We start from the raw sequence: 111,326 nt of genomic DNA, 5'->3' as shown, positions 1-111,326 counted from the left end.
CTACTGGCCGATCCTGCATTTCGCGCGCCTGCAGGGCGTGCCGCTGGTGGCGCTGAACGTCTCCCGGGAGCTGCGCCAGCGGCTGTCCCGGGAGGGCTGGGACAGCGTGCCGCCGGCAGAGCGCCACGGCATCACCCCGCCGGCAGCGGCTCCGACCGCCTATCGCCACGCGCTGGAAGACAGTTTCGCCGCCCACGGCTTCGACGACGCCACGCCGCGGGCGGCCTTCGTCGAGGCCCAGCTGGTCTGGGACCGGGCCATGGCCAGCGGCCTGGCCGGGGCCAGCGCGGACGACACCCTGGTGGTGGGCCTGATGGGCCTGCGCCACCTGGCCAATGGCCACGGGGTGCCGCATCAGCTGGCGGACCTGGGGATCACGAATGCCGGGGTCCTGCTGCCAGGGGATGTCGCGGATGCCTGCCCGCCGGGCTCGCGGCACGGGGCCGACGGCGTCTTCGTGGTGGCCGAGCCCCCGGCGTCGGCGATGACCGCCCCGCCGCGCCTGGGCATCCGCCTCGGCACCGAAGACGCTGGCCTGGTCGTGGAGGCGGTGGCCGCGGACTCGGTCGCCGCCTCGGCCGGCCTGCGCGTTGGGGATCGGCTCGTCTCGGCGGCCGGGCGATCGCTGGGGGCGGCGGGCGATCTGCTCGCGCTGCTCGACGACCTGCTCCCAGGCGCCGCCCTGCCCCTGGTGGTGGAACGGGATGGCCGACGCCGGGAGCTGCTGGCCCGCTTTCCGCCACCGGGCGACACGCCCTGAGTCACCCTCGACGGCCGATGCCCACCGCCCGCGGCCTTTGCCGATCCTTAAGGGTTCCTTAAGCCATCTCGTCCAGGCTGTCGGCCAGCTGGCGGGTGGCCACGACACTCCCCGATAGCCGCCCAGAGTCGCGGCCCGAGAGGCCGACTCGAGCGCGGCATGCATAGTGATTGGGCCGCTCATGTAGTAGAATATCGCGCGCTTTTTCGCCCCTTCCCACACCCTTACCCCAGGATGCCTTCGTCATGCTGACAAGATGTCGTTCGCAACACTGGCTCCGGCAACGCGACCGGCGGCCAGGATTTCTCATGCTCGTCGTTCTGCTGCTGGCCAGCCCCCAGGCGCTGGCCTCCGGCGCCGGCGCCCTCGACCTGACCTACTCGCTGAGCGGTTTCACGGCCGTGACGCTGTTCCTGGCCGCCTATGGCCTGGTGATGGCCGAGGAAAAGCTGCACATGCGCAAGTCGAAGCCCGTGCTGGTCGCGGCGGGCCTTATCTGGACGTTGATCGGCTGGGTCTACGTCCAGGAAGGCCTGCCGGATGCCGCCGAGCACGCCTTCAAGGCCACCCTGCTCGAGTACACCGAGCTGCTGCTGTTCCTGCTGGTGGCGATGACCTACGTCAACGCCATGGAGGAGCGCCGCGTCTTCGACAAGCTGCGCGCATGGATGGTCGAAAAGGGCTTCAGCTATCGCGCCCTGTTCTGGATCACCGGCATCCTCGCCTTCTGGATCTCCACCGTCGCCAACAACCTGACCACCGCCATGCTGATGTGCGCCGTGGTGCTCAAGGTGGCCGAGGGCGACAAGCGCTTCATCGGCCTGTGCTGCATCAACATCGTGGTGGCCTCCAACGCCGGCGGCGCCTTCAGCCCCTTCGGCGACATCACCACGCTGATGGTCTGGCAGGCCAAGCTGGTCGAGTTCCAGGAATTCTTCGAGCTGCTGGCCCCGTCGCTGGTCAACTACCTGGTGCCGGCGATCATCATGAGCCTGTTCATCAAGAACAAGAAACCGGGCTCCCTCGAGGAGCACATCTGGCTCAAGCGCGGGGCGCGGCGCATCGTCTGCCTGTTCCTGCTGACGGTGGTGATCTCGGTGCTGTGCCACACCGTGCTGCACCTGCCGCCGGCGCTGGGCATGATGACCGGGCTCGGCTTCCTGCAGTTCTTCGGCTACTACCTGCGGCGCAGCCTGCCGCGCTCGCTGGAGCGCAAGCGCACCCGCTACAGCCAGCGCGGCGACTGGCGCAAGCTCGAGTCCCTGGGCAGCGTGGTGCCGTTCGACGTCTTCACCCGTATCGCCCGCTCCGAGTGGGACACCCTGCTGTTCTTCTACGGCGTGGTGATGAGCGTCGGCGGCCTGGGCTTCATGGGCTATCTGGCGCTGCTGTCCGAGACCCTCTATGCCGGCTGGGACCCGACCTGGGCCAACGTGGTGCTGGGGGTGATCTCGGCGGTGGTCGACAACATTCCGGTGATGTTCGCGGTGATCTCCATGGACCCGGACATGTCCATGGGCAACTGGCTGCTGATCACCCTGACCGCCGGGGTCGGCGGCAGCCTGCTGTCGGTAGGTTCCGCCGCCGGGGTGGCGCTGATGGGCCAGGCCCGCGGCATCTACACCTTCGCCGCCCACATGCGCTGGGCGCCGGTGATCGCCCTGGGCTACGTGGCCAGCGTGCTGATGCACCTGTGGATCAACGCCGAGAGCTTCAACGTCTTTCACTGACCCTGGTCCGGCCCCATGGGCCGGCGGCGGCACGATACGCGGCGGGCCCTGGCCCGCCGCACGCATTTCCGGCACGCCCTTGCCGGCCTATCCTTCCAGCCCCAGCCGGCGGTGCCACTCGGCGAGACTCTCGTCCGGATAGCCATCGAAACAGCGGTCATCGGGACCCGCCTCGACCTCCACCCAGGCCGCCCTGCTGCCCAGCATCAGGTGCACCCTCTCCGGCGGTACCGGCAGCTCGCCGTCTATCGCCGAGGCGAAGGGATGCACCAGGTCCGGCCAGCGGGGGTCGAAGACCCACAGCGCGCTGCCGCAGCGCGAGCAGAAATGCCGCTGGCCGGGGCTTTCCTCGCCGTCGATCACCGCACGATAGACCGACGCGTGCTCGGCGCCCTCGACCTCCAGGGTCTTGGCCAGGGCCCCGAGGTTGATCGCATAGCCGCCGCCGCCCGCGGTCTTGCGACAGATCGAGCAGTAGCAGCGATTGAACGGATAGGGATGCGGCGCTTCCACCCGGAAGTGGACCGCCCCGCAGTGACAGGACCCCTCTAGCCTCATGGCGTCTCTCCTCGCTCGTCGCTATTGCCTGAAGCCTAGGCGCTCTCCGGACGGTCGACGAAATCGGGAAGCGTCCTGCCCAAGAAAAAAGCAGCCGAGGCCACCGAGCCTCGGCCGCGCCCTCCCGAGTGGCTCAACGCCACCAGGGATTGGTCTCGCGAACGTCCTGCCGCATCGGCCTGTGGACCTTGCGGCTGAGCGGTTGTTGCAGCCGCTCGCTGCGCATTTCCCAGGCGTCGCCTTCCGCCAGTAGCAGCGGCCTGTCGCCGATCTGCAGCGCGGCGTCGCTCTCGACGCTGCGAACATCGACAGGAGGCGAACTCGTTCCGGGGGCATCCAGGGCCATCAGCGCGCCGGATGTCATCAGTCCCACGACGAAAGACGTCGCCAGCATGATGCGTTTCATGGGACACCTCCACGTTAGGGGTTGCGAGGTGTGTGCCCCGCCGAGACGACGCTCGACCGAGGCACGTTCGTGCCACCAGCCACGCCCGTCCTGGTGTGGTGATGAGGTGTCGCGGAGGGAAGATGGGGGACTCGCGAGAGCCCCCAGGTTCTCGGCGCTTCGCCTTGTGGCCGCCTCGGGTGGGCGCCAGGCGTTGGCCTTCTGATTATAGTGTCCGGCGCAGACGCCAAGGGATCGATGAAAAAAAATCCCGCAGCGAGCGGTCAAGGCGCTCCCGCCAGACTCCCCAGGTCCCGCGGGGCGGTGTCGACAGCCGCCAGGCGGCGAAGCGCCGCCCATAGCGTCACCTGATTGGCGGTGAGCACGCGCCTGCCGGCCGCCTCCTGAAGGTCGTCCATCAGGTCGAGGCTGTTGACGGCGGTATCGGGGATCAGCAGCGGCGCGGTGGCCCCGGGATGCTGGGCGCGCAGGGCGCGCACCTCGGCGAGAATATCCGCGTCGTGGGAATCGGCGGCATAGGGACAGTCCAGCGAGCGGGCCGTGCCCACCGACACGCCCGCCTCGCGCAGGAAGCTGACCAGGCGCAGGGTGACGTCGTCGGGATAGGGACTCAGCAGGTCTACCTGCCGATGCCCCAGCGTCTCCAGGGCCTCCAGGAAGGCCAGCGCCGTGCTGGTGACCGGCACCCCCAGCGCCGCCTCCAGGCTGCCGGCCTGTTCGCGGGCCCAGGCGAGCCCGCCGATGAAGCTGGCGCTGGTGCAGGCCCAGACCACCGCCCTGGCGCCCCGGGCGACGAGCTCGCTGCCGACGGGCACGAGCCGCTCGGTGGCGCCGAGGGCCAGCAGCGCCGCCGGCGCATGATGGCCGTCGCTGGAGACCTTGCCGAGGAGCAGGCGAGGCGCCCCGCCCTGCCAGCCGGCCAGCGCCTGCCATTCGTAGTCCTCGGGACCATCGTCGGGCAACAGGATGCCCAGCCGGGCGTCGGCGTCACTCATCGTCGCTGTCCTCCCTGGGTATCGAGGTCGTCGCCCAGAGACTCTAGCAGGAGGTGCGTCGACGCCCAAGGCATGGGCCGCGAGGCCGGCTCACCGCGCACCGGGCAGGCCGTCTCAAGGGGTCGCCGCACACTCCGCCACGCCCTCGGCCAGGTCGCGGATGACCCCGGCATAGAGGCCGGGCCCGGGCTCGTGCCCCACGCCCAGCGGATCGATGACCGTCGAGGTATCCACGGGCATGTCGCCGAACACGCCGCGCACCAGGTCGGGGTTGAACTGGGGCTCGGAGAACACGCAGTCGATGCCCAGCTCCGCGACCTTCCGCTGGATCTCGCGAATTCGTGCCGGGCTCGGGTCGGAGGCATCGCCCAGCGAGATGGCCCCGGCCGCCGGCACCCCGAAGCGCCGCTCGAAGTACTGGTAGGCATCGTGGAAGACGATGAACCGGGGGGGACCTGCCGCATCTAGGCGCTGCTGGACCTCTTCGATCAGCGTGTCCAGGCGTGCCTGGGCGTCTCGGGCGTTGTGGCGGTAGGTCTCGGCATGTTCCGGGTCGGCCTCGGCCAGCGTCTCGGCCATGACGCCGAGCCACGCCTGGGCATTGCGCGGGTCCAGCCAGGCATGGGGATCCAGGCCGTGGTGGGCATGATGATGCCCGGCGCCGTGGTCGTTGTCGTGGTCGTGGTCGTGGTCGTGGTCATGGTCATGGTCATGGTCATGGTCATGGTCATGGTCATGGTCATGGTCATGGTCATGGTCATGGTCATGATCGCCATGCCCGGCGCCACCGCCATGGCCATGGGCCTCGAAGGTGGCCCCCTCGCGGAAGTCATAACGGGTCAGCCCCGGCGCTTCCAGCAGCGGCACCGCCTGGGCATCACCGGCCAGGGTGTCGATCGAATCCTCCAGCCAGGGCGTCAGCGCCGACCCCACCCAGAACACCACCTCGGCGCGATCCAGGCTCTCGGCCTCGGAGGGCCGCATCGAGTAGCCGTGGGGCGAGGCGCCGGGCCGGATGACCATCTCGGGCGCGCCGAGATCGCCCATGACCTGGGCCGCCAGGGCATGCACCGGCGGGATGTCCACCGCCACCCTGGGCACCTCGGCCACGGCGAGGGTCGGCACGGCGAGTAGCGCCAGCAGCGGGCGAGCGTAGCGGGGCATGGCAGATCTCCTGAAGGTCGGTGGTCTTTATGGCGACAAACAATATGTTATAACATAACTTTTATGGCAAGCCTCACCACCACCCAGGCCGGCGAGGCCGGTGCCTCGGTGACGGGCCCCGACGGAAAACTCATCCAGGAACGACCATGTCTCTGCTGTCCCTTCACGATATCGGCGTCTCCCGGCGCGGCCATTCCATCCTGGCGGGCATCGACCTGGCCCTGGACGCGGGAGAGGTCGTGACGGTCGTCGGCCCCAACGGTTCGGGCAAGACCACCCTGATGCGGGTGATCATCGGTGCCCTGGCGCCGACCCGCGGCACCGTCACGCGCCGACCGAGGCTGTCCATCGGCTACGTGCCGCAACGCCTGCACATCGACCCCACCCTGCCGATGAGCGTGGCCCGCTTCCTGGCCCTGCCACGGCGCCGGCCCGCCGACGACGCCCATCGTGCCCTGGAGCAGGCCGGCGCCGCGGGGCTCGCCGAGCGCCAGATGGCCGGCCTCTCGGGCGGGCAGTTCCAGCGCGTGCTGCTGGCACGGGCCCTGCTCGGACGCCCCGACCTGCTGATCCTCGACGAGGCCAACCAGGGCCTCGACCACCGGGCCACCGCGGCCTTCTATCGCCAGATCGAGCGCGTGCGCCGGGAGCTCGGCTGCACGGTGCTGATGGTCAGCCACGAGCTGCATGCGGTAATGCAGGCCTCGGACCGGGTGATCTGCCTCAACGGCCATATCTGCTGCCAGGGCAGCCCCGAGACCGTGGCCGGCTCGCCGGCCTATCGCGACCTGCTGGGCCTCGACGAGCGCGACGCGGTGGGCTTCTACCGACATCACCCCTCGGCCACGGAGGCCCCGGCATGATCCTCGACGACTTCCTGTTTCGCGCCGCCCTCGGCGGCACCGGCGTGGCCCTGGCGGCCGCCCCGCTCGGCTGCTTCGTGGTCTGGCGACGCATGGCCTACTTCGGCGACGCCACCGCCCACGCGGCCATTCTCGGGGTGGCGCTCTCCCTGGTGCTCTCGACCTCGCTGTTCGCCGGCGTGCTGACGGTCTCGCTGCTGATGGCCCTGGCCGTGTCGCTGCTCAGCAATCGCGGCTATGCCATGGACACCCTGCTGGGCGTCACGGCCCACTCGGCGCTAGCCTTCGGGCTGGTGGCCGTGTCCTTCGTCTCCGGCGTGCGCATCGACCTGATGGGCTATCTGGTCGGCGATATCCTCGCGGTCAGCCGCGCGGACCTGGCCATCATCTGGGGCGGCGCCCTGCTGGTGCTGGCCCTGCTCGGCTATCGCTGGTCGGCGCTGCTGACCGCCACCCTGAACCCGGATCTGGCCCATGCCGCCGGCCTCGACCCGAAGCGCGAACAGCTGGTGCTCACCCTGTGCCTGGCGATGGTGGTGGCGGTGGCCATCAAGGTGGTGGGCGTGCTGCTGATCGCCGCGCTGCTGATCATTCCCGCCGCCACGGCTCGGCCGTTCAGCCGTACCCCGGAACGCATGGCCCTGGTCGCGGCGGCCATCGGCATCCTCTCGGCCAACGGTGGGCTCGCCGCCGCCTATCGGCTCGACACGCCCACCGGCCCCACCATCGTCTGCCTGGCCACGCTGCTGTTCCTGGCGGCCAGCCTGGTCGGCCATCGCCGCGGGAGGGAAGCGGCCACGCGTGCGCCGAGTCAACGCTGACCCTGCGCCGGCCGCATTCACTACATGCCGCCGGCGCGGGAGACTCAGCCGGCCTGCCCGCCGGGCCAGTTCCACGCGCTGCGCGCCACCGCATCGTGGGCGTGCAGGCTCTCGGCATGCACCACCCGCAGCCGAAAGCCGGCCACCCCGGGCTGCTCGCGCAGGGTGCTGTCCAGGCGCCGGGCGGCGTCTTCGCAGAACATCAGGTTCTGGCCGTTGGCCAGGGCGAAGGCCTGCTCGTCGACGCGCTTGACCGCCGTCTGCAGGGCGGTCCCCAGGACAGACTCCACCCGGTCGATGACCTCGACCACGGGCAGGGACTCGGCATCGGGGGCCAGGCGCAGCTCGAGATGCGCCTGGCTGCGCTGGCTGTGCGGGGTGGCGACGATGCCCTGCTCGCTGCCCAGCCAGTCGCGCATGGCGCGGGGATCGACGGCCGCTTGCCCGGCGAAATCGCGATCGAACTGCTCCTGGATCAGCTGGCGCGCCAGGGCCGCGGAGCAGGGGCAGGTCGAGGAGTAGCCGATGGAAAGCTCGAGGCGTGCCTCGAACCCCTGCGCCGTGAGCCGGCCACGCACCGCGAAGGGATAAGCCTTCCAGCCCGCCAGCGGGCTGACCAGGGCGGGCCGGCGCAGCATGGCCTCACCGCTCAGGTCGAGGAAGGCCTGCTGCGAGAGCCCGTGATGGCTGTCGAGAAAATGCGCCAGCACCTCCTGCAGGCGCTCCGGGGTCAGCTCCCGGTCGCTCAGGCGTTCCAGGGCCAGATAGAGCCGCGACATGTGAATGCCGCGTGCCTCGGGATCGTCCAGGCTGACGCCGGCATCGGCCCGGCCCGCCACAAGGCGCCCCGCCACCTGCAGCGGCAGGTCGATGCCTTCCATGCCGACCCAGGAAAGGCGCCCCGGCTGATCGGCGGCGCCGTCGGCGATATCGATGAGAGACGTCGTCATCAGGCTTCCTCGGTGTCGAACGCGGCGGGCACGACGTCGGTGAACGGATCGGGCAACGCACACCAGGCCTCGAGGCCCGCCGCCAGGGTGTCGTCGTCGAGCAGACAGTCGTCCAGGGCACGCCGCATGCGCGCCTCGTCCAGCCCCTGGCCGATGAACACCAGTTCCTGGCGCATGTCGCCGAAGGGCTCCTCCCAGGCGTTCAGGATGGCGTCGCGGAAATCCGGGTCGGTCGGCCAGTCCGCCTCCGGCACCGCCTTCCAGAACAGCCCGGCGAAACCGTAGTGGGCGATGCCGCCGGCCTGGCTCCACTGGCCGGCGAAGCGCGGCCGCGAGGCCAGCCAGAAGAAGCCCTTGGAGCGCAGCAGCCTTTCCCCGAACCAGCCGGCGTGCAGCAGCGCGTGGAACTTCTGCGGGTGGAAGGGGCGACGCGCGCGGTAGCTGAAGCTGCCGATGCCGTATTCTTCGGTCTCGGGCACATGCTCGCCGCGCATTTCCTTCAGCCAGCCCGGCGCCTGCCGGGCCCGCTCGAAGCTGAACAGGCCGGTGTCCAGCACCTTGTCCAGCGGCACTCGGCCCTGCGCCATGGCGATGACCTCGGCGTCGGGGTTGAGGGTGCGCAGCACGGCCTCGAGCTCGGCGCGCTGGGCCTCGTCGATCAGGTCGGCCTTGCTGATCAGCAGCACGTCGCAGAACTCGATCTGGTCGACCAGCAGATCGGCGACGTTACGTTCATCGTCTTCTCCCAGGCTCTCACCCGCCTCGGCCAGGGAGCTCGCCTCGCGATACTGGGCGAGGAAGTTGGCCCCATCGACCACGGTGACCAGGGTATCCAGCCTGGCCAGCTGCGACAGGCTGTAGCCCGATTCGTCCTCGAAGGTGAAGGTCTCGGCCACCGGCAGGGGCTCGGAGATGCCGGTGGACTCGATGACCAGCTGGTCGAAGCGTCCTTCCCGGGCCAGCCGCGCCACCTCCTCGAGCAGGTCCTCGCGCAGCGTGCAGCAGATGCAGCCGTTGCTCATCTCGACCAGGCGCTGCTCGGCGCGGTTGACCGCGATGTCCGCGGCGGGCTCCTCGCCGGCGACGTCCCGGCGCACCAGGGCGGCGTCGATGTTGACCTCGCTCATGTCGTTGACGATGACCGCCACCCGCCGGCCCTCGCGATTGGCCAGGATATGGTTGAGCAGGGTGGTCTTGCCGGCACCCAGGAACCCTGACAGCACGGTGACCGGCAGGGGCTCGAACTGACTCATCGGGCCTCTCCTCTTCGCTGTTGATGTGATGCTCTGCTGCGCCTGAGAGCCGGGCGACGAGGCTCGTCGCCCGGCCGGCTCAGTGAGCGTGGCCGGCGTGGGCGCCAAAGGTGGCGTTGAACTGCAGCATGGCGACCCAGCTCTCGTCCTGGCCGGCAAAGTTCTCGTGACTCACCTGAGCGCGCAGGAAGGCGTGGTCACGGAAGCGCCACGTCGCCTGTCCGCTGTGGCGGTAGGAGGCGTCCGCCGTGCCCAACTCGCTGGGATGCCCATGCACCACCTCGTTGGTCAGCCCCAGGGCTTCGCTGCGCAGGCCGAGCTCCCAGTGCGGCGCGATGCCATAGACGGCCTCCACATAGGCGCCATCCTGGCGCTCGGTGAAGTCGTGATGACGCTCCCAGACATGGTGATGCTCGACCCATTCGGTCAGATCGCGCTCGGTGTAGAAGTATTCGGCGCCCACCGTCCAATCGCCCTGGCCACCGTGGCGACCGGTTCGATGGTGATAGCGGGCATCCAGGCCGGCGAACCAGTTATCGCCCTCCACCCCATGAGCATGGTCCCCATGGTCATCCAGGCGGGCATACTGGCGATGGATGCCGGCGGAAGCGCCATAGGCGAGCGACTGTCCCTGGCCAAAATCGGCGCGCTGCTTGGCGTAGACGGTCACCAGTTGCGGCCCACTGTCCCGGTCTTCGCGTCCGCCCTCATCGAAGCGGCTAAAACGCTCGCCATCCCCCTGCAGCCACTCCGTACCCAGGGTGGTGTGCGACGAGGGCGACCAGCTGAGTTGTACGCCCTCCTCGCGCAGGCCGTGATCGCCGAAGAGGTATTCGTTGACCAGGGGGCGCTCGATGAAATGCCACTCATGCGGATGGCGACCATTGATGTGTCCGATCGCGGACAGGAACCGCCCCGCCTTGAGACGCAGCCCCTGCGGCAGTGCCCGGGTCGCCAGATAGGCCTCTTCCAGATGGAGGTCGTCCTCGTCCAGTGCGACCATCGCCACCCCTTCGAACAGCGCCGTTTCACCACGCAGCGCCAGCTCGGAATGGCCGAGATTGAACCCCTCCTCGAGGCCATGATCGTGACCGGCATGGTCATGGCCGTGCTCGCCTTCCCCGTCATGGCCGCCGGCAAACCCGGCGGGCGCCGACCGCTCCCCGGAGGCGCGGTGCTGATAGATGCCCTCCAGGGTCAAGGCAGCGGACAGCGACAGGTCCGGCGAGGCTTGGGTCGCATGTGCGCCATGGGCATGGGAACCGTGATCGTGGGCATGGGAACCATGATCGTGGTCCTCGGCCATGGCAGGGGACGTACCAAGCAGCATGGCGGCGGACAACGGCATCAGGGCAAAAATACGCTGGCGGGACATTCGAGATCCTGTGTTGGGTAGTCGCTTTCAAGCGGCGGAAAGATACGTTATAACGTATCAAAAAAGCAACCTGCCTGCCGTATCCACCAGGAGTTCTCGATGTCGATGATCGCCGCCGCCCCGCCTTTCTCCGATGACCTCTCCGATGATCTCGACGCCCTGCCCCATTGGGCGGAAGGCGGTGGCATCGAGGTGCTGCCGCGGATCTTCGAGGACGCCATCACCCTCGCGGTGCTGCGCCGTCCGCTGCCCAGCGACCTGCTGGCCGGCGCCCTGGCCCAGCTGCGTGCCCCGCGCCCGCTGTCGTTCGCCTGGCGCGGCGCCCCGGACGACGGGCTACGCGCCGACCTGCTCGCGGCGCTGCACGCCCCGGGCGTCTCGGCCCCCCTGGTCGAGGACATCGCGACCCTGGCCGAGGCCATGGCCTGCCTGTTCGAGACCGACAGCGTGGGCCTGCGCCTGCGCGTCCTCGACGCCCCCATGTGTCCGCGCTTTCACTGCGACAACCTGCCGGTGCGGCTGGTCACGACCTACCTGGGGCCGGGCAGCGAATGGCTGCCCGAGACGGCGGTGAACCGCGACGGGCTAGGCGCGCCTCGCCCCGACAAGCCGCCGGTGGTGAGAGAGGAAGGCGCCATCCGTCGCCTCGAGGCCGGCGACGTGGCGCTGTTCAAGGGGAGTGGCTGGATCGGCAACGAGACGCGCGGCCAGGTGCATCGCAGCCCGGCCGGGGAAAGCGGCCAGCAGCGGCTGCTGCTGACCATCGATCCCGGTTGAAGCGAAGGGTTACTCGCTATCCCGTATGCCACCAGGCGCATGACCACCTGGGCATGAGGGTCAAGATGGCCGCGGCGACGAGGCCGTGACGCCGCCCCCATTCAGGGAAGCACGCAGCACACCGGCTGCCGGAGCCACGGCGGTGCGAGGTGGTTCACCGCATCTCATGGCCCTGAGGCCGTTGTTCCATTGCCGGCGAAGCGTCGGGCCCCTTTCCCAGAATCATGCCGCGATAGAAGGCCTGTCTTCCCGCTCGGCCCGCGATCAACGCCAGCATGAGCAAACCGCCGAACCCCAGGGTCCGGCCAACCACGGGGCCGATGATGTAACAGAACAGCACGAGAAATGGCAGGCCAACCAGATGGCCGATGAACGTCGTGAGGATCTTTCGCATGGGAGGCCTCCGTTTTTGAGCACGCTCAATTTATAAATGAGCACGCTCAATTGTCAAGCGATCCCATGTACTTCTCATGACATGAGCGGGCGAGACGCGCGGTGTGCCAGCCGGATGAGGCCAGCAGGGAGCAAGGGGATCAGTCGGCGGGAAGAAGGCGCGCCAGTGCGGCCCGGAAGTCGTCGATAGCCGACTCCAGGCAAGGCTCGTCATGGCTGAGGTGGCGAACGAGCGTCATGAAGTAGCTGTCCTCGATCAGACGCATGAGGATGGCGTCACGTACCGTCGTCGCGCTCAAGAGCCGGGCCAGCAGGGTCGCGTCGAAGTTGCGGAAATGATCGAGATCCCAGAGCGCTTCCTTCAGCAGGCTGCGGCTCAAGGCAACATGCTCGAAGTAGAAGCGATAGAAATGGGAGCTCAGCTCGATCAATGCCTCCCGCTCGCCACCCCCTGCCCAACTGGCGAGGAACGTCTTGGCGATGCCGTTGAGCTGTTCCTCCATGCCTTCTCGCAGGATATCGATCTTGTTGGGATAGTGACTGAACACCGTGCCGTCGGCGACGCCGGCACGACGGGCGATCTCCCGAGTGGTGGTCGAGGCAAAGGAGCGCTCGGCGAATAGCGCTCTGGCGGCTTCACGAATGCGTGCGCGGGTGATGTCCTTCTTGCTCATCCTCTCTCTCGGCGGCGTCCATTGGCTGGCCGATGATACGCCAGAGGGCCCGCTTCCCTCACCCCCGCCCCGCTGAGGCCGGTCCGCATGCCCCAGGTGTCGAGCGCCGGCGGCAAACGGAATACCGATTGCCGGAGCGGCGGCGCCAGCATGGCCAGCGGCCGAATCACCGCCGTGGCCATCAGCCTCAGGAGGCCGGGGAGCAGCCGTCGAATCGCCTGGCGGTGGAGCTGCTAGGGCTTCCAGGGCAACGGCGGCGGCATCAGCGGCTCGCCATCGTAGCCCGAAACCGTGCCGAACCGCTGGCTGCCGGCCTCCCAGTCGTGCTGGGCCTCGGCGATCTCGCCCTTGCTGTGACCGACGAAGTTCCACCAGATCAGGATCTCCTCGCCCAGCGGCTCGCCGCCGATCAGGATCGCCCGTCCCCCGGCGGGCAGCGCCAGGGCAACGGCCTCTCGTCCGCGCCCCAGGTAGGCCAGCTCATTGGTGGGAAACGCCTCCCCGTCGATATCGACCTCCCCCTCCAGGGGCAGCACGCCGTATTCGAAGTCCTCGCGCAGCGGAAGTTCGATACGGCTCGCATCATCGCTCGCCAGATCCAGGCCCACCAGCGGCGAGAAGGCCAGCGTCGGGGCGCGACGGCCGGCGAACTCGCCGGTGAGCAGGGTGAAATCGACGCCATCCTCCTGCCAGCTCGGCAAGTGCGGATAGTGATCGAAGCGCGGATCGGTGCGCCGGTCGGCCTCGGGCAGGGCGATCCACAGCTGGGCGGCGTGAAGGTGGGTCTCGCCGGTCACCGACTCTTCGGTGTGGCTGATGCCGCGCCCGGCGGTCATCAGGTTGACCTGACCGGGACGAATCACCTGTCGGTTGCCGAGGCTGTCCCGGTGCAGCACCTCGCCCTCGATCATCCAGGTGAAGGTCTGCAGGCCGATATGCGGATGCGGCCCGACCCGCAGGCCGCGGGCATCGCCCTTGAACACGCTGGGACCGGCATGGTCGAGGAAGCACCAGGCCCCCACCAGGCGACGATGGCGAGACGGCAGCACCCGGTTGACCGGGATGCCGCCGACATCGGCGGTGCGCGGCGGCACATGCTGGACACGACGCTTGCCGTCGACGATCGGGCAGTCGAGCGAGGACTGCGGTTCAGGGTCCTGAATCAGGCTGCTCATGGTCATCTTCCTCCTCGCTGGCCAAGCGGCGGCGATCGCCCAGGCCGTGAAGGTCGGCCCGTCACTCGAGGCTAGCGCGCCGCGCCGTCCTGCGGCCGATAGAAGGCGAAGCCGCCGACATCGACCGTCTTGGTGTAGTGGGTCGCCCAGTCGGGCAGCATCTTGCGGTGGTGAAAGTACAGGGCACCGTCGGTACGATCCGCCAACTGCTGGTTCAGCGCCCGTCGGGCGATTTCCTTGGCCGTGGCATAGGCGCCCTCTTCGTCGGCGTCGTCCACGCGGCCATCGCACCACCAGGAAAACTGGCAGGCGCCCTGCTCGAGGCCCTGGCGGACGACGCCACACACGGTATCGGGGAATCCCCCGTGGGCGAGGCGGTTGATGACGACGTTGGCCACCGCCTCCATGTCGGCGGCCGCCTCGCCCCGCGCCTCCCAGTAGATGGTGCGCGCCAGGCAGGTGAGGGCATCGTCCAGGGGCTGTTCGCCCGCGGGGTCGACCGCCTGGGCCTCACGCTTCTCGATGACCATGCTCGGCACCACGGGCCCGGCCTCGCCCTCCTCCACCACCGTCTCTTCCAGCTGCTCCGCCTTGCGCTCGGCGGCCTCGGCGGCCTCCGTGGTGTCCGGGCGCGCCTCCAGCCCCGGCGACAGCGATACGAGCGACATGGCGAGGCACAACGGGTAATGGCGCAGACGGCGACCCATGGCGGTGGCTCCAGGCTTGGCCCGGCATCGCCGGGGAACGCGCGGCTCGCGCTCGGCGAACCGCCATCCACAGTGTAGCCGAGGTCACAGGCGTCCCCGTGCGGCGGTGGTCAGCGCAGCGTATCGTCGGACACGGGCTCAGCTAGGAGGCGAAGCCGCGGATCTGCGCCGCCAACCGGGCCAGCTGTGCATCGTCGGCTCGGCGATAATCGTGGGAAGAGAGATAGCCTTCGTAGCGGTCGAAGAAGGTGTCCACTCGCGACTCCACGGGCTGGAAGGCGGCATCGTTGCCGGTGCCGTGCATCGGGAACAGCTTGCTGTGCAGGTGATCGACGCCGTAGCCCTCGAAGAACATGCCGGTGCGGGCGACGCCATCGAGGGAAGCATCCAGCAGGCGCGCCACCCGCTTGGTGGCGAGCATCAGCCCGGTCAGCACCTCGTCCGGCTGGTCGAAGGCATAGCTCGAGTGGTGAGCCTTGGGGATCACCACGGAGAACCCCGGCGTGTTGGGAAAGATGGACAGGAAGGCCAGGTGATCGCGGTCTTCCCAGATCATGTGGCAGGGTGCCCGGCCGGCGACGATGTTGCAGAAGATGCAGCTCATGCGAGTTCCTCCTTGAGCGCTGACCTACCCGGAAGACGCCGGCCTCGAAGCCGCCCCAACGGTGGGGCCGGCATGCTATTCTCCAGGCTCATCCAGAGCCTACCCCACCCGCGAAGGAGATTCCCATGACCCAGGCCACCGCCCGCCACATCCTGGTCGCCAGCGAAGAGCAGTGCCAGTCCCTGAAGGCCGAGATCGAGAACGGCCGCGACTTCGCCGAGGTCGCCCGCGAGCATTCCCAGTGCCCCTCCGGCCAGCAGGGCGGCGAGCTCGGCAGCTTCGGCCCCGGCCAGATGGTCCCCGAGTTCGACAAGGTGGTGTTCTCCGCCGACCTGAACCAGGTCCAGGGCCCGGTGAAGACCCAGTTCGGCTACCACCTGCTGGAAGTCACCAGCCGCGGCTGAGGGCCTGACGCCAGGCCGAAGCAGGCCGCGCCGGGAAACCGGCGCGGCTTTTTATCGTCGAGCGCTCCGAGCCGCTCCCCGGAGCTAGCCGACCAGCGGGCAGACATTGCAGGGCCTTGAGCTCGCCATGCCTGTGCCTCCAGGGCCGGGAAAACGTTAAGGTATTGCAGGCCCCCGATGCGACCCGGGGCAGACGACCAGGGAGGTATCGAGCTTGAGCGAGCACAGCGTGATCCGCGTGGAGGGCCTGTCGAAGACCTACGACAGCGGCTTTCAGGCCTTGAAGAACGTCGACCTCGAGATCCGTCGCGGCGAGATCTTCGCCCTGCTCGGCCCCAACGGCGCCGGCAAGACCACGCTGATCAGCGTGATCTGCGGCCTGGTCAATGCCAGCGCCGGCCGGGTGCTGGTGGCCGGGCACGACAATGTCCAGGACTACCGCCAGGCCCGCGAGCGCATCGGCCTGGTGCCCCAGGAGCTGACCAGCGAGGCGTTCTCCACGGTGTGGGACACGGTGAGCTTCAGCCGCGGGCTGTTCGGCAAGCCCCGGGACCCCGCCCACATCGAGCGGGTGCTGAGGTCGCTGTCGCTGTGGGACAAGCGGCGCAACCGGCTGATCACGCTGTCCGGCGGCATGAAGCGCCGGGTGCTGATCGCCAAGGCCCTGGCCCACGAGCCCGAGATCCTGTTCCTCGACGAACCCACCGCCGGGGTCGACGTGGAACTGCGCCGCGACATGTGGGAGGTGGTGCGGGGGCTGCGCGAGCGCGGCGTGACCATCATCCTCACCACCCACTACATCGAGGAAGCCGAGGAGATGGCCGACCGCATCGGCGTGATCCGCGCCGGCGAGCTGGTGCTGGTGGAGGACAAGCGCGAGCTGATGCGACAGCTCGGCCGCAAGCAGCTGACCCTGCAACTGCGCGAGCCCCTCGAGCGCCTGCCGGCGGGGCTCAACGGCCACCACCTGGCGCTGTCCGAGGACGGCCAGGCGCTGATCTACACCTACGAGAGCCGCCGCAACGGCGATGACCAGGCCGGGATCGCCGAGCTGCTGGCCGACCTGGACGCCGCCGGCGTCCGCTTCAAGGACCTCCACACCCGGCAGAGCTCGCTGGAGGAGATCTTCGTCAGCCTGGTCAGGGAGGACGCATGAACCTGGAATCCGTGAGGACCATCTACGTCGCCGAGATGGCGCGCAGCCTGCGCACCGTGCTGCAGAGCATCGTCTCGCCGGTGATCTCCACCTCGCTCTACTTCGTGGTGTTCGGCGCCGCCATCGGCACCCGCATCAGCGAGGTGGAGGGCGTGAGCTACGGCGCCTTCATCGTGCCCGGGCTGATCATGCTGATGCTGCTGACCCAGAGCGTCTCCAACGCCTCCTTCGGCATCTTCTTCCCGCGTTTCTCGGGCTCGATCTACGAGATCCTCTCGGCGCCGATCTCCTACTTCGAGGTGGTACTCGGTTTCGTCGGCGCGGCGGCCACCAAGTCGGTGATCCTGGGGCTGATCGTGCTGGGCACGGCGAGCCTGTTCGTGCCCTTCTCGATCGCCCACCCGCTGGTGATGCTGCTGTTCCTGGTGCTCACGGCGGTGACCTTCAGCCTGCTCGGCTTCATCATCGGCATCTGGGCCGACGGTTTCGAGAAACTGCAGCTGGTGCCGCTGCTGGTGATCACCCCACTGACCTTCCTCGGCGGCACCTTCTACTCCATCGACATGCTGCCACCGGTCTGGCAGGCGGTGACGCTCGCCAACCCGGTGGTCTACCTGGTCAGCGGCTTCCGCTGGAGCTTCTACGGCCTGGGCGACGTCAGCATCTGGGCGAGCCTGGGCATGATCGCGCTGTTCCTGGCGATGGCGCTGGGCGTGGTGAGCTGGATCTTCCGTACCGGCTACCGCCTCAAGCCATGACCGCACGGGGCAGCCTCGGAGCGGTCGGCTGCGGTATCATCGCCGCCTTTCCCGTTACCCGAGCCGCGAGGTCCGTATGCCGATCCTGCACAGCATCATTCATCGCATCGACAAGGGCGACGGCGAGACGCCGGCTCGCCTGGCGCCCGCCGACGCGCCGCTGACCCCGTCCCCGGCCCTGGACGACCTGCTGGCCAAGCTCCACGATGCCTATCACGGCAAGGCCAAGGACTGGGGACGCTTCGCCGAGGACGAGCCCGCCGCCTTTCCCGCCGAGCTGGCCGGCTTCCTCGCCGGCGAACGCGACTTCCCGGCCCTGACCCGCGCCCTGGCCGAGCGCCTCGTCCCGCTGATCGATGCCCACCTGCCGGTGGGCGGTCACCTGCTGGTGGTCGATTACCGGCAGGGCGATTCCCGCTACCTGATGCTGGCCCTGCTCCACCACCGCGACGGCTTCGCCATCGACGGCGACCTCGACGTGACCCCGGCGCGCCAGCTCAACCTGGCCCAGATGACCCTGGCCGCGCGGCTCGACGTCAACCAGTGGCAGGGCGGCTCGGCCTCCCACCCCTACCTCTCCTGGACCCGCGACCGGGGCGGCAAGAAGCTCGCCGAGGCCTTCGCCGAGGCCCTGGGCGCCCGGGAGCAGCGCGATGCCGGCGAGGAGACCCGCACCCTGCTCAAGGCCTTCAGCGACTACGTGGAACACGAGGACCTCCCCGAGGAGGCCAGCCGCGAGAAGACCGACGCCCTGGTCGACTACGCCAGCGACCAGGCGAGGCTCGGCGAACCGATCACCCTGGAGGACCTCTCCGAGCTGGTCGACGAGGAGCGTCCCAAGGCCTTCTTCGATCACATCCGCAACAGCGACTACGGGCTGGCCCCGGAGATCCCGCCGGACAAGCGCACCCTGAACCAGTTCCGGCGCTTCACCGGCCGCGCCGGCGGCGTCTCGATCAGCTTCGACTCGCACCTGCTGGGTGCGGCCGTGGAATACGACGAGGACGGCGATCGCCTGATCATCAAGAAGGTGCCGAACGGCCTGCGCGACCAGCTCAAGCGTCGCCAGGACTGAGCCTCGCCTGCGTAGCGCCAGGGCGGGGCCTCGCCCCGCCGTCAAGGGAAAATCCCAGCCTTGATGGCAGCATCTGCCTGGTACGATTCGGGCCTTCAGGTAAGCCGTGTCGTCATCCCGCAGCATGATGTTTTTCGTATCGCCATCCCCCTCCGTGACGGCTAACTTTCCTAAGCAGCAGGGAGGGGAAATCGATGCGGCGCGCACGAGAAGAGGGGGAACTCACCCCCTGGAGCGGCGAATTCATCAACCCGCGGCAGGAAGCGGCCTTTCGGCGGTCGGTGCGCGACACCACCGCCGGCCTGCTGCGTGCCGCCATGCTGGCGGCGGCGCTGATGTTCGTACTGCTGGGGCTCGCGGACTATCCACGGCTCGGCCCGAGCGACAGCTTCTTCCTGCTGCTCGGGCTGCGGCTGCTGGTGGCCGGCGGCTGCCTGCTGACCTGGTGGGCGGTGGGCCGCCAACCCGACCGGGTCTTCCGCTTCGCGCCGCTGAACCCGGTCATCTGGCTCGGCTGCACGGTCATCATCCTGATCGTTGCGCTGGACCCGGACACCCTGAGCACCCATGCGCCCTCCGCGGCGGTGGCGGTGATGGCGCTGTATCTCTTCGTGCCCAACCGGATCCCCTGGATGACGGCCGCCAGCCTCTACCTGACCCTGGGCTTCCTGGCGACCACCGCCTTCTGGGTCCAGGCACCTGCCAGCGTGATCCTCGTCCAGGCGCTGGTGCTGGGCTTCGCCAACGTGGTCGGCTTGCTGACCGCCCGCCGGCTGGCTCGCCTGCAGCGCCGGCAGCATGCCTCCCTGCTCGACGAGCGCGCCTACTGCCGGCGCCTGCAGGGAGAGATCCGGGCCCGCGCGCGCCTGGAACAGCGCCTGCGCCACATGGCCGGCACCGACGAGCTCACCGGGCTCGACAACCGCCGCCGTTTCTTCGAGCGTGCCCATCGCGCCCTCCGCCGCTGCCACCGGCACGGCAGCCCCATGGCGCTGTGCATGGTCGACCTCGATCACTTCAAGGTCATCAACGACCGCTACGGCCACGCGGTGGGCGACCGCGTGCTGGTCCAGGTGGCGGGCCAGTGCCGCCGACACATCCGCGACATCGACATCATCGGCCGTCTCGGCGGCGAGGAATTCGTCATCGCCCTCCCCGACACCGAACTGGCCAAGGCCCAGGAGATCACCGAGCGACTGCGCCGCTGCATCGAGGCCCTCCCCCATCCGGACCCCCAGGCCGACGAACGGCTCTCGGTGACCATCGGTATCGCCCGCGTCGAGACCGGCGAGGCAACGCTGACCCCGGCCCTGCGCCGCGCCGACGAGGCGCTCTATCGCGGCAAGTCGGGCGGCCGCAACGTCGTGGTGGTGGATGGCGTGGCGAACCTGCCACGCCTCTCGCTGGTGGACGGCTGAGACGAGCCGGGCTCAGAACAGCCCGAGCTGGCAATCGATCAGGGACGCGAAGTCGTCCCCCACGAAGGGCAGGATGGCATCCGCCACCGGCTGCAGCTGGTGGCCCAGGTAGTGGTCGGCATCGATGGCCGCCCGCCGCTGCTCCAGCGGCTCCGGCCCGGCCACGGTCATCACGTAGCGAATCCAGCCGCCGTGCTGATACTGGCGCGGGCGCCCCAGCCGCTCGTTGGCCGCGTCGGCGAGCCGCGCGGCCCGCACATGGGGCGGCACGCTGCGCCGGTACTCGTCGAGGGGCCGGCGCAGCCGCTTGCGATAGACCAGCCGGTCGTCGAAGTCGCCGGCCAGGGTGCGGCGCACATAGTCGCGCACGTAGTCCCGATAGGGCTCGCCGGCGAAGATGCGCCGGTAGAGTTCCTGCTGGAAGGCCTTGGCCAGCGGCGTCCAGTCGCTGCGCACGCTTTCCAGGCCCTTGAACACCAGCCTCTCCTCACCCGCCGCGTCGCGCGTCAGCCCGGCATAGCGTTTCTTGCTGCCCGCCTCGGCGCCACGGATGGTCGGCATCAGGAAGCGCCGGTAGTGGGTCTCGAACTGCAGTTCCAGGGCGCTCTCCAGGCCGTACTCCCGGGCCAGGTGATCGCGCCACCAGGCATTGACGTGTTCCACCAGGCGCCGGCCGATCGCCGACGCCTGCACTTCCGGGTGCTCGCCACCGAGCCACACGAAGGTGGAATCGGTATCGCCGTAGATAACGGTATATCCCTCGGCCTCGATCAGCGCCCGGGTGCGGCGCATGATCTCGTGGCCGCGCATGGTGATCGACGAGGCCAGGCGCGCGTCGAAGAAGCGGCAGCCCTTGGACCCCAGCACGCCATAGAAGCTGTTCATGATGATCTTCAACGCCTGGGAGAGCGGCGCGTTGCCGGCCCGCTTGGCCGCCTCGCGCCCCGCCCAGACGCGCGCCACGATATCCGGCAGGGCGTGACGGGTCCGCGAGAAACGCGCCCCGCGAAACCCCGGCACCGAGGCGCTATCCGAGGCGTCGGCGAGCCCCTCCACCAGCCCCGCCGGGTCGATCGAAAAGCTGCGGATGATCGAGGGATACAGGCTCTTGAAATCGAGCACCAGCACCGAGTCGTAGAGCCCGGGCCGGGAGTCCATGACGAAGCCACCGGGGCTCTCGGCGGCTTTTGCCTCGCCGAGGTTCGGCGCCACGTACCCCAGGCGGTGCAGCCGCGGCAGGTAGAGATGGGTGAAGGCCGCCACCGAGCCGCCGCTGCGATCGGCGGGCAGCCCCGTCACGCTGGCCCGTTCCAGCAGGAAGTCGAGGAGCTCGGCCTTGGCGAAGATCCGCGTCACCAGCTCGCAGTCCTTGAGGTTGTAGCGCGCCAGCGCCGGCTTGTCCTCGGCGAACATGCGCAGGATGCCCTCGAGGCGCTGGTAGGGGTTATCGATGGCCTTGCCCTCGCCCAGCAACGCCTGGGCGACGGCTTCCAGGCCGAAGGAGGGAAACTGCCAGGTGGCCGAGCGCAGCGCCTCGATGCCATCGATGATAAGCCGACCGGCCGCCGAGGCGACGAAGCGATTGGCCTGGTGCCCCAGGGCGCGCCACTCCAGCTCGGCGCCACCACGGCCCAGGCGCAAGGGCACGCCGAGCCGCCGGGCGTGTTCCTGCAGAATCCGCAGGTCGAACTGCACCAGGTTCCAGCCGATGATCGCGTCGGGGTCGTGTTCGGCGAACCAGCGGTTCAGTCGCTCCAGCAGCGCCGCTCGGCTCTCACAGTAGTCGAGGCGGAAGTCGAGATCCTCGGCCGCAGCGTTGGCCGGGCCCAGCATGAACACCTGCCGCTGTCCGACTCCCTCCAGGGCGATGGAGTACAGCTCGCCGCTGCCGCTGGTCTCGATGTCCAGCGACACCAGCCCGAGCCGGGGGCGATAGTCCGCGGCCGGCCTGAGCCGTGTTGCCACCAGTCCGCCCTCGCCATCGGGTGAGCCGGTCACCGAGACGGGCGCGGTGATGAACCGCTCCATCAGATAGCGCTCCGGCGGCCGAATATCGGCCTCGTAGATCTCCACGCCGGCCTGCTTGAAGCGGCGCGCCAGGGCCTGCAGCCGACGGTATCCCGGGCAATAGAGCCCCAGCATCGGGCGGCACTGGAAGTCGCGCAGCGAAAGCGAGCGCAGCTCGACGCCGCGCTCGCCGCGCAGCACGTGCTCGGCGCGCCGCCGCTGCGCCGCTGGCAGGAAGGCCACCGACGGCTGTGGCGGCACCCGCACCCGAAGGGGGCCATCGTCGGTCGCCAGCCAGAACACCACCTCGCTACCCTCGGGTGTATCCCGCCAGTGCCGGGTCAGGATGAACCCCTGCCGTGAAACCACCGTCGCTCCTCGTCCGATCGCTGAGTCCACGATCTTACCGTGGCCGCCGGCGCCTCACACCTCGACCACCAGGTCGGGCCGGAAGTGCGAACAAGGAAAAGAGATGCCAAGCAGGTCAGAGAGTGCCCGCCGTCGCATACCTCTTCCGTCCCGTCCGCTCAGTTTCGACCGCTCAGGGCCAGGCGCACGCCCAGGCCGATGAACAGCGCGCCGAGCCCTCGCTCGAGCCAGGCCCCCAGGCGCCGCCGGCCGCGCAGGGCATCGGCCAGCCGCGCACCGAGCAGCACCAGGGGCGGCTCGATCACCGCGGCCACGGCGATGATCAAGGCGCCGTGCAGGGCCAGCTGCAGGCTCGCCGGCCCCGCCCCGTCCACTACGAACTGGGGCAGGAAGGCCAGGAAGAAGATCGCCACCTTGGGGTTGAGCAGCGAGACCAGCACCCCCTGGCGATAGATCGCCCCCATCGGGAGGCGGCGGGCCGACGTCTGCGACGGTGCCTCCCCGCCGGGCCCGCGCAGGGCCTGGAGCCCGAGCCACACCAGGTAGGCCGCCCCGACCCATTTCACCACCGAGAAGGCCAGCGCCGAGGTGGCCAGGATGGCGGACAGCCCCAGCGCCGCCATGATCACATGCCCCCCGGCACCGCTCCATACGCCGAGCATGGCGGCCACGCCGCCCCGCCGGCCCTGGCGTGCGGTCTGGCCGAGGATGAAGGCCATGTCCGGCCCCGGGGCGAGATTGAGCAGCACCGCGGCGGACAGGAAGGTCATCCAGTGGGTCAAGGTGTAGTCCAGCATCGGCGGTCTCCTCGGCAGGCGGGTCATCGGAACACCCCACGCTAGGCGGGCCCGTCCGCCGCGTCCAGCGGCTTGACCTGACGGGCATAAAAAAAGCCTCCCCGAAGGGAGGCCAGTTGGAGCACGCCAGCTCACTCGTCGAACCGGTTGCCCTACTGCGACGCAATGACAACCGGCGAGTCGACCGCAACCGCTCCGGGCACGGGAGGCTCCGGCCGTCGACAGCCAACACAATACAAAAGTCGAACCAACTTTCTCTCATAAACCATAAAATCATATGGTTACAGAAAACATCATCGCCATCGCACCGCACCAGCCATCGCCTGACCTTTCCACCATGCACCATCTGGATCCATGAGCGTGCCGCGGCGCATCATGGCGGCGCATATCGCCCTACAACTTGATGGAAATCCCTTCCATGAAGCATTCTGGCGTTTTATCCACGCGCGGAGACCCTCCATGTCCCAACCTCGCCTCGGCTTCATCGGCATCGGCCTGATGGGTGACCCCATGACCCGCCGGCTGCTCTCGGCCGGCTTCGACGTCAGCGTCTGGAACCGCTCGCCGGACAAGACCGCAGGCGTGGCCGCGGCCGGCGCTCGCGTGGCCGGCTCGCTCGGCGAACTCGTCGAACACTCGGACATCCTTCTGCTGTGCCTGGCCGACACCGACGCGGTCGAGACGGTGGTGTTCGGCGAGGATGGCGTGGCCACCCACACCCGCCCGGGTCAGCGCCTGGTGGATGTCTCCAGCAGCGACCCTGCCGCCACGCGTGACTTCGCCGCCAGGATGAAGGCCGAGCGCGGCGTCGCCTGGGTGGACGCGCCGGTCTCCGGTGGCGTGGCCGGCGCCGAGGCCGGCGAGCTGGCCGTCATGTGCGGCGGTGCCGCCGAGGACATCGAGGCCGTGCGCCCCGTGCTCGCGCCTCTGGCCGCCCGAATCACCCACATGGGGCCGGTGGGCAGCGGCCAGGTGACCAAGGTCTGCAACCAGATGATCGTCGGCTGCCAGGCCGCGGTGATCGCCGAAACGGTGGCCATGGCCGAGGCCAGCGGCGTCGATGCCGGCCGGCTCGACGAGGCGCTGGGCGGCGGGTTCGCCGACTCCAAGCCGTTTCGCATCCTCGCGCCGCGCATGGCGGCACGCGACTTCGCCGCCCCGCCCTGGCACCTGCGCACCCTGCTCAAGGACCTGGACATGGCGGTGGCCCAGAGCGGCCGCGTGACCAGCGCCACGCCGATGAGCGCCCTGGCGTCGCAGCTGATGCGGGCCCACGCCGCCCGGGGCCATGGCGAGTCGGATCCGGCGACCCTGATCGAGGCCTATCGCGCCCCGGACGCGGAGTGAAGGGAAGAGGCGTGGCGATTCCCATGCACGCCAATACTCCGCATATATAGCCCATATAGGCTATTTTTTTACAGAATAGCCTCTTTGGCCTATTCTTCGGGGACAGTCGAGACCGCAGGAGACCCCGCATGGCCAGCCGCCTCGCCGTGCTCACCGGCGATATCATCGATTCGCGCCGCATCGCCGACGGCCGACGCCTCCATGAGGTGCTCGAGGCCACCCTGGCACGGCTCGCCGACCGCCATGCGGGGGCCTATCAGCGCTATCGGGGCGACGGCTTCCAGCTCGCCCTCGGCCAGGCCGAGTCGGCCCTGGACGCCGCCGTCGCGCTGCGTGCGGCGCTGATCGCGAGCTCCGAGGCCAGCCGACGCTGGGACGCCCGGCTGTCCATCGCCGTGGGTCGCGACCGCTGGCGCCCCGGGGGCGAGCTGGCCTCCGCCGACGGTCCGGTGTTCGTCGCCTCGGGCCGCGGCCTGGACGCCCTGGCCGATAGCGACGCCCATCTCGTGCTGAGCCCGGCCGGGACGCCCATCGATCCCTGCCATGCCCTGCTGCTACGCTACCTCGATGCCCTGGTCGACGGCTGGTCGCCCTATGCCGCCGAGGTCGTCGGCCTGCGCCTGCAGCACGGCGAGACCCAGCAGGCCCTGGCGAAGCGCCTGGGTATCCGCCAACCCAGCGTGCACAAGCGGCTGCGCGCCGCCCGTTGGCCGCTGCTGGAGGACACCCTGACGCAGTTCCGCGCGACGTTTCGCGACAGCCTGACCCGGGAGGACGCGGCCCCATGACCCCGACGGCACTGGCGACGCTGCTCGCCCTGTTCATCGCCCACCTGGTCGGCGACTTCCTGCTCCAGCCGCGACGCTGGGTCGAGGCGCGCCAGCGCGACAAGGCCCTCGCCGGCGTGCTCTACCTGCACGCCGGGCTGCACGGACTGCTGGCCTTGGCCGTGCTGGTCGTCGCCGGCGTCGAGCCCCTCGCCGCCGCGGCCTGGTCGCTGACCATCGCCGCCAGTCACGCGTTGATCGACCTGGGCAAGGCCCACCTGGACCCGCGTCGCCTCGGCTGGTTCCTGATCGACCAGGCGCTGCACCTGGCCGTGCTGATCGGCGTCTGGCTGGCCTGGCTGGGCAGCCTGGCGCCGCTGGGCGCGGTCATCGACTGGCTGGCCCGTCCCGAGGTGCTGAGCCATGCCCTGGCCTACCTGCTGGTCACCCGCCCCATGGCCATCGCCATCGCGCTGGCCATGCGCCCCTGGAGCGAGGAGGTCGCCGACCCGGGCACCCTGGTCGCCGCCGGTGCGCGCATCGGCATCCTCGAACGGCTGCTGGTGCTGACCCTGGTGCTGCTTGACGAGCTGACCGCGGTGGGCTTCCTGCTCACCGCCAAGTCGGTGCTGCGCTTCGGCGACCTGCGCGCCCGCCGCGACCGCAAGCTCACCGAATACGTGCTGCTGGGCACCCTGCTCAGCGTCACCGCCACCCTGGCGCTGGGCCTGGTGGTGCGTCAGCTACCTTGGACAGCGTGAGCCATGCGATCCAGGACACTGCTCTACCTTTGGGCCGCCCTGCTGCTCGGTGGCTGCGCCGGCGGGCAAGGGCCGGTGGAGGGTGACGGCTACGCCATCGACGACCGCCACCCGTCCAGCGCCCACTCCAGCCGGGTGCGCTTTCTCGTGCTGCACTACACCGACGAGGACGAGGCGACCTCGCTCGAGATTCTCTCCGGGCCGCGGGTCAGCGCTCACTACCTGGTGCCGCAGCGGCCCGACCGGGGCCTCGGCTCGCCGATGATCTACCGGCTGGTGGAGGAGTCGCGACGGGCCTGGCACGCCGGCGCCAGCGCCTGGGCGGGACGCACCCACCTCAACGACAGCTCGCTGGGCATCGAACTGGTCAATGCCGGGCCGAACCGACTCCCCGACGCCTCACCGGGCGACGGTGCGGTGACCTGGGCGCCCTTCCCCGGGGCCCAGGTCGAGGCACTGATCGCCCTGCTCCGGGACCTGATCGCGCGACACGATATCGCGCCCACCGGGGTGCTGAGCCACGCCGAGATCGCCCCCACCCGCAAGATCGACCCGGGCCCGGCCTTCCCCTGGCGGCGCCTTCACGCGGCCGGCATCGGCACCTGGCCGGCGGACGCCGACGTCGCGCGCTTCCGCCGGGCCTTCGCCGCGGCACCGCCGCCGCTCGACGTGCTGCAGCGGGCGCTGGCGGCCTGGGGGTTCGCGGTGTCGCCCAGCGGCGAGTTCGATGAGGCGACCCGGGGGGCGCTGCGTGCCTTCCAGATGCGCTACCGGCCCGACGATTATCGCGGCCGGCCGGACGTCGAGACCGCCGCCCGGCTGTGGGCGCTGCTGACCCGCTATCGCCCAGAGGCGCTGTCCGACCCGGCGCTCGCCTCACCGGCGGCGATGCCCGGAGTGACGCCAGCGCCGCGGGGGTAGTGGATGACATCGTGGAAGCGCGTCGGCCCCGGCCCCGGGTTGCGATAGGCGTGGGGCCGGTCGGCGGCGAAGCGCAGCCCTTCCCCCGCGGCGAGTCGCCGCCAGGCGCCGTCCACCCGAACCTCCAGTTCCCCCTCGACCACCACCAGATGCTCCACCACGCCCGGCGCGTGGGGCGCCGACTCGCTGAGCGCCCCCGCGGCCAGGGTGCCCACCAGCAGCTCGAAGCCGAGGGCGGGGTCGAAGGGAAACAGCGGTACGGCCGCCATCCCGGCGGCATCACCCTCGGAGGCCGGCGCGGCCTGAGGCGTCACGCCGGCCTGGTCGTCGACCGGCGCGACGGACCCGGGGTCGAACAGGCTCGAGAAGGGCACCCGGAAGCCGCTGGCGATCTTCCACAGTGTCGCCACCGTGGGGCTCGACTCGCCGCGCTCGATCTGGCCCAGCATGGCCTTGCTGACGCCGGTTTCCCGGGCGGTGCGGTCGAGGCTCCAGGCCTCGGCGCGGCGCAGCTCCCTGAGCCGTTCGGCGATGTGCTGCGAGATCTCCTGCATCGGCCATTTTCTCCCGGTCGCATGCGATGAAAGGCCCCATTGTAGCGCGGCGATCGAGTTGTGCGTTATAGCGCACGGTGCTAGGGTGTCGCCATCGTGCGTTATAACGCACAGCCGCCCGGAGTCTCCCATGTCCATGACAAGCCGGCCATCGCCGAGCCCCGCCACCGCCGACCGCTCCTCCCTGTGGCGCGACAGCAGCCTGTCGACCCTGACCGCCGGCTTCATCGCCGTGCTGATCGGCTACTCTAGCTCGGCGGCCATCATCGTCCAGGCCGCCGAGGCGGCCGGCGCCAGCCAGGTCCAGATCGGCTCCTGGCTGTGGGCGCTGGGCATCGGCTCCGGCATCACCACCCTGGTCTTCTCGCTGCGCTACCGCATGCCGCTGCTCACCGCCTGGTCGACGCCGGGCGCGGCGCTGCTCGCCACCAGCCTGCCCGGCCTGCCGATGAGCGAGGCCATCGGGGCCTTCCTGTTCTCGTCGCTGCTGATCACCCTGTGCGGCGCGAGCGGGCTCTTCGAGCGACTGATGCATCGCCTGCCCCGGGCACTGGCCTCGGCCATGCTGGCCGGCGTGCTGCTGCGCTTCGGCCTCGACCTGGTGATGACCGTGGAGCATCGGCTGGTGCTGCCGCTGGCGATGGGGCTGACCTACCTGGTCGCCAAGCGGCTGTGGCCGCGCTACGCCATCCCGCTGGTGCTGGCCGTGGGCGGCCTGGTGGCCCAGGCCCAGGGCCTGCTCGACCTCGGCGCGATCACCCCGGCGCTGGCGGTGCCGGCCGTCACCGCGCCGAGCCTCGATCTCGGCGCGCTGATCGGCGTCGGCATCCCGTTGTTCGTGGTTACCATGGCCTCACAGAACCTGCCCGGCGTGGCCGCCCTGCGCGCCGCCGGCTACCGACCGCCGATCTCGCCGCTGGTCGGCGGCACCGGCGTCGCCGGCCTGGCGTTGGCGCCCTTCGGCGGCTTCGCCCTCAACCTGGCGGCGATCAGCGCCGCGGTCTGCCAGGGCCCCGAGGCCCATCGGGACCCGCAGCGCCGCTACGCGGCCGGCGTGGCGGCAGGCGGCTTCTATCTGCTGCTGGGGCTGTTCGGCGCCACCGTGAGCTCGCTGTTCGCGGCGTTGCCCGGCGAGCTGGTGGTGGCCATCGCCGGCCTGGCCCTGCTGCCGACCCTGGGGGCGGCGCTGGCCGATGCCCTGGGCGACGCCCCCCAGCGAGACGCCGCCCTGCTCACCTTCCTGGTCACCGCCTCGGGCATCTCGCCGGGCGGCATCGGCGCCGCCTTCTGGGGCCTCGCGGCCGGCCTGGTGGCGCTCGCCGTGAGCCGCTGGCGCGCCGCGGGCCAGGGCTGATCGCGCGTGTCGCCCTCGGCACCGCTGGCGTCGCGGCGATAGCGCGGCGGGCCGCCGGCGTCTGCTAGGCTGCCGCGTCACAATAATAATCGCCTTGGGAGCATGACCATGACGACCCCGACCCTCACCACTCGCCAGGGACGCGACATCGCCCCTTACCTGGCGGCCCTGGCCCAACTGCGCATCCGGGTGTTCCGCGACTTCCCCTATCTCTACGACGGCGACCCGGCCTACGAGGCCCGCTATCTCGAGCGCTACGCCGCCAACCCGGAGAGCTTCTTCGTGCTGGCCTTCGACGGCGACCGCCTGGTGGGCGCGGCCACCGGCCAGCCGCTGGCCGACGAGATGGACGACTTCCGCGCCCCCTTCGAGGCCGCGGGCTACCGCCCCGAGGGCGTCTTCTACTATGGCGAATCGGTGCTGCTGCCCGAGTACCGGGGCCGCGGCATCGGCAAGGCCTTCATGGAGGCCCGCGAGACCCATGCCGTCACCGAAGGCTTCGGCTACGCGGCCTTCTGCGCCGTGGAGCGCCCCGTCGACCATCCCCTGAAGCCCGACGACTATCGCCCGCTGCACGATTTCTGGAACGCCTGGGGCTATCGCCGCACGCCCTCGCTGTCCACGACCTTCGCCTGGAAGGACATCGACGCCGCCGAGGAGAGTGCCAAGCCGATGATCTTCTGGTTCAAGGCACTGGACGGATAGCCGCGGCGAGGCGCCCGGCGGCTTTTGCCGACACTGACGCTTGGCCGTACAATGCCTGGCATACCCCGCCATCCGGCCCCTGTCGAACGGCGCCGGGCATCGCGAGCCCGAGGCTGGCGATGCCCGGTCCGGCCCGACGGCCCGCCAGGCGGCTCGACCGATTCCACCAGACTCTTGCTCGAGGACACCCCGGACCCATGCGCGCCACGCAACTGTTGATCTCCACCCTCAAGGAAACCCCCGCCGACGCCGAGGTGGTCAGCCACCAGCTGATGCTGCGCGCGGGGATGATCCGCCGCCTGACCTCGGGGCTCTACACCTGGTTGCCGCTGGGCCTGAAGACCCTGCGCAAGGTCGAGCGCATCGTCCGCGAGGAGATGGATCGCGCCGGGGCCCAGGAGGTGCTGATGCCCGCCGTGCAGCCCGCCGAGCTGTGGCAGGAATCCGGCCGCTGGGAGCAGTACGGGCCCGAGCTGCTGCGCCTCAAGGACCGTCACGATCGCGACTACTGCGTCGGGCCGACCCACGAGGAGGTCATCACCGACCTGGTCCGCAAGGAGATCGCCAGCTACAAGCAGCTGCCGTCGAACTTCTACCAGATCCAGACCAAGTTCCGCGACGAGATTCGCCCGCGCTTCGGCGTGATGCGCTCTCGCGAGTTCATCATGAAGGACGCCTACTCCTTCCATATCGACGAGGACTCGCTCAAGGAGACCTACCGGGTCATGTACGATGCCTACACGCGCATCTTCACCCGCCTGGGCCTCGACTTCCGCCCGGTGATCGCCGACAACGGCGCCATCGGCGGCACCGGCTCCCACGAGTTCCACGTGCTGGCCGATTCCGGCGAGGACGACATCGTGTTCTCCAACGAGTCCGACTACGCCGCCAACATGGAGAAGGCCGAGGCGCTGGCGCCCCAGGGCGAGCGCGCCGCGCCGAGCGAGGAGCTGCGCCTGGTCGACACGCCGGACGCCAAGACCATCGCCACCCTGGTGGAGCAGCACGGCCTGCCCATCGAGAAGACCCTCAAGACGCTGATGGTGCGCGCCACGGAAGGCGGCCTGATCGCCCTGCTGGTGCGCGGCGACCATGAGCTCAACGAGGTCAAGGCCGAGAACCTGCCCGAGGTGGCGAGCCCCCTGACCATGGCCACCGAGGAGGAGATCCGCGCGGCGGCCGGCGCCGGCCCCGGCTCGCTGGGCCCGGTGAACCTCGACATGCCGATCGTCATCGATCGCAGCGTGGCGCTGATGAGCGACTTCGGCGCCGGCGCCAACGTCGACGGCAAGCACTACTTCGGCATCAACTGGGAGCGCGACGTGGCCCTGCCCCGGGTCGCCGACCTGCGCAACGTGGTCGAGGGCGACCGCTCTCCGGACGGCCGGGGCACCCTGTCGATCAAGCGCGGCATCGAGGTCGGCCACGTCTTCCAGCTGGGCCGCAAGTACAGCGAGGCGATGAACGCCACCGTGCTGGATGCCAACGGCAAGGCCGCGCACCCCTGGATGGGCTGCTACGGCATCGGCGTGACCCGGGTGGTGGCCGCCGCCATCGAGCAGAACCACGACGACGGCGGCATCATCTGGCCGGACGCCATCGCGCCCTTCCATATCGCCGTGGTGCCGATGAACGCCCACAAGTCGCAGCGGGTGCGCGAGGAGAGCGAGCGCCTCTACCAGGAGCTCCGCGCCGCCGGCTTCGACGTGCTGCTCGACGACCGCGACCTGCGCCCGGGCGTGCGCTTCGCCGACCAGGAGCTGATGGGCATCCCCCATCGCCTGGTGGTCGGCGATCGCAGCCTGGACAAGGAAGAACTGGAATACAAGGGACGCCGTGACAGCGAGGCCACCATGGTGCCCGCCGGGGACATCCTCGAGTTCCTGCGCGAGCGGATCGAGATCCAGTAAGCGCCGCCTGCCGGCCGCCCTGCTGCTGGCGGCCGGCGGCCTGGGCTTGACGACGCCGCTTCCCGCCCGGGAAGCGGTCGACTTCCTCGATGCCCTGGCCCTTCCCCCTCCCCGGGCCCAGGCGACGAGCGCGGGAACGACGCTCCCGCCCGCGACCCTGCGCCCGACCCTCGCCGCCGCGCGGCAGGCGCCTCTCCCTCCCGCTGCGGTATGGGCGGCCCGCCAATGGCTCGACGCCATGGCCCCGCGCCTGGCTCGTTTCGTGCCCGATCGAGCGCGACGCCGGGCCTTGCTGGCCCGCGTTCATCTGGAGGCCCGGCTGGCCGGCCTGGCGCCCGAGCTGGTACTGGCGGTGATCCAGGTCGAGAGCGCCTTCCGTGCCGAGGCGGTGTCCCCCGCCGGCGCCGTCGGACTGATGCAGATCATGCCGTTCTGGGTCCGCGAGCTGGGCCTGCCCGCCGACGACCTCACCGATCCCTGGCGCAACCTGCGCTACGGCTGCACGATCCTCGCCCACTACCTGGCGGTGGAGGACGGCGACCTGACCCGGGCGCTGGCTCGCTACAACGGCAGCCTGGGCGAGACCTGGTACCCCGAGCGGGTGATGCGCGCCCTGGCGAGTCGCTGGCGCTCGGCCGGGGCGGCCTCGCCGGGGCCAGCGACCACCGACCGCTGAGATGCCCGGCGGCGGCACGAAAAAAGGGTCGATCCCGAAGGATCGACCCAGTGGGGGGATGTCCCCCCTCCCCTGACGACTGGCGGGTCGGCCGGCTCGGCGCGACGATGCGGGCCGCGCAGGCTGAAGGCGATCCGGCCGTCCATGCGTGCGATCATCAACCCGACGGGGGCGATACCCCCGAGGGTGATATCAGATGCCTCCACTCTAGTGTCCTGTTTCGGAGGTTCGTTGAAGAGATGGCGAGCGCATTGGGTTGCCAGGCAAGGCGCCGCGACGAGGCATAGCAGCGCTATGGCGAGGAGTGGCAACGCGGCATGGCGGCGCAAGGGGCCGCCAGAATTCTATAGTCAACCTCTGATACAGGACACTAGCGCCCGGGGGCAGGGAATACGCTGATCTGCGTCAAGTCAGCCACGCTGGCAAGCGCAGGTGTCGCCCCGAGCTTGACCTGGATCAGCGCCGGGCGAGCGAACGCCTCTCAGCCACTCGCGGGCGCCAGCAACCCCTCGGCGGCCAGCTCGTCGAACAGCGTCGCCACGTCCGCCGCCAGCCGCGAGGGCTCGATCCCGGGAAATCTCACCGCCAGCAGTTCGGCGATCTCGACCTGGGTCAGCGGCTCGAGCCCCAGCAGCCGCCAGATGCCGCCGGCCACCGCACTGAGCCGATGGACGTCGCCCTTGCCGTCGACCAGGAAGTGCTCGTCGCCGAGGGCGCACTCCGTGGTCACCGGCAGGCGACGCCAGCGCGAGACAGCGGTGCCCGGCGCAGCGGCCGGTGTCGACACGCGGGCCCGAGGAACCGGCGCGTCCAGGCAGGCCTCGTCGAGGCCCGCCGCCACCCGCTCCACGGCGGCCTCGGGATCGTCGTAGCGCAGCAGGCGACAGGGCAGGTCGTGCATCATCGGCAACAGTCGCTCGAGCAGGCCCGCGGGCTCGTGGCCCTCGCCGGCGAGACTCTGCCCCAGCAGCTGCAGCAGCCCGTCGCCCGGCGTAAGGCGGGTCAGGCGAGTGGCGCCGGCCCCGGGGACACGGTCCAGCATCACGATGGCCCCGATGGGGCACGTCTCGCCGTGGCCGGCGAGGCGGGCGTCGTCCAGTGCCAGGTAATCGTAGCGATCGTCCGCGACGCCCTCATGGTCGGCAATGAAGCCCCCGAGCTCCGGCGAGAGACCGGTCGGCAGCGGCAGCCGAAGCCGCGGCGCGATCCCCAGCGCCACGCCCTCGCCTTCGGCCGTCAACATCAGCACGTCATCGCCGAAGACCCGGTAACCGGCGGCGGCGAAGGCCGCGCTGAGCAGGCTCTTGCCCACCCGGTGAGTGGCGGGCAACAGCACCAGCCGCCCGCGGATCTCCACGGCGGCGCAGTGCAGCCCGACCATCTGCGGCCGCGCCGCGAGGAACAGCGAGATCAGATCGGCGATCAGGCTACTGGCGGCGATGGCCAGGCCGGGAAGCCGCCGGGGACGGGAGCGACCCGGCACGGCCTGAAAGTAGCGGCCAGCCTCGCCCCAGGCCAACAGCTCTCGGGACATCGCCGCCGACCCCGGCCAGCGGGACAGCGGCCAGCCGGGCATCGCCGCCCGCAGCGCCTCGGCGAGGCGCGGGGCATCCTCCAGACGCACGGTGGCCTCGAGGCCGGCCGGCTGCAGGGTCTCGACGAGCCGCCCCATCACCAGCGGCTGGGGTAGCTATGGCTGTGGCTATGCCGGCTGTGACTGTGGCTGTGCCGGCTGTGGCTGTGCTTCGAGTGGCGATGGCCATGGTGGCGATGCTTGTGATGACGCTGGCGGCGATGCTCGCGGTAGTCGTCCACGTAGCGGCGATCGCGGGCGTCGGGGTGGCTCTCGTAGACGATTCGCCAGCGGCCGTCGTCCCAGTCACCGGCCTCGGCCTGGCCCAGGGTGGTGAGCGTCGGGGCGGCGTAGGCGGCGACGCCGACCAGACCGAGGGCGGCCAGCAGGCGCCGACGACGCGACGCCGCCGTGGGTGAGGTCGAGGGGGAAGCATCCTTGTCGTGCATGGGCGGGGTTCCTGGTGGGCATGAATAGGGGGCATGAATCCCTAGCCTACCCGCCCCGGCCGGCCTCAGGACCCGTCCGGCCGCGACTTCCGCGTTCGCTGCATATTGACGCCCGCCCCGTCGTCGCGCGGCGACGGGGCGCGACTCCCGGCGACGACGCTCAGACCATCTTCTTGTCTTCGACCTGGTCCGGCGTGGTGCCCGGCGCCAGCGGATGGCCCTTGGCGAGCTCCGCTCGAGTGGCATCGCGCACCTCGAGCACCTCCAGGCGATAGTGCAGGGTGCGGCCGGCCAGCGGATGGTTGGTGTCGATCCGCACGCCGTCGTCGCGCACCTCGAGCACGGTGACGATCTCGGGCCCGTCGTCACCCGGGGTCTGGAAGCGCATGCCCGGGGCCAGGTCGGGCACCGGGAAGGCGTCGCGGCCGACGTCGCGCACCAGGGCCTCGTCGCGGGGGCCATAGGCCTCGGCGGGGGCCAGGGTCACCTCGAGCTCGGCGCCGGCCTCGCGGCCCTCCAGGGCGCGTTCGAGCCCGGCCATCAGGTTGTCATGGCCATGCAGGTACTCGAGCGGGGTCTGGCGCGCCCGGGAATCGTCAAGGACCTGGCCGTCCTCGCCGCTCAAGACGTAGTGCAGGGTCGCGACCCGCTGGGGAGCGATGGTCATGGGGCCTCCAGGAAGGGAAATGGAAAGGGTCACTCGCGACGACGCAACCGGGAGACGGGCATCTCCAGGCGCTGCTGCTGGTGCAGCATGTTGAGCAGCACGATGGCTCGCTCCTCGCCCTTGTGGCTGGAGAAGACCGCCTGGAGGTCCTTGAAGGGCCCCTCGGTGATCTCCACCGCCTCGCCGGCGCGAAAATAGACATGGGCGGCTTCGGCGTCATCCTCGCTGGCCCGGCGACGCAGGGCATCCAGCAGCTCATCCCCGACCGGCACCGGCATGTCGCCGCCGAAGGTGACCAGCTTGAGCACGCCGCGGGTCGAGCGGATCGGCCGCCAGTTGCTGACCAGGCGGTCGAGGCGGATGAACAGGTAGTAGGGAAACAGCGGCTCGCTCACCCACTCTAGCTTGCCGCGGCGCTTCTTCTGGACCTCGAGCACCGGATGAAAGATCTCGTAGCCCTGATTGCCCAGGTGCTCGGCGGCGCGGAAGGACTCGCCGCCCTTGCACTGGATCACGTACCAGCGCGGCACCGCGTCCCCATCGGCATCGAGAGAAAAATCGTCGTCACTCATGTCGTCGTCGATCGCCTCTGGCTGGTGTCGGCGCCGGGGCTCTGCAACAATCGGCGGCGCGTGCCGCCCGCAGTCGCGAGACCCGGTCGAGGCCGCCATCTTATCATCGATGGCCCGGCGCGTGGCCCGACCGCCGCAAGGAGAGCCCCCGCCATGCCGACCCCTTCCGCGCACCGCAGCTGGCGCGATGCCCTCTCGGTCTACCGGCACGCGCCGGTGCTGACCATGCTGTTCCTGGGCTTCTCGGCGGGCCTGCCCTTCCTGCTGGTGTTCTCCACCCTCTCGGCCTGGCTGCGCAGCGACGGCGTCGAGGTGGCGGCGATCGGCTTCTTCGCCTGGATCGGCATCCTCTACTCGATCAAGTTCTTCTGGGCCCCGGTGGTGGACCGCCTGGCGCTGCCCGGGCTGACCCGGGCGCTGGGCCAGCGACGCGGCTGGATGCTGCTGGCCCAGTTGATGATCGCCGGCGGCCTGGTGGGCCTGGCCAGCCTCGACCCGCCGAGCCAGCTGCCGCTGGTCGCCGCCTGCGCGCTGCTGGTGGCCTTCGGCTCGGCGACCCAGGACATCGCCATCGACGCCTTCCGCATCGAGTCGGCGCCGGAAGACCTGCAGGCGGCCATGGCCTCCACCTACATCATCGGCTATCGCGGCGGGCTGATCGCCGCCGGCGCCGGCGCGCTCTACGTGGCCTCGCTGGTGTCCTGGCACGCGGCCTATCTGGCCATGGCCGCCCTGGTGGCGGTGGGCATGGTCACGGTGCTGGTGCGTCCGGAACCCGAGCGCCTGGCGCTCTCGACCCAGTTGATCCATGAGCCGCGGGTGCGGGCCTTCCTGCGCGCCAGCCGCGGCCGGCCGGCTTGGCTGCGCCGCCTGGGCGCCTGGGCGATCGGCGCGGTGGTCTGTCCCTTCACCGACTTCTTCGTCCGCCACGGCTGGAAGGCGCTGGGGCTGCTGGCCTTCGTGGCGGTGTTCCGGATCAGCGACCTGGCCATGGCCTCCATGGCCAACCCGCTGTATATCGACCTGGGCTTCAGCCTGGCCGCCATCGCCAACGTGACCAACGTGTTCGGCATCGCCATGAGCATCGGCGGCGGCCTGCTCGGTGGGCTGCTGGTGGCCCGCTACGGGGTGGGTCCGATCCTGATCCTCGGCGCCACCGCCACGGCCCTGACCAATCTGCTGTTCGTGGCCCTTGCGCTTGCCGGCGACAGCCTGCCGATGCTGGTGGTCACCATCGTCGGCGACAATCTCTCCAACGGCCTGGCCAGCGCGGTCTTCATCGCCTTCCTGTCAAGCCTGACCTCGCGGGCCTATACCGCCACCCAGTACGCGCTGTTCTCGTCGCTGATGACCCTGCCCGGCAAGTTCCTGAGCGGCTTCGGCGGGCTGATGGTGGAGGCCCAGGGCTACGCCGACTTCTTCCTGGTGGCCTCGCTGCTCGGCCTGCCGGCCATCGCCCTGGCGATCTGGGTCAGCCGCGACCGCCGCCTGGTGGCCACCCCCGGCGCGGCCTGACGCGGCCGGCGAGCCGCGCCGGGAGGGTCAATCGTCCAGCCGTGCGGCCAGCCACTCCAGCGCCCCCGGAGTGGTGCGCCACTGGTCGCGCATCAGGGTGCGATACTGCCAGGCCTCGGACCGCGAGCCGGGCGCCGCGGCACTGTCCGCCGAGCCGCCCGAGGAGCGCGGGGAATCGGCGCACAGCAGCGCCGGCGCGTGGGCATTGTGGCGGTGCGCCTCGCTCAGGGCGGCGGCGGCTTCCTCGCCGCGATCCAGGCGGTAGAGCGCCAGCACCCGGCCCATCAGCAACCCCAGCACGGCCTCGTCCTCGGACGGCGAAGCCAGCGCGGATTCGCTGAGCGAGAGCGCCTCGGCGTCGCGGCCCTCCCGCAACAGCTGGTCGAGCACCAGTTCGCGCAGCCCCAGGCTATCCCGGTCGTCCAGCTCGAGCAGGCGCTCGGCCAGCTGCCGGGAAAGCTGTCGGGCGCCGCGCTCCATGCCCACCACCAGCGCCAGGCCGGTGCGCAGCAGCACGGCGTTGTCGGCGACGTCCCAGGTCAGCGGCGCGTCGCCCGCCTGGCGGGCCTGGTCGAGCCAGCGCTCCAGCCGGGCGGCCAGCGGCTCGAACAGGCTCGGGGCCATCCACGGCAGGCTGCCGAAGCGGCTGGTCATGGCCAGCGCCAGCGACTGCATCACCTCCGGGGCATCCAGCCACTCCGGATGAGCGCACAGCGCCGGCAGCCATTCCCCGGCCGCCGACCAGGGATCGGCATCGAAGCCCAGCGGGGCCTCGTTCTCGATATCGGCCGGGAACAGCGCCCGGAAGGCCGCGTAGAGGGTGTCTTCCCGGGCGCTGCGATGATAGGCCAGCTGGCCGTCTTCTTCGCGCAGGTCCAGGCGGGGCGCGGTGGGCAGCGACTCGAGCAGGGTCTGGAAGGCAACCAGCGGCTCGGCCAGGTCCTCCTCGGCGTTGAGCAGCTGCTCGGCCAGGGTCGCCCCGGGGTTGTCGGCCAGGTCGGCGAGGAACTGCAGCTGGTCGGGATCCAGGTCGCCCTGGCGGGACAGCCGGCGGAACCAGAAGCGGGAGCGCTCCCGGGCCTCTTCCTCGTGGCCCTCGTGGAGCAGCAGCATGGCCTCGATGTAGGCCAGGGTCGGCGAGTCGGGCAACGCCTGCTGGGCGCGCACGAAGGCGGCCCGGGCGCTGTCCAGGTCATCGTTGTCGAGATGCAGCAGGCACAGCCGCTCCAGAGCCACGCCGCGCAGGAACAGCGGGCCGCGATCGAGCACGGCGTCGAGCAGCGCCTCGCGCTTGCGATGGAAACCACGCTCCTGGTAGAGGTCGACGAGGATCTCGAAGGCCGGCTCGGCCTGCTCCGGCAGGCGGGCCCAGTCGGCGGTCTCGAACAGCGACTCGAGGATCTGCTGGGCGCGGCCGCGCTGGCCGGACTCGGCGGCGATCAGCCCGGCCTCGAGCAACGCCTGGGCCGGGGCGCGGCCGCTGGCCAGCGCGGCCTTGAGGGTCTCGCCCTTCCAGTCGCGCAGCGACAGCATCCACATCAGGTGACCGGGCACCTCCCCCGGCAAGCTGACGGCACCGCAGCAGTGCTTGGTCTTGCGCCCCGAATCGCACCAGCAGGGTTCGTTACGGCCCGGCCGGGCCAGGGCCTCGCAGGCGAAGTCGAGTCGCGCCAGCGGGGTCTGTGACCACAGCTCCGGCGCCAGCGCCTGGGCCAGGGCCGGATCCCCGGTCAGCTTGGGTCCCTCCTCGCGCGCCCAGGCCATCAGCGTCGGATATCGCTCGTCTTCGCGAATCGCCTTGAGGGCGCCCGAGGCGAACCCCAGCAGCTGTTCTACCCATACCGCCAGCATTGCCGTCTCCACTGCCGAAAAATCGCACAGTCTACCAGTCGAGCGCCGGGCTGGCAGCCGCTTACCTCTCGGCCCGCGCCATCAATGGCCGCACCCGCGCCGCCATGTCCAGGCGCGCGCCGAGGCGCACCAGGTTCCAGTAGTGGCCGTTCAGGGTGCGCGACAGCAGCAGCGTATCCGCCGGCGGCTGCAGCCGGTCCATGGCCGCCCAGACCCGCGGGCTCAGCTCGCGCAGCCGCCGATGCACGCGCACGTCGCCGAAGTCCTGGGGGCCCGGCGCGAACAGCGGAGCTACCGCCTCGGCGGCCTCGCGATACAGCGCCAGCGGCGCCCCCTCGCCCTGCCGGCCGCCCAGCGCGAGCAGGGCGGCGTCCATGGCCAGGGGATCCGCCTCCAGGGTCGCCTCGAGCAGCCGCATCATCGCGGCGAGACGCGCCGGGGGCACGGCAATCACGGCCCCCAGATCATAGATCACCAGCCGGCCGTCCGCGTCGGCGGCGAAGTTGCCGGCATGGGGATCGGCGTGCAGCTCGCCATGGGTGAACAGCTCCTCGGTCAGCCAGTCGGCCAGGGTCGTGGCGACGCGCTGCCGCACGGCATTATCGGCACCTTCCAGCTCGCGCAACGGGGTGCCCGCCACATGGCGCATGGCCAGCACGTGAGGCCCGCACAGCGCCGGCAGCGGCTCGGGAATCACCAGCGCCTCGAGGTGTGCGTAGCGGGCGCGGTAGCGCGCCAGGGCATGGGCCTCGGCGCGGTAGTCGAGCTCGCCGCGCAGGCTGGCGGCGAGTTCCTCGAACAGCGCCTCGAGGCGCGCCTGGGGCACGTTGAACCAGCGCCCTAGGCGCATCAACCGGCGCAGCTGGGCGAGATCGCCCTCCAGCACCTCGTCGAGGCCCGGGTACTGCACCTTGAGCACCAGCGTTTCGCCGTCTCGGGTCTGTGCCCGGTGCACCTGGCCCATGGAGGCGCTGGCGAAGGGCACGGTCTCGACGTCGGCGAAGTGCGAGTCGAGATCGCCGTACTGGGCCTCGAGCATGCCCCGGATGGCCTCCCAGGGCATCGGCGTGGCCTGGCGCTGCAGGCGGGCCAGCTCGTCGGCCAGCTCCGGCGGCAGCAGGTCGTCCCACTGGGCCATGATCTGGGCGAGCTTCATGGCCGGGCCCTTGAGCTCGGCGAGCCCCTCGAACAGTGCCTCGCCGAGGGCCCGCCAGTCGGCCTGACCGCCCAGCCGGGTGCGCAGCATGGCGCCGCCGGTGCGGGTCCCCAGCCCCAGCAGGCGTCGCGTGCGACCGCGCTCACGCATGGCTCTCCCTCCCCGATAAAGTGTGACAGGCATTGTACAGCGGTTCCCCATCTTACCCCTGGCGACCCGAGTGAAATACTGTAAGAATCCCCATGTATTAAACGTCGCCCACGAGGTCCCATGCGCCTGATCATCGCCGAGAAACCCAGCCTGGCCCGGGCCATCGCCGATGCCCTGCCCGCCGCCGCCCGCCGTGAGGACGGCGCCCTGGTGGCCGGCGACACCACGGTCACCTGGTGCCTGGGCCACCTGCTGGAGCAGGCCCCGCCCGAGGCCTACGATCCGGTCCTCAAGCAGTGGCGGCTCGACACCCTGCCGATCCTGCCCGAGCACTGGCAACTCGCCCCGCGGCCCAAGGCCAGGGGCCAGATCGCGGTGATCCGCCGGCTGCTCAAGCGGGCCGGCGAGGTCGTCCACGCCGGCGACCCGGACCGCGAGGGCCAGCTGCTGGTCCAGGAAGTGATCGAGCACCTGGGCTGGAAGGGGCCGGTGTCGCGGCTGCTGGTCAGCGACCTCAACCCCCCGGCGGTCAAGCGCGCGCTCTCGCGGCTCGAGGACAACGCCCGCTACGCGCCCCTCTACCGCGCCGCCCAGGCCCGCTCCCGGGCCGACTGGCTGTATGGCATCAACCTGACCCGCGCCTGGACCCTGGTCGGGCGCCAGGCGGGCCATGACGGCGTGCTCTCGGTGGGCCGGGTACAGACGCCGGTGCTGGGCCTGGTGGTGCGTCGCGACGCCGAGATCCGCGACTTCGAGCCCAGGCCCTTCTACGTGCTGTGGGCCGATCTCGCCGTCGCCCGCGGCCGGCTGCGCGCCTGGTGGGCCCCCGGCGAGGGACACCCGCTGGACGACCAGGGGCGGCTGCTCGAGCGTACCCCGGCGGCGGCCCTCGCCGAGCGGCTGCCCGGTGCCGAGGGTCGATTGAGCAAGCTCGAGCGCCGCGACAAACGCCAGGCCGCGCCCCTGCCCTACTCGCTGTCGGCGCTGCAGGTCGACGCCGCCCGCCGCCACGGCCTCTCGGCCAAGGCGGTGCTGGACATCTGCCAGCGCCTCTACGAGCGCCACCAGTTGATCACCTATCCGCGCTCGGACTGCCGCTACCTGCCCGAGGAACACTGGGCCGGTGCCCGGCGCACCCTGGAAGGCGCCTGTGCCGGGGACGATACCCTGCGCGGCTGGCTGGCCGGCGCCGACTTCGCCAAACGCTCCAAGGCCTGGAACGACAAGCGGGTCGGTGCCCACCATGCGCTTGCCCCCACCGGCAAGACCGCCGATACGAGCAAGCTGTCGCGTCAGGAGGCCGACGTCTTCCGGCTGATCGCGCGCAACGTGCTGGCCCAGTTCTATCCCGCCCTCTCGATCCGCGAGGTGAAGGCCGAGTTCACCATCGTCGGCGAGCTGTTCCGCGCCCGCGGCCAGGAAATCCTCGACCCGGGCTGGAAGCCGCTGTTCACCACCCGCGACGAGGCCCCGCCGCTGCCGCCGCTCGACGAGGGCGAGGCCTGCCGCGTCGAAGAGGCCGGCGTGGAGGACCGCGAGACCCGGCCGCCGGAGCCCTTCACCGACGCCAGCCTGATCAAGGCGATGATGAACATCGCCCGCTACGTCAACGATCAGGAAGTGAGGCGCACCCTGCGCGACACCGATGGCCTGGGCACCGAGGCCACTCGCGCCGGCATCATCGAGACCCTGGAGACCCGCGGCTATCTGGTGCGCGAGGGCAAGGCGCTGCGCGCCACCCGCCTGGGTGACGCCCTGATCGCCTCGCTGCCCGAGGCCGTCGGCCGCCCGGAGCGCACCGCCCTGTGGGAGCAGCGACTCTCCGCCATCGCCGAGGCCGGCGACGCCCCGGCCCCCTTCCTCGATGGCCTGGTCGCAGACCTGCGCGAGCTGCTGGGCCGCGCCGATGCCGGACGCATGCGCCAGGCCCTGGCCAATGCCCAGGGTGCCGAGCCGGCGGCTCGCTCGAGCAAGTCGGGCGGCAAGGCGCGCCGCGGGACGGGAAACAGGAGCCGCAGCAAGAGCGCCGGCAAGGCCACGAAAGGCCGCAAGGCCGGCGCGAGCGGTGCGCGACGCAAGCGGAGCACGTCCTCATGAACGTACTGATACTCGGCCCCGGCGCCCTGGGCCGGCTGTTGGCCCTGCACCTCGCCGCGCCGGCGACGCGCGACGCCAGCGTGACGCTGATCGGCCGCCGCCCCCTCCCGCGTCTCCAGACGCTGACCACGACGGACGGCGAGACCTGGACCCGCGAGATACCGAGCGTCACCGCGAGCGGCCTGCCCGACGCGCTGGCCGAGAGGGCCGACATGGTCCACCTGACCACCAAGGCCTACGCCGCCGAGGCCGCCTTCGCGGCACTCGCCCCCCGGCTCGCCCCGCACACCCCGCTGGTGCTGTGGCAGAACGGCTACGGCGTTCAGGAGCGCCTCGACGAACGCTGGAGCGGCCCGGTGCTGTGCGCCACCACCACCGAAGGGGCCTTCCTCGCCGGCGATGCGAGCGTGGTGCATGCCGGCCGCGGTCGCACCCTCCTCGGCGATCTCGCCGGTCGCCACGGCCGGCTGGCCGAGGATGTCGCGGCCCACCTGTCGGCCGCGGGGCTCGCCAGCGTCGCGGTCGACGATATCCGCCAACGGCTGTGGCACAAGCTCGCCGTCAACGCCGCCATCAACCCGCTGGTCGCCCGTTTCCGGATCCGCAACGGCCAGCTCCGCGATCGCCCCTTCCGCGCCATGGTCGAGGCCACGGTCGAGGAAGTCTCGGCGATCATGGCTGCCGAGGGCATTCCTGCTCCGGCGGAGGGCTGGTCGTCGCTGGTGTGGTCGGTGGTGTCGGCCACCGCCGGCAATCGCGCCTCGATGCTGCAGGACGTGCTGGGCGGTCGCCCCACCGAGCACGACGCCATCCTCGGCCCGCTGCTCGACGCCGGGCGTCGCCATGGCCTGGCCACGCCGACGCTGGCCGCGCTCCATGCCCGACTGGACGCAACATCGCCACCGGTCGCGGGATAAGCCGCCGCCTGGCGGGGGGCGATGGCGCCTGCTAACTTCAATAAGTTGACGTCATCTCCGGCATCCTCCCCAAGGCCTGGCATCGATGAACCTTCCCGCGACCTGGCGATCGCTGCTGCTCGCCGTCCTGCTGCTCGCCCCCGCACCGGCCCTGGCCGACGCGGACGCGCCCGCCTACACCGGCGACGCCACCGATATCGCCCGACTCACCAACGGACTGCGCCTGCAGGGCGACGACATCGAGAGCCCCGATGGCATGACCTCCGGATTCCGCTTCACCGCCGGCATCTCGCCCCGCGGCCTGCCGAGCTTCGACTTCGGCGCCGAGGTCCGTTACCGGGAGAGCGATGACGTACCGATCGCCGGCGCGACCCGCGACACCCTGCTCGACACCACCAGCCTCGGCGGCAGCCTGCTGGCCGGGGTGCGCTTCGGCCAGTTCGGCCTCTACGCCAAGTCCGGCCTGGCCGGCTGGCAGGGCCAGGCGGCCAGCGGCCGCGATGCCGACCTCCCCGAAGGCGGCATGACCCGCGTCAACGGCTTCGGCGCCCGACTGAGCTTCGCCAACTGGGTCAGCCGGCTGGAAGTGGAACGCGTCGACGACCCGACCCTCTCGCACCTCAACCTGATCACCGCCTCGGTGCATATGCCGTTCTAGGGGTAAGGGGTAAGGGGTAAGGGGTAAGGGGTAAGGGGTAAGGAGCATGAAACGAACCGCCCCCAGGCGAGTGCCTGGGGGCGGTTTTACTTCCGGCTTCCAGCCGCGAAGCGGCGCGCTTCCGACTTCGAGCTCCCGGGCGAAGCCCGGGCCTAGCCGGTATTGCGCAGCCCGGCGGCGATACCGGCCATGGTGACCATCAAGGCCCGGGACAGGTCGCCGCTGATCGCGCCGTCGGCGTCGCGGTTACGCTGCAACAGCTCGGCCTGCAGGCCGTGCAGCGGGTCGATGTAGGGGTTGCGCACCTCCACGGCCTGGCGAATCAACGGCGTGCTCTCGAGCAGTTGCTCCTGGTCGAGGATGGTCAGCACTGCCTCGTTGAGCCGCGCGAAGCGCCCGCGCAGACGCTCGCCCAACGCCTGCAGGGCCGGCTCGTCCACCAGCCGATGCTCGTAGTAGGCGGCGATGTCGACGTCGGCCTTGGCCAGCAGCATCTCCAGCATGTCCAGGTAGGTGCCGAAGAACGGCCAGCGGTCGCGCATCTCGCGCAGCATCTGGAGACCGCCCTCCTGCTGGATGCGCTCGGCGAAGGCCTCGCCGCTGCCCAGCCACGCCGGCAACATCAGCCGGGTCTGGGTCCAGGCGAAGATCCAGGGGATGGCGCGCAGGGTCTCGACCCCACCGTCCTGGCGGCGCTTGGCCGGACGCGAACCGAGCGGCAGGCGCCCCAGGGCCGTCTCCGGGGTCATCGAGCGGAAATAGGGCACGAAGTCGGGATCCTCGCGCACCACGCCCACGTAGGCCTGGTGAGCCACCCCGGCGAGGCGATCCATCTCCTCGCGCCAGGCCGGCTCGGGGGTCGGCGGCGGCAGCAGCGAGGCCTCCAGCACCGCACAGGCATAGATCTCCATGGAGCGCAGGGCGATGTCGGGCTGACCGAACTTGAAGCGGATCATCTCGCCCTGTTCGGTGACCCGCAGGCTGCCGTTCACCGAGCCCGGCGGCTGGGAGAGGATCGCCGCATGGGCCGGGCCGCCGCCGCGGCCCACGGTGCCACCGCGGCCGTGGAACAGGGTCAGGGACACGTCGTGTCGACGGCATACCTCGACCAGCGCCTCCTGGGCCCGGTACTGCGCCCAGGCCGCCGCCAGCTGGCCGGCGTCCTTGGCGGAGTCGGAATAGCCGATCATGACTTCCTGACGATCCGCGGTCAGCTGGCGATAGCCGGGCAGCGCCAGCAGCCGGTCGATGACGTCGCCGGCGCGGTTGAGGTCGTCCAGGGTCTCGAACAGCGGGGCGATGGGCAGCGTCGCCTCGCCGCCGACTTCCTTCATCAGCAGCGCCACCGCCAGCACGTCGGAAGGCTGGCCGGCCATGGAGATGATGTAGGTGCCGAGCGCCTCGGCATGCTCGGAGCCGATCACCCGGAAGGTGTCGAGCACCTCGCGGGTCTCGGCGGAGCACTCCCAGCGCCGCGGGATCAGCGGGCGCCGCGACGTCAGCTCGGCCAGCAGGAATTCCTGGCGCTCGTCCTCGCTCCAGTCGCGGTAGTGGCCGAGCGCCAGGCTGTCGGTGAGCTCTTCGAGCACCTGCTCGTGGCGGCCGGCCTCCTGGCGCAGGTCCAGCTTGGTGAGGGTGACCCCGAACACCGAGACCCGGCGCAGGGTATCGAGCAGCACGCCGTTGGCGATGGTGTCGAGGCCCACGTCGCACAGCGAGCGATAGCAGGCCAGCAGCGGTGCATAGAGCTGGTCGCGGGTCTCGATGATCGGCCCGCCGTCATAGTTCTTGCCGTCGAGCCGGGCCTGGGCCCAGTCGCGGGTGGCCTCGACCTTGGCGAGCAGGCGCTTGATCAGTTCACGATAGGGCTCGGCGACGTCGCCAACCTCGGCCTTGAGCGCGCTGTTGGCCTTCCACATCGACAGCTCGGCCTTGAGCTGCTCGAGGTCGCGCAGGTAGAGATCGGCCGCCATCCAGCGGCCCAGCAGCAGCACCTCGCGGGTCACCTTGGCGGTGACATTGGGGTTGCCGTCGCGGTCGCCGCCCATCCAGGAGGCAAAGCAGATCGGCGCGGCATCCAGCGGCAGGCGCTCGCCGGCGGTGTCCAGCAGCAGGTTGTCCAGGTCGCGGTGGAAGTCGGGCACCGCCTGCCACAGCGAGTTCTCGATCACCGCGAAGCCCCACTTGGCCTCGTCCACCGGGGTCGGGCGTTCGTGGCGGATCTCGTCGGTGTGCCAGGCCTGGCCGATCAGTTCCTCGAGCCGGCCGCGGGCCCGGGCGGCACGCTCGGGGTAGTCGGCGGAGGACTCGATGGTGCTGAGGCAGTCATCGATGGCGTCGTACTTCTGGATCAGGGTGCGGCGGATGACCTCGGTGGGATGGGCGGTGAGCACCAGCTCGACGCGCATGTTGGCCAGGGTCTCGACCAGCTTGCGCGGCGAATGGCCCTCGCCCTGGGCCCGCTGGAGCAGCTCGCCGAGCGCCGGCTGAGCACCGGGCTTGTAGTCCTCGACCCGGCGGAAGCGCGCCCGGTAGTGCTGCTCGGCGATGTTGGCCAGGTTGAGGAACTGGTTGAAGGCCCGGGTCACCGGCAGCAGCTCGTTGTCCGGCAGCCCGCGCAGGTAGTCGATCAGTTGGCGATGGCTGCCTTCCTCGCGCTGGCGGCCCTGCTTGGCGAGCCCGCGGATGGCCTCGATGCGATCGACGAAGCCCTCGCCGAGGTCGTCGGCGATGGTCCGCCCCAGGCTGTCGCCGAGGATGCGGACGTTGTCGCGCAAGGATTCGTGCAGGTCATGGCTCATTGGCGTTGTTCTCCTTCCGATCGGGGGAATGGACGTCTCGGCGCTTGGCCGCCTGCCAGTGTCGCTCCATACGATCGAGCCCCGCTTCAGTCAGCGGCACGCCCTCCTCGAGGAGGGCGGCCTCCACCTGGCGGAAGCGGCGCTCGAACTTGCCGTTGGTGGCGCGCAGGCAGCGCTCGGGGTCGGCCCCCAGGGTGCGCGCCAGGTTGACGGTGGCGAACAGCAGGTCACCGACCTCCTCCATGGCATGGTCGCGATCCCCGGCGTCCAACGCCTCCTCGACCTCCTCGAGTTCCTCGCGCAGCTTGGCGAGCACCCCGCGGGTGTCCGGCCAGTCGAAGCCGACCCGGGCGGCACGCTTGGACAGCTTGGCCGCGCGCGACAGGGCCGGCAGGTTGCGCGGCACATCGTCGAGCACCGACGCCGGGGTGCTTTGCTGCGCCGAACGCCCGTCGCGCTCCTCGGCCTTGAGGGACTCCCAGCGAGAATGCACCTGGCGGGTTTCCACCTCCGCGGCGCTCACGCCCTGACGGCGCGAGGCCAGGGTCCCGTCGGGGAAGACATGCGGATGACGGTGCAGCATCTTGGCGGTGAGGACATGGACCACGTCGTGAAAGTCGAAGCGGCCTTCCTCGGCACCGAACTGGCTATAGTACACGACCTGAAACAGCAGGTCGCCGAGCTCCCCGGGGAGCTCGGCGAAGGCGCGGCGCTCGATGGCGTCGGCGACCTCGTAGGCTTCCTCCAGGGTATGCGGCACGATGCTGTCCCAGTGCTGCGCGACGTCCCAGGGGCAGCCCTCGCCGGGGTCGCGCAGCACCGCCATCAGCGTCAGCAGGTCGTCGATCTCGTAGCGTCGCTCGCTCATCCGCGTTTACCCCCGCGTTTCTTCTTGCCCTTGCCGCCGGCCCTCAGCCGACGTACCTCGATGACGTTGGGCAGCTGCTGGATGCGCGAGAACAGCCGGCCCAACGTTTCCAGGCCGTCCACCTCGAGGGTGATCTGCATACGGGCGATGCCGTCGTCGGTATCGGTGAGGGTATTCACCGACAGCACGTTGACCTTCTCGTGGCTGAGCACGGCGGTGACGTCGCGCAGCAGCCCGGAACGATCCCAGGCCTGGATCTCGATATCCACCGGGTACTGGGTGCGCGCCCGCTCGCCCCACTCCACCTCGATCACCCGCTGGGGCTCGTCGAGGCGCAGCTGGAGGATGTTCGGGCAGTCCTCGCGATGCACGGTGACCCCGCGACCCTGGGTGATGAAGCCGACGATGGACTCGCCGGGCACCGGATGGCAGCAGTTGGCCATGCTGGTCTTGAGGTTGCCGACGCCGAGCACGGTGATGTCGCCGCCGCCGCCCTTGTCGGCGGAGCGGCGCGGCTTGGCCAGCAGCTTGTCGAGCTGTTCCTGGTCGTCGGTCTCGCCGAACAGCTGCTGGGCCTGGTGCAGCACCTGGCCGATGCGCAGGTCACCGGCGCCGAGGGCGGCGTACATGTCGTCGGGGGTGGTGTAGTTGACCTGGTTGGCGAGCCGGGTCAGGTCCATGTCACCCACGTCGAGGCGCTTCATCTCGCGCTCGAACAGCGCCCGCCCCTCCTCGAGATTGCGGTCGCGGGCCTGGTGCTTGAACCAGGCCTGGATCTTGGCCCGCGCCCGGGAGGTGCACACATAGCCGAGGCTGGGGTTGAGCCAGTCGCGGCTCGGCCCGCCCTTGCTGGCGGTGAGGATCTCCACCTGCTGACCGGTGCCGAGCCGGTAGGTCAGCGGCACGATGCGGCCATTGACCTTGGCCCCGCGGCAGCGGTGCCCGACCTCGGTGTGCACGCGGTAGGCGAAGTCGATGGGCGAGGCCTCCCGCGGCAGGTCGATGACATGACCGTCGGGGGTGAAGACGTAGATGCGATCCGGCGCCACGTCGCTGGTCAGCCCCTCGCGGATGTCGCCGAAGTCGCCGACCTCCTCCTGCCACTCCAGCACCTGGCGCAGCCAGGCGATCTTGTCCTCGTAGCTGGCACTGCGGGCGTTGGTATCGTGCCCCTTGTAGCGCCAGTGGGCGCAGACCCCCAGCTCGGCCTCCTCGTGCATGGCGAAGGTGCGGATCTGGATCTCCAGCACCTTGCCCTCGGGGCCGAAGACGGCGGTGTGCAGCGACTGGTAGCCGTTCTTCTTGGGGTTGGCGATGTAGTCGTCGAACTCCTGGGGCACGTGGTGCCAGCGGGAGTGGACGATGCCGAGCACGGTGTAGCAGTCGGTGATCTCGGGGACCAGGATGCGCACCGCGCGGATGTCGTGGACCTGGGAGAAGTCGATGCGCTTGCGCCGCATCTTCCGCCAGATCGAGTAGATGTGCTTGGCGCGGCCGTCGACCTGGTAGCGATGGATGCCCTGGGCCTCCATCAGGCCCTCCAGGGTGTCCACCACGTCGTGGATGTAGCGGTCGCGATCGAGGCGCTTCTCGGCCAGCTGGCGGGCGATGGCCTTGTAGTCATCCTCGTGGAGATAGCGGAAGGACAGGTCCTCCAGCTCCCACTTGAGGTGGCCGATGCCCAGGCGGTGGGCCAGCGGGGCGTAGATATCGAACACCTCCCGGGCCACCTGCAGGCGCTTCTCGCGCGGGGCATCGCGCACCTGGCGCAGCGCGCAGGTGCGCTCGGCGATCTTGATCAGTGCCACCCGCACGTCGTCGATCATGTTGACCAGCATCTTGCGCAGGTTGTCCTGCTGGTCGTGCTGGCTGAGGCCCTGGCTGGGGGTCTGGGAAGTGCTGATGGCGGCCATCTGCAGCACGCCGTCGATCAATCCAGCGACCTCCCGACCGAAGCGCTTGGCGATCTCCTCCCGGCCGATCAGCCCCTCGCGCACCGCCCGATAGAGCACCGCGGCCTCCAGCGCCGGCTGGTCGAGGCGCAGCTCGCCGAGGATATCGGCCATCTCCAGGCCCATGCGAAAGCTCGAGCCATCCTTGAGCCAGGTCTTGTGGGGCCGTCCGGACTCCCGTTCCAGGCGATCGGCCAGCTCGCAGACCGCGCGCATCTCGTCGGGCGAGCGCAGCTTGACGTCCTCCCGAAGGCGCTCGACCCACAGCGGGATGTCGACCCCGCCGTCGGCGGTCAAGGGCTGGTCTTCACGCACTTTAACCATCGGTTGACGCTCCTTCGCACCGCTGCCCGGCGAGCGGGTGCTCGAGCAACAGCATGGATTCCAGATGGGCGGTGTGGGCGAACATGTCGGCCACCGCCCAGCGTTGGATGACATAGCCGGCCCGCACCAGGTGGGCCGCGTCCCGGGCCAGGGTCGCCGGGTCGCAGGACACGTAGAGCACCCTCGGCACCGGGCGCTCGGCCAGCGCCCGACAGACCGTCTCGGCGCCCTCCCGCGGCGGGTCGAGCACCACCGTGGCGAGGCCGGCCGACTCCAGCGGGAAGCGGCCGGCCGCGGCCTCGTTGAGGTCGGCCTGGCGGGCCTCCACCTCGAGGCCGTTGCGTCGGGCGTTGTCGGCCAGCCGCTCGACCATCGCCGAGCTGCCTTCCACGGCCCGCACCCGGGCGCCCTGGGCGGCCAGCGGCAGGCTGAAGTTGCCGACCCCGGCGAACAGGTCGAGGACCCGCTCGCCCGGGGCGAGGGGCGCCAACCAGTCCAGGGCGGCGTCCACCATGCGACGATTGACCGCCTCGTTGGCCTGCAGGAAGTCGCCCGGCGAGAAGCCGAGGGTCAGCGCCCTCCCCGACGCCGCCAGGCCCACGCTCAGTTCGGGGGCCGCGGTGAGCCACTCGAAACGGGGGCCCTCGCGTCCCACTCGGCGAGCCAGATGCAATCCCTGGGCCAGGGCGAAGTCGTGCCAGCGGCGGGCATCGGCGGCGTGATCGCGCAGCTGGCGCACCACCAGGGTCACGCCGGCGTCGCTTGCCAACAGCTCCAGGTGGCCGACCTGGCGCGGCGCCTCCAGCTCGGCGAGATGTCGGTGCAAGGGGGCGAGTAGGGCCGCCAGCGACGGCACCAGAATGGGGCAGTCGTCGAGGTCGACCAGCCGATGGCTGTGGCGGGCGCGAAAGCCCAGGTGCACGCCTCCCTCGGCGTCGACCTTGACGCCGAGTCGCGCGCGACGGCGATAACCCTCGCCGGCCGCCGCCAGCAGCTCGGGCTCGCCGTCCGGGGCGATGCCCTGGCGGGCCAGCAGCTCGGCCAGCACGGCCCGCTTGTGGCGGCGCTGGCCGGTCAGGCTCAGGTGCTGGAGATCGCAGCCGCCGCAGGACCCGAAGTGACGACACGGCGGTTCGACGCGCTCGGGCGAGGCCTCGAGCACCTGACGCACATGGGCTTCGTCGAAGCGCTGGCGAGTGCGGTGCACCGCGATCTCGACGCGCTCGCCGGGCAGGGCCGCGTCGACGAACACCGCCTTGCCGGCCGCCGTATGGGCCACGCCGCGACCGTCATGGGCGAGCCCCTCGATGGTCAGCGTGGAAGACGCCTCGCCGTTGCGGCGAGCCGGTGAGGTGCCGCGCTTCGGCGACTGCAGGCCCGAGACGCCGGAACGGGCCCGGGCGGGCCGTCGCTTGCCGAGCCCCACCTCAGGACTCCGGGGCGAACAGGCCGGTGGAGAGGTAGCGGTCGCCGCGGTCGCAGACGATGAACACGATCACCGCGTTCTCCACCTCCTCGGCGAGACGCAGCGCTCCGGCGAGCGCTCCGCCGGAGGAGACCCCGGCGAGAATGCCCTCCTCCCGGGCCAGGCGCCGCATGTGCGCCTCCGCCTCGTGCTGGCCGATGTCCAGCACCCGATCGACCCGGGCGGGATCGAAAATCCGCGGCAGGTAGGCCTCCGGCCAGCGGCGAATGCCGGCGATGCTGGCGCCGTCTTCAGGCTGCAGGCCGACGATCTGCACCCGGGGGCTCATCTCCTTGAGGTAGCGGGAGACGCCCATGATGGTGCCGGTGGTGCCCATGGAGCTGACGAAATGGGTGATGGTGCCCCCGGTCTGCTCCCAGAGTTCGGGCCCGGTGCCCCGGTAGTGGGCCAGCGGGTTGTCGGGATTGGCGAACTGGTCGAGCGGCTTGCCCTCGCCGCGGGCGATCATGGTGTCGGCCAGGTCCCGGGCGGCCTCCATGCCGCCCTCGCGGCTGACCTCGATGAGCTCGGCGCCGTAGGCGGCCATCGCCTGCTTGCGCTCGCTGGAGGCGTTCTCGGGCATGATCAGGATCAGTCGATAGCCCTTGATCGCCGCGGCCATGGCCAGCGCGATGCCGGTATTGCCGGAGGTGGCCTCGACCAGGGTATCGCCCGGCGAGATGGTGCCCCGCGCCTCGGCCTGTTCGAGCATCGACAGCGCCGGTCGATCCTTCACCGACCCGGCCGGGTTGTTGCCCTCGAGCTTGGCGAGCAGGGTGTTGTTGCGCCCCGCGGTGATGCGCTTCAGGCGGACCAGCGGCGTGTGGCCGATGGTGTCCTCCAGGGTGGGGAACTGCATGCAACCGTCCTTCTGGAAACGTCTTTTCGGCATTATATCCTCGGGCGCTCGCACTGGACAGGCATGCCCGGCGGGTGTGGCATACTGGGACACGACACCCCAGCCGACGAGCCCGCCCGATGTCATTGAAGACCCGCCTGATGCTGGCCATCCTCGCCCTGCCGCTGCTGCTGATGACGCTGCTGCTCAGCGTGGCAACGCTCCACGAGGATCGACACCACCACCGGGAGCTCCGGGATCGCCTGGCCCAGGCCGCGGGCCTGGTCGCCCCCACCCTCGGCGAGGCGCTGGCCGCGGATGACGATGCGACCCTGGAGGCCACCGCGAGCCGGCTGCTGGCCTACGATTCCATTCGCGCCCTGGGCGTGCGGGACGGCGATGGCCGACTGCGACTCGAGCTCGGCCGACTCCGCCAGGCCGCCCCGATCGCCGAGATTGGCGACCAACGCCTGCAGGCCGAGGGAGCCCAGTGGCTCCTGCATGTGCCGCTACCCGGGGGAAGCGGCGCGCGGCTGATCCTCGACATCGACGCCTCCGCCCTGCCCCTGGCGTTATACCGCCAGCTGGCCGGCGGGGCCCTGCTGCTGCTGCTGACCGGCCTGTTGCTGTTCCTGGTCGCCTATAGCGTGAGCCGCCGACTGAGCCAGCCCCTCGAACAGGCCAGCCAGGCCCTGGCCTGGGTGACCGCCGGCGGCGCGCCTCGCCCCTTGCCGGTGCCGAAGGACGCCGAGCTCGCCCGCCTCGCCCATGGCCTCAACGCCCTGGGCGACCACCTGACCGCCGCCCGCGAGGACCTCCAGGCCCAGATCGAGCAGGCCACCGGCGAGCTGCAGGAGTCCATGGAGACCATCGAGATCCAGAACATCGAGCTGGACATGGCCCATCGCCAGGCCCTGGAAGCCAACCGCGCCAAGTCGGAGTTCCTGGCCAACATGAGCCACGAGATCCGCACCCCGTTGAATGGCATCATCGGCTTCTGCCGCCTGCTGCACCGCACCGAGATGGCCCCCCGCCAGCGGGAATGGCTCGACCACGTCCAGCGCGCCTGCGACAACCTGCTGATGCTGGTCAACGACGTCCTGGATTTCTCCAAGATCGAGGCCGGCCGCCTGGAACTCGAGCATACCGAACTGGACATGGTGGCGCTGGTCGACGAGGTGCTGGGGCTGCAGGCGCCCCATGCCCAGCAGAAGGGCATCCACCTGCTCGGCCTGGTCTACGACGACGTACCCGAGACGCTGAGCGGCGATCCCCTGCGCATCCGCCAGGTGCTGACCAACCTGGTCGGCAACGCCGTCAAGTTCACCGAACGCGGCGAGGTCATCGTGCGGGTGATGGTCGAACAGCGCGCCGGCGGGCACGTGGTGCTGCGGGTGGCGGTCAGCGACACCGGCATCGGCATGAGCGTCGACGCCCAGCGCCGGCTCTTCCAGGCCTTCCGCCAGGCCGACGCCAGCCACCAGCGGGAATTCGGCGGCACCGGCCTGGGCCTTGCCATCAGCCGCCAGCTGGTCGAACAGATGGGCGGCGAGATCAGCGTCGAGAGCGCCCCGGACGAGGGCTCCACCTTCGCCTTCACCCTGCCGCTGGCCTGCCAGGGCGAGGCATTGCGGGAACCGGAAATGGTGCTCAATGGGCAACGGATCGTCCTGGAAGAGTCCCATACCCAGACCCACTCCGCGCTGAAGCACCTGCTGACCCGCTGGGAGGCCCGCGTCATCGACGCCCGGCGCGCCTCGGGCGGCGATGTCGCCCTGGCGGTGATCGGCCTGGACCATGCCGACCTGGACCGCGACGGCCAGGCGGCCCTGCAGGAGCGACTGGAGCGCCTCGCCTGCCCGGCGCTGCTGCTGGTCAACGCCAGCCCCCCCGATCTGCCGGCCCTGCCGCTACCCCACGGCGGCGAGGTGCTGAGCAAGCCGCTGTCCCGGCACACCCTGGTGGAATCGGTGACCCGGACCCTGACTCGGGCCCGACGCGACCAGCTGCCGGCGCGGCCGGCCGGCGAGGCGCGAGCGCCGCTGCGGCTGCTGGTGGTGGACGACACCGAGTCCAACCGCCTGCTGCTGCAGGAGCTGATCCAGGGGCCGCAGCTGGAGGTCGGCCTGGCCGCCAGCGGCGAGGAAGCCCTGGCCATGGCTCAGGAGACTCACTTCGATGTGGTGCTGATGGATATCCGCATGCGCGGCATGGACGGCGTGGAGACGACCCGCGCCCTGCGGGGGCTGGGCGGCCCCTGGCGACACGTGCCGATCATCGCCGTCACCGCCCACGTGCAGAGCGAGCAGCGCCGCCAGCTGCTGCAGAGCGGGCTGGACGGCGTGCTCGAGAAGCCGCTGGACACCGCCCAGCTATCGAGCCTGCTGCGCCACCACCTGGGGATCGGCCTGGCACTGGAGGAAACCGGCGAGACCACCCAGGCCGACCCGGTCGGCGATGCCGAGCTGGCCTCGGTGGACCTGGCGCTGGGCGCCCAGCTCGCCGGCGGCCGCGAGGCCCTGGCCCGCAAGCTGCTGGGCCACCTGATCGATTCCCTGGACGGCAGCGAGGCCGACATCCGCCGGGCCGTCGACGCCGGCGACGCCGAGGCCCTGCTCGATGCCATCCATGCCCTCAACGGGGCCTGCCGTTACTGCGGGGTGCCGCGCCTGGGACTGCTGGCGGAGACCCTGGAGACTCGCCTGCGCTCCCGCGGACTGGAGGCGGTGGCGCCGCTGCTGCCCGACCTCTATGCGGCCATGACCGCGCTGCGCGACTGGCAGGCGGCCCACCCCGCAGACGCTCAGTCTTCCAGGACGACGAAGGCCACGGCGAACGCCGACTCGTCCGACAACGACAGGTGAAGGCCGCGGATGCCCGCCGCCTCGGCGAGCGCCCGGGCCCGCCCCGACAGGACCAGCGACGGCCGCCCGAGGTCGTCGTTGACCACCTGGATCTCGGTCCAGCGCATGCCGCGGCGCAGCCCCGTGCCCAGCGCCTTGACGAAGGCCTCCTTGGCGGCGAAGCGCTTGGCCAGGAAGGCCGCCGGCCGGCCGCGCTCCCGGTAGCGGACCAGTTCGCCCTCGCCCAGCACGCGCTCGGCGAAGCGCTCGCCATGCCGGGCCTGGGCCGCCTCGAAGCGCGCCACCCGGGCGATGTCGGTGCCGATGCCCAGTATCATGCGCAGCAGTTGCCGTCGCCGTCGTGCTCGTGGTCGTGCTCGTCGAGGGCCGCCACGAAGCCCGCCTCCTGGCCGGCGATGGCCAGGCGCTTCATCTCGGCCACCGCCTCCTTGAGGCCGACGAACAGCGAACGGGCGATGATGGCGTGGCCGATGTTGAGCTCGTGGAGGCCGGGAATGGCGGCGATCGCCTCGACGTTATGGTAATGCAGGCCGTGGCCGGCATTGACGGTCAGCCCCAGCTCGCCGGCCATCTCGGCGGCGGCCACCAGCCGGGCGTGCTCGCGGGACGCGGCCACGCCGGTCGCCTCGGCATAGGCCCCGGTGTGCAGCTCGACCACCGGCGCCCCGGCCTTCGCCGCCGCCTCGATCTGTGCGGGCTCCGGGTCGATAAACAGCGACACCTCCACCCCCGCTGCCTCGAGCCGGCGGCACGCCGCGGCGACCGCCTCGAAGCCGCCGACCACGTCCAGGCCGCCTTCGGTGGTCAGCTCCTCGCGCTTCTCCGGCACCAGGCACACATGGGCCGGGCGGACTTCCTCGGCCAGCGCCAGCATCGCCTCGGTGACCGCCATCTCCAGGTTCATGCGGGTATTGAGCACCTCGGCCAGCAGACGCACGTCGCGTTCCTGGATATGCCGGCGATCCTCGCGCAGGTGCACGGTGATGCCGTCGGCCCCGGCCTCCTCGGCCAGCAGCGCGGCCTGGACCGGGTCGGGATAGCGGGTACCGCGCGCCTGGCGCAGGGTGGCGATATGGTCGATGTTGACGCCGAGCAGGATGCGGGGAGGATGCATGGGAAGTCTCCAGGGCCAGAATGCGAAAAAAGAGGGGGACAAGGGTAAGCGTAAGCGACCGGGCGGCCAAGCGGTGAGGTCAGGGACGTGGAGCGAAGAGCGAAGGGCGAAGAGCGAAGAGCGAAGAGCGAAGAGCGAAGAGCGAAGAGCGAAGAGAAGGCTTCCAGGCGCGAGCGCCGCTCTTCAAGCCGGGCCGGCTCTGCGTCGCTCGGCCAGCTGGCGCATCCATTCCCGGGAACGCAGCGGCCGACTGCCGAGCAGCGGCGCCAGCGCCGCCCGGGTCACGGCCTTGGCCGGGCCGGCCAGGCCCGGCTCGCGCCAGTCGCCGGTGGCCAGCAACTTCAGGGTGCGGCCGTCGATGCCGGGCTCGCCCGGCACGAAGGCCCGGGCCCCGGCCTCGAAGACGTAGCGAGCCTGGGGATCGAGGGCCTGGCCATCCGGCGTGGAGAAGTGCGGCTCGGCGTCCAGGGCCTCGAGCAGCGAGAGCTCGAGTCGCCGCAGGGCACCGGCCCGACCCTCGGGCCGCGGCAAGGCCTCGAGGGCGGCGGCGTAGAAGGCGAAGACGTCGCCCACCGGCAGCTCCACCGGCAGCAGCCGGGTCAGCAGCTCGTTGGCGTAGAGGCCGCACAGCAGCCCCTCCCCCACCAGCATCGCCGCCGGCGCCCGGCTCTCCATCAGAGACAGCCGCTTGAGCTCGCCCCGGCCGCTCCAGGTGAGATGCAGCGGGGCGAAGGGCTGCAGGGTCGCCCGCGCGCGGCTGCCGGGTCGCTGCACGCCCCGCGCCACGGCACGGACGCGCCCGTGGTCGAGCGTCAACAGCTCGACCAGGGCGCTGGTCTCGCGGTAGGGGCGCTTGTGCAGCAGGTAGGCCGGCTGGGGGGTCATGGCAACTGTCCTGACGCCGAACGAGACCTCCCCGAGCGAAGATCAGGCAAGGCGAAGAGCGGCGAGAACGCGAAGTTTACAGGAGGGTAAATGAGCATTTCGAGCCGCTCTTCAACACAGCATGATCGAGCGCAGGCAGGTATCGTCGGCGTCAGTCCAGATCGTAGCCCAGGCTCTTCAAGGCCCGCTCGTCGTCGGACCAGCCGCGCTTGACCTTGACCCAGAGGTTGAGCATGACCTTGGCGTCCAGGGCCCGCTCCATGTCGAGGCGCGCCTCGCGGCCGATCTTCTTGATGCGCTCGCCGCGCTCGCCGATCAGGATCTTCTTCTGCCCCTGGCGCTCGACCATGATCAGGGCGCTGATGTGTACCACCTTGCCCTCGTCGCGAAACTCCTCGATCTCCACGGTCATCTGGTAGGGCAGCTCGTCGCCGAGCTGGCGCATGACCTTCTCGCGGACCAGCTCGGCGGCCAGGAAGCGCTGGCTCTTGTCGGTGACCTGGTCGTCGGGGAAGAAGTGCACGCTCTCGGGCAGGTGCTTGGCGACCTCCGCCTCCAGCGCGTCGACATGGGTGCCGTGCTTGGCGGCGATCGGCACGATGGCCGCGAAATCGCGCCGGGCGCCCACCGACTCCAGCCAGGGCAGCAGCTCCGTCTTGTCCTTGAGGCGATCGACCTTGTTGACCGCCAGGATCACCGGCGCCTCGATATTGGCCAGGCGCTCCAGCACCACCTGGTCCTCGGCGGTCCACCGGGTGCGGTCGATGATGAAGACCACGCAGTCCACGTCGCGCAGGGCCTGGGTGGCGGCCTGGTTCATGAAGCGATTGATGGCCTTGTTGCGATCCTTCTCGAGGATATGGATCCCCGGGGTATCGACGTAGACGAACTGGGCCTCGCCCTCGGTCTTGATGCCCATCACCTGGTGACGGGTGGTCTGGGGACGCCGCGAGGTGATCGAGATCTTCTGGCCGAGGATCCGGTTCATCAGCGTCGACTTGCCGACATTGGGTCGGCCGACGATGGCCACGAAGCCGCAGGTCTGGCTCATGAACGCCCTCCTTCGAGGCGGGACAGGGCGCGCTCGGCGGCCTGCTGCTCGGCGTGACGACGGCTCGACCCCATGCCCCGGGTGTGCTCATCGAGCATCTCGATATGGCATTCCACGGTGAAGGTCTGGGCATGGGCCTCGCCCTCCACCGAGATCACCTCGTAGCGGGGCAGCGCCGCCTGGCGTGACTGCAGGAACTCCTGCAGCCGTGTCTTGGGATCCTTCTGGGTGTCCTGCAGGTCGATGGCCTCCAGGCGTTCGGCGTACCAGGCCAGCACCCGGGCCCGGGCGGTCTCCATGCCGGCATCCAGGTAGATGGCGCCGATCACCGCCTCGACGGCGTCGGCGAGGATCGAATCGCGGCGATGGCCGCCGCTCTTCATCTCGCCCGAGCCCAGGCGCAGGTGATCGCCGAACTCCATCTCCCGGGCCAGCTCGGCCAGGGTCTGGCCCTTGACCAGCCGGGCCCGCAGGCGGGACAGCTGGCCCTCCCGTGCCTGGGGGAAACGCTGGTAGAGGTCCTCGGCAATGACGAAGTTGACGATGGAATCGCCGAGAAACTCCAGGCGTTCGTTGTTGCGACCGCCGTAGCTGCGATGGGTGAGGGCCAGTTCGAGCAGCTCGGGCTGCGCGAAATCGTGGCCGATGCGGCGGATGAAAATGGTCAGGGAATTGCTCACGAAGCTCCTGCTATGTCATGCAAGGAATGCCGCTCCCGGCATTCATTGGATACGGCGCACACTGGTGAAGCTCGGCAGTCCGCCGTTCCAGTGCATCCACACGGCGAAGGCCTTGCCGACGATGTTCTGCTCCGGCACGAAGCCCCAGTAGCGGCTGTCGTTGGAGTGATCGCGGTTGTCCCCCATGGTGAAGTAGTGGCCCGGCGGCACCACCAGCTCGCGCATCTGCGGGCCGGGGTCGCGTGGATTATTGTAGATAGGGTGGTCCACCCCGCCCAGTCGCTCCCGCATCAGCAGCTCGTCGGGCGCGTCCTGGGGACCGGCCTCGAGCAGCGACTTGGGCACCGGCTCGCCGTTGACGAACAGCTGCTTGTCCTCGTAGCGGATCCGGTCGCCGGGCAGGCCGATCACCCGCTTGATGAAGTTCACCGACGGCTCGTTGGGGAAGCGGAACACCATGACGTCGCCGCGGTCCGGCTCGCCGACCTCGAGGACCTTGGTGTCGAGCACCGGCAGGCGCAGGCCGTAGGCGAACTTGTTGACCAGGATGAAGTCGCCCACCTCGAGGGTCGGGCGCATCGATCCGGAGGGAATCTGGAAGGGTTCGACCAAAAAGCTGCGCAGCACCAGCACCACCAGCAGCACCGGGAAGAAGGAGCGCGCATAGTCCACCGGCCAGGGCTCCTTGAGCGCCTTCTCGCGGGCGCCGGCATCGGCGCCCTCGGTGGTCCCGGCCTCGACGCTGGCCGTGAGGCGGGCCCGGCGCGCCGGCCGCCACCACACCAGGTCCAGCAGCCAGATCGCCCCGGTGACCAGCACGGCCACCGTCAGCAGGAGTGCAAAATCCATCGGTCGTTGCCCTTCCCTAGTCGTCGTTGACCTTGAGCACGGCGAGGAAGGCATCCTGGGGAATTTCCACCCGGCCGACCTGCTTCATGCGTTTCTTGCCCGCCTTCTGTTTCTCGAGCAGCTTCTTCTTGCGCGAGGCGTCGCCGCCGTAGCACTTGGCGGTGACGTTCTTGCGCAGCGCCTTGACGGTGGAACGCGCCACCACCTGGCCGCCGATGGCCGCCTGGATGGCCACGTCGAACATCTGGCGCGGGATCAGTTCCTTCATCTTCTCGACCAGCACCCGCCCCCGGGAGTGGGCATGATCGCGATGGATGATCACCGCCAGGGCGTCGACCCGGTCGCCGTTGATCAGCACGTCGAGGCGCACCAGCCTGGCGGCCTCGAAGCGCTCGAAGTTGTACTCCAGCGAGGCGTAGCCCTTGGAGATCGACTTCAGGCGATCGAAGAAGTCCATCACCACCTCGGCCATGGGCAGCTCGTAGGTGAGCTGGATCTGGCTACCCAGGAACAGCATGTCGAGCTGGGTGCCGCGGCGCTGCTCGCACTCGGCGATCACGTTGCCGACGAACTCCTGGGGCACCAGGATGCTGGCCCGCACTACGGGCTCGCGCATCTCCTCCACGTCGGCCATGTCGGGCAGCTTGGAGGGGTTGGAGACGTAGCGAACCTCGCCGTCCTTCATCAGCAGCTCGTAGACCACGGTCGGGGCAGTGGTCAGCAGGTCGAGGTCGTACTCGCGCTCCAGTCGCTCCTGGACGATCTCCATGTGCAGGGTGCCGAGGAAGCCGACCCGGAAGCCGAAGCCCAGGGCGTCGGAGTTCTCCGGCTCGTAGTCCAGGGAGGCATCGTTGAGCGCCAGCTTCTCCAGGGCGTCGCGGAAGTCCTCGTAGTCGTCGGCGCTGACCGGGAACATCCCGGCGTAGACCTGGGGCTTGACCTTCTGGAAGCCCGGCAGGCGCTTGACGTCCGGCGTCTTGGCGTGGGTGATGGTATCGCCCACCGGGGCGCCGTGGATGTCCTTGATGCCGGCCACCACGAAGCCGACCTCCCCGGCCCTCAGCACGTCGGTCTCGCGGCGCTGGGGGGTGAAGATGCCGACCTGGTTGGCCTGCCAGTCGCGGCCGGTGGAGGTGATGCGGATCTTCTCGTTCTTCTTCAGGGTGCCGTCGAAGATTCGCACCAGCGACACAACGCCCAGGTAGTTGTCGAACCAGGAGTCGATGATCAGCGCCTGCAGGGGCGCGTCGCGATCGCCCTTGGGCGGCGGAATGTCGCGCACCAGGCGCTCGAGCAGCGCATCGATGCCGAGACCGCTCTTGGCCGACACCTGGCAGGCGTCGGTGGCATCCAGGCCGATGATCTCCTCGACCTCCTCGCTGACCTTGTCCGGGTCGGCCTGGGGCAGGTCCATCTTGTTGAGCACCGGCAGCACCTCGAGGCCCTGCTCGATGGCGGTATAGCAGTTGGCCACCGACTGGGCCTCGACGCCCTGGGCGGCATCTACCACCAGCAGGGCGCCCTCGCAGGCGTACAGCGAGCGGGAGACCTCGTAGGAGAAGTCCACGTGCCCCGGGGTGTCGATGAAGTTGAGCTGATAGACGTTGCCGTCCTGGGCGTGGTAATCCAGCGTCACCGACTGCGCCTTGATGGTGATGCCGCGCTCCCGCTCCAGGTCCATGGAGTCGAGGACCTGCTCCTTGAGCTCGCGCTCGGTGAGCCCGCCGCAGGTCTGGATCAGGCGATCGGCCAGGGTCGACTTGCCGTGATCGATGTGGGCGATAATGGAAAAGTTCCGTATCCCATTGATTACTTTGCGGTTATCGCTTTCTGACATTCGAAAAAGATCCGATTCGTGTACGCACCCATGTCGCTGTCATGGCTTCCACCGTCTCTGGTGCGTCGAGTGAGATGGCGGCATTGTAGCGGGATGCGCCGGCCAGATACAGCGACCCGACGGCGAGTGCCGTCGGGTCGCGGGTCACGGCAGGGGCATCGCGGCGCTCAGTCGCCGGCCAGGCGCAGCGCCACGTAGTAGGAGCGCCCGTCGCGATACAGCCGCACCGGTACCGCGCCGCCCTCCGGCAGCTCGGCGACCAGGTCGCTGAGTTGCCCGGGGCTTTCCACCGACTGCTGGCCGATGCTGACCAGCACATCGCCGGGCCGGATGCCGGCCGCGGCGGCGATGCCATCGGGGTCGACCTCGGTCACCTGGACGCCATGATCGAGCTCGAGCTTGCGGCGCTGGGCCTCGCCCAGCGGCTGGACCGCCATGCCGAGGCGTGCGGGTTCGGCCTTGTCGTTGCCGCCGCCGCCCGTCGAGCTGTCCGGCCACTCGCCGACCTCGATGTCCAGGGTCTCGCGCTCGCCGTCGCGCAGCACGGTGAGCGCCACGCTGCCGCCGGGAGAGACGCGGCCGATCAGCCGCGGCAGGCTGCTGGAACGCTCGACGTCCTGGCCGTCGACCGCGAGGATGACGTCGCCGGCCTGGAGGCCGCCCTCGGCCGCCGGCCCCTCGGGATCGAGGTCGGCGATCAGCGCCCCCTCGGGATTGTCCATGCCGAAGGACTCGGCCAGCTCGCGGGACACCGGCTGGATCATCACCCCGAGCCAGCCGCGCTCGACGGAGCCACTGGCCTTCAGCTGGTCGGCCACGTCCATCGCCACGTTGATGGGAATCGCGAAGGACAGCCCCATGAAGCCGCCGCTGCGGGTGAAGATCTGGGAATTGATGCCGACCACCTCACCGTCGAGGTTGAACAGCGGCCCCCCGGAATTGCCGGGGTTGATCGCCACGTCGGTCTGGATGAAGGGCACGTAGACGTCACGCGGCAGGGTGCGGTTGATGGCGCTGACGATGCCGGAGGTCACCGAGTGATCGAAGCCGAACGGCGAGCCGATGGCCGCCACCCACTGGCCTACCTCGAGCCGGTCGGAGTCGCCCAGCTCGAGCGTCGGCAGGTCGCCGGCATCGACCTTGAGCACGGCCACGTCGGTCTTCTCGTCGGCCCCCACCAGCTCGGCCTCGAGCTCGCGACGATCGTTGAGGCGCACCAGGATCTGGTCGGCGCCATCGACCACGTGGGCGTTGGTCATGATGTAGCCGTCTTCGCTGATGATGAACCCCGAGCCCAGCGATTGGCGTTCCTCGCTGTGGCCACGCCCGCCGCCCGGCGGCATCGGCAGCTGGTCGCCGAAGAAGTGACGGAAGATCTCGGGAATCTCCTGATTGCCGAAGCCACGGAAGGGTGAATCGCGGCGTTCCACCACCCGGGACGTGGAGATGTTGACGACCCCGGGGGCGGCATCCTTCACCAGCTCGGTGAAATCCGGCAACTCGCGGGCCATGGCGGACTGGGTGGCGAACAGCGCCACGACCAGCAGCACCCAGAGGGATAGCGTGCGCGTCATGCGTGTCATGAATGGCTCCTGTGACAAGGTGCAATGGTGGGCAGGATCATCTGCCCCCTACCCTAGGCTCTGTACGAAAACTGTCTGCGCTTGCCCATACGGCGTTAAAAATCGACTCGTGCGCGAGCCCGGTCAAAGTACTCATTTACACCGCGTAAACTCGCACGCGAGCCCGGTCCGTCTTTTCACCGACTTTTGCCTTGCGACCCACACGGAAGTGGGAAGTGCGTTGGCCCGTAGGGAATGGGCCTAGCCCTGGCCATCGCTCGCCGACTTTTCGTACAAAACCTTACCCCGATGAGGGCAAAAGGTTCAGCGGGGCGGCGTGGGCCGGCAAGGCCGCGCCAGGGACCCTCATGGCGTGCTTCCCGCCTCGCTCGCGGCGGCATCGGCCGTCGGCGTCTCGTCGGACCACACCACCGACTCGACCACTCGCCTCAGCACCGCCGGCGGCAGTTCGCCCATGGCCACCACCTGGCGCGGACGGCCCCCGAGCTCGCGATGCAACACCGCCGCGTGGGAGACCCCCAGGCGATGAATGCCGGGAATCAGCAGGTCGCGGTTCTCGAGGGGTTCGACGAACAGGCTGAGGGTCGCCAGGCCATCGCCGTAGACCCGATGGCTAACCCCGGGACGGCGCTCCCCGGTCTTCACCGGCTGGGCGACGAAGCCCTCGGGCAACCAGTCCGGCCGCCAGGGCCGTCGTTCGAGGTGGCGCTCCGGGGCCAAGCCGACCCGCCCCTGGTAGAGCCGAGGGGAGCGCAGCTCGGTGATCTGGAAGGTCTCGACCACCCGCCCCCGCTCGTCGAGCAGCATCTGCTTGAGCGGCAAGGCCGTGGTGGCATCGAGCCACAGGCGATGACCGTAGCGCTGATCATCGAGGGGCTCGATGTCGAGGCGCCTGGCCTGGCGGCCGGCGATGCGCTCGGTGCCCGACAGCTGCAGGCGGTAGAGGCCGCCGAGATGCCTGACGATGGCCTCGGGAGACGCCGGCATGGGCTCGTCGGCGTTCATGCCGACCAGCCGCGCGATGCGCCCCTCGCGCTCGAAGGCCACGGCGGGACCGTCGAGAAAGCGAGCCACCTCGCGCTCGACGCCATCCTGGATCTCGTGGGACATGGCCAGACTGCGCACGCCGTCGCTGCCGATGCGCACCGCGCGGGCCTGGAAGACGTAACAGTGGCCGGCCCACAGGCTGCGCTCGTACCAGGCCAGCGCCGAGTCGGGCTCGTCTTCCTCCGCCATCCGGGTGCAGTCGAAATCGGTACTGGTCGACGCCGCCTGGGCGGCGCCCACCGGCACCGCGAGCACGGCGCTGACCAGCAACCACGCCCCCAGTTGCGCCGAGCGACTCCCCCGCCCCGCCATCAGCGCGCTCCTGAAGACTCGCTTCCCGAGGCTCGCAGCAGCGGCATCCACACGTCGCCGCCGGTGGAGGCGGAACCCTCGGCATGGCGATCCAGGTAGGACTGCAGGAGCAGTGCCTGCTGACGATCCATGCGCAGCGACTGGCGCTGGGTGGGCGACAGCATCGTGGGCGCACCGGCCCCGACGGTCATCAACCCCTGGTTGCCGGCGCTGGAGCCCTGGAGCATCGGCATGTCGACCAGGGACGCGCCCTGGCCGGACGAACCGCCCCCCAGCGACTCCAGGCCGGACGTGGCATTGGTCGCGGCACTGGTGGTGCCGGCATTGGTCATCCCGGCGTTGGTCGCCACCGGAGCCTCGCCGCCGTCGAGGGGAGAAGCGCCGTTATAGAACTGCACGCCGGTGATCACCATCAGCGAGACCGCCGCGGCGATGCCGGCGCTGCGCCCGAGCGGCAGGGAACGCCGGGCGGGGGCGGCCGACTCGGCGCCGGGCGCCGGTTCGTCCTGCAGGCTGGCCATGACACCGGCGGAGAGATCGGCGGCCATATCGACCTCGGTCTCGCGTCGCATCAGGCTTCTCATGAGGTGATAACGGCGCCAGGCATCCGCCGCATCGGGCTCATCATCCAGCGACTTGAGGACGCGCCGCAGCTCGAGCTCGTCCCCCTCATTGTCCATCAACGCAGAAAGCGATTCCCGTGCGTTCTGACTCATTTCTCATCACCCTCACAATCGTCAAGGCGCCACCGCCTTGCATCCTGTTGGAAGCCCGGAATCCCGACCTCATTGCCCGTGGTAGCGGCCATGTCGAGCGGTTCATGACCCGCCATGCACGGGTCGGTCACCGCATATGACGTCACTCGCGCCCGACAGTTCAGCCAATCCGCAAAAACGATGGAATTTCGTGTCATTCGGTGACCGCCTCCTGGTTGCGAGAGGTCGTGACCAGCGGCCGGATATGCTGGTCCACGGCCTCGCGGGCCCGGAAGATGCGCGAGCGCACCGTGCCCACCGGACACTCCATGATGTTGGCGATGTCCTCGTAGGACAGCCCATCGAGTTCGCGCAGGGTAATCGCCGTGCGCAAGTCATCGGGCAGCGCCTCGATGGCCTCGAAGACGGCGGCCTGGAGCTGATCCCGGGCGATGGCCGCCTCGGGCGTCTCGATGTCGGCCAGCCGGCCGCTGTGGTCGACCACCTCGGCATCGACGATGTCCAGGTCGCTGCCCGGCGGGCGACGTCCCTTGGACACCAGATGGTTCTTGGCGGTGTTGATGGCAATGCGGTACATCCAGGTATAGAAGGCACTCTCGGCGCGGAACTTGCCAAGCGCCCGATAGGCCTTGATGAAGGCCTCCTGTGCCACGTCCTGAACTTCGGCGTGATCGTGCACGTAGCGGCCGATCAGGCCGATGATCTTGTGCTGGTACTTCTTCACCAGCAGGTCGAAGGCGCGGGTATCTCCCTTCTGCGCCCGTTCGACGAGTTGCTGGTCGGTTTCCCGGGTGCCCATTCAACGCCTCCCCGTGGCGGGAGCTTGACGCGACGCGCCGAAGGGGCGTCGCCAAGAGACGGGTATCGCTTCCATATGTATCAACCTAGACCCTGGGGTGAGCGTGCGCCGATCTCGGCGGGTGCCCAAGTGTTCCTGTTTCGCGGGCGCGCATCAAGCCTCGACGCCGCCATGGGCCCGCTGGCACCGATCGACGGGCGGCCCCGCGCCGGCGCTAGGACAATCCACCTCCCCGCCGGGTTCCCGAGTCGATTGAATTTGCCCGGCACGCGGGCGATAGTAGGCCTCTCACGCCGCATCAGCGCTGACACGACACAGGTAGCGAAGCAACATGTCCGAGCAACAGGTCAACAACCTCAACGTTCTCGCCGAAGACGTCCTCATTTCCCCGGCCGATCTCAAGCGAGACATCCCGCTCACCGAAGACGCCGAACGCACGGTGATCGAGGGACGCCAGACCATCCAGAACATCCTCGACGGAAGCGATCCCCGGCTGCTGATGGTAGTGGGGCCCTGCTCGATCCACGACGTCGACGCGGCCCTGGACTACGCTCGCCGCCTGCGCCGGCTCGCCGACGAGGTCAAGGACAGCCTGTATATCGTGATGCGCGTCTACTTCGAGAAGCCGCGGACCACCGTGGGCTGGAAGGGGCTGATCAACGATCCCCACCTCAACGGCTCGTTCGAGATCGAGGAAGGCCTGCACATCGCCCGGCGCCTGCTGGTCGAGCTGGCCGAGCTGGGGCTGCCGCTGGCCACCGAGGCGCTGGATCCGATCTCGCCCCAGTACCTGCAGGACTGCATCAGCTGGTCGGCGATCGGCGCGCGCACCACCGAATCCCAGACCCACCGCGAGATGGCCTCCGGGCTGTCCGGCCCGGTGGGCTTCAAGAACGGCACCGACGGCAGCCTCGACGTGGCGGTCAACGCCCTGCAATCGGTGGCCCACCCGCACAACTTCCTGGGCATCGACCAGTCCGGCAAGGTGGCGATCATCCGCACCCGCGGCAACCGCTACGGCCACGTGGTGCTGCGCGGCGGCAACGGCAAGCCCAACTACGACAGCGTCAGCGTGGCACTGGCCGAGCAGGAGCTGCACAAGGCCGGCGTGACCCCGAACATCATGATCGATTGCTCCCACGCCAACTCCAACAAGGATCCGAGCCTACAGCCACTGGTGCTGGAAAACGTCACCAACCAGATCCTCGAGGGCAACCGCTCGATCATCGGCCTGATGGTCGAATCCAACATCGGCTGGGGCAACCAGAAGATCCCCGAGGACCACAGCCAGCTGGCCTACGGCGTCTCCGTCACCGACGCCTGCATCGACTGGGACGCCACCGAGCAGGCCTTCACGACCATGAACGACAAGCTGGCCCCGGTACTGGCCAAGCGGCGCCGCGCCGCCTGACACCGCGCACCAGTTCCCGACGAGGGCCCGCCGCATGGCGGGCCCTCGTCGTTCGGCTCGCGTTACCGGGCCGCACTCTCGGCGATCAACTCCCGCGCCCAGGGTATCGCCTCGGGGTACCGCTCACCATCCAGCACGAACTCCTGGCCACGGGCCACGGCCTTCAGCGCGACGCGATCGCCGCGCCGCCGCCAGCGCCGGGGGTCGGCATGGTAGGTCAGCGGCGGCCGCCCCTCGCCCGGTAGACACCAGGCCGGCAGCTCCCAGTGCGATACCGTCTCGGCGTGGGGCGCCGTCAGGTGCTGCCGAGGATCGTCCCGCGGCAAGAGACCGGCGCCCGGCAGGCCGGCATCGCGCCCCGCCAGGGCCAGCCGGCGGCTGGCGATATACAGCATGTTGCGAGGCGTGCCCAGGCATTGGCAGTGCGGGTGGTCACGGGCCCACTCGACACCCACCGGCAGTCGCTCGCCCAGCGCCAGCGCCTTGCCCACCTGCAGCCAGCCCCACAGCACATGGCGCGGCCGCGACGCGGGCACGAAGCGCCAGCGGCCAGCGGCGCGCTCGACGTCTCGAAACAGCCCGAAGAACAGGAACAGGTCGCCAGCCCCGACCCCCTGATTGCGCAGATGGCTCTGGGCCGCTCCCATCTGGCCGAACAGCGGCCGCCAGCCCGGCGCGCGGGGCCGCTGGTCGGCGCACAGGTCGGGGTCCAGGTGGGCCCGGGCACTCGGGGCGATCTTCCCTCGCGTCAGGTCGGCGACGAGCGGCCCCAGCGGCTCGCCCTGCTGGGTGATGTCCTCATACGCGGCCGCCGCTCGCGCATCGGGGATCGGCAGGGCGAGCAGCCGCCCATCGGGCAGGATCGGATTGGGCACGCCGCCGGCGGAGGTATCGAAGCCCTTGCGGCTCAGGATCAGTTTCATCGCGACTCCTTGCGGGAAAACGGGCCGGCGCGACCAGGCCCCATCGACGAGCTCGGCGCGGGAATACTGGCCAATCGCGTCTCGGGGTTCAAGCGTCACAGCAGCGTGAGCAGGCCCGATTGCCGGCCGCACGGGCCTCGGCTAGCTTGAGGCGATAAGCCGCTCCCCCGACCACAAGGACACGCGGATGGCTGAGCCGACGGCCCTGCTGGACTCTCTCTACGCCCCCCTCGCCTCCCTCGCTGCCTGGCTTGCCCCCTGGGAGTTCGAGCCGCTGTGGGGGCTCGCCTGCGTGACGGCCGCCGCCATCTACCTGCGCGGCGCCAGGCGCCTCGGCCGTCGCCATCCCGCCGTCGGCTGGGCGCGACCGACCGCCTTCCTCGCCGGGCTCGCCCTGGTCTACCTCGTCAGCCAGACCCGCTACGACTATCTCTCGCAGTACATGTTCTTCCCCCACCGGGCCCAGCATCTGGTGTTGCACCATGCCGCCCCCTTCCTGATGGCCCTCGCCTTCCCCGGACCGGTGCTGGCCGCCGGCCTGCCGGCCGGGCTCGAGGGGGCGCGGCGGCTCGCGCGCCCCCTGGTCGATGTGTTGCAGCACCCGCTGGTCGCGCCGCTGCTGTTCGTGGGCCTGATCTATTTCTGGCTGATCCCGGAGGTGCACTTCGACGCCATGCTCAGCCGGGAGCTCTACCAGCTCATGAACTGGAGCATGCTGGTCGACGGCGTGCTGTTCTGGTGGCTGGTGCTCACGCCGTCCGCGAGGCTCGGCCACGGTCGACGCATCCTGCTGCTGCTGGTCGTGGTGCCGCCGCAGATCCTGCTCGGCGCCTACCTCACCTTCAGCCCAACGGTGCTGTTCGACGTCTATGAGGTGTGCGGTCGCGCCTGGCCGCTGGCCCCGCTGGTCGACCAGCAGCTGGGCGGGCTGATCACCTGGATCCCGGCCACCATGATGAGCGTGATCGGCACCCTGATCGTGCTGCGCCAGCTACGGCGCAGCGAGTCCAGCGACCGGCGGGTGGCGGCCGCCCCCGCACCGCCGGATGCGACCGGCTGATCGTCGAGGAGATGCCATGCACACGACCCCGTTCCAACGGCTTGCGCTGCTCGCCCTACTGGCCCTGGCCGGCTGCGGCGAGGACGACTGGCAGACCAAGGACATCGCCTCGCTGATGCCGCCGCTGGCCTTCACGCTGACCGATGAGCGAGGCCGAACGGTGGAGGCCGAACGCTACCGGGGCGACGTGACCCTGGTGTACTTCGGCTATACCCACTGCCCGGACGTCTGCCCCACCACCCTCGCCCGGCTCGCCAACACCCTGGGCGGCCTGGCGTCCGAGGCGCGAGGCGACGTGCGGGTGCTGTTCGTCTCTGTGGACCCGACCCGCGACGGCCCCCGGCGACTGACGACCTACACCGACGCCTTCGGACCGGCCATCGTCGGCTTGACCGGCAACCGGGATCAGCTAGACGACCTCACCAAACGCTACCGGGTGACCTACGGCTACGGGGAAAAGGACGGCGATGGAGACTATCCGGTCTCCCACCCCAGCGGCATCTTCGCCTTCGACCGGGAAGGCCAGGCGCGGCTGCTGATCCGCGATGGCGACAGCCCCGAGGCCGTGCGCCACGACCTCGAGCGGCTGCTCACTGAGGAGGGGTGATCAGGGCTGGCCGTCGATCTCGCGCACGAAGGGCGGCAGGGCGTCGAGCAGGGCGCGGCCGTAGCGTCGCGTCAGCACGCGGCGATCGAGCAGGGTGATGCGTCCTCGGTCGGCCTCCTTGCGGATCAGCCGGCCGCAGGCCTGCACCAGCTTGATGGAGGCGTCCGGCACGCTGATGCGCATGAAGGGGTTGCCGCCCTGGCGCTCGATCCACTCGGCGAGCGTCGCCCCCACCGGGTCATCGGGCACCGCAAACGGCAGCCGGGTGATCACCACATGGGTCAGGTAGTCGCCGGGCAGGTCGATGCCTTCGGCGAAGCTCGCCAGGCCGAACAGGATGCTGCCCTCGCCCTTGTCGACCTTCGCCCGGTGACGCTCCACCAGCTCGCGCTTGGGCAGCCGGCCCTGGGCCAGCACCCGTTCCCGCGTGCCATCAGAGAGCGCCCGCTCCACGGCACGCAGCTGGGCCCGGGACGAGAACAGCGCCAACACCGCCTCGTCTTCGCCGAGCGCCTCGACGAACTCGACGATGGCGCGCTCGTGGCCGTCGCGGTCGGACGGGTCGGCCGCCTCCCGGGGCACGCTGAGCACCGCCCGGGAATAGTCGAAGGGGCTCGGCAGGCTCTGGTAGCGATAGCGGTTGGCCAGCCCGGCCCGCTCCTGCAGCCGCTCGAAGCGACCCAGGGCGGTGAGGGTCGCCGAGGTCACCACGGCACCGAAGCAGCGCCCCCACAGCGACTTGGCCAGGGTATGCGCGGCGGAGACCGGGCTCGCCGAGAAGGTCAGCTCCGGGTCGCCGCCGAAGCGCTCCAGCGTCAGCCAGCGGGCCCGCGGCGGCTCGCCTTCCGGGTCGGTCTCGGCGAAGGCCTGCCACAGGGCATGGGCCTCCAGGGCGCGGCCATGCAGCAGCGCCACCAGCGGCAGCCAGGCTTCGGCCTGTTCCTTGGGCAGCCCGGTGGACTTCTCCGGGTCCAGGCTCTCGCGCAGGATATCGGCCGTCGATTCCAGGGTCCGTGACAGCTCGGCGAACAGCGTCACCAGGCCGTCGGCCTGCTCGCGCAGGGCATCCGGCGCCCGTCCCATCTCGAAGCGGTGCTGGGCGCCGTCCTCGCCGTCGCCCAGGCCCTCGGGTCGCCCGGCCAGCTGGTGGCCCAGCGAGAACGCCTCGCCGAGCCGCGGCTCCAGCGCCTCGAACAGCGGCGGCAGGCTCGCCAGCAGCCGCGCCAGGGTCGGCTGCACGGCCATGGCCTGATGGAGCTCGGTGAGCGACTTCTTGAGGCTGCTCAACCAGCGCAGGGTGAAGCCCACGGCGAAGCGGTGGGTAAAGTGGTTGAGCGCCTTGTCGGGCAGGTGATGGCCCTCGTCGAAGACGTAGATGCAGTCACCGGGGTCCGGCAGCACCACGCCGCCGCCCAGCGCCAGGTCGGCCAGCACCAGGTCGTGATTGGCGACGATCACCTCGGCGCTGTCCAGCTCGCGGCGGGCGCGAAAGAAGGCGCAGGCCCCGAAGTGGCCGCAGCGCCGGTTGGTGCACTGGCGGTGGTCGACGGTGAGCTTGCGCCAGTGGGCATCGTCGATGCCCTCCGGCCAGCTGTCGCGGTCGCCGGCCCAGCGGCCGTTGCCGTAGGCCTCGCCCAGGGACTGGACGAGCCGCTGGAAGTCGTCGCCGCCGCTGTCCAGGGCCTGCTCGAACAGCGACAGCGTGGGGTTGTCCTCGCCACCGTCCATGGCCTGGTCGAGACGCGCCACGCACACGTAGCGACCGCGCCCCTTGGCCAGGGCGTAGTCGAAGGCGAGCCCGCTGTGGGCCTTGAGGGACGGCAGGTCCTGGTGCAGCACCTGCTCCTGCAGGGCCACCGTGGCGGTGGCCACCACCAGGCGCTTGCCCTGGGCCTTGGCCACCGGCAGCGCGGCAAGCAGGTAGGCCAGGGTCTTGCCGGTGCCGGTGCCGGCCTCGAGCACGCAGACGTGCTCGTTGCTGGTGCGCTGGCCGGCGTCGTCGGCCTCGATGCCGCCCAGGGTGCGGGCGATCTCGGCGATCATCAGCCGCTGACCGTAGCGCGGCGTCAGGTCGAGGCCGTCGAGCACCTTGCGATAGGCGCCCTGGATCTCGCCCTTGAGGACCTCGTCAAGCATGGTCTGACCTGCATCATTGAGGGGAGACCGCGGTTTTCCCGGCGACAGGCCGATGCGGAGGCGCTGTGAACCCTTCCCTGGGCGCTACCTCTGCCATCCATGGCAGAGGACCTCCGCCACGGCCTGTCCCCGGCACCACTCACTCGGGTGGTTTCTCAGGCGCAGTCCGAGCGGTCTTTCTTCAAGCGGCGCAGCCGCGCCTTCGAGCTTCCAGGCGCGCAGCGCCACTCTTTCACCTTTACAGCAGCCCTTCCGGCGGATGCTCGCAGGGCAGCTTGTCGTCGATGAAGCGCTCGATCTCCGGCAGCGAGAAGGCGTCTTCCTCGCCCACAAAGCTGATCGAGACGCCCTTGGCGCCGGCGCGGCCGGTACGCCCGATGCGGTGGACGTAGTCCTCCGGGTCCTCGGGCAGGGTGTAGTTGATCACATGGCTGACATCCTCGATGTGGATGCCGCGCCCGGCCACGTCGGTGGCCACCAGCACCTGGATCTCGCCCTCGCGGAAGCGCTCCAGGGTGCGGATGCGCTGGTTCTGGGGCACGTCCCCGGAGAGCATGGCGGCGTTGATGTCGGCCTTCTTGAGCAGGTCGTCGAGCTTGCGCACCAGGTCGCGGCGATTGCCGAACACCATCACCCGGTCGAAGCTCTCCTGCTGCAGCAGCTTGACCAGCAGGCGCTGCTTGTCCTCGTCGCTGACCAGGTAGACGCGCTGGTCGATGTCGGCGGCGTTGTCGACGGTAACCGCGATCTCCACATGGGCCGGGCTCTGGGTCCACTGGCTCGCCAGGTTGAGGATGTCCTCGGTGAAGGTGGCGGAGAACAGGAAGGTCTGGCGCTCCTCCTTCTTCGGCGTGTGGCGGATGATGCGCTTGACGTCGGGGATGAAGCCCATGGAGAGCATGCGATCCGCCTCGTCGAGCACCAGCACCTCGACCTGGGTCAGGTCGACGTCACGCTTCTGGTGGAAGTCCAGCAGGCGGCCCGGGGTGGCGACCAGGATATCGAGCGTCTTGCCCAGCCCCTCGAGCTGCTTCTGGTAGTCCATGCCGCCGACGACGCTGGCCACGTTGAGGTTGGTGAAGCGGGCCAGGGCCTTGGCGTCCTTCTCGATCTGCAGTGCCAGCTCCCGGGTCGGCGCCACGATCAACGCCCGGGGCGCGCCGGGCTTCTGGCCATCCGGCGCCTCCTCCTCGAGGAAGTAGGCGAGGATCGAGATCAGGAAGGCGGCGGTCTTGCCGGTGCCGGTCTGCGCCTTGCCGACCACGTCGCCGCCCAGCAGGGTGTGCGTCAGCGCCTCGGCCTGGATCGGCGTGCAGTACTCGAACCCTTGAGCGTGGATGGCGCGCATCAGCGGCAGCGGCAGATCGAAGTCGTGGAAGCGCCACTTGCCCGCCACGGCGGGGACCTGGAACTGGCGCAGATCCCAGTTCGACTGGCGGCGACGCGGCTTGCGGCGACGACGCTTGGGCTTGCGGTTCTCGGTCTGGGCCGGTGCTGTGGTCTGTTCCGACTCGCTCATAGGCTGTGCTGTCTCGTCCATGTTCGTGGATGGAAGTGCATCGGCAAGGGATGCGGGACGCAAACGGCCATTGTACCAGTCTCTGGCGACGAGGGCGCGTCCGCTGTCGAAGGGTTGGCTCCGGCTGCTAGAATGGCGCCAACGATCAAGGAGCCTGCGTCATGACACGCAAGAAGAAGACCCGCTCGCTGGCCGACAAGGTGACCATTCGCACCGGCCGGCGCAAGGATTACAAGCAGTGGCGCCACGAGAACCCCGACGAGGTCACCTCGTCGCGCCGCTACACCCAGAAGAAGCGCCAGCAGCGCAAGCTGCAGGCGGCGCGCAAGCAGGCCCGCCAGGAGGCCGGCCAGCCGATCGATATCCATCCCGAGCACAAGGACGACTGACCGATGCGCCTGGTGTCATTCAACATCAACGGTATTCGCGCCCGCCTGCACCAGCTGGAAGCGCTGATCGAGGCCCACCGCCCGGCGGTGATCGGGCTCCAGGAAACCAAGGTCCAGGACGCCGAGTTCCCGCGCGAGGCCGTCGAGGCCATGGGCTACGACGTTCACTTCCACGGCCAGAAGGGCCATTACGGGGTGGCGCTGATGATCTGCCGGCAACAGTGCCCGGAAGGGCCTGAGGCGGTCTACCGGGGCTTCCCCGACGATGACGACGACGCCCAGCGTCGGCTGATCGGGGCGCGGCTACGCATCGACGGCGGCGAGCCGCTGACGGTGTGGAACGGCTACTTCCCCCAGGGCGAGAACGTCGACCATCCGGTGAAGTTCCCGCACAAGCGTGCCTTCTACGCCCAGCTGGCGCGGCTGCTCGACGAGCACCATGCCCCCGACGAGCGCCTGGCGATCATGGGCGACTTCAATATCTCGCCCGAGGACATCGACATCGGCATCGGCGAAGCCAACCGCAAGCGCTGGCTGCGCGAGGGCAAGACCAGCTTCCAGCCGGTGGAGCGCGAGTGGCTGACGGGGATCAAGGCCTGGGGGCTCGCCGACAGCTATCGGCTCTGCCAGCCGGAGGCGGACGACCGCTTCAGCTGGTTCGACTACCGCTCCAAGGGCTTCGATCGCGAGCCCAAGCGCGGCCTGCGCATCGACTACATCCTGGTGACCGAGCCGCTGGCCGCAAAGGTCCGCAATGCCGGCATCGACTACGCGCTGCGGGGCATGGAGAAACCCTCCGACCACGCCCCCGTGTGGACCGAACTCGAGGCCTGACCAGGCCTCACGCATCAGGCCTCGTCGGCGGGCCCCCTCGCCTCGGCCCCGCCGACTTCCCCATCGTCGCCCTGCCCCGGCAGGCTCGACAGCCAGGCATCGGCCTCGGCCTCGCCCAACTCGCGGGCCCGTTCCAGGGCCTTTCGGGCGATCTCCCACTCGCCCCAGCCGTGGGCCAGCTCGCCCAGCCGCAGCCAGTCGTCGCCGGCGCCGCTGCGCTCGGCGACGTCGCGCCAGGCGGCCAGCGCTGGCCGGCGATCGCGTGCGGCCTGCCAGGCAACGGCCAGCAGGTGACGATGCTCGAGGTCGTCCGGCAACGCCTGCGCCTCGAGCGCGTCGGCCAGCAGTTCGGCGGCTCGGGCCGGCGTGCCGCCGGCCAGGTGCAGGCGAATGCGCTGTTCCAGGTCATCGGGCCCCGACAGCAGGCCGCGACGCCAGCCGGCCTCCCAGATCGCCGCCGCCCGGCCGGGGTCGCCGAGCCGCTGGGCCAGGCCCGCCGCCCGACGCCAGGTCGCCGGATCGCCCTTCGCGTCGGCGAGGCGTCGCTCGATCACCGCCAGGGCGCCGCTCTCGTCGCCGGCCCGCTGCAGCACGGTGGCGGCCAGCCGAGCCCGAGCGTCGCCGGGCTCGCCGCCGGCGTCCAGGGCACGCTTCACCCAGCGCGATGCGGCCTCCCAATCGGCCTCGCCGGCCAGCAGCTGGGCCATCAGCCAGTGATCGTCGGCCGTGCCACGATGGCGCCGGAACCAGTCGTCGAGCAGGGCCCTGGCCCGATCGGACTCATCGCCCCTCAGGCGCAGCCCCGCCTCCTGGCGCAGCCAGCGATCCGCCTGGGCGGTCTCGACGCCTGGCACGGCGCGCGCCTCGGCCAGGAGCGCGGCGGCGGCGAGCGGCGCCTCGAGGCGCGCCTCGGCCCCGGCGGCCAGTTGCAGGTAGAGGGCCCGGGCCCAGCGATCCGAGGCATTGCCGCCGGCCAGCCGCTCCGCCTGGCGGGTGGCGCGCTCGCGCACGGCCTCGAAGGCGCCCTCACCGAGACGCTGTTCGAGCCCGCGGAGGTCCTCGATGATGCCTCCCGGCAGGGTCGGCGCCGCCAGGGCGGGCGATGACAGCAGCCAGGCCAGCAGGCACAGGCGACGGATCGGCGTCAGAGTCTTCATTTCAGGTGGAACTCCAGGCGCTGACGGGCGCGACGGCGATCCTCGGCGGCGGCGAACTGCCAGCCGGCGATGGCGCGACGGGCGACGCGATCGAAGACCCGGCGAGGATCGGCCTCCACCACCTCGATGCTGTCGCGCTCGACGCTGCCGTCGCGGCGAATGATGAACTGCACCACCACATGGCCCTCGAGCCCGCGGCGCCGCGCCCGGGAGGGATACTCGGGCGGCACCCGGCGAGTGGCCTGGGCCGAGGCGCCCACGTCCACGGGCTCGTTGGACCTCGCCTGGGAAGACGCTGATGGTGCCGCGGCGGTCTCGGCGGCGGGGGCCGGGCTGGGCGCGGGTGCGGGCGTCGGCGCGGGCTCCGGTTGCGGTTCGGGGGCGGGCCGCGGCTCCGGGTCAGGCTGCGGCGTGGGCTCCGGCGGCGTCTCGGTAAGCTCCGGCAGCGTCTCGTCCAGCGGTACGTCCGGGGCGTCCAGCGGCGGCAATTCCGGCTCCGGCAGGGCGATGGCGCTCTGCGCCTGGGGCGCCGGGGCCGGCCGGGGCGGCGGCGTCGGGGCGCTGGGCGGCGGCGGGGGCGCCGCACTGGCCGCCGGCACCGGTTCCGGCGCCGGCTCCGCGGGCGCCTCGGCCAGCGCCAGGGTGAGCTCCTCGCGCAACTCGGGCTCGGCCTCGGGCGGCACGACCAGCAGCGCCAGCAGCGCGAACAGCGCCAGGGTCAGGGCCGCCCCGGCCAGCAGAGAGACCGGCATCCGCATCAGTCGCCACTCCGCTGGGCGGCCACCGCCACCTGGTCGACATCGGCCTCGCGCAGGCGATCCATGACCTCGATCAGCACGCCGGTGGCGGCCTCGCGATCGGCCTGGATCACCACCGAACCGTCGTCACTGACCAGCCCCGCCACCCGCGGGCCGACCCGGTGCAGATCCACCGGCTCACCGTCGACCCACACGGCGCCCTCGGGAGTGATCGCCACCAGCACCTGGACATCGGGCCGCGGCGTCGCCGCGCTGGACTCGGGGCGCTCGATCTCCACCCCGCTCTCCTTGATGAAGCTGGTGGTGACGATGAAGAAGATCAGCATGATGAAGACCACGTCCAGCATCGGGGTCAGGTTGACCTCGCTGCTCTCCTCGCCGGCGGCCAGTCGACGTCTACGCATGAGCGTCCTCCACGGCACGTGCCAGGCGGTCATGCAGCCGCTGATCCTCGCGCCGGATAATGTGTTCGAGACGAGCGATGAACAGCAGCCCCACCACCGAGACCGCCATCCCGCTCAGGGTCGGCAGGGTCGCCCGGGCCACGCCGTCGGCCATGGCGCGGGCCTGGTTCACCTCGCTCACCGTCAGGCTGTCGAAGACGGTGATCATGCCGGTCACGGTGCCCAGCAGCCCGAACAGCGGGCAGATCACCACCAGCAGCTTGAGCCAGGGCAAGGGACCGCGCAGCCGGGCGATCAGCTCGCGGGTCCAGACCTCGCGCAGGGTCAGGGCGCTCCAGCTCGCGTGATCGCCGCGGGCCACCCAGTGCGCCACCAGGGAGCGACGCGCCGGGCGATAGTGGAAGCGGAAGAACCACCAGCGCTCCAGGCCCAGCGAGAACAGCAGCACCGCCACGCCGATGATGACCACCAGCACCGGGCCGCCGGCCTCGACCAGCCAAGCCAGGGGTTCAAGCCAGGGCATCGGCATGGCGCGGCGTCGCGTTCGGGGAGACGGCGCGGCCGGCCTCCAGGGTATCGGCGAGCACCGCACTGGCCCGCCCTTCCAGGGTGCCGATCAGCGCCCGGCTGCGGCTCGACAGCGCGGTGTGGGCGAACAGCAACGGTACCGCGGTGATCAGGCCCAGCACCGTGGTTACCAGGGCCTGGCTGATGCCGCCGGCCATCAGCTGCGGGTCGCCGGTGCCGAACACCGTGATCGACTGGAAGGTCACGATCATCCCGGTGACCGTGCCCAGCAGGCCCAGCAGCGGCGCCACCGCGGCGAGCATCTTGACCAGTCCCTGGCCGCGCTCGAGGCGTGGCTGCTCGGCGAGCAGCGCCTCGTCCAGGCGGGCTTCCAGCGCCTCGGGGGCATGGCCGGCGCCCAGAGCATGGAAGCGCTCGAGCACCCGTCCCAGCGGGTTGTCGGCGCGCAGTCGCTGGAGGTCGCCCAGCTGGCGACGCAGGGTGACGGTGATGCGCAACAGGTAGAGGTACTGCCCCAGGGCCACCAGCAGGCCCGCCACGCCCAGTGCCACCACCACGTAGCCCACGGCGCCGCCCTGCTGGAAGCGCTCCCAGAGATTCGGCTGGCGGGCCAGGGCATCGAGGACCTGGCCGCCGGCGGGGTCGAAGGACACCACCTCGCCGTCCCCGGCCTGGAAGGCCGACATCCGTTCGGCGACCGCCGCTGGCGTCTGGGGCAGCACCGTCAGGCGGCCCTCCTCGCCGGGACGCTCCAGCAGCTGGCCGTCGCTGGCCGCCAGCAGGTCGCCGACGCGGACCACCATCCGTTCGCTCACCTCGCCATCGGCCCCGGCGACCGGCGCCTCGAGGCCGACCACCCGGGAGGTCTCGCGGGTCAGCGCCATCAGGCTGTCGGCCAGGCCGGTCAACTGCTCGGTGCGCAGGATGCCGTCGGCCTCCAGACGCGGCGGCAGCTCGGCCGCACCGCCGAGCGTCAACCAGCTATCGGCGAGGTCGTCGCGCAATTCCCCGCTGACGCCGGCGACCTCGTTGAAGACCGCCTCGAGATCGCCGCCCTGCTCCTGTCGCTGGGCGTTCAGGGCCTCGAGCTCGTCACGCTGTGCCTGCTGGCGGGTCTCCAGGGACTCGCGGCGCTCGCGGGCCTCGGCCAGCGCGGCCCGGGCCTCCTGGAGGGCGGCGTCCAGGGCCGCCTCGTCATCCACCAGCTCGGCCAGGCGGGCACGGTCGCGCGCCTCGGCGGCCTGGCGCTCGGCGCTCAGGGAGGCCAGCGGGGTCGATTCGTCCGGCGCCGTCGCCTGCTGGGCCTGGGCCGCCAGCGGCATGGCCGCCAGCCACAGGCCGGCCAGGGCGGCGCGCATCGCAGTGCTCGTGGTCATCAGGCGTCCTCCCCGGCAGGCGTCTCGAGCCTGGCGACGGATTGGGAAACGGGCAGGTTCAGCAGCGCCGGCGCACGCTGTTCGCGGGCGATGGCCAACCCCTTGCGCACCTCGGCCAGGGCCGCCTCGTCGAGGGGCTGCCAGCCGCCCTGCTCGGCGCGCCACACCCCGCCCTGGCGGCCGTCGGGGGTCAGGTAGTACCAGCCGACCCGCCCCAGGCGCAGGAAGTCCACCTCGCGGGGCGTGTCGCCGGGCAACTCGCCCCGCCAGGCATCGAGCCCGCGGCCGTAGTCGAGTTCGGCGCGCCAGGCGGCCAATACCCGCGAGAGTTTCTCGTCCGTGCTCTGCTCGGGGTCGGCCAGTAGGGTCTCCAGGCTCTCCACTCGGGCCAGGCGCTCGTCGCGCAGGAAGGGCATGTCGGCCTCGACCCAGGCCCGCAGTCGCTCGACGATGTCGCGCATCAGGCCCGGCAGGGACTCGCGGGTTTCCGACAGGGTGGAAAGCGCATCGCGTCGGCCGGCCAGGGTCTCGGCCTGACGCTCGACCAGCGGTGACAGCTCGTCGTTGTAGCCGCTCAGGCGGCGGGTCTCCTCCCGCGCCTGGCGAAGAGCCTGGAGCTTGTCACGCACGTCATCATCGGCCTCGTCGATGCGCGCCTGCAGTTCGGCCTGGGTGCGCTGGGCGTCGAGGGCCTCGTCACGCAGCGTGGTTTCGGCGGCCGCCGTGGCGGCCAGCATCAGGGCGACGCCTGCCAGGCCATGGCGGATCCAGGGGTGTGGGTAGGGCACTCGCGTCTCCCGAAAGGTGCACAGGTGCGAAGCACCCTACTCCGAACAAGAATTGTTATCAATCCCTGGCCCCGGCGATTGACAGCTCCGCCCCGAAAAACAAGAATGAGAATCTATTTTATCCAAGAGGTGAGACGCCATGACGACGGACCGCGCTCGGCTCTACTACACCTGTACCTTTCTCTGCGTGTCGTTCCGGGCCCTGCTGGAATCGGTGAACGGGCACGCCCGCCGCCCGGGCGTGCCCTGCTGGCTGGATACGCGGACGGTCGAGATGCTGTCGGCAGAACTGAGGCGCTGTCGCGAAGAGGCGGCGCCTTTCCCGGACCTCCACCCCTCCCTGGACGCCGCCCTCTCCCACTGCGGGCTGCTGATGGCCCAGTGTCCCGGCGCCCTGGACCATCGACGCTGCCGGCAGCACCTGGAAGCCATCATCGTCCCGCTGGGGGACACCACGACGCGACTGGCCTCCCCCAGCCGTCGCGAAGGCCCCTGGCAGGCCGCCGCCCGGCGGCTGGGCGGCTGGCTGGGCCGCTGAACCACCCTCGCCGCCTCCCCGACACGCGCCTCAGCATCAAGACGCCACCAACGCAAACGGGCCGACCTCTCCGTGGAGAGGCCGGCCCGCTTGCTAGCCCGAAAGCCAGCGTGACCGCTGGCTCTCGAAGGTTACAGCTTGCTTTCTAGCTCCGGCAGCACCTCGAACAGATCACCCACCAGGCCGTAATCCGCAACCTGGAAGATCGGCGCTTCCTCGTCCTTGTTGATGGCGACGATCACCTTGGAGTCCTTCATGCCCGCCAGGTGCTGGATGGCACCCGAGATGCCCACCGCGATGTACAGCTCCGGGGCGACGATCTTGCCGGTCTGGCCGACCTGCATGTCGTTGGGCACGAAGCCGGCGTCCACCGCCGCGCGTGAGGCACCGATCGCCGCGCCGAGCTTGTCGGCGATGCCGTCGAGCAGCGTGAAGTTCTCGCCGCTGCCCATGCCGCGACCGCCGGAGACCACCACCTTGGCGGCGCCCAGCTCGGGGCGGTCGCTCTGCTCGAGCCGCTCGTCGACGAAGGCGGACAGGGCGTTGTCGATGCCGACCTCGACCGCTTCCACGGCGGCATTCCCCGCCTCGCCGACGGCATCGAAGGCGGTGGGCCGCACGGTGATCACCTTCAGGGCATCATCGCTCTGCACGGTGGCGATGGCGTTGCCGGCATAGATCGGCCGCTGGAAGGTGTCGGCGCTCTCCACGCCGATGATCTCGGAGATCTGGCTGACGTCCTTGAGCGCGGCGAGGCGCGGCAGCACGTTCTTGCCGGTGGTCGAGGCCGCCGCCAGCACGTGGCTGTAGTCGTCGGCCAGCGCCACCAGCAGGTCGCCCAGCGGCTCGGCCAGCTGATGGGCGTAGACGGCGGCGTCGGCGACGCGCACCTTGGCCACGCCGTCGAGTCTGGCGGCGGCCTCGGCGATGGCGCCGACGTTCTCACCGGCCACGAGGACGTCGATGTCGCCGCCGATGGCCTCTTTCACTTTCCGGGCGGCGGCGACCACGTGGGCGGTGGCCTCGGCCAGTTGACCGTCGTGGTGTTCCGCGAGTACCAGAATGCTCATCAGATCAACTCCTTATCAAAGAACTTTGGCTTCGTTCTTGAGTTTGTCCACGAGCTCGTCCACGGAGCCCACCTTGACGCCGCCCTGGCGCTCGGCCGGCGGCTCGACGCGCACGCGCTTGAGCCCGGAGGCGACCGACACGCCCAGCTCGTCCGGCGTCTGGGTATCCAGCGGCTTCTTCTTGGCCTTCATGATGTCGGGCAGCTTGGCGTAGCGCGGCTCGTTCAGGCGCAGGTCGGTGGTGACGATGGCCGGCAACTGGAGCGCGACGGTCTGCAGGCCGCCGTCGATCTCGCGGGTCACCTTCAGGGTCTCGCCCTCTACGACAACCTCGGAGGCGAAGGTACCCTGGGGGCGGCCGGTCAGCGCGGCGAGCATCTGGCCCACCTGGTTGTTGTCGCTGTCGATGGCCTGCTTGCCGAGGATCGTCAGGCCGGGCTGCTCGGCCTCAACCACCTTGGCCAGCAGCTTGGCCGCGGCCAGCGACTCGACGGCCTCGTCGGTCTGCACGTGGATGGCCCGGTCGGCGCCCAGCGCCAGCGCGGTGCGCAGCTGCTCCTGGGCGGCCTTGGGGCCCACGGTGACCGCGACCACTTCCGTCGCCACCCCCTTCTCCTTGAGCCGCACCGCCTCTTCCACGGCGATCTCGCAGAAGGGGTTCATGGCCATCTTGACGTTGGTCAGGTCGACGTCGGAGTGATCCGGCTTGACGCGAATCTTGACGTTGTAGTCGATGACGCGTTTGACCGCGACGAGGACTTTCATAAATACCCCCTAATACTTTGGACTTTCATAAATACCCCCTAATACTTTGTTGATAAAAAACAACAGATAAGCAAGCTGCGATATTGCATGTCGCGAGCGGGAGCGCTCAGGCATAGGCATGGAAGCCGCGGCCGCTCTTGCGTCCCAGGTGGCCGGCCGCCACCAGCCGCTTGAGCAGCGGGCAGGGCCGGTATTTGGGATCGCCGAAGCCGCCCTGCAGCACTTCCATGATCGCCAGGCAGACGTCCAGGCCGATCAGGTCGGCCAGGGCCAGCGGGCCCAGGGGATGGGCGGCGCCCAGTTGCATGGCACGGTCGATGTCCGTGGCACTGGCCGCGCCCTCCTGCAGCAAGAAGGCCGCCTCGTTGATCATCGGCACCAGCAGGCGATTGACCGCGAAGCCCGGCGAGTCGGCGATCGCCACCGCCGTCTTGCCCAGCTCCTCGGCCAGCGCCTCGATGCGGGCCACGGTGGCATCCGCGGTCTGCTCGGCGCGGATCACCTCCACCAGCTTGAGTACCGGTACCGGGTTGAAGAAGTGCATGCCCACCACGCGTTCGGGACGCTCGCTGACCGCGGCCAGCCGGGTCAGCGACAGCGAGGAGGTGTTGGAGGCGAGGATCGCCTCGGGGGCCAGCCGCGACAGGTCGCGGAACAACGGCTCCTTGAGGTCGGGCCGCTCGGGCGCCGCCTCGATGACGATCTCGCAGTCGACCAGCGCCTCCAGCGAGGTGGTCGGCGCGAGTCGCGCCAGGGCGGCGTCGCGCGCCTCGGCGGCCAGCCTGTCCTTGTCCACCAGCTTGGTCAGGCCCTTGGCGATCCCCGCCCGGGCCCGCGCCAGCGGCGCCTCGGCGACGTCGTAGAGGCGCACCTCGCGGCCGGCGGTCAGCGCCACCTGGGCGATACCCTGGCCCATGGTGCCGGCGCCGACGACGCCGATGGCTTGCTTGCTCATGTGTTGGATCTCCTCTGTCGTGAAGTCTTGGAAGCCGATGCTATGCATGCGATGTCAGGTACGAAGGCTTTCTCAGCGTCAGCAACCCGACTCCTGACGGACTCGCTCGCGTAATACGAACTTCTGAACCTTGCCGGTCGAGGTCTTGGGCAACTCGGTGAAAATGACCGTCTTGGGGGCCTTGAAATGGGCCAGCCGCGCTCGGCAATGGTCGATGATGGCTTGTTCGCCGACCTCGTCATGACCCGCCTTGAGCTTGATGAAGGCGCAAGGCGTCTCGCCCCACTTTTCGTGAGGCCTGGCCACCACGGCGGCCTCTTCCACGGCAGGATGGGCATAAAGCACATCCTCCACTTCCACGGTGGAGATGTTCTCCCCACCCGAGATGATGATGTCCTTCAGACGATCCTTGATCTCGATATAGCCATCGGCATGCCATACCGCGAGATCGCCGGTATGGTACCAGCCGCCGGACAGCGCTTCCTGGGTGGCCTCGCGATTCTTGAGATATCCTTTCATGACATTATTGCCACGCATCAAAATCTCGCCGATGGTCTTGCCGTCCTTGGGGACGGGAGTCAGTGTCTCACTGTCTGCCACACACAAGGCCTCGAGCATATGGCCGCGCACCCCCTGACGAGCCTTGAGTCTGGCCCGCTCCTCCAAAGGAAGCTCGTCCCAGGCCTCGCGCCAGGCACATACCGTCACCGGGCCATACACCTCCGTGAGACCATAGACATGGGTGACTTCGATACCCAGGGCCTCGACCCCGGCGATAACGGGTGCCGGCGGCGCCGCCCCGGCGGTAGTAGCCTTGACCGAATGCTCCAGAGCCCGACGCTGTGCCTCGGGCAGGTTGACCAAGCCGTTCAACACGATGGGGGCGCCGCTGAAGTGGTTGACCCTCTCATCGTGCAACAGAGCCATTACCTTGGCCGGCTCTACCCGACGAAGACAGACATTGACGCCGGTGTTGGCCGCTATCGTCCACGGAAAGCACCAGCCATTACAGTGAAACATCGGCAAGGTCCAGAGATAGACCGGGTGCGGCGGCATATGCCATTCGAGGATGTTGCTGACTGCATTCAGATAGGCACCACGGTGGTGATAGACCACACCCTTGGGCTTGCCCGTGGTGCCCGAGGTGTAGTTGAGAGAAATCGCCTGCCATTCGTCATCGGGCAGACGATAGTCATAGTCTGGATCGCCTTCGGCAAGCAACGCCTCATACTCCACGGCGCCGACTGCCCTCGCCTCTCCCTCGAACAATGCATCGGCCACATCGATCACCAGCGGCTTCACATCCAGCCTTGAAACAGCCTCCTCGATCACTGAAGCAAACTCCGGATCCACCAGGATCGCTTTCGCCTCACCATGCTGGAGCATGAAGGCGATGGCCTCGGCATCGAGACGGATATTCAAGGTATTGAGTACGCAGCCTGCCAGCGGCACGCCGAAATGAGCCTCGAACATTGCCGGCACATTGGGCAACATCGTGGCCACCGTATCACCGCGTCGAACACCACGTGCCTCCAGTGCCGAGGCCAGTCGCCGGCAACGCTCCCATGTCTCGCCCCAGTCGCGACGCAGCTTGCCATACACTACTGCCGGATAATCGGGATAGACCTGGGCGCTTCGTTCGATAAAGGTCAATGGCGACAGTGCCACATGGTTGGCAGGGGTTCTAGGCAAGTCCTGCTCGAAAATGTTATCCGCTTGATCTGTCATGCTCGACTCCACTCATTGCTGTCCGAAGCAATTAGTCAGTTATGCGTAATATGGCCTGGCGTGGTCTCGTCACGGTTCCAGCAGCCTATTGGTGACTCGTGGCTTTGGCCGGCTCTTCATCAGCCTCATTATGGAGAGATGCTTTGGCTTCGAACCCGAAGAGGTTCTGTTTTTCCACCAGATAATAGAGGATGCAGCCAGCGGCCAGCCCCCAACCGGCACCATAGACCGCCAGCACGACCGCCATGGTACCGGCCACCCCCCGCTCGGCAGTGCTCTGGGTCTGCTCCATGCCCACCATCAGGCAGATATAGCCGGTCAGGATCAGGGTCAGCGACAGGGCGATGGGGAGCACCGGCTGGAACAAGCTGACCAGAGGCAGGGTGAAGAGGGCAACAAAGCCGGTGATCCAGAAGGTTCCTCCACCGCTGAAGATGGAATCCATCGCCGTGCGTCCATATTTGTAGCGCTCGGCCATGGTGGCGGTGACTGCCGTCCAGATCGGTCCGGCCAGACCCGGATAAGGGGCAAGGAAAGCATGAATCAGGTTACGCAGGGCGGTCACATGGTGAACACGGTCGGTACTATAGTCGATCTTCTCATCGGGACGAAGATGGTCAACCCGAGACATCAAGGTACGGCCGACGACGATATCACCGAAGGCAATGACGTAGGCGATCACGGCCGTGGGCACGGCCAGCATGAAAACATCCAGACTGGGAAATCCCACCACGAACGGAAGGTAATGCCACATTTCGGTGAAGTTCGGTCGAGTGATGCCCCATTCGATGGCCGGCAGAGGATATTCGCCGATCGACCAAGCGATCACGATGGCGGCTATCATCCCCGGGACGATGCCGTAATTGGCGATTCTTTTAGCGATAATGTGGCGCTCGACCCAGCCTCGAAAAGCTAGTGAGAACAGCAAGAAGATCGCGATAAGTGACCCTAGGGTGAGAGAGATCGGGGTGTTGGACAGCCTGCCGCCCTCCTGGATCTCGCCGGTAATCGCCGCGATGCCGGCTCCCACGATAATGCCAGCCTGTAGAGAGTTGGGAACCCAGCGGACCAGCTTGGCACCCAAGCCTGTTACTCCCAGCAGAAAGAAAATCAGAAACACCAGGAACTGCAGTGCGAACAGGGCCTGAATGGCTTCCGGACCCGGCTCGAAATTGCCGAGAAACACCAGCACGATGGGCACCGCCGGGGTGATCCAGCCCGGCACCAGTGGCACTCCCATCAGGGCCGGCAGCATGAAGCCGATACCGCAGACCACCACGAACCCCAGTGCCACATCATAGGGTAGCCCCAAGTACTGCTCGAGTAGCGGAATCATCGCCAGGCTGACCACAAACATGATCAGCCCCTGGATCATCTCCGCTGCCTCCCAACGGTAATGGATGAAGGGCAGACGCATCTTGAAGGGGCCGGCGGGCCAATAGGGTTGTTCTTCGCCATGTCGACGCGTTTTGAGTTGCATGGATGTCTCCCACCATCCTCTCAGGATGGCTGATTGTGGTTGTGAAAGCCCGTCTTTGCGACACGGTCTTCGACTACAGCGCTTCACTATCCAGTTCACCGAGTGTCGATACCCCCGCCTCGATCACGGCCAGCTGGGCACGACCAAGTGGCAGCCAGTGGCGTAAGGCGAAGTCGGCGCTGGCCAGCTTCATTTGATAGAAGGTGCTATCGGAATTGTTACCCTGTAGCGCCCTCTGTGCCCTGAGTGCCGAGCGTCCCATCAGCCAAGCGCACAGCACATGCCCCGCGAGATACAGGAAGGGGGTGGCGAACGCCTGAATGGCATCCGGCCCTTGGTCAGGATGCCCCCCCTGCTCGAGCACCAAAGCCATGCCCCGGCGCAGATCCGCCGTGCCACCCCGGAGTGCCTGCCCCAGCGGCACCAGCGAGGCAGACGCCGCCAGTTCACTGGCTGTCGTCTCGACTTCATCGACGACCTCCGCCAGGGTGGCGCCACTATCACGCAGCAGCTTGCGCCCGGCCAGATCCAAAGCCTGAATGCCGGTCGTGCCTTCGTAGATCGTGGTTATCCGCGCATCGCGCAGCAGTTGTGCCGCACCGGTCTCCTCCACATAGCCCATGCCGCCATGCACCTGAATGCCGAGGGAGGCGATCTCCACGGCCTGCTCGGTCGAGAAGCCCTTGACGATCGGTGTCAGCAGATCGACCCGCCTCTGGGCTCGCTCGCGAGCAATGCCATCCTCGGCCTGGCGAGCACGATCCGCTTCACTCGCCGTGAATAGCGCCAGGGCACGCAGGGCTTCGATGCGGGAGCGCATCGACAGCAAGCTGCGACGCACCTCGAGGTGCTGGACCAGGGGCGCCGGGCCTCCCCCCCGCGCTTGAGTTACCCGCCCCTGGACGCGCTCGGCAGCATAGGCGACGGCCTGTTGATAGGCGCGTTCGGCGACGCCGATGGCTTGGATACCGACCTTGTGGCGCGCCTCGTTCATCATCGTGAACATATGGTTCAACCCGCGCCCTGGCTCGCCGACCAGATAGCCGATGGCCCCCTCCCGCTCACCGAAGCTCAGCGTACAAGTGGGAGAGCCGTGGATGCCCAGCTTGTGCTCCAGTGACGTACACACCACGTCATTACGCTTGCCGAGGTTGCCGTCTTCGTCGACCAGAAACTTGGGCACCAGGAACAGCGAGATCCCCTTGTTGCCCTCCGCAGCATCCGGGGTACGGGCCAACACCAAGTGGAGAATGTTCTCGGCGCAGTCATGCTCGCCCCAGGTGATGAAGATCTTCTGTCCAGTGAGCCGGAAGTGATCACCCTCGGCGACCGCCTTGCTACGGACCTGAGACAGGTCGGAGCCGGCCTGCGGCTCGGTCAGGTTCATGGTGCCGGTCCAGCTCCCCTCCACCAGCTTTTCCAGATACCGTGAGCGCAGGCCATCGTCGCCATGATGGGAGAGGGCTTCGATAGCGCCGGCGGTCAGCATCGGGCACAAGGCGAGGGCCATGTTGGCAGCGTGCCAATACTCCTGTACCGCGCTGGCTACCACCTCGGGCAATCCCTGTCCCCCCAGCTCGGCGTGGCAGCCGATGCCATTCCAACCGCCATCGACGAAGGCCTGATAGGCCTCGGCAAAGCCTTGAGGGGTTTGCACCTCACAGCCCTCGAGCCGGCAGCCTTGCCTATCGCCGGTCTGATTGAGCGGCGCCCAGACCTGGCTAGCCAGGCGCCCCGCCTCTTCCAGCACCGCTTCCACCAGGTCGGGCGTGGCCTCGGTGAAGGCCGGCAACGTCAGAGACCGGCTCTCCAGCAACTCTTCGAGCACGAAACGCGTGTCTCGGATAGGGGGGGCATAAACCGTCATGGCACTACCTTTGGATATGTATTTACCATGGTTGATAGTGATTTCACTACTTTTGGTTGGCAATACACCAAAGGTCGGGGCTAGACTAAAGGGGAGCCCCCTGTGAGGAGCGTAAGCAGCCAGGGTGTTGCGGGGATGGTCTGGGAGCCTGAGAATCACCGGTCTCACCCCTTTACCCGGCCCTGTGACAGGCGAGTGGCGGTTTCTCGTTTGTTCGGTAGGTGCGTCAAAGCACGGCGACATGCGTATCCCTGCTCTTTACAGGCCGGCCTGCAGTTCGCGTCAGGAGCTCCCATGGATTACCGCCCTTATGTCGATATCCCGCTTCCCATGGTCGTGGTCACCATCGCCGGGAAACATAAGGGACAGCTAAGCTTTGTCAATCCCCAGGCCGAACGGCTGGCCGCCGAACTCGGCTTGGCGACTGAGACCTTGCTCCCCTCAGGCGCCTTCCAGCCGCCAACCGCGGCCAGCTTGAATCATGGCCTGGAGTGGACTCGTGGTACGCACGCTCTCCGCTGGCGACCGACGCCACTCGACCCACGACACTGCCTATGGATCGCCGAAGTGCTGAGCGAAGAACACGCCACCATCGCCCGGCTGACCGAAGACAGGCATCGGTACCGAGAGCTGGCCGAAAGCACGACTGACCTGATTTCGCGCCATGCCAAGGACGGGATCTTCTTGTATGCCTCCAGGGCGGCTAAAACGCTGCTGGGCTACGAGCCCGAGGAGCTCATCGGTGCCTCGGCCTACGACATGTTCCATCCCGACGACTTGACCGCCATGCTCAACAAGTCGCCACACATCTACCACGACAGCGGTTTCTATCAGCAGACCTACCGATTCCGGGCAAAGGATGGCCACTATGTATGGTTTGAGACGACCAGCCGCACCCACCGCGATCCCCAGACCGGCGAGCTGATCGATATTCTCTGCGTCTCGCGGGACGTGAGTCGGCGCATCCACGCCGAGGCGACCCGGGAGCGCCTGGCACGCGTGGTGGAATCCACGACCGATTATGTGCTGTTCGTCGACGACAGCGAAAAAGTGTTTTATTCCAATGAAGCGGCACGCCATCTGTTTCAGCTTTCCAGCCAGGAAAGCGAAATTCAGCTCAGCCAGGCTTATCAGGAAGAGTCATTACGACGGCTGCGCAAGATCGCACTTCCCGCCGCCTCTCGTCAGGGGGCCTGGAGTGGCGAACTTGAGATGCTCTCCCCCGGGGGGGCGGTGCCGGTGCTGACCGTGGTCATCTCCCACCGGGGGCCGGGGGCAGCGCAGGGCCATCTATCACTGCTCAACCGCGACATCGGCCTACGCAAGAAGGCGGAGGATCAGGCGCGCACCCACCAGCAGCAGATCGCCCACGCCAATCGGCTGGCCGCCACCGGTGAGCTGGCCTCCAACATCGCACATGAACTCAATCAGCCGTTGGGTGCCATCACCAATTATGCGAGTGGCGCGCTGATGCAGCTTCGTGCCAACCCGGACTTACCCGCCGCAGCGCTGGAGGAGCCCCTCAGCCGCCTCAACGATCAGGTGCAGCGACTCGCCGAGCGACTGCGGCACATTCGCAACTTCGTGCGTAAAGGACAAATCCGCCCAGGCCCGGTGAAGCTTGAAGAGGTGCTGGACAGCGCCTGCCATCTCTGCGAATGGCAGTTCCAGGCGGAGCGGATCGAGATCGATATCGTGAGCTCGCCGGGGCTCCCCCCCGTGATGGCCGATGCGACGGCGCTCGAACAGGTGGTCGTCAACCTACTGCTCAATGCCTTGGACGCCAGCCGCGACACCCCTGATGCGCGCCGTGTACGCCTGGCAAGCTGGCAGTGGGGGGCGGGCGAGATCGCCTTCTCGGTTACCGACCAAGGCCCCGGCCTCACGCCGGAAGCCGCCGCGGCTGCCTTCACCACCTTCTACTCTACCAAGCGGGAGGGCCTGGGGATGGGGCTTGCCATCAGCCGCTCGCTGACCGAGACCATGGGAGGCAAGCTGTGTATCGACGACGGCTACCACGCGGGGGCCCGCTTCGTGGTGACTCTGCCCAAGGCATCAACTTCCTGCCGCGACGGCATTAACGGTACACTTGGAGAATCTTGAGGCAGCGACCGAGGAGAGCACGTTGGTGGACGCGAACCTGACCCCGGACGCAGCCGACCGGCCGTTGGTCGCAGTGGTGGATGACGACGAGGCGTTACGCGACTCGCTGACCTGGCTGCTCCAATCCGTCGGACTCGAGACCGTTGCCTATCCCACCGGCGAAGCCCTGCTCGAGGCCAATGATGCCCCTCACGCGGCGATCCTGCTGGACGTACGCATGCCTGGCTTGAGCGGCCTGCAGGTGCAGCAGCAGTTGCGGGAGCGTGGTGATGTCGCCCCGGTGATCTTCATGACGGGCCACGGTGACGTCCCTATGGCGGTGCAGGCGCTCAAGGCCGGCGCCTTCGACTTTATCGAGAAACCCTTCAACCACCAGCAGTTGATCGACTGCATACAGCAGGCCTTGGCCTTGAACCAGCATCAGCGCCTGGAGCAACGGCAACAGGATGAACTCGCCGCCCGTTTCGCCGAGCTGCGGCCGAAGGAACAACAGATTCTGCGCCACGTTGCCGAGGGCATGACCAGCCGTGAGATTGCAGAGCACCTGGACATCAGTGCCAAGACCGTGGAGGTCTACCGGCTTCGGACCATGCGTGTCTTAGGTGCCGAGAACCTGGCTGAGCTGGTCAGAATGGCGGTGGCATTAGGGTTGGTCGAAGTGATGCCAAAAGAGTAGGAGTTCAAGAGATTGCCGGTTCGGCGTACTCGGGCAGGTTGTCGCGGATCGGCAGCTCGGGATCGCTGAGCCTGGGGTGACAGGGCTGGTCTTCCTCGTGGTGGGTGCTGGACAGGAACACCGAGGAGGGCTTATCGAAGCGTCGAAGTCCATCGACTCGCGTTCGATTGTGGTTGTCATGGTGGGGCTCCCTGGAAAGAAAAAAGTCGACGGAACGGCCTGCGCCGTGGTCCGTCGACAACCGGAAGGAACGATCGACTTCGCAAGCGAGCTTCAGGCAGGGGTATCGCCCCCTTGTAGGAGGGCCTTCAGGCCCGATGGAAGGTGCCAACTCCGTCTTCGCCCCTGAAGGAGCTCCCACAGCGCCTTATCAGAGCTTCTGCTCCAGCTCGGGCAGCGCCTCAAACAGATCCGCCACGAGGCCGTAATCCGCAACCTGGAAGATCGGCGCCTCCTCATCCTTGTTGATGGCGACGATCACCTTGGAGTCCTTCATGCCCGCCAGGTGCTGGATGGCGCCCGAGATGCCCACCGCGATGTACAGCTCCGGGGCCACGATCTTGCCGGTCTGGCCGACCTGCATGTCGTTGGGCACGAAGCCGGCGTCCACCGCCGCGCGCGAGGCGCCGATCGCCGCGCCCAGCTTGTCGGCGATGCCGTCGAGCAGCGTGAAGTTCTCGCCGCTGCCCATGCCGCGACCGCCGGAGATGACGATCTTGGCGGCGCCCAGTTCGGGGCGGTCGCTCTGCTCGAGCCGCTCGTCGACGAACGACGACAGGGCGTTGTCGATGCCGGCCTCGACCGCTTCCACGGAGGCACTCCCCGCCTCGCCGACGGCGTCGAAGGCGGTGGGCCGCACGGTGATCACCTTCAGGGCATCCTCGCTCTGCACGGTGGCGATGGCATTGCCGGCGTAGATCGGCCGCTGGAAGGTGTCGGCGCTCTCCACGCCGATGATCTCGGAGATCTGGCTGACGTCCTTGAGCGCGGCGAGCCGCGGCAGCACGTTCTTGCCGGTGGTCGAGGCCGCCGCCAGCACGTGGCTGTAGTCGTCGGCCAGCGCCACCAGCAGGTCACCCAGCGGCTCGGCCAGCTGATGGGCGTAGACGGCGGCGTCGGCGACGCGCACCTTGGCCACGCCGTCGAGTTGGGCGGCGGCCTCGGCGATGGCGCCGACGTTCTCGCCGGCGACGAGGACGTCGATGTCGCCGCCGATGGCCTGGGCGGCGGCGACCACGTGGGCGGTGGCCTCGGCCAGTTGACCGTCGTGGTGTTCCGCGAGTACCAGAATGCTCATCAGATCAACTCCTTATCAAAGAACTTTGGCTTCGTTCTTGAGTTTGTCCACGAGCTCGTCCACGGAGCCCACCTTGACGCCGCCCTGGCGCTCGGCCGGCGGCTCGACGCGCACGCGCTTGAGCCCGGAGGCGACCGACACGCCGAGCTCGTCCGGCGTCTGGGTGTCCAGCGGCTTCTTCTTGGCCTTCATGATGTCGGGCAACTTGGCGTAACGCGGCTCGTTCAGGCGCAGGTCGGTGGTGACGATGGCCGGCAGCTGGAGCGCGACGGTCTGCAGGCCGCCGTCGATCTCGCGGGTCACCTTGAGGGTGTCGCCATCGACTTCCACTTCGGAGGCGAAGGTGCCCTGGGGGCGGCCGGTCAGCGCGGCGAGCATCTGGCCCACCTGGTTGTTGTCGCTGTCGATGGCCTGCTTGCCGAGGATCGTCAGGCCCGGCTGCTCGGCCTCGACCACCTTGGCCAGCAGCTTGGCCGCGGCCAGCGACTCGACCGGCTCGTCGGTCTGCACGTGAATCGCACGGTCGGCGCCCAGCGCCAGGGCGGTGCGCAGCTGCTCCTGGGCGGCCTTGGGGCCCACGGTGACCGCCACTACCTCAGTGGCAACACCTTTTTCCTTGAGCCGCACCGCCTCTTCCACGGCGATCTCGCAGAAGGGGTTCATGGCCATCTTGACGTTGGTCAGGTCGACGTCGGAGTGATCCGGCTTGACGCGAATCTTGACGTTGTAGTCGATGACGCGTTTGACCGCGACGAGTACCTTCATATTGCCCTCGCTTGGTTCAATCTCGGAACCTTGGGTGACGGAGGCCGGCGGCACGCTGGCGGAACGCGACACCGAGCCTCATAGAACCGACCGGCATGCTTTTATGCGTTTCATGCAAGCGTTTGATAGGCGCCGTACCGAAAAACCCCCTAAATGTGCCACAGCCCGGGCCATGGCAACAATCCCCGGCATGCCGAGAGTCGCACCTCTCGCCCCCTGCCATCGTAAGGGGTGCCCCTTTGCGGCTATTATGCCTATCATGGGACACACCCAGAAGCAAACGACCGTTTTAAATCTTGTCGGCGCGATTGATGCCCCGGGCCTTGGGTATCTCCGGCAAGGGAGGAGAAGAATCCAATGACAGAACAGATCGAACGCGATGCCATGGAGTTCGACGTGGTCATCGTCGGCGCCGGACCCTCTGGGCTGGCCGCGGCCTGCCGCCTGATGCAGCAGGCGAACGAGGCCGAGCGGGAACTGACCGTGTGCGTGGTCGAGAAGGGTTCCGAGGTCGGCGCCCACATCCTCTCCGGCGCCGTCTTCGAACCCCGCGCCCTGCAGGAGCTGTTTCCCGACTGGCAGGAGCGCGGCGCCCCCCTGGCCACGCCGGCCGTGCGCGACGAGCTCTACCTGCTCAAGGATGCCGAAAAGGCCCAGAAGCTGCCCAACGCCCTGGTCCCCAAGACCATGCATAACACCGGCGGCGACCAGACCCGCTATGTGATCAGTGCCGGCAACCTGTGCCGTTGGCTGGCCGAGCAGGCCGAAGCGCTCGGCGTCGAGGTGTTCCCCGGCTTCGCCGCCCAGGAGACGATCGTCGAGGATGACGTGGTCAAGGGCATCATCGTCGGCGACATGGGCGTCGGCGCCGACGGCCAGCCCAAGGACGGCCACATGCCGGGCATGGAGCTGCGCGCCAAGTACACCCTGTTCGCCGAGGGCGCCCGGGGCCACCTCGGCAAGCGGCTGATCGAACGCTTCGCGCTCGATGAGGGCCGCGATCCGCAGCACTACGGCATCGGCCTGAAGGAGCTGTGGGACGTGCCCGCCGACAAGCACGAACCGGGCCTGGTACTGCACGGCTCCGGCTGGCCGCTGGACAAGTCGACCCACGGCGGCTGGTTCCTCTATCACGCCGAGAACCAGCAGGTGGTGGTCGGCCTGATCCTCGACCTGTCCTATCAGAACCCGTACCTGTCGCCCTTCGACGAGTTCCAGCGCATGAAGCACCACCCGGTGCTCAAGCAGTATCTGGAGGGCGGATCGCGGGTCGCCTACGGCGCCCGAGCCATCGCCAAGGGTGGGCTCAACTGCCTGCCGAAGATGACCTTCCCCGGCGGGCTGCTGATCGGCTGCGACGCCGGCACCCTCAACTTCGCCAAGATCAAGGGCCTGCACACCGCCATGAAGTCCGGCCTGGTGGCCGCCGAGAGCGTCTTCGAGGCGATCGCGGCGGGTGGCGACAATGACGCGGGCGGCCAGGAGCTGACCGCCTTCGAGGACAAGTGGCAGGCCAGCTGGGCCTACCGGGAGCTCGCCGAAAGCGCGAGCTTCGGCCCGGCGATCCACAAGTACGGGACCGTGCTCGGCGGCGCCTACAACTTCCTCGACCAGCTCACCGGTGGCAAGCTGCCGCGGGTCCACGACACCACGCCGGACCACGCCGCGCTGAAGAAGGCGGCCGACTGCGAGAAAATCGACTATCCCAAGCCGGATGGCGTGCTGTCCTTCGACAAGCCCTCCTCGGTGTTCCTCTCCAACACCAACCACGAGGAAGACCAGCCCTGCCACCTGCGGCTGACCGATCCCGAGCTGCCGATCCGCGACAACCTGCCCGAGTACGCCGAACCGGCCCAGCGCTATTGCCCGGTGGGGGTCTACGAGGTGGTCGAGGACGACGCCGGCAAGCCGAAGTTCCAGATCAACTTCCAGAACTGCATCCACTGCAAGACCTGCGACATCAAGGACCCGGCCCAGAACATCACCTGGGTGGCGCCGGAAGGGGGAGGCGGCCCGAACTACCCGAATATGTAAGGGAAACCCGATTCAGGCAGAGTCATGTCATCGACCAGCACCGGCTCGCTTGCACCAGACGCTTTGCGAGCCGGGTGACGCGCTCAGGGCGGAACAAGGTCCCTCTTGCCGCCCCTGAATCGACATCCTGTCGCTTCCCGCTACCCGGCGCGCAGCGCGACGGCACCCTGGCGAAATCGCTCGCGCTGCTTGTCGATGCCGCTATCGCCGATGGCACCCCAAGCAACCGCCCCGCAGGCACTCGTCCTGCGGGGCGGTTTTTTCTTCCAGCTTCCCGGCGCGAAGCGCCGCCCTTCCCGCTTACCCCTCCGGGCGGCGCCCGGGCTCAATCGCCGGTGGCGATGGGCCGGGCGGGATCGCGGATCCATTCGCTCCACGAGCCGGCATAGAGCCGCGGCAGCGGCCGACCGGCGACGGCGTAGGCGAGGATATCGTGACAGGCGGTGACGCCGGAACCGCAGTAGGCGATCACCGCCTCGTCGCGCGGTAGCTCGGCGTCCAGCGCTTCGGGCGCCAGGAAGCGCCCGTGCGCGTCGAGGTTGTCGCCGCTCGGCCGGCACGCCGCCCCGGGGATATGGCCGGCCACCGGGTCCACCGGTTCGGCCTCGCCGCGAAAGCGGTCGCGGGCCCGGGCATCCAGCTTGAGCGCCCGAGCGGAGAACACCTCGTCGGCGCCGACCCAGGCACCGTCGCGATAGTCGGGTGCCCAGTCGCTCGCCGCAGGCACCGGCTCGCGCCCCGTCGGCCATTCGCCGCCGGCGTCCTGCCAGCCGGCGAGGCCGCCATCGAGCACGCGCACGTCCGGGTGCCCCGCCCAGCAGGCCAGCATCCACCAGGCCCGCGCCGCGGCCAGTTGTCCCCCCTTGTCGTCATAGACCACGACCGGCCGCGCCGGGTGGACGCCCAGCCGGCGGATCGCCGCCGTGAAGTCGACCTTCGCCGGCAAGGGATGGCGGCCGCCCGTTCCCGGCGGCGCGGCCAGGTCGCGATCCAGGTCCAGGTGCTGGCTGCGCGGCACATGGCCCTCGCGCCATAGACGCTCGCCGGCTGCTGGATCGCCGAGCCGCGCCCGACAGTCCAGCACCAGCGGCGGCGTGTCTCCTCCGAGGGCCCGGGCCAGCTCGCCGGCCCCGATCAGTACCTCGCTCATGCCCGTTCTCCTTCCAGCAGTTCGATGGGCGCCCGCCGGGCGATCAAGCGCCGACGACCGGCCTGACGGAAACGCACCTCGATCACCGGGTTATCCGGATCGCCCTCCACCACGCTGATCTCCCCTTCGCCGAACACCGCATGGCTCAGGCGCTGGCCGACGCGATAGTCGGCCGCCGACTCGGCGACCTCCGCCTCCGGCGCGGCGGCCTCGACGGCCAGCGGCCGCCCCAGGCGTTCGAGATAGCGTTGCACAAGCGCCGGGCGGGCGACGCGCAGCGCCTCGGCGCCGGCCGCCGGAGCCACCGCCGGCCCGTTGCCGGCACCGGCGGCCAGCCGCTCGGCCACCCGCTGGCCGTCCTGCCAGGCGGTCTCGGCGAGAAAGCGGCTGGGACGATGGTCGCCGCCGTCATGGAGCATCACCAGGCGTTCCCTGGCCCGGGTGATCGCCACGTAGAACAGTCGCCGCTCCTCCTCGAGGCGCGGCGGGGTCAGCGGGTTGTCGCGGGTATAGTGGGGGAAGTCCTCTTCGTTGACGCCTCCCAGCACCACCAGCGGCCACTCCAGGCCCTTGGCGCCGTGCACGGTGGTGATCAGCACGCCGTCGTCGCGATTCTCCACCGGGCGCCTCAGCAGCTCGATAAAGGCCGACAGGTCGGAGGCCTCACGGGCCTGCTCCACCAGCACATCGAGCAGGCGCACGTCCTCCTCGCCCTTGTCGCGGCGCGCCGCGGCGCGCTTGAGCACCTTCTCGGCCTCGACCTCCTCGCTGACGTACTCGAGCAGCTTCGCCGGCGACCAGCCGCCGCGGTGCGGCAGCTCGCAGAGCAGGGCCCAGCGGCGCTTGAGGGTGCGGCGCTGATGCGGTTTGAGGGCGGCGATCAGCGGATCGTGGCGCTCCGGCCAGCGCTGGCCCTCGGCGAGCCGGGCGGCCAGCGCCGCCAGGCGCTCTCGGGGCACGAAGGGGGTGGGCTGGGACAGCAGCACCAGCAGGTGACCGGGATCGCGCAGCAGGCTCGCGTCGCGCGCCAGCATCAGATAGCCGGCCAGGGCCTCGACCAGCGGCAGGCGGAACACGAAGCGATCCTCCCGCGACAGCCGGAAGGGGATGCCCTGGCGCAGCAGCGCCAGCTGGAGCGGCACCGACAGCGCCCAGCTGCGCACCATCAGGCAGGCCTCGGCGAGAGGCCGCCCTCCTCGCTGCCAGGCGGCGAGCTCGTCGAGCAGCGCCTGGCTGCCCTGCCCTACCGCCAGGCGGGTGTCGGGGTTGTCGGGGGCGGCCAGGCACAGCTGGTCCGGGCGCCGCCGATTGGCCTCGATGGCGTGGTTGGCGGCCAGCGCCAGGGCATGGCCGTGGCGGAAGGTCGTGGACAACGGATAGTCCCGGGCCGCGCCGAAGATCGCGGTGAAGTCCTCGAGCATGGTGTCGGGGTGGGCGCCGCGCCATTCGTAGATGCACTGGTTGGCGTCGCCCACCGCCATCACCGCCGCCTCGCGGCCGGCCAGCACCGCCAGCAGGCGCTGCTGGGCGGGGTTGATGTCCTGGTACTCGTCGATGATCACCTGGTCCAGGAACCCCTGGACCCGGGCGCGCAGGGCGGGATCGGCCTCCAGGGCCCGGAGCGGCCGATACAGCAGGTCGGCGTAGGTCATCAGGCCCTGCTCGGCGAGCAGCGTCTCGGCGTGCTCGAAGGCCGTCACGAAGTGCTCGGTGTCCTCGCCGAAGTCGAGCCGCGCATAGAGCTCGGCGGGCTCTGCCACCTCGGCCTTCACCAGGCCGCAGAAGTGGGCCAGGGCCTCGAGCTTCTCGGCCTCGAGCGCCCGTTCGCCGGCCTCGGGGAAGGCCTCCAGCGCCTGCTGGGTGGCCTGGCGCAGCAGGCGCTCCAGTTGCCAGTCCGCGGTCAAGAGTCGACGCGAGGCCAGCACGCCCCAGCGGGTCAGGCTCTGGGTGAGGCGATGGCCCAGCGAGTGAAAGGTGCGCACGTCGGGCAGCGCCCGGCCGGCGGGCGCCGAGGCGGCGAGCCGGGCCTGGAAGTCCTCGCGGGCGGAGCGGTTGAACATCAGCACCAGGATGCGACCGGGCGCCATGCCGCGCTCAAGCAGGTGCAGTACCCGCGCCACCAGGGTGGTGGTCTTGCCCGCCCCGGCCACCGCGGCGACCCGGGCATGGCCCGCGGGATGCTCCACCACGGCCTGCTGTTCCGGCGTCAGCCTCATGACGCCTCGTCGTCCCAGCGGCCCAGGGGCTGCCAGGCGCCGCCGCTCGGCAAGCCCAGCTCATCGCCGCGCGGCTCGGCGGCCTCGACCAGGCGATAGAAGACGTTGCGGCCCAGCCGCGCGGCCAGCCCGAAGCGCACCGGCACCTCGGGCACCGCCTCGCCCCGCGGGGTGGCGGTGACCGTCAGGCAGTGCTCCGCGTCGAGCCGCACCCGGTCGCCGACGTTGGTGGTCAGCCACCAGTCGCCGGCAGCGTCCCGGTCGGCGTCGACGATCACGAAGGCGCGATCCTCGACCCGGATACGCTGCTTCTCGCCGGGCGTCACCAGGTAGTGCTCGCCGTCGGCCTCGCGGCGCAGGATGGTCGACAGCAGCCGCACCAGCCGCGGCCGACGAATCACCCCGCCCTCGTGGATCCAGCGCCCGTCGGCGGCGATGACCAGGTCCATCTCGCCCCCGCGCTCGGGGTGCCAGCGATCCACCGGCGGTAACTCGCCCGGGGGGTCGATATCGTCCAGCAAGCGGTCCAGGTTCATGGCGGCGTTCTCCCGTCGTGGTCTCCGTCGTGGCGCTAGACCACCAGCCCCGAGCGGGCCAGCGCCTCGCGGACTTCCGGGGTCGCCTCGGGGGCCGCCGCCCGGAACAGTCGATAGAAGTTGGCGGTGGTCTGCATGGCCACCTCGTCGACGCTGATGCCGCGTTCGGCGGCGATGCACTGGGCGACCTCGACCACCCAGGCCGGCTCGTTGGGTTTGCCGCGATGCGGCACCGGCGCCAGGTAAGGGCTGTCGGTCTCGATCAGCAGCCGATCCAGCGGCAGGCGCCGGGCCAGCTCGCGGATGGAGCCGGCATTGCGGAAGGTGACGATACCCGACAGCGAGATGTGAAAGCCATGGGCCACCGCCTCGCGGGCCATGTCCAGGTCTTCGGTGAAACAGTGCAGCACGCCCCCGACGGATGGGTCGACGTGCTCGCGGATCAGCGCCAGGGTGTCCTCCCGCGCCTCCCGGGTATGGATGATCACCGGCAGCTCGAGCTCGGTGGCGGCGATCAGGTGTCGGCGGAAACGCTCGTACTGCACATCACGCGGCACGCCGTCGTAATGGTAATCGAGGCCGGTCTCTCCGATCGCCACCGCCTCGAAGCGCTCGGCACATTCCTTGATGGCCGCCACGCTGGGTTCTTCTGGCACTTCATGAAGCGGATGCACGCCGGCGGAGATCACCACGTCGTCGTGCTCGCGGGCGATGGCGGCAATGCCCGGCACCTCCTCCAGGGTGACGGCGATGGCCAGGAACTGGCGCACGTCGCGGGCCCTGGCGGCCTCCAGGGCGGCGGCGACATCGCCGTCATGGGTGCGCGGATCGAGGCGATCGAGATGGCAGTGGGAATCGACAAACATTGGCACGTTCACATCTAGTAAAAGGAATTAGGCGCGAGGCGCATCAGAGCGTATAGGTCGGCGCCCCCTTGTCCAGCTGGCCCGCCAGCAGGTCCTCGATATGATCGCGCACGCCCTGGTCCTCGACCCCGAAGTGCACGCCGATCCCCGGGACCCGGCGGCCGGAGACTCCCTCGGGCGAGACCCAGACTACCTGGCCGGTCACCGGCAGCCGCTCGCGGTCGTCCGGCAGGGTCAACAGCACGAAGACCTCCTGGCCAAGTTCGTAACGCTGGTGGGTAGGCACGAAGATGCCGCCCCGCTCCAGCGCCGGCATGTAGGCCGACAGCAGCGTGGGAAGGTCCCGGATGGTCAGGGACAATGCCTTCTGGGCAGACATGGGATGCTCCTCTCGTGAAGAGATCAGGAGCGCAGCAATGCGGACCAGCGCACCAGCCACGCCTCCAGCACCAGCTGCGGGTTGGGATTGCCTCCCGCGCCGAGCAGTCGCCGTTGTTCGCGAGCATAGTCCAGCAGGCGGAACCAGTCGCGGACCCGGCCGTTCTTCACCGCCTGCCGATACAGCGGCAGCAGGTCGGGGTTGCGCAGGGTCGCGGCCTCGCCGGACAGCCCCAGGCGGATCAGGTCCTCGAGCCAGGCGATACCGTACCACAGGATGGCGTCGACGGACTGTCGGTCCAGGCGCGCGGCCTCGGCCACCGGCTCGGCGCCGCGCACCAGGGCATCGAAGGTCTCGTGGAGCTGCTGGCGCAGCGCCCGGGCGTCGGGCTCGGCGAGCTCGAGGGCCCGCAGCGGCAGGCCGCCGGCGGCCTGCCACCAGAAGCGCGCCTCCTCGACGCCGCCGAGCCGTTCGGCCAGCCAGTCCAGGCAGTCGGCCTCGCCCGGCGCCGCCAGGCTCCAGTGCTGACAGCGCGAACGAATGGTCGGCAGCAGGTGCGAGGGGATGTCCGAGAGCAGCAGGAACAGCGTCCGACCGCCGGGCTCCTCCAGGCTCTTGAGCAGGGCGTTGGAGGCGGCCACGTTCATGGTCTCGGCCGGCGAGATGACGATCACCCGATAACCGCCCTGCTGAGCGGTCTGGGAGACGAAGCCGTTGATCTCGCGAATGGCGTCGATGCGGATCTGGCGCTTGCCCTCCTCCGGCGACACCCGCAGCAGGTCCGGATGATAGCCGGACGCCAGCATCTGGCAGGCGTGGCACCGGCCACAGGCGACCTCGCCCGGGGCCTGGCACAGGGTACGGGCGATCAGCGCCTCGGCCAGCGACGGCTTGCCCAGGCCATGGGGGCCGGAAAACAGCAGCGCATGAGGCAGACGACCGGCATCGGCGAGCGCGACCAGCTCCCGCCAACGCGGCTCGAGCCAGGGCAGCGGCCGGACGGACTTGCTCATGAGGCCTCCAGGTGCGCATCGAGCCGCCGGCCGAGCTCGGCCTGCACGGCCTCCAGCGAACGGTCGGCGTCGACCACGGCGATGCGCTCGGGGGCCTCGGCGGCGCGTGCCAGGTAGGCGCGACGCACCGCCTCGAAGAACTCGGCGCGCTCGCGCTCGAAGCGGTCGCGCTGGCCGCCATTCTGCTCGAGGCGCCCCTCGAGACGGCGTTGGGCCGCGTCCATGGGCATGTCGAGCAGCAGCGTCAGGTCGGGCTGCAACCCCTGCTGGACGAAGGCCTCCAGCGTGGCGATGCGCTCGGCCGAGATGCCCCGGCCGCCGCCCTGGTAGGCGAAGGTGGCGTCGGTGAAGCGATCGCAGACCACCCAGGCACCGCGCGCAAGCGCCGGGCGCACCACCCGGGCCAGGTGCTGGGCACGGGCGGCGAACACCAGCAGCAGTTCGGCGTCGTCGTCCAGCGGCTCATCGGCGGCGGGGTCGAGCAGCAGGCCGCGTATCGCCTCGGCCCGCGGCGTGCCGCCCGGCTCGCGGGTGCGCACCACCTCGAGGCCGCGCGCCTCCAGATGCTCGGCGACCCAGGCCAGGTTGGTGGACTTGCCCACGCCCTCGCCGCCTTCCAGGGTGATAAAGCGTCCGCGCCTCGTCATGTGGCTTCCCGGTGGTTGGTGGATGAATCAGCGATTGCGAATGTAGCGATTGACGGCGTTGTTATGTTCGCGCAACGAGCGCGAGAAGTGATGGGTGCCGTCGCCCCGGGACACGAAGTAGAGCGCCTCGCCCTCGGCGGGTCGCACCGCCGCCTCGAGGGCCGCTCGTCCCGGCAGGGCGATGGGCGTCGGCGGCAGGCCGTCGATCACGTAGGTGTTGTAGGGCGTGGGCTCGCGCAGGTCGGCCCGAGTGATGTTGCCGTCGTAGTCGTCGCCCATGCCGTAGATCACGGTGGGATCGGTCTGCAGGCGCATGCCGCGCTCCAGGCGACGCACGAAGACCCCGGCGATGCGTCCGCGCTCCTCCGGCGCACCGGTCTCGCGCTCCACCAGCGAGGCCAGGATCAGCGCCTGGTAGGGCGTCTCCAGGGGAAGCTCGGCGTCCCGCTCGGCCCAGGCCGCGGCGAGCAGTTCGTCCATGCGCGCGAGCGACTGGCGCAGGATCTCCAGGTCGCTGATGCCCTTGCGATAGCGGTAGGTGTCGGGGAAGAAGCGACCCTCGGGGTGCTCGCCCTGACGATCCAGCATCGCCATCACCTCGGCGTCGCTCAGCCCCCGGGTACGGTGCTCGAGCTTCTCGGCCGCGTCGAGGGCGGCGCGCATCTGGGCGAAGGTCCAGCCCTCGGGAATGGTCAGCGGATAGGTGACCACCTCGTGGCGGTCCAGCATGCCCAGCAGCTCACGCCCGGTCATGCCCGGCGTCAGCCGGTATTCGCCGGGCCGCAGGTCGGGCACCGCCTCCGGCTCGAGCCGGGTCATCAGCCGAAAGGCCCAGCCGTCCGCCAGGATACCGCGCTCGCCGAGTTCACCGATGACGCGATGGAAGCCGGCGCCGGCCGGCACCTCGAAGAGCGTCGACGCCTCGAGGGCCAGGGGCGCCTCGAGACGGGTCTGCCAGTAGCGGTAACCGGCGCCCAGCGTCAATGCCGCCAGGATCACCAGCAGCGGCAGCAGCTTGAGCCCTCGCCTCATGGAAAGTCCTCGTTCAGTCGTAGGGATGACAGGGATAGCCGAGCAGCGCGTGGGCCTCGGCCTGCAGGGCGCGATGATGGCGATTGATCGCCCAGCGCGCCAGGCCGCGGCCGTCGGCATCGTCGAGCCGGGTGACCGGCCACAGGCCCTGCACGGAATTGGCCAGGCACACCGCCTCGGCCTCGCGCAGGACGGCGGGGCCGGCATCCACCACGCGAATGTCCAGGCGGGCGAGCAGCGCCTCGCGCAGGGTACCAGCCACGCCGCAGCGGTCGAGCCCGGGCGTGTGCCAGGCACCGTCCCGCCACCAGAAGAGGTTCATGCAGGTGGCCTCGACCAGTCGCCCCTCGGCGTCACTGAGCAGTCCCTCGGCGATATCCGGCGCCGACCACTCGGCCCGGGCCAGCACGTTCTCCAGGCGATTGAGATGCTTGAGGCCGGCCAGGGCCGGCTGGAGGCCCAGCCGCAGCCGGCAGTGGCGCACCCGCACGCCGCCTGCCCAGCGCGACGCGTTCGGCGCGAAGGGGGCCAGATGCCAGCGCAGTCGCGGCTCGGGAGCCTCGGGCGCCAGGTAGCCGCGACCGCCGGAGCCACGGGTCAGCATCAGCTTGAGCACCGCGAGGCCCTCCCCGGCCCGGGCCGGCAGGGCCTCGAGCGTCGCCCGCGCCGGAAGCGGGATGCCAAGCGCCTCGGCCCCGCGAGCCAGCCGGGCCAGGTGCTCGTCCCACAGCAGCGGGGCACCGTCGCGCACCAGCACGGTCTCGAACAGGCCATCGCCGTAGGCCAGCCCGCGGTCGTCGAAGGGCACGCCTTCCCCCGGCATCAGCCGGTCGGCATCGGCACCGCCCTCGCCTGCCGAGCCGCTCACACCCTGGAGAAGACCAGGGTGCCGTTGGTGCCGCCGAAGCCGAAGGAGTTCGACAGGCTGACGTCGATCTTCATCTCCCGGGCGGTATGGGGCACGTAGTCCAGCACGCAGCCTTCCTGGGGGTTGTCGAGGTTGATCGTGGGCGGCGCCACCTGGTCGCGGATCGCCAGCACCGAGAACACCGCCTCGACGGCACCGGCGGCCCCCAGCAGGTGGCCGATCATCGACTTGGTGGAGCTGACCGCCACGTCTCGGGAGGCCTCGCCGAGCACGCGTTCCACCGCGCGGCTCTCGGCCAGGTCGCCGGCCGGGGTGGAGGTGCCATGGGCGTTGATGTAGTCCACCGCACCGGGCTCGATGCCGGCATCGCGAATGGCGTTCGCCATCGACAGGGCCGCCCCGCTGCCGTCCTCGGGCGGCGCGGTCATGTGGTGGGCGTCATCGCTCATGCCGAAGCCGGTCAGCTCGGCGTAGATGGTCGCGCCACGCGCCTTGGCGTGCTCGTACTCCTCGAGCACCATCACTCCGGCGCCGTCGGACAGCACGAAGCCGTCGCGGTCGCGATCCCAGGGACGGCTGGCCCCCGCCGGGTCTTCGTTGCGGGTCGACAGCGCCCGCGCCGCGGAGAACCCCCCCAGGCCCAGCGGCGTGGTGGCCATCTCGGCGCCGCCGCAGACCATCACGTCGGCATCGCCGTAGGCGATGGTGCGCGCGCTGTAGCCGATGTTGTGGGTGCCGGTGGTGCAGGCGGTGGTGATGGCGATATTGGGCCCGCGGTAGCCGTGCTGGATGGCCAGGTTGCCCGAGATCATGTTGATGATCGAACCCGGTACGAAGAACGGCGAGATGCGCCGCGCGCCGCCCTTCTGCAGGGCGTTGTGGTTGTGCTCGATCATCGGCAGCCCGCCGATGCCCGAGCCGATCGCCACCCCGATGCGGTGGGCGTTGTCCTCGGTGCACTCGATGCCGGCGTCGCTGATTGCCTGGCTCCCCGCGGCCACCCCGTACTGGATGAACAGGTCCATCTTGCGGGCGTCCTTGGGGTTCAGGTAGGGGCTGATGTCGAAGTCCTTGACCGACCCGCCGAAACGCGTGTTGAAGCCGCTGGCATCGAAGTGCTCGATGGGGGCGATACCGCTCTTGCCGGCCAGGATGCTGGCCCAGCTCTCGTCCACGGTATTCCCTACTGGCGTGACCAGGCCGAGCCCCGTCACCACAACCCTTCTACGAGCCATCAGCTTTCCTCCAGATCCAGATGGTGACACGGCCCCGTAGGGCCGTCTTTGCGCGCATTATACCCGAGTCTGCGTCCGCTGTGGCCCCGGCGCCATCCCCAGAAAGCACGAGAGCCGCCCTGCACGGCAGGACGGCTCTCACCAGGACTCGCTGCCCTGGACACACCTCAGCAAGCGGTGACCGACACCCTTACTGGTGGGCGTTGACGTAGTCGATGGCTTCCTGAACGGTGGTGATCTTCTCGGCTTCCTCGTCGGGAATCTCGGTGTCGAATTCCTCTTCGAGCGCCATCACCAGCTCGACGGTATCCAGGGAATCCGCGCCGAGGTCTTCGGTGAAAGAAGAAGAGTTCTGGATGTCCTCTTCCTTGACGTTCAGGCGCTCGGCCACAACCTTCTTCACGCGCTCTTCGATGGTGCTCATTATGACGTACTCCAGTCGTTCACGTTAAGCCGACTGCTAACCAGCCGTTTCAGATCCGCAAGCCAATAAGCTGCGGGGTAGTTTATAGACCGCTCAGGGTCAACGCAACCGCCGTATGCCGCGGCTTCAGCGCATGTTCATGCCGCCGTTGACATGCAATGTCTCGCCGGTGATATAGCCCGCCGACTCGCCGGTGAGAAAGCCCACCGCGGCCGCGATTTCCTCGGGTTGACCGAGCCGCGCCAGGGGAATCTGGCCGAGCAACGCCTCGCGCTGCGCCTCGGGCAGGGCCTCGGTCATGTCGGTGGCGATGAAGCCCGGGGCCACGGCATTGACGGTGATGGCACGGGTCGCCACCTCGCGGGCCAGGGCCCGGGTGAAGCCTTCCATGCCGGCCTTGGCGGCAGCGTAGTTGGTCTGGCCGAGGTTGCCCATGGTGGCGACCACCGAGCTGACCGACACGATGCGCCCGAAGCGGGCCTTGGTCATGCCGCGCAGGCAAGCCTTGCTGACGCGATAGACGGACTTGAGGTTGGCGTCGATGACCGCGTCCCACTCGTCTTCCTTCATGCGCATGAGCAGGTTGTCGCGGGTAATCCCGGCATTGTTGACCAGGATGGTCGGGGCGCCGAACTCCTCGTTGATGGCCTTGACCAGGCCATCGACGCTGTCCTGGTCGGTGACGTCGAGGCGTCGCCCCGCCCCCTCGAAGCCCTGGGCCTTGAGGTCGGCGTCGATGCGCTCGGCGCCGGCATCGCTGGTGGCGGTACCGATCACGACGCGACCCTGGCGGCCGAGCTCGTGGGCGATGGCGCGGCCGATGCCGCGGCTGGCCCCGGTAATCAGGGCGACTCTGGTCTCGCTTGACATGGTCTCTTCCGTTCTCGTCCTGGAGAGGGGGTCAGCCGTTGGCCGACGACTGGTCGACCGCCTCGCGGGCCAGCTCGAGGGCCGCCGAGAGGCTGTCGGGATCGTTGACCGCCAGGCCACGGCTGCCCCGGGCGATTCGCTTGTTCAGGCCGGTGAGCACCTTGCCCGGCCCGCATTCGATGAACACCTCGGCGCCCTGACCGACCATGGTCTCGATGCAGGCGGTCCAGCGCACCGGCTGATAGAGCTGCTCGATCAAACGGGTGCGCAGGGTCTCGACGTCGGCATGGGCCTGGGCATCGACGTTCTGGACCACGGTGTAACGCGGCGGGCGCAGGGCGATCTTGTCCATCGCCTCGGCCAGGCGCTCAGCGGCCGGGCGCATCAGGTCGCAGTGGGACGGTACCGATACCGGCAGCGGCATGGCGCGCTTGGCACCGGCCTCCTGACAGGCGGCGATGGCGCGATCGACGGCCGCCTTGCCGCCGGCGATGACCACCTGACCGGGAGCATTGTAGTTCACGGCGGCGACCACCTCGCCGTCGGCCGCCTGGACGCAGGCTTGTTCGACCGTCTCGTCGTCCAGGCCGAGGATCGCGGCCATGGCGCCCTGCCCCATGGGCACGGCCTCCTGCATCGCCTCGCCGCGCAGCTTGACCAGGCGCACGCCATCGGCGAACGGCAGCGCCCCGGCGCACACCATGGCGCTGTATTCGCCGAGGCTGTGGCCCGCCATGGTGCCGGGGCGCGGCCCCTCGAGCTCCTGCCAGACGCGCCAGATGGCGACGCTGGCGGTGAGCAGCGCCGGCTGGGTGCAGGCGGTGGCGTTGAGCGCTTCGGCGGGCCCCTCCTGGACCACCTGCCAGAGATCGTAGCCCAGTGCGTCGGCGGCCTCCTCGAAGGTCGTGCGCACCACGCTGTAGCGCTCGGCCAGCTCGCGCAGCATGCCGATCTGCTGGGAGCCCTGCCCGGGGAAGATGAGGGCAAGGGGTTGTGTCATGTCGATCACCTTTGCTCTTGTTGACGAGTCGCGACCCCGTCCGTATCCGTGACGGCGGCGTCGTGAGCCCTGGGTCCGCTGTCGACTCGGTCGTCGGCGACGGCCGAGTCGACGGCGGACCGCCGAAGACGCAGCTCGGTAGCCAGCCGAGCGGGCAAGCCGTGATGCACTTCCTGGACCGCGCGCGCCACGGCGAAATGAAAGCCCGTGGCATCGGCGCCGCCATGGCTCTTGATGACGATGCCATCCAGGCCCAGCAGGCTGGCGCCATTGTAGCGCACCGGATCGAGCTCGCGGCGCAGGCGCACCAACGCCGGTCGCGCCAGCAACCCTACCAGGCGGCTGGTCCAATGGGCCTCGAAGGTCGCCTGGACGCGACGCACCAGCATGCGCGCCAGCCCTTCGCTGGCCTTGAGCACGGCGTTGCCGACGAAGCCGTCGCAGACGACCACATCGGCCTCGCCGGCGAAGATGCCATCGCCCTCGACGAAACCGACGTAGTGGATGCCCGACTGCCGGCCGAGCATCCGGTCGGCCTGCTGCACGCTGGCCGACCCCTTGGTGCCCTCGACGCCGACGTTGAGCAACGCCACGCGAGGTCGTTCGAGGCCGTCCACGTGGCGCGACATGGCCTCGCCCATCAGCGCGAAATCGAGCAGGCGCGCGGCCTCGACATCGACGTTGGCCCCGAGGTCGAGCAGATAGCAGCGGCCTTCCCGGGCGGTGGGAATGGCGGTGCTGATCGCCGGGCGCGGCACGCCGCCGACGGTCCCCAGGGCACGTCGGGACAGCGCCATCAACGCTCCGGTATTGCCGGCACTGACCCCCGCGGCGGCCTCGCCGCGAGCCAGGCACGCCAGCATGGCGGCCATGCTGGAATCATGCCCGTGGCGCAGCGCCTCGGCCGGTCGCTGGTCCTGGCGTATCACCCCGGGGGCGTCGCCGATGCTCAGACGCGACGACGCCGCGGCGAGGGGCCGCGGCAGCCGCGAGAGCTCGTCCTCCAGCTGGGCGGCGGGGCCGAACAGTCGGATCTCGAGCTCTGGGTCGGCCATGACGGCGCCGGCCGCGCCGGCCACGGTGGCGCGGGGACCGAGATCCCCGCCCATGGCGTCTACGGCAATCCGCATGTCAGCGGTCAGCGAACATCATGGCGCTCGAAAGGAAGTGTCGCCTCAGGCGTCGACGACCTTGCGCCCCTTGTAGAAGCCGTCCGGAGAGACGTGGTGGCGCAGGTGAGTGGTGCCGGTTTCCTTGTCCTGAGACAGCGCCTGACCGGTCAGGGCGTCGTGGCTGCGACGCATGCCGCGCTTGGAACGAGTCTTGCGGTTCTGTTGAACTGCCATGGGATATCACTCCAGGTGAATCGATGAGGTATCAGGTTTTGCCCTTGAGGCGCTTGAGCACCTCGAAGGGATTGTCGGAGGGGGCATCCGAGGCCTCGGCACCCGCCCCACTACTCAGCTGGTCGCGCGAGACCGCGCAGTCGGCCTCGTCGTGGTAAACCACCTGGGGAAGGCTGAGGAGGAGTTCGTCCTCGACCACCGCCAGCAGGTTCAGCTGTTCGTCTTCCACCAGCACCGGCTCGTGGGTGCTCGGCAGATCGGCCGCCAGGGCGTCGCTGGTGACCATTCCCAGCAGGAAATCGCTCGCGACCGCCTGCGGCATCGGCGAGAGGCAGCGCCGGCACAGCAGCTGCAGCTCGGCCTCGAGGCGACCGCGAATCTCTCGACGCCCCTGGGCGTCGATGGCGAAGTCCAGCCACACTCGGGCGTCGCCTTGCTGCTCGCCGGCTTCCTCGGCGAGCCGCGGCAGATCGCCCAGCGCCACCAGGCCTTCGAGATGTTCGGCATGCGCGGCGAGCTTGTAGGGCTCGACCCTGCCAGGGAGTCGTGAGGTCAACATAGGCGCGCAATGATAGGCACTCCCCTCCCCCCTGTCAAAGCCCTCTCGCTCCCGGGTTACAATGGCCGTCGCTCGCGGCTTCGGCCGTCCCCCATCGTTTCAGGAGAACCCTGTCATGCCACGCCTGGTACTCGCCTCGGGCTCGCGCTTTCGCCGCCAGCTGCTCGACCGCCTGGAAATCCCCTACGCCTGGGAAAGCCCGGACATCGACGAGACGCCCCTGCCGGGAGAATCGCCTCGAGCCCTGGTGCACCGCCTGTCGCTTGGCAAGGCTCAACGCCTGGCCGACGCCTGGCCGGACCACCTGATCATCGGCTCCGATCAAGTGGCGGTCTTCGCCGGCGAGACGCTCGGCAAGCCCGCCGACGAGGCCGCCGCCCGCGCCCAGCTGGCACGCTTTTCCGGACATCGGGTGAGCTTTCTGACCGGGCTGGCCGTGATCGATACCCGCCACGCGCGTCATCGGGTCTGCCACGAGCGCTACGACGTGGTCTTCCGCGAGCTCGGCGAGGCCGAGATCGCGCGCTACGTCGAGCGCGAGCGCCCCCTGGACAGCGCCGGCAGCTTCCGCATGGAGGGGCTCGGCATCACGTTGTTCGAGCGCCTCGAGGGCGACGACCCCAACGCGCTGATCGGCCTGCCGCTGATCCGGCTCTGCCAGTGGCTGCGCGAGGCCGGGCTGGATCCGCTGGGCGAGCGCTAGACAGCGGGCTGCGGGCTGCGGGCTGCGGGCAGTCACCATGAATATCAATCCCACGCCAGCCGCTCGTAGCCCGAAGCTCGCGACCCGTGGCTAGTACAGCTGATAACGCAGCGGAGACGCCGCCTGCGGTAGCCCGAACCATTCGGCGGCGACCCGCCCGAAGCGTCGCGCCAGGCGATCGAAAGGATCCAGCCGCGGCGTGTAGTCCTGGGTCCGCGGGGTGGCCAGGCGCTCCCGGGCCAGGGTATCGATGCTGCCCAGCGCATCCACCAGCCCCAGGTCGAGGGCCTGCTCGCCGGTCCAGATCAGCCCGCTGAACAGGCGCTCATCGTCGGCCAGGCGTTCGCCGCGCCCCGCCCGAACGTCATCGATGAACTGGCGATGGGTGGTGGCCAGGACCTCTTGCCAGAAGTCCCGCTGCGCCGGGGAGATCTCGGAGAAGGGATCGAGGAAGGCCTTGTTATCGCCGGCGGTGAACACCCGGCGCTCGACCCCCAGGCGCTCGATGGCCTCGCCGAAGCCGAAACTCGCGTTGATGACGCCGATCGAGCCCACCAGGCTCGCCGGGGCGGCCACGATCTCGTCGGCGGCGGAGGCGATGTAGTAGGCGCCGCTGGCGCCGATGTCCTCGACCACGGCGATGATCGGCTTGTCGCCGCGCTCGCGCAGGCGCATCAGCTCGTCATAGATCCGCTGGGACTGCACCGGACTGCCGCCGGGGCTGTCGATGCGCAGCACCACGGCCTCGGCCCCCGGCGCCTCCCAGGCCCGCTGGACGCCTTCGACGATGCGCTCGGCGCTGGCCCGGGACTCGCGATCGATGGCCCCCTCCACCCGCACCACGCCGAGATGCGGACCGGCCGCGCCTTTCGGTCCCGGCGTCAGGAAGAGCCCATAGAAGGTGGTGGCCAGCGAGGCCAGGATCAGGAAGGCGAACAGGAACCGGAAGAACAGCTTCCAGCGCCGCGAGCGGCGCTGCTCGACGAGCACCCCGTCGATCCAGCGGTCGAGCATGGCCTGCTGAGCCAGACGCTGTCGCTCGCGGAGCGTCTCGGCGTCCTCGCCTTCGCCTGGTGCCGCCGCCTCCGGGCCGCCGGCCCGGCGACGGCGCGCTTCCCGGGCCTGCTCGGCGTCGAGCTCCGGGCCCTGGGTCCAGTCGTCGCGTCGATCGTCGTCCATGGCGTCCTCTCCTGAGTAAAGCAACCGGCTGCGATCAGGCCCGCAGCCAGTCAATGAGTTCCGGGAAGGCCTCGGCGGTGAACACCGGCCGACTGGCGGCCAGGCGTTCGGGAGCATGCACGCCGTAGCTCACCGCCACGCGATCCATGCCCAGCGACCGGGCCATCTCCAGGTCGTATTCGGTGTCGCCGATCATCACCGCCTCTTCCACGGGCACCGCCAGTTCGTCGAGCAGCTCCTCGAGCATCCGCGGGTGCGGCTTGGAGAGGGTCTCGTCGGCGGTGCGGCTGGCGTGGAACCAGTGGCCACAGTCGCTCTCGCGGAAGACGCGATCGAGCCCGCGCCGGCTCTTGCCGGTCGC

General features: G+C 69.4%; 105 protein-coding genes and 1 pseudogene (2 of these 106 cut by a window edge). 33 read left to right on the top strand and 73 right to left on the bottom strand.

Annotated elements, in window-relative coordinates:
• Positions 1-760, top strand: partial view of a ChaN family lipoprotein gene (locus tag ACXAFN_RS14685; protein ID WP_474989753.1) — the 3' portion only. It extends 392 nt beyond the left edge of the window; the window shows 760 of its 1,152 coding nt (coding positions 393-1,152); its start codon lies off the left edge, out of view; the stop codon is at positions 758-760.
• 308 nt (positions 761-1,068) lie between these two features.
• Positions 1,069-2,490, top strand: a complete 1,422-nt coding sequence (gene nhaD / locus ACXAFN_RS14680) for a sodium:proton antiporter NhaD (protein WP_474989751.1) — start codon at positions 1,069-1,071, stop codon at positions 2,488-2,490.
• A gap of 87 nt (positions 2,491-2,577) precedes the next feature.
• Here the strand turns inward: nhaD and ACXAFN_RS14675 are convergent, their stop codons facing one another.
• The 4 genes from ACXAFN_RS14675 to ACXAFN_RS14660 all read right to left on the bottom strand — a co-directional run bounded on the left by ACXAFN_RS14675 (position 2,578) and on the right by ACXAFN_RS14660 (position 5,613).
• Positions 2,578-3,048, bottom strand: coding sequence for a GFA family protein (locus tag ACXAFN_RS14675; RefSeq protein ID WP_474989749.1), 471 nt, complete (start codon positions 3,046-3,048; stop codon positions 2,578-2,580).
• Positions 3,049-3,181: 133 nt separating this feature from the next.
• On the bottom strand, positions 3,182-3,454 hold the full coding sequence (locus tag ACXAFN_RS14670) for a hypothetical protein (protein ID WP_474989747.1): 273 nt from the start codon (positions 3,452-3,454) through the stop codon (positions 3,182-3,184).
• 263 nt (positions 3,455-3,717) lie between these two features.
• Positions 3,718-4,449 carry a maleate cis-trans isomerase family protein gene (locus tag ACXAFN_RS14665; protein ID WP_474989745.1) on the bottom strand — a complete coding sequence of 244 codons (732 nt, stop codon included), beginning with the start codon at positions 4,447-4,449 and terminating at the stop codon, positions 3,718-3,720.
• A gap of 114 nt (positions 4,450-4,563) precedes the next feature.
• A complete protein-coding gene (locus ACXAFN_RS14660) occupies positions 4,564-5,613 on the bottom strand; it encodes a zinc ABC transporter substrate-binding protein (RefSeq protein WP_474989743.1) in 1,050 nt (349 codons plus the stop codon).
• Positions 5,614-5,759: 146 nt separating this feature from the next.
• On the opposite strand from ACXAFN_RS14660, the gene ACXAFN_RS14655 reads away from it, so the two are divergent.
• Together ACXAFN_RS14655 and ACXAFN_RS14650 are read left to right on the top strand one after the other, a co-directional pair.
• Positions 5,760-6,476: a metal ABC transporter ATP-binding protein gene (locus ACXAFN_RS14655; RefSeq protein WP_474989741.1), complete on the top strand. Its 717-nt coding sequence runs from the start codon at positions 5,760-5,762 to the stop codon at positions 6,474-6,476.
• Positions 6,473-7,297 (top strand): metal ABC transporter permease, encoded by an 825-nt coding sequence (locus tag ACXAFN_RS14650; protein WP_474989739.1) that lies wholly within the window; start codon positions 6,473-6,475, stop codon positions 7,295-7,297. Before ACXAFN_RS14655 ends, ACXAFN_RS14650 begins: the two co-directional genes overlap by 4 nt.
• A gap of 44 nt (positions 7,298-7,341) precedes the next feature.
• Here ACXAFN_RS14650 and folE2 read toward each other — a convergent pair whose 3' ends face one another.
• The 3 genes from folE2 to ACXAFN_RS14635 form a co-directional block, all read right to left on the bottom strand.
• Positions 7,342-8,247: a GTP cyclohydrolase FolE2 gene (folE2, locus tag ACXAFN_RS14645; protein ID WP_474989737.1), complete on the bottom strand. Its 906-nt coding sequence runs from the start codon at positions 8,245-8,247 to the stop codon at positions 7,342-7,344.
• On the bottom strand, positions 8,247-9,500 hold the full coding sequence (gene zigA / locus ACXAFN_RS14640) for a zinc metallochaperone GTPase ZigA (protein ID WP_474989735.1): 1,254 nt from the start codon (positions 9,498-9,500) through the stop codon (positions 8,247-8,249). Before zigA ends, folE2 begins: the two co-directional genes overlap by 1 nt.
• Positions 9,501-9,579: 79 nt before the next feature.
• The gene (locus tag ACXAFN_RS14635) at positions 9,580-10,875 is read right to left on the bottom strand and encodes a TonB-dependent receptor (protein WP_474989733.1); all 1,296 of its coding nucleotides are present in this window, start codon (positions 10,873-10,875) and stop codon (positions 9,580-9,582) included.
• Between the two features lie 99 nt (positions 10,876-10,974).
• Between ACXAFN_RS14635 and ACXAFN_RS14630 the strand changes: the two genes are divergently transcribed.
• Positions 10,975-11,652: a DUF1826 domain-containing protein gene (locus tag ACXAFN_RS14630; protein WP_474989731.1), complete on the top strand. Its 678-nt coding sequence runs from the start codon at positions 10,975-10,977 to the stop codon at positions 11,650-11,652.
• Positions 11,653-11,806: 154 nt separating this feature from the next.
• Here the strand turns inward: ACXAFN_RS14630 and ACXAFN_RS14625 are convergent, their stop codons facing one another.
• The 5 genes from ACXAFN_RS14625 to ACXAFN_RS14605 all read right to left on the bottom strand — a co-directional run bounded on the left by ACXAFN_RS14625 (position 11,807) and on the right by ACXAFN_RS14605 (position 15,205).
• Positions 11,807-12,046 carry a hypothetical protein gene (locus ACXAFN_RS14625; protein ID WP_474989729.1) on the bottom strand — a complete coding sequence of 80 codons (240 nt, stop codon included), beginning with the start codon at positions 12,044-12,046 and terminating at the stop codon, positions 11,807-11,809.
• A gap of 139 nt (positions 12,047-12,185) precedes the next feature.
• Entirely contained in the window at positions 12,186-12,719 is a 534-nt protein-coding gene (locus ACXAFN_RS14620) for a TetR/AcrR family transcriptional regulator (protein ID WP_474989727.1), read from the bottom strand.
• 233 nt (positions 12,720-12,952) lie between these two features.
• The gene (locus tag ACXAFN_RS14615; RefSeq protein ID WP_474989725.1) at positions 12,953-13,894 is read right to left on the bottom strand and encodes a pirin family protein; all 942 of its coding nucleotides are present in this window, start codon (positions 13,892-13,894) and stop codon (positions 12,953-12,955) included.
• Positions 13,895-13,965: 71 nt separating this feature from the next.
• Positions 13,966-14,601 carry a cell wall hydrolase gene (locus ACXAFN_RS14610; RefSeq protein WP_474989723.1) on the bottom strand — a complete coding sequence of 212 codons (636 nt, stop codon included), beginning with the start codon at positions 14,599-14,601 and terminating at the stop codon, positions 13,966-13,968.
• Positions 14,602-14,743: 142 nt separating this feature from the next.
• Positions 14,744-15,205 (bottom strand): HIT family protein, encoded by a 462-nt coding sequence (locus ACXAFN_RS14605; protein ID WP_474989721.1) that lies wholly within the window; start codon positions 15,203-15,205, stop codon positions 14,744-14,746.
• Between the two features lie 125 nt (positions 15,206-15,330).
• Between ACXAFN_RS14605 and ACXAFN_RS14600 the strand changes: the two genes are divergently transcribed.
• From ACXAFN_RS14600 to ACXAFN_RS14580, 5 genes are all read left to right on the top strand, one after another.
• Positions 15,331-15,609: a peptidylprolyl isomerase gene (locus ACXAFN_RS14600; RefSeq protein WP_474989719.1), complete on the top strand. Its 279-nt coding sequence runs from the start codon at positions 15,331-15,333 to the stop codon at positions 15,607-15,609.
• Positions 15,610-15,823: 214 nt separating this feature from the next.
• Positions 15,824-16,765, top strand: a complete 942-nt coding sequence (locus ACXAFN_RS14595) for an ABC transporter ATP-binding protein (protein WP_474989717.1) — start codon at positions 15,824-15,826, stop codon at positions 16,763-16,765.
• Positions 16,762-17,523 carry an ABC transporter permease gene (locus tag ACXAFN_RS14590; protein ID WP_474989715.1) on the top strand — a complete coding sequence of 254 codons (762 nt, stop codon included), beginning with the start codon at positions 16,762-16,764 and terminating at the stop codon, positions 17,521-17,523. Before ACXAFN_RS14595 ends, ACXAFN_RS14590 begins: the two co-directional genes overlap by 4 nt.
• Before the next feature lie 76 nt (positions 17,524-17,599).
• Entirely contained in the window at positions 17,600-18,598 is a 999-nt protein-coding gene (gene yejK, locus ACXAFN_RS14585; RefSeq protein WP_474989713.1) for a nucleoid-associated protein YejK, read from the top strand.
• A 194-nt stretch (positions 18,599-18,792) separates the two neighbouring features.
• A complete protein-coding gene (locus ACXAFN_RS14580) occupies positions 18,793-20,016 on the top strand; it encodes a GGDEF domain-containing protein (RefSeq protein ID WP_474989711.1) in 1,224 nt (407 codons plus the stop codon).
• A 12-nt stretch (positions 20,017-20,028) separates the two neighbouring features.
• On the opposite strand, the gene ACXAFN_RS14575 is transcribed toward ACXAFN_RS14580, so the two are convergent.
• The gene (locus ACXAFN_RS14575; protein ID WP_474989709.1) at positions 20,029-22,392 is read right to left on the bottom strand and encodes a DNA polymerase II; all 2,364 of its coding nucleotides are present in this window, start codon (positions 22,390-22,392) and stop codon (positions 20,029-20,031) included.
• 158 nt (positions 22,393-22,550) lie between these two features.
• Positions 22,551-23,189: a LysE family translocator gene (locus ACXAFN_RS14570; protein ID WP_474989707.1), complete on the bottom strand. Its 639-nt coding sequence runs from the start codon at positions 23,187-23,189 to the stop codon at positions 22,551-22,553.
• Positions 23,190-23,543: 354 nt separating this feature from the next.
• On the opposite strand from ACXAFN_RS14570, the gene ACXAFN_RS14565 reads away from it, so the two are divergent.
• The 4 genes from ACXAFN_RS14565 (at position 23,544) to ACXAFN_RS14550 (ending at position 26,985) form a co-directional block, all read left to right on the top strand.
• Positions 23,544-24,536, top strand: coding sequence for an NAD(P)-dependent oxidoreductase (locus ACXAFN_RS14565; protein WP_474989705.1), 993 nt, complete (start codon positions 23,544-23,546; stop codon positions 24,534-24,536).
• Between the two features lie 128 nt (positions 24,537-24,664).
• The gene (locus ACXAFN_RS14560; protein ID WP_474989703.1) at positions 24,665-25,324 is read left to right on the top strand and encodes a hypothetical protein; all 660 of its coding nucleotides are present in this window, start codon (positions 24,665-24,667) and stop codon (positions 25,322-25,324) included.
• The gene (locus tag ACXAFN_RS14555; RefSeq protein WP_474989701.1) at positions 25,321-26,064 is read left to right on the top strand and encodes a DUF3307 domain-containing protein; all 744 of its coding nucleotides are present in this window, start codon (positions 25,321-25,323) and stop codon (positions 26,062-26,064) included. The genes ACXAFN_RS14560 and ACXAFN_RS14555 overlap by 4 nt, the downstream gene beginning before the upstream one ends.
• Before the next feature lie 3 nt (positions 26,065-26,067).
• Positions 26,068-26,985, top strand: a complete 918-nt coding sequence (locus tag ACXAFN_RS14550; protein WP_474989699.1) for an N-acetylmuramoyl-L-alanine amidase — start codon at positions 26,068-26,070, stop codon at positions 26,983-26,985.
• Here ACXAFN_RS14550 and ACXAFN_RS14545 read toward each other — a convergent pair.
• Positions 26,904-27,539 (bottom strand): helix-turn-helix domain-containing protein, encoded by a 636-nt coding sequence (locus ACXAFN_RS14545; RefSeq protein ID WP_474989697.1) that lies wholly within the window; start codon positions 27,537-27,539, stop codon positions 26,904-26,906. The two genes, ACXAFN_RS14550 and ACXAFN_RS14545, sit on opposite strands and share 82 nt — an antisense overlap.
• A 130-nt stretch (positions 27,540-27,669) precedes the next feature.
• Here ACXAFN_RS14545 and ACXAFN_RS14540 point away from each other — a divergent pair, with 130 nt between their 5' ends.
• The 4 genes from ACXAFN_RS14540 to ACXAFN_RS14525 all read left to right on the top strand — a co-directional run bounded on the left by ACXAFN_RS14540 (position 27,670) and on the right by ACXAFN_RS14525 (position 32,184).
• Positions 27,670-28,893: a benzoate/H(+) symporter BenE family transporter gene (locus ACXAFN_RS14540; RefSeq protein WP_474989695.1), complete on the top strand. Its 1,224-nt coding sequence runs from the start codon at positions 27,670-27,672 to the stop codon at positions 28,891-28,893.
• 108 nt (positions 28,894-29,001) lie between these two features.
• The gene (locus ACXAFN_RS14535; RefSeq protein ID WP_474989693.1) at positions 29,002-29,598 is read left to right on the top strand and encodes a GNAT family N-acetyltransferase; all 597 of its coding nucleotides are present in this window, start codon (positions 29,002-29,004) and stop codon (positions 29,596-29,598) included.
• A gap of 197 nt (positions 29,599-29,795) precedes the next feature.
• A complete protein-coding gene (locus tag ACXAFN_RS14530) occupies positions 29,796-31,508 on the top strand; it encodes a proline--tRNA ligase (protein WP_474989691.1) in 1,713 nt (570 codons plus the stop codon).
• Positions 31,509-31,554: 46 nt separating this feature from the next.
• A complete protein-coding gene (locus ACXAFN_RS14525; RefSeq protein ID WP_474989689.1) occupies positions 31,555-32,184 on the top strand; it encodes a lytic transglycosylase domain-containing protein in 630 nt (209 codons plus the stop codon).
• 481 nt (positions 32,185-32,665) lie between these two features.
• Here ACXAFN_RS14525 and ACXAFN_RS14520 read toward each other — a convergent pair whose 3' ends face one another.
• From ACXAFN_RS14520 to rfaH, 4 genes are all read right to left on the bottom strand, one after another.
• Positions 32,666-33,856, bottom strand: coding sequence for a PqqD family protein (locus ACXAFN_RS14520; protein WP_474989687.1), 1,191 nt, complete (start codon positions 33,854-33,856; stop codon positions 32,666-32,668).
• A complete protein-coding gene (locus ACXAFN_RS14515; RefSeq protein ID WP_474989685.1) occupies positions 33,856-34,206 on the bottom strand; it encodes a hypothetical protein in 351 nt (116 codons plus the stop codon). Before ACXAFN_RS14515 ends, ACXAFN_RS14520 begins: the two co-directional genes overlap by 1 nt.
• Before the next feature lie 160 nt (positions 34,207-34,366).
• A complete protein-coding gene (locus ACXAFN_RS14510) occupies positions 34,367-34,873 on the bottom strand; it encodes an FKBP-type peptidyl-prolyl cis-trans isomerase (protein WP_474989683.1) in 507 nt (168 codons plus the stop codon).
• A 29-nt stretch (positions 34,874-34,902) separates the two neighbouring features.
• Positions 34,903-35,445, bottom strand: a complete 543-nt coding sequence (gene rfaH / locus ACXAFN_RS14505; protein ID WP_474989681.1) for a transcription/translation regulatory transformer protein RfaH — start codon at positions 35,443-35,445, stop codon at positions 34,903-34,905.
• Positions 35,446-35,598: 153 nt separating this feature from the next.
• Between rfaH and ACXAFN_RS14500 the strand changes: the two genes are divergently transcribed.
• Positions 35,599-36,960: an AmpG family muropeptide MFS transporter gene (locus ACXAFN_RS14500; RefSeq protein WP_474989679.1), complete on the top strand. Its 1,362-nt coding sequence runs from the start codon at positions 35,599-35,601 to the stop codon at positions 36,958-36,960.
• A 27-nt stretch (positions 36,961-36,987) separates the two neighbouring features.
• Here ACXAFN_RS14500 and ACXAFN_RS14495 read toward each other — a convergent pair whose 3' ends face one another.
• Positions 36,988-38,811: an SEC-C metal-binding domain-containing protein gene (locus ACXAFN_RS14495; protein ID WP_474989677.1), complete on the bottom strand. Its 1,824-nt coding sequence runs from the start codon at positions 38,809-38,811 to the stop codon at positions 36,988-36,990.
• 61 nt (positions 38,812-38,872) lie between these two features.
• Entirely contained in the window at positions 38,873-40,117 is a 1,245-nt protein-coding gene (locus ACXAFN_RS14490) for an ABC1 kinase family protein (protein WP_474989675.1), read from the bottom strand.
• A 120-nt stretch (positions 40,118-40,237) separates the two neighbouring features.
• Here ACXAFN_RS14490 and ACXAFN_RS14485 point away from each other — a divergent pair, with 120 nt between their 5' ends.
• From ACXAFN_RS14485 to ACXAFN_RS14475, 3 genes are all read left to right on the top strand, one after another.
• A complete protein-coding gene (locus tag ACXAFN_RS14485; protein WP_474989673.1) occupies positions 40,238-42,214 on the top strand; it encodes a DNA topoisomerase III in 1,977 nt (658 codons plus the stop codon).
• A complete protein-coding gene (locus ACXAFN_RS14480; protein WP_474989671.1) occupies positions 42,211-43,131 on the top strand; it encodes a ketopantoate reductase family protein in 921 nt (306 codons plus the stop codon). The genes ACXAFN_RS14485 and ACXAFN_RS14480 overlap by 4 nt, the downstream gene beginning before the upstream one ends.
• A gap of 85 nt (positions 43,132-43,216) precedes the next feature.
• Complete coding sequence (locus tag ACXAFN_RS14475; protein WP_474989669.1) at positions 43,217-43,789, top strand: hypothetical protein; 573 nt, start codon at positions 43,217-43,219, stop codon at positions 43,787-43,789.
• Positions 43,790-43,941: 152 nt separating this feature from the next.
• Here the strand turns inward: ACXAFN_RS14475 and ppc are convergent, their stop codons facing one another.
• Genes ppc through cysM form a run of 5 tightly spaced genes read right to left on the bottom strand, consistent with a single transcriptional unit; the run spans position 43,942 to position 52,058 of the window.
• Positions 43,942-46,590, bottom strand: coding sequence for a phosphoenolpyruvate carboxylase (gene ppc / locus ACXAFN_RS14470; RefSeq protein ID WP_474989667.1), 2,649 nt, complete (start codon positions 46,588-46,590; stop codon positions 43,942-43,944).
• The gene (gene mazG, locus ACXAFN_RS14465; RefSeq protein ID WP_474989665.1) at positions 46,580-47,458 is read right to left on the bottom strand and encodes a nucleoside triphosphate pyrophosphohydrolase; all 879 of its coding nucleotides are present in this window, start codon (positions 47,456-47,458) and stop codon (positions 46,580-46,582) included. Before mazG ends, ppc begins: the two co-directional genes overlap by 11 nt.
• The gene (gene relA / locus ACXAFN_RS14460) at positions 47,455-49,734 is read right to left on the bottom strand and encodes a GTP diphosphokinase (protein WP_474989663.1); all 2,280 of its coding nucleotides are present in this window, start codon (positions 49,732-49,734) and stop codon (positions 47,455-47,457) included. Before relA ends, mazG begins: the two co-directional genes overlap by 4 nt.
• Complete coding sequence (locus ACXAFN_RS14455; protein WP_474989661.1) at positions 49,727-51,160, bottom strand: TRAM domain-containing protein; 1,434 nt, start codon at positions 51,158-51,160, stop codon at positions 49,727-49,729. Before ACXAFN_RS14455 ends, relA begins: the two co-directional genes overlap by 8 nt.
• Before the next feature lies 1 nt (position 51,161).
• The gene (cysM, locus tag ACXAFN_RS14450) at positions 51,162-52,058 is read right to left on the bottom strand and encodes a cysteine synthase CysM (RefSeq protein WP_474989659.1); all 897 of its coding nucleotides are present in this window, start codon (positions 52,056-52,058) and stop codon (positions 51,162-51,164) included.
• Positions 52,059-52,177: 119 nt separating this feature from the next.
• On the opposite strand from cysM, the gene ACXAFN_RS14445 reads away from it, so the two are divergent.
• A complete protein-coding gene (locus tag ACXAFN_RS14445) occupies positions 52,178-54,901 on the top strand; it encodes an ATP-binding protein (protein ID WP_474989657.1) in 2,724 nt (907 codons plus the stop codon).
• On the opposite strand, the gene acpS is transcribed toward ACXAFN_RS14445, so the two are convergent.
• From acpS to rpoE, 11 genes are all read right to left on the bottom strand, one after another.
• A complete protein-coding gene (gene acpS / locus ACXAFN_RS14440) occupies positions 54,841-55,218 on the bottom strand; it encodes a holo-ACP synthase (RefSeq protein ID WP_474989655.1) in 378 nt (125 codons plus the stop codon). The two genes, ACXAFN_RS14445 and acpS, sit on opposite strands and share 61 nt — an antisense overlap.
• Positions 55,215-56,015: a pyridoxine 5'-phosphate synthase gene (gene pdxJ, locus ACXAFN_RS14435; RefSeq protein ID WP_474989653.1), complete on the bottom strand. Its 801-nt coding sequence runs from the start codon at positions 56,013-56,015 to the stop codon at positions 55,215-55,217. The genes acpS and pdxJ overlap by 4 nt, the downstream gene beginning before the upstream one ends.
• A 183-nt stretch (positions 56,016-56,198) precedes the next feature.
• Positions 56,199-56,900, bottom strand: a complete 702-nt coding sequence (gene recO / locus ACXAFN_RS14430; RefSeq protein ID WP_474989651.1) for a DNA repair protein RecO — start codon at positions 56,898-56,900, stop codon at positions 56,199-56,201.
• A gap of 151 nt (positions 56,901-57,051) precedes the next feature.
• On the bottom strand, positions 57,052-57,951 hold the full coding sequence (gene era, locus ACXAFN_RS14425) for a GTPase Era (RefSeq protein ID WP_474989649.1): 900 nt from the start codon (positions 57,949-57,951) through the stop codon (positions 57,052-57,054).
• Positions 57,948-58,631, bottom strand: a complete 684-nt coding sequence (gene rnc, locus ACXAFN_RS14420; protein ID WP_474989647.1) for a ribonuclease III — start codon at positions 58,629-58,631, stop codon at positions 57,948-57,950. Before rnc ends, era begins: the two co-directional genes overlap by 4 nt.
• A 42-nt stretch (positions 58,632-58,673) precedes the next feature.
• Entirely contained in the window at positions 58,674-59,480 is an 807-nt protein-coding gene (gene lepB, locus ACXAFN_RS14415) for a signal peptidase I (RefSeq protein WP_474989645.1), read from the bottom strand.
• Between the two features lie 16 nt (positions 59,481-59,496).
• Positions 59,497-61,317 carry a translation elongation factor 4 gene (gene lepA / locus ACXAFN_RS14410; RefSeq protein ID WP_474989643.1) on the bottom strand — a complete coding sequence of 607 codons (1,821 nt, stop codon included), beginning with the start codon at positions 61,315-61,317 and terminating at the stop codon, positions 59,497-59,499.
• Positions 61,318-61,484: 167 nt separating this feature from the next.
• Positions 61,485-62,900, bottom strand: coding sequence for a DegQ family serine endoprotease (locus ACXAFN_RS14405; protein WP_474989641.1), 1,416 nt, complete (start codon positions 62,898-62,900; stop codon positions 61,485-61,487).
• A gap of 345 nt (positions 62,901-63,245) precedes the next feature.
• Positions 63,246-64,259, bottom strand: coding sequence for a MucB/RseB C-terminal domain-containing protein (locus tag ACXAFN_RS14400; protein WP_474989639.1), 1,014 nt, complete (start codon positions 64,257-64,259; stop codon positions 63,246-63,248).
• Positions 64,259-64,975: a sigma-E factor negative regulatory protein gene (locus ACXAFN_RS14395; protein ID WP_474989637.1), complete on the bottom strand. Its 717-nt coding sequence runs from the start codon at positions 64,973-64,975 to the stop codon at positions 64,259-64,261. The genes ACXAFN_RS14400 and ACXAFN_RS14395 overlap by 1 nt, the downstream gene beginning before the upstream one ends.
• A gap of 193 nt (positions 64,976-65,168) precedes the next feature.
• Positions 65,169-65,774: an RNA polymerase sigma factor RpoE gene (gene rpoE, locus ACXAFN_RS14390; protein ID WP_474989635.1), complete on the bottom strand. Its 606-nt coding sequence runs from the start codon at positions 65,772-65,774 to the stop codon at positions 65,169-65,171.
• Between the two features lie 331 nt (positions 65,775-66,105).
• Between rpoE and ACXAFN_RS14385 the strand changes: the two genes are divergently transcribed.
• Positions 66,106-67,185 carry a 3-deoxy-7-phosphoheptulonate synthase gene (locus ACXAFN_RS14385; protein ID WP_474989633.1) on the top strand — a complete coding sequence of 360 codons (1,080 nt, stop codon included), beginning with the start codon at positions 66,106-66,108 and terminating at the stop codon, positions 67,183-67,185.
• A 62-nt stretch (positions 67,186-67,247) separates the two neighbouring features.
• Here ACXAFN_RS14385 and ACXAFN_RS14380 read toward each other — a convergent pair whose 3' ends face one another.
• On the bottom strand, positions 67,248-68,108 hold the full coding sequence (locus tag ACXAFN_RS14380; RefSeq protein ID WP_474989631.1) for an Nmad3 family putative nucleotide modification protein: 861 nt from the start codon (positions 68,106-68,108) through the stop codon (positions 67,248-67,250).
• A gap of 187 nt (positions 68,109-68,295) precedes the next feature.
• Between ACXAFN_RS14380 and ACXAFN_RS14375 the strand changes: the two genes are divergently transcribed.
• Together ACXAFN_RS14375 and ACXAFN_RS14370 are read left to right on the top strand one after the other, a co-directional pair.
• Positions 68,296-69,168 (top strand): cytochrome c oxidase assembly protein, encoded by an 873-nt coding sequence (locus ACXAFN_RS14375; RefSeq protein ID WP_474989629.1) that lies wholly within the window; start codon positions 68,296-68,298, stop codon positions 69,166-69,168.
• 16 nt (positions 69,169-69,184) lie between these two features.
• Complete coding sequence (locus ACXAFN_RS14370) at positions 69,185-69,775, top strand: SCO family protein (protein WP_474989627.1); 591 nt, start codon at positions 69,185-69,187, stop codon at positions 69,773-69,775.
• On the opposite strand, the gene dinG is transcribed toward ACXAFN_RS14370, so the two are convergent.
• Both dinG and rhlB read right to left on the bottom strand, forming a co-directional pair.
• Positions 69,776-71,911, bottom strand: coding sequence for an ATP-dependent DNA helicase DinG (gene dinG / locus ACXAFN_RS14365; protein ID WP_474989625.1), 2,136 nt, complete (start codon positions 71,909-71,911; stop codon positions 69,776-69,778). It lies immediately after the preceding gene.
• Between the two features lie 238 nt (positions 71,912-72,149).
• Positions 72,150-73,430, bottom strand: a complete 1,281-nt coding sequence (rhlB, locus tag ACXAFN_RS14360; RefSeq protein ID WP_474989623.1) for an ATP-dependent RNA helicase RhlB — start codon at positions 73,428-73,430, stop codon at positions 72,150-72,152.
• Positions 73,431-73,591: 161 nt separating this feature from the next.
• Here rhlB and ACXAFN_RS14355 point away from each other — a divergent pair, with 161 nt between their 5' ends.
• The gene (locus ACXAFN_RS14355) at positions 73,592-73,819 is read left to right on the top strand and encodes a hypothetical protein (protein WP_474989621.1); all 228 of its coding nucleotides are present in this window, start codon (positions 73,592-73,594) and stop codon (positions 73,817-73,819) included.
• A gap of 3 nt (positions 73,820-73,822) precedes the next feature.
• Positions 73,823-74,653, top strand: coding sequence for an exodeoxyribonuclease III (gene xthA / locus ACXAFN_RS14350; RefSeq protein WP_474989619.1), 831 nt, complete (start codon positions 73,823-73,825; stop codon positions 74,651-74,653).
• 14 nt (positions 74,654-74,667) lie between these two features.
• On the opposite strand, the gene ACXAFN_RS14345 is transcribed toward xthA, so the two are convergent.
• From ACXAFN_RS14345 to ACXAFN_RS14320, 6 genes are read right to left on the bottom strand one after another with little or no spacing between them, the layout of a single operon-like run.
• Positions 74,668-75,810, bottom strand: coding sequence for a tetratricopeptide repeat protein (locus ACXAFN_RS14345; RefSeq protein WP_474989618.1), 1,143 nt, complete (start codon positions 75,808-75,810; stop codon positions 74,668-74,670).
• On the bottom strand, positions 75,807-76,568 hold the full coding sequence (locus ACXAFN_RS14340) for an energy transducer TonB (protein WP_474989616.1): 762 nt from the start codon (positions 76,566-76,568) through the stop codon (positions 75,807-75,809). The genes ACXAFN_RS14345 and ACXAFN_RS14340 overlap by 4 nt, the downstream gene beginning before the upstream one ends.
• Positions 76,568-76,972, bottom strand: a complete 405-nt coding sequence (locus ACXAFN_RS14335; protein ID WP_474989614.1) for an ExbD/TolR family protein — start codon at positions 76,970-76,972, stop codon at positions 76,568-76,570. The genes ACXAFN_RS14340 and ACXAFN_RS14335 overlap by 1 nt, the downstream gene beginning before the upstream one ends.
• A complete protein-coding gene (locus tag ACXAFN_RS14330) occupies positions 76,965-77,501 on the bottom strand; it encodes a MotA/TolQ/ExbB proton channel family protein (RefSeq protein WP_474989612.1) in 537 nt (178 codons plus the stop codon). Before ACXAFN_RS14330 ends, ACXAFN_RS14335 begins: the two co-directional genes overlap by 8 nt.
• Complete coding sequence (locus ACXAFN_RS14325) at positions 77,482-78,876, bottom strand: MotA/TolQ/ExbB proton channel family protein (RefSeq protein ID WP_474989610.1); 1,395 nt, start codon at positions 78,874-78,876, stop codon at positions 77,482-77,484. The genes ACXAFN_RS14330 and ACXAFN_RS14325 overlap by 20 nt, the downstream gene beginning before the upstream one ends.
• Positions 78,876-79,664: a DUF3450 domain-containing protein gene (locus tag ACXAFN_RS14320; protein WP_474989608.1), complete on the bottom strand. Its 789-nt coding sequence runs from the start codon at positions 79,662-79,664 to the stop codon at positions 78,876-78,878. The genes ACXAFN_RS14325 and ACXAFN_RS14320 overlap by 1 nt, the downstream gene beginning before the upstream one ends.
• Before the next feature lie 139 nt (positions 79,665-79,803).
• Between ACXAFN_RS14320 and ACXAFN_RS14315 the strand changes: the two genes are divergently transcribed.
• Positions 79,804-80,202: a hypothetical protein gene (locus ACXAFN_RS14315; RefSeq protein ID WP_474989606.1), complete on the top strand. Its 399-nt coding sequence runs from the start codon at positions 79,804-79,806 to the stop codon at positions 80,200-80,202.
• Positions 80,203-80,333: 131 nt separating this feature from the next.
• Here ACXAFN_RS14315 and ACXAFN_RS14310 read toward each other — a convergent pair whose 3' ends face one another.
• From ACXAFN_RS14310 to ACXAFN_RS14285, 6 genes are all read right to left on the bottom strand, one after another.
• Entirely contained in the window at positions 80,334-81,272 is a 939-nt protein-coding gene (locus ACXAFN_RS14310; protein WP_474989604.1) for an electron transfer flavoprotein subunit alpha/FixB family protein, read from the bottom strand.
• 15 nt (positions 81,273-81,287) lie between these two features.
• A complete protein-coding gene (locus ACXAFN_RS14305) occupies positions 81,288-82,037 on the bottom strand; it encodes an electron transfer flavoprotein subunit beta/FixA family protein (RefSeq protein ID WP_474989602.1) in 750 nt (249 codons plus the stop codon).
• A gap of 106 nt (positions 82,038-82,143) precedes the next feature.
• On the bottom strand, positions 82,144-82,992 hold the full coding sequence (locus ACXAFN_RS14300) for a 3-hydroxyacyl-CoA dehydrogenase NAD-binding domain-containing protein (RefSeq protein WP_474989600.1): 849 nt from the start codon (positions 82,990-82,992) through the stop codon (positions 82,144-82,146).
• A 78-nt stretch (positions 82,993-83,070) separates the two neighbouring features.
• Entirely contained in the window at positions 83,071-84,720 is a 1,650-nt protein-coding gene (locus tag ACXAFN_RS14295) for an acyl-CoA synthetase (protein ID WP_474989598.1), read from the bottom strand.
• A gap of 85 nt (positions 84,721-84,805) precedes the next feature.
• The gene (locus tag ACXAFN_RS14290; protein WP_474989596.1) at positions 84,806-86,200 is read right to left on the bottom strand and encodes a solute carrier family 23 protein; all 1,395 of its coding nucleotides are present in this window, start codon (positions 86,198-86,200) and stop codon (positions 84,806-84,808) included.
• A 73-nt stretch (positions 86,201-86,273) separates the two neighbouring features.
• Entirely contained in the window at positions 86,274-88,067 is a 1,794-nt protein-coding gene (locus ACXAFN_RS14285) for an acyl-CoA dehydrogenase (protein ID WP_474989594.1), read from the bottom strand.
• 294 nt (positions 88,068-88,361) lie between these two features.
• Between ACXAFN_RS14285 and ACXAFN_RS14280 the strand changes: the two genes are divergently transcribed.
• Positions 88,362-90,170 carry a PAS domain-containing sensor histidine kinase gene (locus ACXAFN_RS14280; RefSeq protein ID WP_474989592.1) on the top strand — a complete coding sequence of 603 codons (1,809 nt, stop codon included), beginning with the start codon at positions 88,362-88,364 and terminating at the stop codon, positions 90,168-90,170.
• A 25-nt stretch (positions 90,171-90,195) separates the two neighbouring features.
• Positions 90,196-90,846: a response regulator transcription factor gene (locus ACXAFN_RS14275; RefSeq protein WP_474989590.1), complete on the top strand. Its 651-nt coding sequence runs from the start codon at positions 90,196-90,198 to the stop codon at positions 90,844-90,846.
• Between the two features lie 13 nt (positions 90,847-90,859).
• Here ACXAFN_RS14275 and ACXAFN_RS14270 read toward each other — a convergent pair.
• The 3 genes and pseudogenes from ACXAFN_RS14270 to ACXAFN_RS14260 all read right to left on the bottom strand — a co-directional run.
• A pseudogene (locus ACXAFN_RS14270) lies at positions 90,860-91,000 on the bottom strand (4Fe-4S dicluster domain-containing protein); the annotation flags it as partial.
• A gap of 216 nt (positions 91,001-91,216) precedes the next feature.
• A complete protein-coding gene (locus ACXAFN_RS14265; RefSeq protein ID WP_474989588.1) occupies positions 91,217-92,143 on the bottom strand; it encodes an electron transfer flavoprotein subunit alpha/FixB family protein in 927 nt (308 codons plus the stop codon).
• Positions 92,144-92,158: 15 nt separating this feature from the next.
• Complete coding sequence (locus ACXAFN_RS14260; RefSeq protein WP_474989586.1) at positions 92,159-92,908, bottom strand: electron transfer flavoprotein subunit beta/FixA family protein; 750 nt, start codon at positions 92,906-92,908, stop codon at positions 92,159-92,161.
• Between the two features lie 357 nt (positions 92,909-93,265).
• Between ACXAFN_RS14260 and ACXAFN_RS14255 the strand changes: the two genes are divergently transcribed.
• Positions 93,266-94,942 (top strand): electron transfer flavoprotein-ubiquinone oxidoreductase, encoded by a 1,677-nt coding sequence (locus ACXAFN_RS14255; protein ID WP_474989584.1) that lies wholly within the window; start codon positions 93,266-93,268, stop codon positions 94,940-94,942.
• 325 nt (positions 94,943-95,267) lie between these two features.
• Here the strand turns inward: ACXAFN_RS14255 and ACXAFN_RS14250 are convergent, their stop codons facing one another.
• From ACXAFN_RS14250 to ACXAFN_RS14175, 16 genes are all read right to left on the bottom strand, one after another.
• Positions 95,268-96,092, bottom strand: a complete 825-nt coding sequence (locus ACXAFN_RS14250; RefSeq protein ID WP_474989582.1) for a sulfurtransferase — start codon at positions 96,090-96,092, stop codon at positions 95,268-95,270.
• Positions 96,089-98,308: an ATP-dependent helicase gene (locus ACXAFN_RS14245; protein WP_474989580.1), complete on the bottom strand. Its 2,220-nt coding sequence runs from the start codon at positions 98,306-98,308 to the stop codon at positions 96,089-96,091. Before ACXAFN_RS14245 ends, ACXAFN_RS14250 begins: the two co-directional genes overlap by 4 nt.
• On the bottom strand, positions 98,305-98,844 hold the full coding sequence (locus ACXAFN_RS14240) for a DUF1285 domain-containing protein (protein WP_474989578.1): 540 nt from the start codon (positions 98,842-98,844) through the stop codon (positions 98,305-98,307). Before ACXAFN_RS14240 ends, ACXAFN_RS14245 begins: the two co-directional genes overlap by 4 nt.
• Positions 98,845-98,879: 35 nt before the next feature.
• Entirely contained in the window at positions 98,880-99,710 is an 831-nt protein-coding gene (locus tag ACXAFN_RS14235) for a TatD family hydrolase (RefSeq protein ID WP_474989576.1), read from the bottom strand.
• A gap of 43 nt (positions 99,711-99,753) precedes the next feature.
• Positions 99,754-100,089, bottom strand: coding sequence for a PilZ domain-containing protein (locus tag ACXAFN_RS14230; protein WP_474989574.1), 336 nt, complete (start codon positions 100,087-100,089; stop codon positions 99,754-99,756).
• A 23-nt stretch (positions 100,090-100,112) separates the two neighbouring features.
• Positions 100,113-101,102 (bottom strand): DNA polymerase III subunit delta', encoded by a 990-nt coding sequence (locus tag ACXAFN_RS14225; RefSeq protein WP_474989572.1) that lies wholly within the window; start codon positions 101,100-101,102, stop codon positions 100,113-100,115.
• A complete protein-coding gene (tmk, locus tag ACXAFN_RS14220) occupies positions 101,099-101,749 on the bottom strand; it encodes a dTMP kinase (RefSeq protein WP_474989570.1) in 651 nt (216 codons plus the stop codon). Before tmk ends, ACXAFN_RS14225 begins: the two co-directional genes overlap by 4 nt.
• Before the next feature lie 27 nt (positions 101,750-101,776).
• Positions 101,777-102,781: an endolytic transglycosylase MltG gene (gene mltG / locus ACXAFN_RS14215; RefSeq protein ID WP_474989568.1), complete on the bottom strand. Its 1,005-nt coding sequence runs from the start codon at positions 102,779-102,781 to the stop codon at positions 101,777-101,779.
• Between the two features lie 13 nt (positions 102,782-102,794).
• On the bottom strand, positions 102,795-103,604 hold the full coding sequence (gene pabC / locus ACXAFN_RS14210; RefSeq protein ID WP_474990164.1) for an aminodeoxychorismate lyase: 810 nt from the start codon (positions 103,602-103,604) through the stop codon (positions 102,795-102,797).
• A 41-nt stretch (positions 103,605-103,645) separates the two neighbouring features.
• On the bottom strand, positions 103,646-104,884 hold the full coding sequence (gene fabF, locus ACXAFN_RS14205; RefSeq protein WP_474989566.1) for a beta-ketoacyl-ACP synthase II: 1,239 nt from the start codon (positions 104,882-104,884) through the stop codon (positions 103,646-103,648).
• A gap of 190 nt (positions 104,885-105,074) precedes the next feature.
• Entirely contained in the window at positions 105,075-105,308 is a 234-nt protein-coding gene (gene acpP, locus ACXAFN_RS14200; protein ID WP_008956801.1) for an acyl carrier protein, read from the bottom strand.
• Positions 105,309-105,434: 126 nt separating this feature from the next.
• Positions 105,435-106,178 carry a 3-oxoacyl-ACP reductase FabG gene (gene fabG / locus ACXAFN_RS14195; protein ID WP_474989564.1) on the bottom strand — a complete coding sequence of 248 codons (744 nt, stop codon included), beginning with the start codon at positions 106,176-106,178 and terminating at the stop codon, positions 105,435-105,437.
• A gap of 31 nt (positions 106,179-106,209) precedes the next feature.
• A complete protein-coding gene (gene fabD / locus ACXAFN_RS14190; RefSeq protein ID WP_474989562.1) occupies positions 106,210-107,178 on the bottom strand; it encodes an ACP S-malonyltransferase in 969 nt (322 codons plus the stop codon).
• Between the two features lie 5 nt (positions 107,179-107,183).
• The gene (plsX, locus tag ACXAFN_RS14185; RefSeq protein WP_474989560.1) at positions 107,184-108,308 is read right to left on the bottom strand and encodes a phosphate acyltransferase PlsX; all 1,125 of its coding nucleotides are present in this window, start codon (positions 108,306-108,308) and stop codon (positions 107,184-107,186) included.
• A gap of 45 nt (positions 108,309-108,353) precedes the next feature.
• Entirely contained in the window at positions 108,354-108,524 is a 171-nt protein-coding gene (gene rpmF, locus ACXAFN_RS14180) for a 50S ribosomal protein L32 (RefSeq protein ID WP_183389771.1), read from the bottom strand.
• 31 nt (positions 108,525-108,555) lie between these two features.
• Complete coding sequence (locus ACXAFN_RS14175) at positions 108,556-109,083, bottom strand: YceD family protein (RefSeq protein WP_474989558.1); 528 nt, start codon at positions 109,081-109,083, stop codon at positions 108,556-108,558.
• Between the two features lie 115 nt (positions 109,084-109,198).
• On the opposite strand from ACXAFN_RS14175, the gene ACXAFN_RS14170 reads away from it, so the two are divergent.
• Positions 109,199-109,786, top strand: coding sequence for a Maf family protein (locus ACXAFN_RS14170; RefSeq protein WP_474989556.1), 588 nt, complete (start codon positions 109,199-109,201; stop codon positions 109,784-109,786).
• A 90-nt stretch (positions 109,787-109,876) separates the two neighbouring features.
• On the opposite strand, the gene sppA is transcribed toward ACXAFN_RS14170, so the two are convergent.
• Positions 109,877-110,965: a signal peptide peptidase SppA gene (gene sppA / locus ACXAFN_RS14165; RefSeq protein ID WP_474989554.1), complete on the bottom strand. Its 1,089-nt coding sequence runs from the start codon at positions 110,963-110,965 to the stop codon at positions 109,877-109,879.
• 34 nt (positions 110,966-110,999) lie between these two features.
• Positions 111,000-111,326: the 3' portion of an HAD family hydrolase gene (locus ACXAFN_RS14160; RefSeq protein ID WP_474989552.1), read on the bottom strand. 324 nt of this gene lie beyond the right edge of the window; 327 of the gene's 651 nt are visible here — the last part of the coding sequence; its start codon lies off the right edge, out of view — the gene reads right to left on this strand; it ends in the stop codon at positions 111,000-111,002.

The organism is Halomonas sp. ABH4_019, assembly GCF_056159885.1.
This window is presented reverse-complemented; position numbering and strand designations above follow the sequence as displayed.

Bases quoted from the DNA above. Each gene is read 5' to 3' on its own strand.
- fabD (WP_474989562.1), bottom strand. From the start codon at position 107,178: ATGACACAACCCCTTGCCCTCATCTTCCCCGGGCAGGGCTCCCAGCAG.
- ACXAFN_RS14590 (WP_474989715.1), top strand. From the start codon at position 16,762: ATGAACCTGGAATCCGTGAGGACCATCTACGTCGCCGAGATGGCGCGC.
- relA (WP_474989663.1), bottom strand. From the start codon at position 49,734: ATGGTTAAAGTGCGTGAAGACCAGCCCTTGACCGCCGACGGCGGGGTC.
- ACXAFN_RS14395 (WP_474989637.1), bottom strand. From the start codon at position 64,975: ATGAGTCAGAACGCACGGGAATCGCTTTCTGCGTTGATGGACAATGAG.
- fabF (WP_474989566.1), bottom strand. From the start codon at position 104,884: ATGGCTCGTAGAAGGGTTGTGGTGACGGGGCTCGGCCTGGTCACGCCA.
- ACXAFN_RS14570 (WP_474989707.1), bottom strand. From the start codon at position 23,189: ATGCTGGACTACACCTTGACCCACTGGATGACCTTCCTGTCCGCCGCG.
- ACXAFN_RS14675 (WP_474989749.1), bottom strand. From the start codon at position 3,048: ATGAGGCTAGAGGGGTCCTGTCACTGCGGGGCGGTCCACTTCCGGGTG.
- ACXAFN_RS14520 (WP_474989687.1), bottom strand. From the start codon at position 33,856: ATGGGGCGGCTCGTCGAGACCCTGCAGCCGGCCGGCCTCGAGGCCACC.
- ACXAFN_RS14250 (WP_474989582.1), bottom strand. From the start codon at position 96,092: ATGAGCGAGGTACTGATCGGGGCCGGCGAGCTGGCCCGGGCCCTCGGA.
- ACXAFN_RS14325 (WP_474989610.1), bottom strand. From the start codon at position 78,876: ATGACCACGAGCACTGCGATGCGCGCCGCCCTGGCCGGCCTGTGGCTG.
- ACXAFN_RS14650 (WP_474989739.1), top strand. From the start codon at position 6,473: ATGATCCTCGACGACTTCCTGTTTCGCGCCGCCCTCGGCGGCACCGGC.
- ACXAFN_RS14375 (WP_474989629.1), top strand. From the start codon at position 68,296: ATGGCTGAGCCGACGGCCCTGCTGGACTCTCTCTACGCCCCCCTCGCC.
- nhaD (WP_474989751.1), top strand. From the start codon at position 1,069: ATGCTCGTCGTTCTGCTGCTGGCCAGCCCCCAGGCGCTGGCCTCCGGC.
- ACXAFN_RS14600 (WP_474989719.1), top strand. From the start codon at position 15,331: ATGACCCAGGCCACCGCCCGCCACATCCTGGTCGCCAGCGAAGAGCAG.
- ACXAFN_RS14380 (WP_474989631.1), bottom strand. From the start codon at position 68,108: ATGAAACTGATCCTGAGCCGCAAGGGCTTCGATACCTCCGCCGGCGGC.
- sppA (WP_474989554.1), bottom strand. From the start codon at position 110,965: ATGGACGACGATCGACGCGACGACTGGACCCAGGGCCCGGAGCTCGAC.
- ACXAFN_RS14330 (WP_474989612.1), bottom strand. From the start codon at position 77,501: ATGCCGATGCCCTGGCTTGAACCCCTGGCTTGGCTGGTCGAGGCCGGC.
- ACXAFN_RS14485 (WP_474989673.1), top strand. From the start codon at position 40,238: ATGCGCCTGATCATCGCCGAGAAACCCAGCCTGGCCCGGGCCATCGCC.
- ACXAFN_RS14240 (WP_474989578.1), bottom strand. From the start codon at position 98,844: ATGAACCTGGACCGCTTGCTGGACGATATCGACCCCCCGGGCGAGTTA.
- xthA (WP_474989619.1), top strand. From the start codon at position 73,823: ATGCGCCTGGTGTCATTCAACATCAACGGTATTCGCGCCCGCCTGCAC.
- acpP (WP_008956801.1), bottom strand. From the start codon at position 105,308: ATGAGCACCATCGAAGAGCGCGTGAAGAAGGTTGTGGCCGAGCGCCTG.
- dinG (WP_474989625.1), bottom strand. From the start codon at position 71,911: ATGCTTGACGAGGTCCTCAAGGGCGAGATCCAGGGCGCCTATCGCAAG.
- ACXAFN_RS14175 (WP_474989558.1), bottom strand. From the start codon at position 109,083: ATGTTGACCTCACGACTCCCTGGCAGGGTCGAGCCCTACAAGCTCGCC.
- ACXAFN_RS14255 (WP_474989584.1), top strand. From the start codon at position 93,266: ATGACAGAACAGATCGAACGCGATGCCATGGAGTTCGACGTGGTCATC.
- ACXAFN_RS14535 (WP_474989693.1), top strand. From the start codon at position 29,002: ATGACGACCCCGACCCTCACCACTCGCCAGGGACGCGACATCGCCCCT.
- ACXAFN_RS14290 (WP_474989596.1), bottom strand. From the start codon at position 86,200: ATGCAACTCAAAACGCGTCGACATGGCGAAGAACAACCCTATTGGCCC.
- rpoE (WP_474989635.1), bottom strand. From the start codon at position 65,774: ATGGGCACCCGGGAAACCGACCAGCAACTCGTCGAACGGGCGCAGAAG.
- ACXAFN_RS14495 (WP_474989677.1), bottom strand. From the start codon at position 38,811: ATGCTGGCGGTATGGGTAGAACAGCTGCTGGGGTTCGCCTCGGGCGCC.
- ACXAFN_RS14660 (WP_474989743.1), bottom strand. From the start codon at position 5,613: ATGCCCCGCTACGCTCGCCCGCTGCTGGCGCTACTCGCCGTGCCGACC.
- ACXAFN_RS14580 (WP_474989711.1), top strand. From the start codon at position 18,793: ATGCGGCGCGCACGAGAAGAGGGGGAACTCACCCCCTGGAGCGGCGAA.
- acpS (WP_474989655.1), bottom strand. From the start codon at position 55,218: ATGATACTGGGCATCGGCACCGACATCGCCCGGGTGGCGCGCTTCGAG.
- ACXAFN_RS14310 (WP_474989604.1), bottom strand. From the start codon at position 81,272: ATGAGCATTCTGGTACTCGCGGAACACCACGACGGTCAACTGGCCGAG.
- ACXAFN_RS14630 (WP_474989731.1), top strand. From the start codon at position 10,975: ATGTCGATGATCGCCGCCGCCCCGCCTTTCTCCGATGACCTCTCCGAT.
- ACXAFN_RS14475 (WP_474989669.1), top strand. From the start codon at position 43,217: ATGAACCTTCCCGCGACCTGGCGATCGCTGCTGCTCGCCGTCCTGCTG.
- mltG (WP_474989568.1), bottom strand. From the start codon at position 102,781: ATGAGGCGAGGGCTCAAGCTGCTGCCGCTGCTGGTGATCCTGGCGGCA.
- ACXAFN_RS14530 (WP_474989691.1), top strand. From the start codon at position 29,796: ATGCGCGCCACGCAACTGTTGATCTCCACCCTCAAGGAAACCCCCGCC.
- ACXAFN_RS14510 (WP_474989683.1), bottom strand. From the start codon at position 34,873: ATGACCATCGCTCCCCAGCGGGTCGCGACCCTGCACTACGTCTTGAGC.
- ACXAFN_RS14540 (WP_474989695.1), top strand. From the start codon at position 27,670: ATGTCCATGACAAGCCGGCCATCGCCGAGCCCCGCCACCGCCGACCGC.
- ACXAFN_RS14655 (WP_474989741.1), top strand. From the start codon at position 5,760: ATGTCTCTGCTGTCCCTTCACGATATCGGCGTCTCCCGGCGCGGCCAT.
- ACXAFN_RS14550 (WP_474989699.1), top strand. From the start codon at position 26,068: ATGCGATCCAGGACACTGCTCTACCTTTGGGCCGCCCTGCTGCTCGGT.
- rfaH (WP_474989681.1), bottom strand. From the start codon at position 35,445: ATGAGTGACGACGATTTTTCTCTCGATGCCGATGGGGACGCGGTGCCG.
- plsX (WP_474989560.1), bottom strand. From the start codon at position 108,308: ATGCGGATTGCCGTAGACGCCATGGGCGGGGATCTCGGTCCCCGCGCC.
- lepA (WP_474989643.1), bottom strand. From the start codon at position 61,317: ATGTCAGAAAGCGATAACCGCAAAGTAATCAATGGGATACGGAACTTT.
- ACXAFN_RS14225 (WP_474989572.1), bottom strand. From the start codon at position 101,102: ATGAGCAAGTCCGTCCGGCCGCTGCCCTGGCTCGAGCCGCGTTGGCGG.
- recO (WP_474989651.1), bottom strand. From the start codon at position 56,900: ATGACCCCCCAGCCGGCCTACCTGCTGCACAAGCGCCCCTACCGCGAG.
- ACXAFN_RS14565 (WP_474989705.1), top strand. From the start codon at position 23,544: ATGAGCGTGCCGCGGCGCATCATGGCGGCGCATATCGCCCTACAACTT.
- ACXAFN_RS14355 (WP_474989621.1), top strand. From the start codon at position 73,592: ATGACACGCAAGAAGAAGACCCGCTCGCTGGCCGACAAGGTGACCATT.
- ACXAFN_RS14670 (WP_474989747.1), bottom strand. From the start codon at position 3,454: ATGAAACGCATCATGCTGGCGACGTCTTTCGTCGTGGGACTGATGACA.
- ACXAFN_RS14370 (WP_474989627.1), top strand. From the start codon at position 69,185: ATGCACACGACCCCGTTCCAACGGCTTGCGCTGCTCGCCCTACTGGCC.
- ACXAFN_RS14515 (WP_474989685.1), bottom strand. From the start codon at position 34,206: ATGCACGACAAGGATGCTTCCCCCTCGACCTCACCCACGGCGGCGTCG.
- ACXAFN_RS14445 (WP_474989657.1), top strand. From the start codon at position 52,178: ATGTCATTGAAGACCCGCCTGATGCTGGCCATCCTCGCCCTGCCGCTG.
- ACXAFN_RS14385 (WP_474989633.1), top strand. From the start codon at position 66,106: ATGTCCGAGCAACAGGTCAACAACCTCAACGTTCTCGCCGAAGACGTC.
- ACXAFN_RS14245 (WP_474989580.1), bottom strand. From the start codon at position 98,308: ATGAGGCTGACGCCGGAACAGCAGGCCGTGGTGGAGCATCCCGCGGGC.
- ACXAFN_RS14560 (WP_474989703.1), top strand. From the start codon at position 24,665: ATGGCCAGCCGCCTCGCCGTGCTCACCGGCGATATCATCGATTCGCGC.
- zigA (WP_474989735.1), bottom strand. From the start codon at position 9,500: ATGAGTCAGTTCGAGCCCCTGCCGGTCACCGTGCTGTCAGGGTTCCTG.
- ACXAFN_RS14545 (WP_474989697.1), bottom strand. From the start codon at position 27,539: ATGCAGGAGATCTCGCAGCACATCGCCGAACGGCTCAGGGAGCTGCGC.
- ACXAFN_RS14315 (WP_474989606.1), top strand. From the start codon at position 79,804: ATGACGACGGACCGCGCTCGGCTCTACTACACCTGTACCTTTCTCTGC.
- pdxJ (WP_474989653.1), bottom strand. From the start codon at position 56,015: ATGCATCCTCCCCGCATCCTGCTCGGCGTCAACATCGACCATATCGCC.
- ACXAFN_RS14345 (WP_474989618.1), bottom strand. From the start codon at position 75,810: ATGAAGACTCTGACGCCGATCCGTCGCCTGTGCCTGCTGGCCTGGCTG.
- ACXAFN_RS14400 (WP_474989639.1), bottom strand. From the start codon at position 64,259: ATGGCGGGGCGGGGGAGTCGCTCGGCGCAACTGGGGGCGTGGTTGCTG.
- cysM (WP_474989659.1), bottom strand. From the start codon at position 52,058: ATGCAGTTCCCCACCCTGGAGGACACCATCGGCCACACGCCGCTGGTC.
- era (WP_474989649.1), bottom strand. From the start codon at position 57,951: ATGAGCCAGACCTGCGGCTTCGTGGCCATCGTCGGCCGACCCAATGTC.
- ppc (WP_474989667.1), bottom strand. From the start codon at position 46,590: ATGAGCCATGACCTGCACGAATCCTTGCGCGACAACGTCCGCATCCTC.
- ACXAFN_RS14170 (WP_474989556.1), top strand. From the start codon at position 109,199: ATGCCACGCCTGGTACTCGCCTCGGGCTCGCGCTTTCGCCGCCAGCTG.
- ACXAFN_RS14405 (WP_474989641.1), bottom strand. From the start codon at position 62,900: ATGACACGCATGACGCGCACGCTATCCCTCTGGGTGCTGCTGGTCGTG.
- ACXAFN_RS14280 (WP_474989592.1), top strand. From the start codon at position 88,362: ATGGATTACCGCCCTTATGTCGATATCCCGCTTCCCATGGTCGTGGTC.
- ACXAFN_RS14665 (WP_474989745.1), bottom strand. From the start codon at position 4,449: ATGAGTGACGCCGACGCCCGGCTGGGCATCCTGTTGCCCGACGATGGT.
- ACXAFN_RS14480 (WP_474989671.1), top strand. From the start codon at position 42,211: ATGAACGTACTGATACTCGGCCCCGGCGCCCTGGGCCGGCTGTTGGCC.
- ACXAFN_RS14230 (WP_474989574.1), bottom strand. From the start codon at position 100,089: ATGTCTGCCCAGAAGGCATTGTCCCTGACCATCCGGGACCTTCCCACG.
- ACXAFN_RS14235 (WP_474989576.1), bottom strand. From the start codon at position 99,710: ATGTTTGTCGATTCCCACTGCCATCTCGATCGCCTCGATCCGCGCACC.
- rhlB (WP_474989623.1), bottom strand. From the start codon at position 73,430: ATGAGCGAGTCGGAACAGACCACAGCACCGGCCCAGACCGAGAACCGC.
- rpmF (WP_183389771.1), bottom strand. From the start codon at position 108,524: ATGGCAGTTCAACAGAACCGCAAGACTCGTTCCAAGCGCGGCATGCGT.
- yejK (WP_474989713.1), top strand. From the start codon at position 17,600: ATGCCGATCCTGCACAGCATCATTCATCGCATCGACAAGGGCGACGGC.
- ACXAFN_RS14500 (WP_474989679.1), top strand. From the start codon at position 35,599: ATGCCGACCCCTTCCGCGCACCGCAGCTGGCGCGATGCCCTCTCGGTC.
- mazG (WP_474989665.1), bottom strand. From the start codon at position 47,458: ATGAGCGAGCGACGCTACGAGATCGACGACCTGCTGACGCTGATGGCG.
- fabG (WP_474989564.1), bottom strand. From the start codon at position 106,178: ATGTCAAGCGAGACCAGAGTCGCCCTGATTACCGGGGCCAGCCGCGGC.
- ACXAFN_RS14620 (WP_474989727.1), bottom strand. From the start codon at position 12,719: ATGAGCAAGAAGGACATCACCCGCGCACGCATTCGTGAAGCCGCCAGA.
- ACXAFN_RS14260 (WP_474989586.1), bottom strand. From the start codon at position 92,908: ATGAAGGTACTCGTCGCGGTCAAACGCGTCATCGACTACAACGTCAAG.
- ACXAFN_RS14305 (WP_474989602.1), bottom strand. From the start codon at position 82,037: ATGAAAGTCCTCGTCGCGGTCAAACGCGTCATCGACTACAACGTCAAG.
- ACXAFN_RS14555 (WP_474989701.1), top strand. From the start codon at position 25,321: ATGACCCCGACGGCACTGGCGACGCTGCTCGCCCTGTTCATCGCCCAC.
- ACXAFN_RS14615 (WP_474989725.1), bottom strand. From the start codon at position 13,894: ATGAGCAGCCTGATTCAGGACCCTGAACCGCAGTCCTCGCTCGACTGC.
- folE2 (WP_474989737.1), bottom strand. From the start codon at position 8,247: ATGACGACGTCTCTCATCGATATCGCCGACGGCGCCGCCGATCAGCCG.
- ACXAFN_RS14265 (WP_474989588.1), bottom strand. From the start codon at position 92,143: ATGAGCATTCTGGTACTCGCGGAACACCACGACGGTCAACTGGCCGAG.
- ACXAFN_RS14625 (WP_474989729.1), bottom strand. From the start codon at position 12,046: ATGCGAAAGATCCTCACGACGTTCATCGGCCATCTGGTTGGCCTGCCA.
- ACXAFN_RS14610 (WP_474989723.1), bottom strand. From the start codon at position 14,601: ATGGGTCGCCGTCTGCGCCATTACCCGTTGTGCCTCGCCATGTCGCTC.
- ACXAFN_RS14490 (WP_474989675.1), bottom strand. From the start codon at position 40,117: ATGCGTGAGCGCGGTCGCACGCGACGCCTGCTGGGGCTGGGGACCCGC.
- ACXAFN_RS14295 (WP_474989598.1), bottom strand. From the start codon at position 84,720: ATGACAGATCAAGCGGATAACATTTTCGAGCAGGACTTGCCTAGAACC.
- ACXAFN_RS14285 (WP_474989594.1), bottom strand. From the start codon at position 88,067: ATGACGGTTTATGCCCCCCCTATCCGAGACACGCGTTTCGTGCTCGAA.
- ACXAFN_RS14605 (WP_474989721.1), bottom strand. From the start codon at position 15,205: ATGAGCTGCATCTTCTGCAACATCGTCGCCGGCCGGGCACCCTGCCAC.
- pabC (WP_474990164.1), bottom strand. From the start codon at position 103,604: ATGCCGGGGGAAGGCGTGCCCTTCGACGACCGCGGGCTGGCCTACGGC.
- ACXAFN_RS14340 (WP_474989616.1), bottom strand. From the start codon at position 76,568: ATGCGGATGCCGGTCTCTCTGCTGGCCGGGGCGGCCCTGACCCTGGCG.
- ACXAFN_RS14635 (WP_474989733.1), bottom strand. From the start codon at position 10,875: ATGTCCCGCCAGCGTATTTTTGCCCTGATGCCGTTGTCCGCCGCCATG.
- tmk (WP_474989570.1), bottom strand. From the start codon at position 101,749: ATGACGAGGCGCGGACGCTTTATCACCCTGGAAGGCGGCGAGGGCGTG.
- ACXAFN_RS14335 (WP_474989614.1), bottom strand. From the start codon at position 76,972: ATGCGTAGACGTCGACTGGCCGCCGGCGAGGAGAGCAGCGAGGTCAAC.
- lepB (WP_474989645.1), bottom strand. From the start codon at position 59,480: ATGGATTTTGCACTCCTGCTGACGGTGGCCGTGCTGGTCACCGGGGCG.
- ACXAFN_RS14300 (WP_474989600.1), bottom strand. From the start codon at position 82,992: ATGAGCAAGCAAGCCATCGGCGTCGTCGGCGCCGGCACCATGGGCCAG.